The sequence below is a fragment of the Dactylosporangium sp. CA-092794 genome (assembly GCF_050948465.1).
Lineage (GTDB): Bacteria > Actinomycetota > Actinomycetes > Mycobacteriales > Micromonosporaceae > Dactylosporangium.
Map to the genome: position 1 here is coordinate 9,206,127 of NZ_CP192044.1, position 111,915 is coordinate 9,318,041.

General features: G+C 73.9%; 102 protein-coding genes and 1 pseudogene (2 of these 103 running past the window's edge). 43 read left to right on the plus strand and 60 right to left on the minus strand.

Annotation, left to right across the window (positions count from 1 at the left end; translation table 11 throughout):
- A protein-coding gene (locus ACQPXD_RS39355; RefSeq protein WP_432827256.1) for a hypothetical protein crosses the window boundary here: on the minus strand, positions 1–1,113 show its 5' portion. Its footprint begins 648 nt before the window's first position; the window shows 1,113 of its 1,761 coding nt (coding positions 1–1,113); the start codon lies at positions 1,111–1,113; its stop codon lies off the left edge, out of view.
- A 347-nt stretch (positions 1,114–1,460) separates the two neighbouring features.
- Here ACQPXD_RS39355 and ACQPXD_RS39360 point away from each other — a divergent pair, with 347 nt between their 5' ends.
- Positions 1,461–3,302 carry a substrate-binding domain-containing protein gene (locus ACQPXD_RS39360; RefSeq protein WP_432827258.1) on the plus strand — a complete coding sequence of 614 codons (1,842 nt, stop codon included), beginning with the start codon at positions 1,461–1,463 and terminating at the stop codon, positions 3,300–3,302.
- A gap of 4 nt (positions 3,303–3,306) precedes the next feature.
- On the opposite strand, the gene ACQPXD_RS39365 is transcribed toward ACQPXD_RS39360, so the two are convergent.
- From ACQPXD_RS39365 to ACQPXD_RS39395, 7 genes are all read right to left on the minus strand, one after another.
- On the minus strand, positions 3,307–4,911 hold the full coding sequence (locus tag ACQPXD_RS39365; RefSeq protein WP_432827260.1) for a hypothetical protein: 1,605 nt from the start codon (positions 4,909–4,911) through the stop codon (positions 3,307–3,309).
- Positions 4,912–4,937: 26 nt separating this feature from the next.
- Positions 4,938–6,326 carry a right-handed parallel beta-helix repeat-containing protein gene (locus tag ACQPXD_RS39370; RefSeq protein ID WP_432827262.1) on the minus strand — a complete coding sequence of 463 codons (1,389 nt, stop codon included), beginning with the start codon at positions 6,324–6,326 and terminating at the stop codon, positions 4,938–4,940.
- A gap of 85 nt (positions 6,327–6,411) precedes the next feature.
- A complete protein-coding gene (locus ACQPXD_RS39375; protein ID WP_432827264.1) occupies positions 6,412–7,446 on the minus strand; it encodes an alcohol dehydrogenase catalytic domain-containing protein in 1,035 nt (344 codons plus the stop codon).
- Entirely contained in the window at positions 7,443–8,279 is an 837-nt protein-coding gene (locus ACQPXD_RS39380; RefSeq protein ID WP_432827266.1) for an FAS1-like dehydratase domain-containing protein, read from the minus strand. Before ACQPXD_RS39380 ends, ACQPXD_RS39375 begins: the two co-directional genes overlap by 4 nt.
- On the minus strand, positions 8,276–9,433 hold the full coding sequence (locus ACQPXD_RS39385; protein ID WP_432827268.1) for a CaiB/BaiF CoA transferase family protein: 1,158 nt from the start codon (positions 9,431–9,433) through the stop codon (positions 8,276–8,278). The genes ACQPXD_RS39380 and ACQPXD_RS39385 overlap by 4 nt, the downstream gene beginning before the upstream one ends.
- Positions 9,430–10,257, minus strand: a complete 828-nt coding sequence (locus ACQPXD_RS39390) for an HpcH/HpaI aldolase/citrate lyase family protein (protein ID WP_432827270.1) — start codon at positions 10,255–10,257, stop codon at positions 9,430–9,432. Before ACQPXD_RS39390 ends, ACQPXD_RS39385 begins: the two co-directional genes overlap by 4 nt.
- Entirely contained in the window at positions 10,254–11,411 is a 1,158-nt protein-coding gene (locus tag ACQPXD_RS39395) for an acyl-CoA dehydrogenase family protein (RefSeq protein WP_432827272.1), read from the minus strand. Before ACQPXD_RS39395 ends, ACQPXD_RS39390 begins: the two co-directional genes overlap by 4 nt.
- A gap of 90 nt (positions 11,412–11,501) precedes the next feature.
- Here ACQPXD_RS39395 and ACQPXD_RS39400 point away from each other — a divergent pair, with 90 nt between their 5' ends.
- On the plus strand, positions 11,502–12,440 hold the full coding sequence (locus ACQPXD_RS39400) for a LysR family transcriptional regulator (protein WP_432827274.1): 939 nt from the start codon (positions 11,502–11,504) through the stop codon (positions 12,438–12,440).
- Between the two features lie 2 nt (positions 12,441–12,442).
- Here ACQPXD_RS39400 and ACQPXD_RS39405 read toward each other — a convergent pair whose 3' ends face one another.
- The 8 genes from ACQPXD_RS39405 to ACQPXD_RS39440 are packed head-to-tail and all read right to left on the minus strand — an operon-like array spanning position 12,443 to position 21,640.
- A complete protein-coding gene (locus ACQPXD_RS39405; RefSeq protein WP_432827276.1) occupies positions 12,443–13,495 on the minus strand; it encodes an aldo/keto reductase in 1,053 nt (350 codons plus the stop codon).
- Positions 13,432–15,435: an ABC transporter permease gene (locus ACQPXD_RS39410; protein ID WP_432827278.1), complete on the minus strand. Its 2,004-nt coding sequence runs from the start codon at positions 15,433–15,435 to the stop codon at positions 13,432–13,434. Before ACQPXD_RS39410 ends, ACQPXD_RS39405 begins: the two co-directional genes overlap by 64 nt.
- Positions 15,436–15,441: 6 nt before the next feature.
- Positions 15,442–16,623: an ABC transporter substrate-binding protein gene (locus ACQPXD_RS39415; RefSeq protein ID WP_432827280.1), complete on the minus strand. Its 1,182-nt coding sequence runs from the start codon at positions 16,621–16,623 to the stop codon at positions 15,442–15,444.
- Positions 16,624–16,638: 15 nt separating this feature from the next.
- A complete protein-coding gene (locus ACQPXD_RS39420) occupies positions 16,639–17,427 on the minus strand; it encodes an ABC transporter ATP-binding protein (protein WP_432827282.1) in 789 nt (262 codons plus the stop codon).
- Positions 17,424–18,125 (minus strand): ABC transporter ATP-binding protein, encoded by a 702-nt coding sequence (locus ACQPXD_RS39425; RefSeq protein ID WP_432827284.1) that lies wholly within the window; start codon positions 18,123–18,125, stop codon positions 17,424–17,426. The genes ACQPXD_RS39420 and ACQPXD_RS39425 overlap by 4 nt, the downstream gene beginning before the upstream one ends.
- Before the next feature lie 10 nt (positions 18,126–18,135).
- Positions 18,136–19,293 carry a M20 family metallopeptidase gene (locus tag ACQPXD_RS39430; protein WP_432827286.1) on the minus strand — a complete coding sequence of 386 codons (1,158 nt, stop codon included), beginning with the start codon at positions 19,291–19,293 and terminating at the stop codon, positions 18,136–18,138.
- The gene (locus tag ACQPXD_RS39435; protein WP_432827288.1) at positions 19,290–20,498 is read right to left on the minus strand and encodes a dipeptidase; all 1,209 of its coding nucleotides are present in this window, start codon (positions 20,496–20,498) and stop codon (positions 19,290–19,292) included. The genes ACQPXD_RS39430 and ACQPXD_RS39435 overlap by 4 nt, the downstream gene beginning before the upstream one ends.
- A 26-nt stretch (positions 20,499–20,524) precedes the next feature.
- Positions 20,525–21,640 (minus strand): CapA family protein, encoded by a 1,116-nt coding sequence (locus ACQPXD_RS39440; protein WP_432827290.1) that lies wholly within the window; start codon positions 21,638–21,640, stop codon positions 20,525–20,527.
- A 121-nt stretch (positions 21,641–21,761) separates the two neighbouring features.
- On the opposite strand from ACQPXD_RS39440, the gene ACQPXD_RS39445 reads away from it, so the two are divergent.
- On the plus strand, positions 21,762–22,574 hold the full coding sequence (locus tag ACQPXD_RS39445) for an IclR family transcriptional regulator (RefSeq protein ID WP_432827292.1): 813 nt from the start codon (positions 21,762–21,764) through the stop codon (positions 22,572–22,574).
- Positions 22,575–22,580: 6 nt separating this feature from the next.
- On the opposite strand, the gene ACQPXD_RS39450 is transcribed toward ACQPXD_RS39445, so the two are convergent.
- Positions 22,581–23,705 (minus strand): NADH:flavin oxidoreductase/NADH oxidase, encoded by a 1,125-nt coding sequence (locus ACQPXD_RS39450; protein ID WP_432827294.1) that lies wholly within the window; start codon positions 23,703–23,705, stop codon positions 22,581–22,583.
- 122 nt (positions 23,706–23,827) lie between these two features.
- Between ACQPXD_RS39450 and ACQPXD_RS39455 the strand changes: the two genes are divergently transcribed.
- Together ACQPXD_RS39455 and ACQPXD_RS39460 are read left to right on the plus strand one after the other, a co-directional pair.
- Positions 23,828–24,628: an alpha/beta fold hydrolase gene (locus ACQPXD_RS39455; RefSeq protein WP_432827296.1), complete on the plus strand. Its 801-nt coding sequence runs from the start codon at positions 23,828–23,830 to the stop codon at positions 24,626–24,628.
- Between the two features lie 108 nt (positions 24,629–24,736).
- A complete protein-coding gene (locus tag ACQPXD_RS39460; RefSeq protein WP_432827298.1) occupies positions 24,737–25,657 on the plus strand; it encodes a LysR family transcriptional regulator in 921 nt (306 codons plus the stop codon).
- A gap of 71 nt (positions 25,658–25,728) precedes the next feature.
- Here the strand turns inward: ACQPXD_RS39460 and menC are convergent, their stop codons facing one another.
- From menC to ACQPXD_RS39500, 8 genes are all read right to left on the minus strand, one after another.
- Entirely contained in the window at positions 25,729–26,835 is a 1,107-nt protein-coding gene (menC, locus tag ACQPXD_RS39465; protein ID WP_432827300.1) for an o-succinylbenzoate synthase, read from the minus strand.
- A 13-nt stretch (positions 26,836–26,848) separates the two neighbouring features.
- Positions 26,849–27,106 (minus strand): hypothetical protein, encoded by a 258-nt coding sequence (locus ACQPXD_RS39470; protein WP_432827302.1) that lies wholly within the window; start codon positions 27,104–27,106, stop codon positions 26,849–26,851.
- Positions 27,107–27,992: 886 nt separating this feature from the next.
- The gene (locus ACQPXD_RS39475) at positions 27,993–28,388 is read right to left on the minus strand and encodes a hypothetical protein (protein WP_432827304.1); all 396 of its coding nucleotides are present in this window, start codon (positions 28,386–28,388) and stop codon (positions 27,993–27,995) included.
- A 166-nt stretch (positions 28,389–28,554) separates the two neighbouring features.
- Positions 28,555–31,494, minus strand: a complete 2,940-nt coding sequence (locus ACQPXD_RS39480; protein ID WP_432827306.1) for a M36 family metallopeptidase — start codon at positions 31,492–31,494, stop codon at positions 28,555–28,557.
- A 139-nt stretch (positions 31,495–31,633) separates the two neighbouring features.
- Positions 31,634–31,987, minus strand: coding sequence for a hypothetical protein (locus ACQPXD_RS39485; protein ID WP_432827308.1), 354 nt, complete (start codon positions 31,985–31,987; stop codon positions 31,634–31,636).
- On the minus strand, positions 31,984–32,709 hold the full coding sequence (locus tag ACQPXD_RS39490; protein WP_432827311.1) for a hypothetical protein: 726 nt from the start codon (positions 32,707–32,709) through the stop codon (positions 31,984–31,986). The genes ACQPXD_RS39485 and ACQPXD_RS39490 overlap by 4 nt, the downstream gene beginning before the upstream one ends.
- Positions 32,709–33,053, minus strand: coding sequence for a hypothetical protein (locus ACQPXD_RS39495; RefSeq protein WP_432827313.1), 345 nt, complete (start codon positions 33,051–33,053; stop codon positions 32,709–32,711). The genes ACQPXD_RS39490 and ACQPXD_RS39495 overlap by 1 nt, the downstream gene beginning before the upstream one ends.
- 13 nt (positions 33,054–33,066) lie before the next feature.
- Positions 33,067–33,414 (minus strand): hypothetical protein, encoded by a 348-nt coding sequence (locus ACQPXD_RS39500; RefSeq protein ID WP_432827315.1) that lies wholly within the window; start codon positions 33,412–33,414, stop codon positions 33,067–33,069.
- Between the two features lie 233 nt (positions 33,415–33,647).
- Between ACQPXD_RS39500 and ACQPXD_RS39505 the strand changes: the two genes are divergently transcribed.
- Entirely contained in the window at positions 33,648–34,019 is a 372-nt protein-coding gene (locus tag ACQPXD_RS39505; RefSeq protein ID WP_432827317.1) for a YciI family protein, read from the plus strand.
- Between the two features lie 43 nt (positions 34,020–34,062).
- Positions 34,063–35,277 carry an RNA polymerase sigma factor gene (locus ACQPXD_RS39510; protein WP_432827319.1) on the plus strand — a complete coding sequence of 405 codons (1,215 nt, stop codon included), beginning with the start codon at positions 34,063–34,065 and terminating at the stop codon, positions 35,275–35,277.
- 45 nt (positions 35,278–35,322) lie between these two features.
- On the opposite strand, the gene ACQPXD_RS39515 is transcribed toward ACQPXD_RS39510, so the two are convergent.
- Positions 35,323–36,933 (minus strand): esterase/lipase family protein, encoded by a 1,611-nt coding sequence (locus ACQPXD_RS39515; protein ID WP_432827321.1) that lies wholly within the window; start codon positions 36,931–36,933, stop codon positions 35,323–35,325.
- Positions 36,934–37,647: 714 nt separating this feature from the next.
- On the opposite strand from ACQPXD_RS39515, the gene ACQPXD_RS39520 reads away from it, so the two are divergent.
- The 3 genes from ACQPXD_RS39520 (at position 37,648) to ACQPXD_RS39530 (ending at position 40,955) form a co-directional block, all read left to right on the plus strand.
- Positions 37,648–38,433, plus strand: coding sequence for a hypothetical protein (locus tag ACQPXD_RS39520; RefSeq protein WP_432827323.1), 786 nt, complete (start codon positions 37,648–37,650; stop codon positions 38,431–38,433).
- A 155-nt stretch (positions 38,434–38,588) separates the two neighbouring features.
- Entirely contained in the window at positions 38,589–39,170 is a 582-nt protein-coding gene (locus ACQPXD_RS39525) for a hypothetical protein (RefSeq protein ID WP_432827325.1), read from the plus strand.
- 531 nt (positions 39,171–39,701) lie between these two features.
- Entirely contained in the window at positions 39,702–40,955 is a 1,254-nt protein-coding gene (locus tag ACQPXD_RS39530) for a hypothetical protein (protein ID WP_432827327.1), read from the plus strand.
- A gap of 19 nt (positions 40,956–40,974) precedes the next feature.
- On the opposite strand, the gene ACQPXD_RS39535 is transcribed toward ACQPXD_RS39530, so the two are convergent.
- Both ACQPXD_RS39535 and ACQPXD_RS39540 read right to left on the minus strand, forming a co-directional pair.
- Entirely contained in the window at positions 40,975–41,622 is a 648-nt protein-coding gene (locus ACQPXD_RS39535; protein ID WP_432827329.1) for a DUF2267 domain-containing protein, read from the minus strand.
- Between the two features lie 70 nt (positions 41,623–41,692).
- Positions 41,693–43,642 carry an Hsp70 family protein gene (locus ACQPXD_RS39540; RefSeq protein ID WP_432827331.1) on the minus strand — a complete coding sequence of 650 codons (1,950 nt, stop codon included), beginning with the start codon at positions 43,640–43,642 and terminating at the stop codon, positions 41,693–41,695.
- 168 nt (positions 43,643–43,810) lie between these two features.
- Here ACQPXD_RS39540 and ACQPXD_RS39545 point away from each other — a divergent pair, with 168 nt between their 5' ends.
- From ACQPXD_RS39545 to ACQPXD_RS39555, 3 genes are all read left to right on the plus strand, one after another.
- On the plus strand, positions 43,811–45,325 hold the full coding sequence (locus ACQPXD_RS39545) for a cellulose binding domain-containing protein (protein WP_432827333.1): 1,515 nt from the start codon (positions 43,811–43,813) through the stop codon (positions 45,323–45,325).
- A gap of 63 nt (positions 45,326–45,388) precedes the next feature.
- Complete coding sequence (locus ACQPXD_RS39550; RefSeq protein WP_432827335.1) at positions 45,389–46,975, plus strand: MFS transporter; 1,587 nt, start codon at positions 45,389–45,391, stop codon at positions 46,973–46,975.
- A 692-nt stretch (positions 46,976–47,667) separates the two neighbouring features.
- On the plus strand, positions 47,668–48,105 hold the full coding sequence (locus ACQPXD_RS39555; protein WP_432827337.1) for a hypothetical protein: 438 nt from the start codon (positions 47,668–47,670) through the stop codon (positions 48,103–48,105).
- Between the two features lie 21 nt (positions 48,106–48,126).
- On the opposite strand, the gene ACQPXD_RS39560 is transcribed toward ACQPXD_RS39555, so the two are convergent.
- Together ACQPXD_RS39560 and ACQPXD_RS39565 are read right to left on the minus strand one after the other, a co-directional pair.
- Positions 48,127–49,017: a helix-turn-helix domain-containing protein gene (locus ACQPXD_RS39560; protein ID WP_432827339.1), complete on the minus strand. Its 891-nt coding sequence runs from the start codon at positions 49,015–49,017 to the stop codon at positions 48,127–48,129.
- A gap of 145 nt (positions 49,018–49,162) precedes the next feature.
- Positions 49,163–49,405 carry a DUF397 domain-containing protein gene (locus ACQPXD_RS39565; RefSeq protein ID WP_432827341.1) on the minus strand — a complete coding sequence of 81 codons (243 nt, stop codon included), beginning with the start codon at positions 49,403–49,405 and terminating at the stop codon, positions 49,163–49,165.
- 206 nt (positions 49,406–49,611) lie between these two features.
- Here ACQPXD_RS39565 and ACQPXD_RS39570 point away from each other — a divergent pair.
- The 3 genes and pseudogenes from ACQPXD_RS39570 to ACQPXD_RS39580 all read left to right on the plus strand — a co-directional run.
- Positions 49,612–50,187, plus strand: a pseudogene (locus ACQPXD_RS39570) (GGDEF domain-containing protein); the annotation flags it as partial.
- Between the two features lie 199 nt (positions 50,188–50,386).
- The gene (locus ACQPXD_RS39575) at positions 50,387–50,593 is read left to right on the plus strand and encodes a hypothetical protein (RefSeq protein WP_432827343.1); all 207 of its coding nucleotides are present in this window, start codon (positions 50,387–50,389) and stop codon (positions 50,591–50,593) included.
- Complete coding sequence (locus ACQPXD_RS39580) at positions 50,590–51,024, plus strand: hypothetical protein (RefSeq protein ID WP_432827345.1); 435 nt, start codon at positions 50,590–50,592, stop codon at positions 51,022–51,024. The genes ACQPXD_RS39575 and ACQPXD_RS39580 overlap by 4 nt, the downstream gene beginning before the upstream one ends.
- Here ACQPXD_RS39580 and ACQPXD_RS39585 read toward each other — a convergent pair.
- Positions 50,945–51,697, minus strand: coding sequence for an endonuclease/exonuclease/phosphatase family protein (locus ACQPXD_RS39585; protein ID WP_432827347.1), 753 nt, complete (start codon positions 51,695–51,697; stop codon positions 50,945–50,947). The genes ACQPXD_RS39580 and ACQPXD_RS39585 overlap by 80 nt on opposite strands.
- Positions 51,698–51,708: 11 nt before the next feature.
- Here ACQPXD_RS39585 and ACQPXD_RS39590 point away from each other — a divergent pair, with 11 nt between their 5' ends.
- Together ACQPXD_RS39590 and ACQPXD_RS39595 are read left to right on the plus strand one after the other, a co-directional pair.
- Complete coding sequence (locus tag ACQPXD_RS39590) at positions 51,709–52,077, plus strand: hypothetical protein (RefSeq protein WP_432827349.1); 369 nt, start codon at positions 51,709–51,711, stop codon at positions 52,075–52,077.
- Between the two features lie 100 nt (positions 52,078–52,177).
- Positions 52,178–52,513, plus strand: a complete 336-nt coding sequence (locus tag ACQPXD_RS39595; protein ID WP_432827351.1) for a PadR family transcriptional regulator — start codon at positions 52,178–52,180, stop codon at positions 52,511–52,513.
- Between the two features lie 19 nt (positions 52,514–52,532).
- Here ACQPXD_RS39595 and ACQPXD_RS39600 read toward each other — a convergent pair whose 3' ends face one another.
- From ACQPXD_RS39600 to ACQPXD_RS39620, 5 genes are read right to left on the minus strand one after another with little or no spacing between them, the layout of a single operon-like run.
- A complete protein-coding gene (locus tag ACQPXD_RS39600) occupies positions 52,533–53,501 on the minus strand; it encodes a C-terminal binding protein (RefSeq protein WP_432827353.1) in 969 nt (322 codons plus the stop codon).
- Between the two features lie 13 nt (positions 53,502–53,514).
- Positions 53,515–55,272 carry an IlvD/Edd family dehydratase gene (locus tag ACQPXD_RS39605; protein ID WP_432827355.1) on the minus strand — a complete coding sequence of 586 codons (1,758 nt, stop codon included), beginning with the start codon at positions 55,270–55,272 and terminating at the stop codon, positions 53,515–53,517.
- A complete protein-coding gene (locus ACQPXD_RS39610) occupies positions 55,269–56,618 on the minus strand; it encodes a glucose-6-phosphate dehydrogenase (RefSeq protein ID WP_432827357.1) in 1,350 nt (449 codons plus the stop codon). Before ACQPXD_RS39610 ends, ACQPXD_RS39605 begins: the two co-directional genes overlap by 4 nt.
- Complete coding sequence (locus ACQPXD_RS39615; protein WP_432827359.1) at positions 56,615–58,468, minus strand: glycoside hydrolase family 15 protein; 1,854 nt, start codon at positions 58,466–58,468, stop codon at positions 56,615–56,617. Before ACQPXD_RS39615 ends, ACQPXD_RS39610 begins: the two co-directional genes overlap by 4 nt.
- A 41-nt stretch (positions 58,469–58,509) precedes the next feature.
- Entirely contained in the window at positions 58,510–59,307 is a 798-nt protein-coding gene (locus tag ACQPXD_RS39620; protein ID WP_432827361.1) for an AraC family transcriptional regulator, read from the minus strand.
- A gap of 48 nt (positions 59,308–59,355) precedes the next feature.
- On the opposite strand from ACQPXD_RS39620, the gene ACQPXD_RS39625 reads away from it, so the two are divergent.
- The gene (locus ACQPXD_RS39625; RefSeq protein ID WP_432827363.1) at positions 59,356–59,766 is read left to right on the plus strand and encodes a DUF2000 family protein; all 411 of its coding nucleotides are present in this window, start codon (positions 59,356–59,358) and stop codon (positions 59,764–59,766) included.
- 36 nt (positions 59,767–59,802) lie between these two features.
- Entirely contained in the window at positions 59,803–60,465 is a 663-nt protein-coding gene (locus ACQPXD_RS39630) for a hypothetical protein (RefSeq protein ID WP_432827365.1), read from the plus strand.
- A 385-nt stretch (positions 60,466–60,850) separates the two neighbouring features.
- On the opposite strand, the gene ACQPXD_RS39635 is transcribed toward ACQPXD_RS39630, so the two are convergent.
- Positions 60,851–62,050 (minus strand): MFS transporter, encoded by a 1,200-nt coding sequence (locus ACQPXD_RS39635; protein ID WP_432827367.1) that lies wholly within the window; start codon positions 62,048–62,050, stop codon positions 60,851–60,853.
- Positions 62,051–62,111: 61 nt separating this feature from the next.
- On the opposite strand from ACQPXD_RS39635, the gene ACQPXD_RS39640 reads away from it, so the two are divergent.
- The 3 genes from ACQPXD_RS39640 (at position 62,112) to ACQPXD_RS39650 (ending at position 63,228) form a co-directional block, all read left to right on the plus strand.
- Entirely contained in the window at positions 62,112–62,450 is a 339-nt protein-coding gene (locus tag ACQPXD_RS39640) for an Imm51 family immunity protein (RefSeq protein WP_432827369.1), read from the plus strand.
- 64 nt (positions 62,451–62,514) lie between these two features.
- Complete coding sequence (locus ACQPXD_RS39645; protein ID WP_432827371.1) at positions 62,515–62,763, plus strand: hypothetical protein; 249 nt, start codon at positions 62,515–62,517, stop codon at positions 62,761–62,763.
- Between the two features lie 24 nt (positions 62,764–62,787).
- The gene (locus ACQPXD_RS39650) at positions 62,788–63,228 is read left to right on the plus strand and encodes a TIGR03618 family F420-dependent PPOX class oxidoreductase (protein ID WP_432827373.1); all 441 of its coding nucleotides are present in this window, start codon (positions 62,788–62,790) and stop codon (positions 63,226–63,228) included.
- A gap of 4 nt (positions 63,229–63,232) precedes the next feature.
- On the opposite strand, the gene ACQPXD_RS39655 is transcribed toward ACQPXD_RS39650, so the two are convergent.
- From ACQPXD_RS39655 to ACQPXD_RS39665, 3 genes are read right to left on the minus strand one after another with little or no spacing between them, the layout of a single operon-like run.
- Positions 63,233–65,023 carry an Hsp70 family protein gene (locus ACQPXD_RS39655; RefSeq protein WP_432827375.1) on the minus strand — a complete coding sequence of 597 codons (1,791 nt, stop codon included), beginning with the start codon at positions 65,021–65,023 and terminating at the stop codon, positions 63,233–63,235.
- A 48-nt stretch (positions 65,024–65,071) separates the two neighbouring features.
- Positions 65,072–66,172 carry a hypothetical protein gene (locus ACQPXD_RS39660; protein ID WP_432827377.1) on the minus strand — a complete coding sequence of 367 codons (1,101 nt, stop codon included), beginning with the start codon at positions 66,170–66,172 and terminating at the stop codon, positions 65,072–65,074.
- A 53-nt stretch (positions 66,173–66,225) separates the two neighbouring features.
- Positions 66,226–66,804 carry a TetR/AcrR family transcriptional regulator gene (locus tag ACQPXD_RS39665; protein WP_432827379.1) on the minus strand — a complete coding sequence of 193 codons (579 nt, stop codon included), beginning with the start codon at positions 66,802–66,804 and terminating at the stop codon, positions 66,226–66,228.
- 73 nt (positions 66,805–66,877) lie between these two features.
- On the opposite strand from ACQPXD_RS39665, the gene ACQPXD_RS39670 reads away from it, so the two are divergent.
- From ACQPXD_RS39670 to ACQPXD_RS39685, 4 genes are all read left to right on the plus strand, one after another.
- Positions 66,878–67,987: a hypothetical protein gene (locus ACQPXD_RS39670; RefSeq protein WP_432827381.1), complete on the plus strand. Its 1,110-nt coding sequence runs from the start codon at positions 66,878–66,880 to the stop codon at positions 67,985–67,987.
- 1,152 nt (positions 67,988–69,139) lie between these two features.
- Positions 69,140–71,107 carry a galactose-binding domain-containing protein gene (locus ACQPXD_RS39675; RefSeq protein WP_432827383.1) on the plus strand — a complete coding sequence of 656 codons (1,968 nt, stop codon included), beginning with the start codon at positions 69,140–69,142 and terminating at the stop codon, positions 71,105–71,107.
- Positions 71,108–71,393: 286 nt separating this feature from the next.
- Positions 71,394–72,587: a thiolase family protein gene (locus ACQPXD_RS39680; protein ID WP_432827385.1), complete on the plus strand. Its 1,194-nt coding sequence runs from the start codon at positions 71,394–71,396 to the stop codon at positions 72,585–72,587.
- Between the two features lie 26 nt (positions 72,588–72,613).
- Entirely contained in the window at positions 72,614–73,099 is a 486-nt protein-coding gene (locus ACQPXD_RS39685) for a winged helix-turn-helix transcriptional regulator (RefSeq protein ID WP_432827387.1), read from the plus strand.
- Positions 73,100–73,117: 18 nt separating this feature from the next.
- On the opposite strand, the gene ACQPXD_RS39690 is transcribed toward ACQPXD_RS39685, so the two are convergent.
- Positions 73,118–74,227 carry an LCP family protein gene (locus ACQPXD_RS39690; RefSeq protein WP_432827390.1) on the minus strand — a complete coding sequence of 370 codons (1,110 nt, stop codon included), beginning with the start codon at positions 74,225–74,227 and terminating at the stop codon, positions 73,118–73,120.
- A 317-nt stretch (positions 74,228–74,544) separates the two neighbouring features.
- Between ACQPXD_RS39690 and ACQPXD_RS39695 the strand changes: the two genes are divergently transcribed.
- The 4 genes from ACQPXD_RS39695 to ACQPXD_RS39710 are packed head-to-tail and all read left to right on the plus strand — an operon-like array spanning position 74,545 to position 79,569.
- Positions 74,545–75,324, plus strand: coding sequence for a WecB/TagA/CpsF family glycosyltransferase (locus ACQPXD_RS39695; protein ID WP_432844124.1), 780 nt, complete (start codon positions 74,545–74,547; stop codon positions 75,322–75,324).
- 16 nt (positions 75,325–75,340) lie between these two features.
- Positions 75,341–77,233 carry an asparagine synthase (glutamine-hydrolyzing) gene (asnB, locus tag ACQPXD_RS39700; protein WP_432827392.1) on the plus strand — a complete coding sequence of 631 codons (1,893 nt, stop codon included), beginning with the start codon at positions 75,341–75,343 and terminating at the stop codon, positions 77,231–77,233.
- Between the two features lie 25 nt (positions 77,234–77,258).
- Positions 77,259–78,260, plus strand: a complete 1,002-nt coding sequence (locus tag ACQPXD_RS39705) for a sugar transferase (protein WP_432827394.1) — start codon at positions 77,259–77,261, stop codon at positions 78,258–78,260.
- Positions 78,235–79,569, plus strand: coding sequence for an oligosaccharide flippase family protein (locus ACQPXD_RS39710; protein WP_432827398.1), 1,335 nt, complete (start codon positions 78,235–78,237; stop codon positions 79,567–79,569). Before ACQPXD_RS39705 ends, ACQPXD_RS39710 begins: the two co-directional genes overlap by 26 nt.
- Here the strand turns inward: ACQPXD_RS39710 and ACQPXD_RS39715 are convergent.
- Entirely contained in the window at positions 79,559–80,500 is a 942-nt protein-coding gene (locus ACQPXD_RS39715) for a pyridoxal-phosphate dependent enzyme (protein ID WP_432827400.1), read from the minus strand. The genes ACQPXD_RS39710 and ACQPXD_RS39715 overlap by 11 nt on opposite strands.
- A gap of 118 nt (positions 80,501–80,618) precedes the next feature.
- Here ACQPXD_RS39715 and ACQPXD_RS39720 point away from each other — a divergent pair, with 118 nt between their 5' ends.
- Positions 80,619–80,822: a helix-turn-helix transcriptional regulator gene (locus ACQPXD_RS39720; RefSeq protein WP_432827402.1), complete on the plus strand. Its 204-nt coding sequence runs from the start codon at positions 80,619–80,621 to the stop codon at positions 80,820–80,822.
- A gap of 166 nt (positions 80,823–80,988) precedes the next feature.
- Here the strand turns inward: ACQPXD_RS39720 and ACQPXD_RS39725 are convergent, their stop codons facing one another.
- The 14 genes from ACQPXD_RS39725 to ACQPXD_RS39790 all read right to left on the minus strand — a co-directional run bounded on the left by ACQPXD_RS39725 (position 80,989) and on the right by ACQPXD_RS39790 (position 95,052).
- Positions 80,989–81,468 carry a flavin reductase family protein gene (locus ACQPXD_RS39725; RefSeq protein ID WP_432827404.1) on the minus strand — a complete coding sequence of 160 codons (480 nt, stop codon included), beginning with the start codon at positions 81,466–81,468 and terminating at the stop codon, positions 80,989–80,991.
- 13 nt (positions 81,469–81,481) lie between these two features.
- Positions 81,482–82,189, minus strand: a complete 708-nt coding sequence (locus tag ACQPXD_RS39730) for an alpha/beta hydrolase (RefSeq protein ID WP_432827406.1) — start codon at positions 82,187–82,189, stop codon at positions 81,482–81,484.
- On the minus strand, positions 82,186–83,466 hold the full coding sequence (locus ACQPXD_RS39735; protein ID WP_432827408.1) for an LLM class flavin-dependent oxidoreductase: 1,281 nt from the start codon (positions 83,464–83,466) through the stop codon (positions 82,186–82,188). Before ACQPXD_RS39735 ends, ACQPXD_RS39730 begins: the two co-directional genes overlap by 4 nt.
- Positions 83,463–84,626, minus strand: coding sequence for an acyl-CoA dehydrogenase family protein (locus ACQPXD_RS39740; protein WP_432827410.1), 1,164 nt, complete (start codon positions 84,624–84,626; stop codon positions 83,463–83,465). The genes ACQPXD_RS39735 and ACQPXD_RS39740 overlap by 4 nt, the downstream gene beginning before the upstream one ends.
- Entirely contained in the window at positions 84,623–86,866 is a 2,244-nt protein-coding gene (locus tag ACQPXD_RS39745; RefSeq protein WP_432827412.1) for a molybdopterin-dependent oxidoreductase, read from the minus strand. Before ACQPXD_RS39745 ends, ACQPXD_RS39740 begins: the two co-directional genes overlap by 4 nt.
- Complete coding sequence (locus ACQPXD_RS39750; RefSeq protein WP_432827414.1) at positions 86,863–87,813, minus strand: ABC transporter ATP-binding protein; 951 nt, start codon at positions 87,811–87,813, stop codon at positions 86,863–86,865. The genes ACQPXD_RS39745 and ACQPXD_RS39750 overlap by 4 nt, the downstream gene beginning before the upstream one ends.
- Positions 87,810–88,769, minus strand: a complete 960-nt coding sequence (locus tag ACQPXD_RS39755; RefSeq protein WP_432827416.1) for an ABC transporter ATP-binding protein — start codon at positions 88,767–88,769, stop codon at positions 87,810–87,812. The genes ACQPXD_RS39750 and ACQPXD_RS39755 overlap by 4 nt, the downstream gene beginning before the upstream one ends.
- Positions 88,756–89,538 (minus strand): ABC transporter permease, encoded by a 783-nt coding sequence (locus ACQPXD_RS39760; RefSeq protein ID WP_432827418.1) that lies wholly within the window; start codon positions 89,536–89,538, stop codon positions 88,756–88,758. Before ACQPXD_RS39760 ends, ACQPXD_RS39755 begins: the two co-directional genes overlap by 14 nt.
- Positions 89,535–90,536, minus strand: coding sequence for an ABC transporter permease (locus tag ACQPXD_RS39765; protein ID WP_432827420.1), 1,002 nt, complete (start codon positions 90,534–90,536; stop codon positions 89,535–89,537). The genes ACQPXD_RS39760 and ACQPXD_RS39765 overlap by 4 nt, the downstream gene beginning before the upstream one ends.
- On the minus strand, positions 90,533–92,071 hold the full coding sequence (locus tag ACQPXD_RS39770) for an ABC transporter substrate-binding protein (protein WP_432827422.1): 1,539 nt from the start codon (positions 92,069–92,071) through the stop codon (positions 90,533–90,535). The genes ACQPXD_RS39765 and ACQPXD_RS39770 overlap by 4 nt, the downstream gene beginning before the upstream one ends.
- Before the next feature lie 123 nt (positions 92,072–92,194).
- A complete protein-coding gene (locus ACQPXD_RS39775; protein WP_432827424.1) occupies positions 92,195–93,064 on the minus strand; it encodes a DsbA family oxidoreductase in 870 nt (289 codons plus the stop codon).
- Positions 93,061–93,483 carry a cupin domain-containing protein gene (locus ACQPXD_RS39780; protein ID WP_432827426.1) on the minus strand — a complete coding sequence of 141 codons (423 nt, stop codon included), beginning with the start codon at positions 93,481–93,483 and terminating at the stop codon, positions 93,061–93,063. Before ACQPXD_RS39780 ends, ACQPXD_RS39775 begins: the two co-directional genes overlap by 4 nt.
- A gap of 9 nt (positions 93,484–93,492) precedes the next feature.
- Positions 93,493–93,942: an RrF2 family transcriptional regulator gene (locus tag ACQPXD_RS39785; RefSeq protein ID WP_432827428.1), complete on the minus strand. Its 450-nt coding sequence runs from the start codon at positions 93,940–93,942 to the stop codon at positions 93,493–93,495.
- Positions 93,943–94,026: 84 nt separating this feature from the next.
- Positions 94,027–95,052, minus strand: a complete 1,026-nt coding sequence (locus tag ACQPXD_RS39790; protein ID WP_432827430.1) for an Lrp/AsnC family transcriptional regulator — start codon at positions 95,050–95,052, stop codon at positions 94,027–94,029.
- Positions 95,053–95,145: 93 nt separating this feature from the next.
- On the opposite strand from ACQPXD_RS39790, the gene ACQPXD_RS39795 reads away from it, so the two are divergent.
- Entirely contained in the window at positions 95,146–96,666 is a 1,521-nt protein-coding gene (locus ACQPXD_RS39795) for a DHA2 family efflux MFS transporter permease subunit (protein WP_432827432.1), read from the plus strand.
- 502 nt (positions 96,667–97,168) lie between these two features.
- The gene (locus tag ACQPXD_RS39800) at positions 97,169–97,927 is read left to right on the plus strand and encodes a hypothetical protein (RefSeq protein ID WP_432827434.1); all 759 of its coding nucleotides are present in this window, start codon (positions 97,169–97,171) and stop codon (positions 97,925–97,927) included.
- A gap of 191 nt (positions 97,928–98,118) precedes the next feature.
- Here the strand turns inward: ACQPXD_RS39800 and ACQPXD_RS39805 are convergent, their stop codons facing one another.
- Genes ACQPXD_RS39805 through ACQPXD_RS39815 form a run of 3 tightly spaced genes read right to left on the minus strand, consistent with a single transcriptional unit; the run spans position 98,119 to position 102,536 of the window.
- The gene (locus ACQPXD_RS39805) at positions 98,119–99,612 is read right to left on the minus strand and encodes a hypothetical protein (protein ID WP_432827436.1); all 1,494 of its coding nucleotides are present in this window, start codon (positions 99,610–99,612) and stop codon (positions 98,119–98,121) included.
- Positions 99,609–101,513: a GTP-binding protein gene (locus ACQPXD_RS39810; RefSeq protein WP_432827438.1), complete on the minus strand. Its 1,905-nt coding sequence runs from the start codon at positions 101,511–101,513 to the stop codon at positions 99,609–99,611. Before ACQPXD_RS39810 ends, ACQPXD_RS39805 begins: the two co-directional genes overlap by 4 nt.
- 45 nt (positions 101,514–101,558) lie before the next feature.
- Positions 101,559–102,536 carry an IniB N-terminal domain-containing protein gene (locus ACQPXD_RS39815; protein WP_432827440.1) on the minus strand — a complete coding sequence of 326 codons (978 nt, stop codon included), beginning with the start codon at positions 102,534–102,536 and terminating at the stop codon, positions 101,559–101,561.
- Positions 102,537–102,801: 265 nt separating this feature from the next.
- Here ACQPXD_RS39815 and ACQPXD_RS39820 point away from each other — a divergent pair, with 265 nt between their 5' ends.
- The 9 genes from ACQPXD_RS39820 to ACQPXD_RS39860 all read left to right on the plus strand — a co-directional run bounded on the left by ACQPXD_RS39820 (position 102,802) and on the right by ACQPXD_RS39860 (position 111,661).
- Positions 102,802–103,956: an Hsp70 family protein gene (locus ACQPXD_RS39820; RefSeq protein WP_432827442.1), complete on the plus strand. Its 1,155-nt coding sequence runs from the start codon at positions 102,802–102,804 to the stop codon at positions 103,954–103,956.
- Positions 103,957–103,970: 14 nt separating this feature from the next.
- Positions 103,971–106,490: a LuxR C-terminal-related transcriptional regulator gene (locus tag ACQPXD_RS39825; RefSeq protein WP_432827444.1), complete on the plus strand. Its 2,520-nt coding sequence runs from the start codon at positions 103,971–103,973 to the stop codon at positions 106,488–106,490.
- Positions 106,487–108,409, plus strand: coding sequence for a sensor histidine kinase (locus tag ACQPXD_RS39830; protein ID WP_432827446.1), 1,923 nt, complete (start codon positions 106,487–106,489; stop codon positions 108,407–108,409). The genes ACQPXD_RS39825 and ACQPXD_RS39830 overlap by 4 nt, the downstream gene beginning before the upstream one ends.
- 10 nt (positions 108,410–108,419) lie before the next feature.
- Entirely contained in the window at positions 108,420–108,836 is a 417-nt protein-coding gene (locus tag ACQPXD_RS39835) for a roadblock/LC7 domain-containing protein (protein ID WP_432827448.1), read from the plus strand.
- Entirely contained in the window at positions 108,833–109,213 is a 381-nt protein-coding gene (locus ACQPXD_RS39840) for a DUF742 domain-containing protein (protein WP_432827450.1), read from the plus strand. Before ACQPXD_RS39835 ends, ACQPXD_RS39840 begins: the two co-directional genes overlap by 4 nt.
- Positions 109,214–109,227: 14 nt before the next feature.
- Complete coding sequence (locus ACQPXD_RS39845) at positions 109,228–109,884, plus strand: cellulose binding domain-containing protein (RefSeq protein WP_432827452.1); 657 nt, start codon at positions 109,228–109,230, stop codon at positions 109,882–109,884.
- Positions 109,885–109,981: 97 nt separating this feature from the next.
- Positions 109,982–110,956: a zinc-binding alcohol dehydrogenase family protein gene (locus tag ACQPXD_RS39850; protein WP_432827454.1), complete on the plus strand. Its 975-nt coding sequence runs from the start codon at positions 109,982–109,984 to the stop codon at positions 110,954–110,956.
- Positions 110,957–111,038: 82 nt separating this feature from the next.
- The gene (locus ACQPXD_RS39855) at positions 111,039–111,245 is read left to right on the plus strand and encodes a type II toxin-antitoxin system VapB family antitoxin (protein WP_432827456.1); all 207 of its coding nucleotides are present in this window, start codon (positions 111,039–111,041) and stop codon (positions 111,243–111,245) included.
- Positions 111,242–111,661, plus strand: a complete 420-nt coding sequence (locus tag ACQPXD_RS39860) for a PIN domain-containing protein (RefSeq protein ID WP_432827458.1) — start codon at positions 111,242–111,244, stop codon at positions 111,659–111,661. The genes ACQPXD_RS39855 and ACQPXD_RS39860 overlap by 4 nt, the downstream gene beginning before the upstream one ends.
- Positions 111,662–111,704: 43 nt before the next feature.
- On the opposite strand, the gene ACQPXD_RS39865 is transcribed toward ACQPXD_RS39860, so the two are convergent.
- Positions 111,705–111,915, minus strand: partial view of a hypothetical protein gene (locus ACQPXD_RS39865; protein WP_432827460.1) — the 3' portion only. The gene runs 173 nt beyond the window's last position; the window shows 211 of its 384 coding nt (coding positions 174–384); its start codon lies beyond the right edge, outside the window; the stop codon is at positions 111,705–111,707.

A 111,915-nucleotide genomic window follows, 5' to 3' on the forward strand; every position in this document is an offset into this window, starting at 1 on the left:
CTCGGCGTCGGCGTCGAGGCCGAGCTCGGCGGCGACGACCCGGCCGGCGGTGGTCACCCGCAGCCGCCAGCGGGAGCTGGGCAGGTAGCCGGCGATGAGCACGACGAGGCCCGGGTCGTGCGCGGTCAGCGCGGCCAGGCGGGCGGCGGCGCCGTCGTCGGCGTCCTCGTCGAGGCGGCCGCAGACCACGACGGTCCGGGCGCCCGGCATCGGGCGCTGCTGCAGCGCCTCCAAAGCGTCCGGCAGCGGCGTCGCACCGGCCGAGGGCAGGATGCCGGGGGCGATGAGCAGCCGGTCGATGATGCCGGCGGCGGCCGCGGTGACGAACTGCGCGGCCATCGCCGAGACGAGGCGGTCCACCCGGCCGGGCGCGCCGTGCACCGAGACGATCCCGGGCGAGCAGGCGAGGTCGAGCAGCACCAGCCGGTCCGCGACAACGCCGACCGCGACCGGCAGCGCCCCGATGCCGGCGGTCCCGGCGGGCGGCCGCTCACCGTCACCGGACGCCGCGGGGGCAGCAGGCGTCTCGGCACCAGCGGGAGCAGCGGCACCAGCGGGAGCAGCGGCACCAGCGGGAGCGGCAGGCGTCTCGGGAGCAGCGGGCGCCCCGGGCTCGGTGAGAGCCGGATCCGGGGGCGCGAGCTCGTGGCCGGGCAGCGGGCCGGTCCACTCGCGGTCGCCGGTGGCCCGCCAGGAGGAGCCGTCGGGCTCCGGCGGCGTTTCCCGGCCGGCGATCCGCAGGGTCAGCTCGTCCGGCCCGACGAGCACGAGATACGGCCAGCACTCGTCGCGCTCGGCGAGCGCCGTGCGGGCCGAGGCGAGCCCCGCCCGGGCGGCGGCGATCGGATCGGGGCCGCCGAAGCGGGCCGCGACCACTTGGACGCCCCGGCGGAAGCGCACGGCGGTGACGATCGGCGCCACCAGGTCGCGGCACAGGCCGACGAACCGGCGCCGGGCCCGCCCGATCGTGCGGCGCAGGCCGTAGCGCCGGTCGAACCAGCGCAGCACCACGATGACCAGGACCAGCAGTTCCAGCAGGGCCAGGCCGATCAGCAGCTCCTGCCGATGGGCCTCCAGATAGCGGCCCATACTGGCCCAGGAAGGCAGGTTCAACCGCCACCCCTCCTCAGACCGAGGCCGTCTCGGACCGCCGTGCCCCGGTCCAGGCCTACGGCGATGCTATCGGCGGGCGATGGCGCGCCCGCCGATCGCACAAACCCATACGCGGGCGCAAATGCGCTGCTCGCCGCCATGGTCGGCAGATCGGTGGCGGGAGCCGGGGCCGGTGGAGGCGATCCCCTGCCATCGCATGAATTTTCCATGACGAGTTCGTATATCCGGCCGGTTCATCGATCCTTCATCCGGATCATCGGAGTTCGTCATCCGCCAATGCGTACCGCGACATTCCGATCCGGTAGCGTGCCCCGCCGCACGGTTCGGCCGTACGAAGGGATCAGCGCGTGGCGTTCGCGGCGGCCGTGGCGGCCTGGTTGCTCGCACTCCTGGTTGTCGTGCTGCTGGTCGTGTTCGCCGCACGGCTGGTTCGCCGGTCCCGGCGCGCCCGCGAGCGGCGCGCCCAGGTGACCGACAACCACGACGACCCGTTCCGCACCGCGGCCGGCACCGCGCCGGCCGAGGCCGACCGGCCGATCAGCACCGCGGTCGAGCGCTTCGCCCGGATGCGGCTGCCGGCCCGCCGCCGCGTGCGCCGCAACGCTTTGCTCGCCCTCGGCGTCGTGCTGCTGCTCGCGATCGGCGCCGGCACGGCGATCGCCGCGCGGCGCGGGCCCGCGCCGAAGCCGGCGGCCCGGCCGAGCGCATCGCCGAGCTGTTCCGCGCCGCGGCTGCGGGTGGCCGCGGCTCCCGAGATCGCCCCGGTGGTCCGGGCCGCCGCGCGCGGCCTCGACGGCGGCGCCGGTTGCGCCGTCGAGGTCACCGCCGAGGAGCCGGCCGTCACCGCGAAGGCCCGGCCGGCGCCCGACGTATGGATCCCCTCCAGCAGCGCCTGGCTGTCCATCGCGGCGGTGGACGGCGCGCAGTACGACGTCGACGGCCCGCCGCTGGCCCACTCCCCGATCGTGCTGGCCGCGCCGGCGGCGATGGCGGAGTCGTACAGCAAGGACGGCCGGACCTCGTGGGCCGCCCTCGTCGACGGCGCCGCCAAGCACCGCATCCCCGCGGTCGCCATGCCCGACCCGCTGCGCAGCACGGTCGGGCTGCTCAGCGTCTACGCGGTCAACGCGGCGATGGCGCAGACCACGCCGGACGCCGGCATCGCCCAGCTGCGGGCGCTGACCCTGCGCAGCCGGCTCAAGGACGCCGCCGCCGACACCGCCGCCCTGCTCGGCGGCGACGCGGACGAGGCCGGCGCGGTGGTCTTCCCGGTCACCGAGCAGCAGCTCACCGAGTACCGCCGCGGCGGCCACCCGGCCGGCCTCGTCGGCGCGCTGCCGGCCGACGGCGTCGTCGAGGCCGACTACCCCTACGCCGTGGCGCGGTCCGGCCCGGACCGGGACCTCGCGGCCCGGCTGCGCGCGGCGATCGGGGCCGCCGCGCTGACCGACGCCGGCTTCCGCACCGATGCGACGCCCGGCGCGCTGCCCCTGCCGGACCGGCCCGACCGGCTGCTCGGCCCGGCGCTGCAGTGGTCGCAGTACCGGACCCTGACCTTCCAGGTCCTGGTGATGATCGACGCGTCCGGGTCGATGAACGCGTCCGTCACCGACCGGGCCGGGCACACCACGACCAAGGCGGCGCTGCTGCGGGAGTCGGGGGCGAGCGCCGCGCAGCTGTTCGGCGAGGACACCAGCGTCGGCATGTGGTTCTTCTCCACGCCGTCGCCGAGCAGCCCCGCGCACGCGGAGGCGCTGCCGTTCGGCCCGCTCGCCGAGCCGGTCGGCGGCCGGTCGCGGCGCGACGCCCTCGCCGAGACCATCGCGGCCTACAAGCCCGACGACGACGCCGGCACCCCGCTGTACCAGACGGTGCTCGACGGTGAGGCGGCGATGCGCGCGCGGGCCAAGGACGGCGCGGTGACCCTGGTGGTGGTGCTCACCGACGGCCGCGACCGGCAGTCCCGGTTCTCGATGTCCAACGAGGAGTTCATGAGCCGGCTCAGCGCCGGCCGCGACCCGAACCGCCCGGTGCCCATCATCGCGGTCGGCTACGGCGCGGACGCCGACATGGGCGCCCTGAACGCGATGGCGGCGGCCACCGGCGGCAAGGCGGTCGCGGCGACGGTACCCGCCGACGTCTCCTCGGCCATCGCCCAGGCCTTCCTGGCGGCACACGCGCCCGCCTGAGCCGTCAGCCGGTCAGCACGCCCAAGGGTTCCACGCCGACCGGGATGTCCTGCACGCGGCGGCCCCGCAGCGCCGCTTCCCAGGCCCGGGCCTCGGCGGGGTTGACGTGGCTGCGCACCAGCCAGATCCGGCCGCCGGCGGCCAGCCGGTCGGCCTCGGCGACGCAGCGCGACACGGCGGCGGGGTCGCGGTCGTCGCAGATCACGATCCGCTCGCCCGGCGGGTAGGCGACGTGCCAGCCGGTGGCCATCTCCCCGCCGCGGACGAACTCCGGGCGGCCGAGCGGCCAGTAGTACGCGAACCCGTACTGCCCGGAGAGGTTCACCAGCACCACGTCGCCCGGCGCGCGGTGCGCGGCCACGTAGGCGGTCTGGGACCGCACGTCCTCGGCGGCGTTGCCGGGCGGCGGCGGGTGCAGCAGGACGCCGCGGTTGGCGAAGGCGTACCCGGCCAGCGCGAGCGCCGGCATCCCGGCGGTCACCGCGGGCGGGAACCGGCGGGCGGCGGCCCGGACCGCGGCGAAGAGGCCGAGCGCGGCCGCGGCGGCGCCGCAGACGAGCAGGAAGTGCGAGGTGCGCTGGTCGAGCAGCGGGTACAGCCGGGCCACCCCGGCGCCCGCGGCGACGAGCGGCAGCAGCACCAGGGCCACCGCCGACCCGGGCCGCCCGAGCCGGGCCAGGGCGGCCACGCCGAGCACCGCCAGGACCACGAACACCGGCCACGGCGCGCCGAGGGCCGGCTCCAGTTCGTCGAGCCGCATCACGAGGTACCGCGGCAGCTCCCCGACCGGCGGGAAGTAGCCCGCCCAGTACTCGTCGAGCGCCGCCGTGCGGCCCGTGCGGTCGGCGAACCCGACCACCGCGGCCGCGCCCAGGCCGGCGCCGAGGCCGGCGATCAGCACGTCGCGCAGCCGCCGCCACCGGCGGGTGACGGCCGGGACGAGCGCCAGGCCGCCGAAGACCGCCGCGCCGGCGAACACGGCCGTGTGGCTCAGCAGCGTGCCGGGCACGAGGGCGGCGGCGAGCCCGGCGAGGCGCCCGCGCGACCAGGTCGCCTCCGCCCGCGCGCCGAGCATGAGCAGGAGCAGGGCCACCGCGGCCTCGGCGGTGTAGGGCTTCAGGTCGTGCCGCAGCACCTGGGCCGGCACCAGCAGCACGCCCGCGGCGGTGCACAGCCCGGCGGCGACGGCGGTGCGCCGGTCCGGCCACCGCAGCGACCGGCCGAACGCGTACCCGGCCAGGACCGACAGCGCCAGGAACACCAGCACCAGCAGCCGGTCGGCCTGGCCCCGGGCGGGCAGCGCCCAGATCAGCGCCGTCCAGCCCGGCGGGCTCGACGCGCCGACCCACCACAGGTCGCGCCCGGGCGCACCGGCGGCCAGCGCCACCCACGCCTCGTCCAGCCAGTACGGCGCGTGCAGCGCCGGGCCGGGGCGGTGCACCAGCGGTACCGCCGCCAGACAGACCACGGCGGCGAGAACGTCGGGCCACCGGTGCTCAAGCGTCCGCGCCATCGCCCGGCCCGGCCGCCGGCTCGTAGTCCGGCACCCGGCCGGGCCGGGGTGGAAGCCGGCGATGACGGGATTGGTGTGGTGCGGGCCGTCGCTCACCCGACGCACGCTACCGCGCGCGCCGGTCACACCCGCACGTAACCGAGCCCGGAAGGGTTGTCGATCAGCAGGTCCGGGGTGTTGACGAGGTCGACGACGGTGCCGAGGTTGCCCTGCTGGGTGCCGTAGGCGCCGACCACGTAGCCGGTCGCGGTCGTCTGCGTGTCGGTGATCCAGGCGCGCTGGCCGAAGACCCGGGTGTTGCTGTCGAGGTTCAGGGCCCGGTGCGTGGCGTGCGTCTTGGCGGTGTTGCGCAAGGTGATGGTGCCGTACTCCACCCGCGCGTTGCCGGTGGCGGTCAGGCCGATCCCGTTGGTGCCGTCGGCGAGGAGCCGATCCAGGGTGCAGGTGCTGGTCTGCAGGTTGAAGCCGCTGCCGGGCGTGTTGCTGACCGCGACGTCCGTCAGCGTGACGGTGCTCTGCGAGACGAACACGCCGTGCTGTCCCGGAGCGTCGACGGTCACGGCCGCGACGCTGACCGTGCCGGCGCTGCTCACCCGCACGCCCGAGCTGGATCCGCCGGCGCCGCCCACCACCACGCCGCCGGCGACGACCCGCGCCCGTTCGAAGCACACGTCGGTCGGGGTACGGGTACTCCAGGACGACTCGAATGCGCAGTAGAGCCCGTGCCCGGCGGTGGTGTCGATCCGGGCGTCGCGGACGGTGACCCCGCTCTGCCCCACGACGGACACGCCCCGCGACTTCGACCGGGTCACGCTGATGTTGGTGGCCAGCCCGCCCGTGTTCGCCGGCCCGCTGGCGTAGTTGACGAACGCGACCCCGTCGTCGCCGGTGTCGGTGGTGGTGATCTGGTCGGCCCGCGGGTCCTGGCAGTTCTTGAAATGCAGGCCGTCGGCCATGGTGTTGGCGATGCGGGTGCGCACGACGGTGGGTCGCACGCAGTGCTGGAAGAACAGGCCGGCGGCGGCCGAACCGTCGATGGCGGCGTTCTCGACGTAGGTGTCGGTGGTGGAGAGGAAGCTGACGCACTCCTCGGCGTTGACCCGGCCGGTGGGCGCGGTGGCGAAGGCGGTGGTGAGGCCGTAGAGCCGCGCGCCCGTCCCGCCGTCGAAGATCAGGCCTTTGGCGGTGTTGGTGCCGAACACGAACCGCGCGCCGGGCAGCATGACGAGCTCGCCGGCGAAATTGCTGATGACGAGGTACGACGGGCTGTTGGTGTTGTCGACGGGGTAGTCGCCGGGCGGGAAGACCACGCAGACCGCGGAGTTGGACAGCGCGGCGACGAGGCTGGCGCGGTTCGTCGCGGCGCTGTTGGTGGTGGCGATGCCCAGATCCGTCGCCGGCACGAAGCCGGTGCCGGGCGGCGGATCGGCCGAGGCGACACCCGGGGCGGCGAGCGTGGCCAGCGCCGCGGGCACGCCGAGCAACAGCGCCGTGCGACGGTCGACAGCCATGGACGGACTCCCTCCGGTCGGCGAACGAACCCTCAAGGGATACACCAAGACCGATAGGCCGCGCGACCCCGTGCCGGGCGGCGGCTCAGGGTATGGTCAGCGTCACCTTGCCGAAGCGGTCGGGGCTGACGAGGCGCTCGTGGGCCGCCGCCGCCTCGGCCAGGGCGAACGTCGAGTCGATCACGGGGCGCAGCCGCCCGTCGGCGAGCATCGGCAGGAGCTCGGCCACCTCGCGGGCGTCGGCGGCGTGCGCCCCGCGGAAGTCGATCTCGTTGCGGTACAGGCTGTAGAGGGCGATGTCGGCGTGCGGGCCGAGGTGCGACCCCATGCCGATCAGGCGGCCGCCGGGCCGCAGCGCGGTGATGGACTCCTGGATCGTCGCGCCGCCGACCGAGTTGTGCGCGAGGTCGGCGCCGTGGCCGCCGGTCAGCGATCGCACGGCGGCGCCGAACTCGGGGACCCGCCGGTAGTTCACGACGTCGTGCGCGCCGATCGCGATCAGCCGGTCGCGCTTGTCGTCGGTGCCGGTGGTGGCGATGACGTGCGCGCCCAGGGCGCGGGCCAGTTGCACGGCGGCGGTGCCGACACCGCTGCCGGCCCCGACGACCAGGACGGTCTCGCCCGGCCGGAGCTGACCGCGGGTGACGAGCATGTGCCAGGCGGTACCGTAGGCCAGGACGCTGGCCGCGGATTCGGCGTAGCTCAGCCGTTGCGGTGCGGCGACGGCGTTGCGGGCGGGGACCGAGATGTATTCGGCGTAGGTGCCGTCGGTGTGCTCGCCGAGGAACTTCAGCTCGCGGCACCGGCTCTGCGCCCCGGCCCGGCAGCCGGCGCAGGATCCGCACGCCAGCATCGGCAGCAGCACGACCCGCTGCCCGGGCTTCAGCCCGGTGACCGCGGCGCCGACCTCGACGACGTCTCCGGCGCCCTCCACGCCGAGGATGATGGGTAGCGGTTTGTGCTCGGCGAAGCGGCCTTCCCGGACGATCACGTCGGCGCGGTTGAGCCCGGCGGCCCGCAGCCGGACCAGCACCTCCCCGCCGGCGACGACGGGTCGCGGCACGTCGGCGATCTCGACGGCGTCCGGGCCGCCGAAGCGGCGCACCACACCGGCCTTCACCGCCGTTCCTGTCCGCCGGCGCGGACCTGCGCCCGCGCGGTGACCCGGCCGCTCAGGTCGCGGACGGAGACCGCCCGGTCCGGCCCGGCCGGGCCGGCCCGCGCGACCAGGCCCTGGTGGTCGAAGAGCGGTGCGAGCAGGCGGTAGTCGATCGCCGTGGCGAGCGCGCCCGTGCCGCGCACGCACTCGGCCATGGCCAGGGCCTGCAGCGGGCCGTGGGTCACCAGCCCCGGGTAGCCCTCGACGTCGCGGGCGTAGTCGCGGTCGTAGTGGATGCGGTGCGCGTTGTAGGTCAGCGCCGAGAACCGGAACAGCAGCGTCGGGTCCACCGGGAGCGACCACTCGCCTGCCTCGATCGGCACCGGTGTGACCGCCTCGGCCTCGGCGGGCGGGCCGGTGGCGACGGCGGCGCGGTACACGACGTCCTGCTCCTCGACGACCTTGACGTCGCCGGCCTGGCTGATGGTGTGGCGCACGACGACGACGGTCAGCGGGCCGGTGCGCCCCTCCTTGCCGGTCGACGACACGACCTCGCTCCGCCGCGTCGCCTCGCGGCCCACGAGCAGCGGACCGAGCCGGGTGACCCGGCCGCCGCCCCACATGCGCCGCCGCCCCGGCGCCGGCGGCGCGGGGATCACGCCGCGGACCGGGTGGCCGTCGGCGCCGAGGTCGGCCTGGCGCGGCCGCTCCAGCAGGTAGACCCAGTGCCACAGCAGGGGCAGCCCGTCGGTGCGCAGGTCCGGCGGGTCGACGCCCAGGAGCCGGGCGAGGGCGACGGCGGGCTCCGGCTGGAGCACCTCGGTGCGCTCGACGACGTCCGATTCCCCGGTCATCCGGCGGCCTCCTCGCGACGCGGGCCGAACTCGGCCCGGATGCTCCCGTTGTGTTCGCCCAGCCGGGGCACCGCCCCCATCACCGGCGCCTGGCCCGCGATCGTGACGGGCGGCAGCATGGCCCGCACGGCGCCGCCCGGCGTGGCGACCTCGCGCCAGCGGTCGCGCGCGGCCAGCTGCGGGTGGGTGGTGAGCTCGGCCGGGCGGCGCAGGCGGGCGCAGGCGATGCCGGCCACGTCGAGCAGCTCGACGACCCGGCCGGCGTCGAGCGTCGCGAACGCCGACTCGATCAGCGGGCCGATGGCGTCGTCGTTGGCGACCCGCTCGGGGTTGCGGGCGAAGCGCGGGTCGTCGACCAGGTCGGGCCGGCCCAGCACCTCCCGGCACAGCCGGGCCCACTCCCGGTCGCTCTGGACGCCCAGGAAGACCCGGTTGCCGTCGCCGGTCCGGTAGGGGCCGTAGGGCGCGATGGACGCGTGCTTCGGGCCGGTCCGGCGGGTCTCGATCCCGCCGTAGACGGCGTGGTACGCCGGTTGTGTCATCCACTCGCCGAGCGCGTCGATCATCGCGACCTCGACGGTCGCCCCGACGCCGCGGGTGGCCCGCTGGAGCAGGGCGGTCAGGATGCCCGAGTAGGCGTACATCCCGGTGGCGATGTCGGCGACGGAGATGCCGGCCTTGCACGGCTCGTCCGGGGTGCCGGTGGCCATGACCAGCCCGGTCTCGCACTGGATCAGCAGGTCGTAGGCCTTGCGGCCGCGGTACGGCCCGTCCGGGCCGTAGCCGGAGATCGAGCAGTGGATGAGCTCCGGCCGGCGGCCCCGCAGCGTGCCGGCGTCCAGGCCGGCGCGCTCGGCCGCGCCGGGCACCAGGTTCTGCACGAACACGTCCGCCGCGTCGACGAGCCGGTCGAGCAGCGCCCGGTCCGCGGCGTCCTTGAGGTCCAGCTCGACGCTCTCCTTGCCGCGGTTGAGCCAGACGAAGTAGCTGGACTCCCCCAGCACGGTGCGGTCGTAGTGGCGGGCCAGGTCGCCGGCGCCGGGCCGCTCGACCTTGAGCACGCGGGCGCCGAGGTCGGCGAGCTGGCGGGTGGCGAAGGGCGCCGCGACCGCCTGCTCGACGGTGACGACGGTGATGCCTTGGAGGGGATTCATGGGGTACCTCCCTGACGGCCGGCCTGGGCCAGGATCCGGCGGGCCCGCTCCAGGACCGGCTGGTCGACCATCCGCCCCTGGTCGGTGAAGACCCCGCCGCCGTGCCGCAGCGCCTCGGCGAGCACCGCCCTGGCCCACTCCACGTCCGCGCCGCGGGGCGCGAAGACGGCGTTGACCGGTTCGACCTGCGCGGGGTGGATGCACAGCTTGCCGCCGAAGCCCAGGCTCCTGGCCCGGGCCGCGGCGGCCCCGACCGCGGCGGTGTCCCGCAGCTCGACGGTGACGCCGTCGATCGGGGCCGGCAGGGACGCCGCCCGGGAGGCCACGACCAGCGCGCCCCGGGCGAACAGCAGCGCCTCGTCCGTGTGCTCGGCGCCGATGTCGAGCGCGAAGTCGATCGACCCGAACGCCAGCGCGGTCACCGCCGGGCAGGCGGCGATGGCCCCCGCGTCCTGGACCCCCAGCGCGCTCTCCACCAGGGCGACGATCCCCGTGTCGGCCGGCAGCCGCCGGGCGGCCTGGCGCAGCACGGCCGGCCCCTCCGTCTTGGGCACCATCACCCCGCGCAGCCCCCGGCACGGGGCCAGGGCGGCGAGGTCGGCCTCGTGCCACTCGGTGTTCGCGGCGTTGACCCGGACCCAGGCCGTCGCGCCGCCGGCCAGCCAGGCGACGGCCGCATGGCGGGCCGACTCCTTGTCCTCGGGGGCGACCGCGTCCTCGAGGTCGACGACGACCTCGCCGGCGCCGGCGCGGGCCGCCTTGGCGAACCGGTCCGGGCGGCTGCCGGGGACGAACAGCCAGGACGCCGCGACCGGGGCCGTCACGACCCCACCGGGTGGCGCCGGACCAGCTCCCGCACGATGACGTTGCGCTGGATCTCGTTGGTGCCCTCGCCGACGATCATCAGCGGGGCGTCGCGGAAGTACCGTTCGACGTCGAACTCGGTCGAGTAGCCGTATCCGCCGTGGATGCGGACCGCGTCGAGGGCGATCTTCATGGCCGTCTCGGAGGCGAACAGCTTCGCCATGCCGGCCTCCAGGTCGGCCCGCTCGCCGGAGTCGTAGCGGCGGGCGGCGTACTGCACGAGCTGCCGGGCGGCGGTCAGCTGGGTCGCCATGTCCGCGAGGTAGTTGCCGATCGACTGGTGCTTCCAGATCGGCTGCCCGAAGCTCTCGCGCTGCTGGCTGTACCGCAAGGCATCCTCCAGCGCCGCGGCCCCGACGCCGACCGCTCGCGCCGCCACCTGGATGCGGCCGATCTCCAGCCCGCGCATCATCTGCGCGAAGCCGTGCCCCTCCGCGTCGCCGAGCAGCGCGGACCGCGGTACCCGGAAGTCGTCGAAGGACAGCTCGCAGCTCTCGACGCCCTTGTAGCCGAGCTTTGGCAGGTCGCGGGACACCTCGAAGCCCGGTCCGTGCTCGACCAGCAGGATGCTGATGCCGCGGTGCGCCGGCTCGGCCGCGGGGTCGGTGCGGCACAGCAGCGCGACCAGCTGGGACCGGCGCGCGTTCGTGATCCACGTCTTGGACCCGTTGATCACGTACTCGTCGCCCTCCCGGCGCGCCACGGTGCGCATGGCCTGCAGGTCGGACCCGCCGCCGGGCTCGGTGAGCGCCATGGCCGCCCGGATCTCGCCGGTGGCCATCCTCGGCAGGTAGTGGTCCTGCTGCTGCCGGGTGCCGTGGGCGATGAGCAGCTTCGCGACCACGCTGTGCCCGCCCACGGCGCCGGCCAGGCTCATCCAGCCGCGGGCGAGCTCCTCGGTCACCGCCGCGTAGCAGGCCGCGGACACTCCGGCGTCGTTCCACGGCTCGGGGATCGCGAGCCCGTAGATGCCCATCCGCCGCATCTGCTCGATGAGCGCCTCGGGATAGGTGTCGGCGTGCTCCAGCTCCCGCACGACGGGCTTGACCTCGCGGTCGACCCAGTCCCGCACCAGGGCGACGATCGCCGCTTCATCCGCGCTGAACTCGAACATGCCTCCATCTTGCTTTGCGATGACCGCGGCTGTGAAATGCTGATATGTGATGGCCCCACTCGGTTCGCGCATGGCCAGGTAGAGGAATCGATGGACTTCAAGCAGCTCACCGCCCTGGTGACGGTCAGCGACGTCGGCAGCGTCACCAAAGCCGCCCGCCTGCTGCACGTGGTGCAGCCGGCGGTCAGCCGGCACATCCGCTCGCTGGAGGAGGAGGTCGGCGTCGCGCTCTTCGAGCGCACCCGGCAGGGCATGACGCTCACGCCGGCCGGGGAGATCCTGGCCGAGCGGGCGCGGCGCGCGCTGCTGGAGCTGGAGCGGGCCCGGGCCGAAATCCGGCCCGATCGCGCGGCGGTGCAGGGCATCGTGACGGTCGGGCTGCTGGAGAGCACCGTGGAGATCCTGGCGCCGCCGCTGGTGGAGGCGGTCGGGCGGCGGTACCCGGGCGTCGGCCTGCGCCTGCTCAGCGCCTACTCCGGCCACCTGCAGCAGTGGCTGGACGACGGGGACGTCGACATGACCCTGCTGTACAACCTCGCGTCGACGCCGTCGATCTCCGTCACGCCGCTGCTCCATGAGTCGCTGTGGGCGGTCGGGCCGCCCGGCGCGGTGCTCGCCGACGCCGGCGTGCTGACCTGGAGCCACGTCACGAAACAGCCGCTCGTGCTGCCCGTTGCCGGGCACGGGCTGCGGATCCTGGTCGACCAGGCGCTGCACGCCATCGGCGTCGAGCCGGCGGTGGCCTGCCAGACCAACTCGATGCTGTTGCAGAAGCGGCTGGTGGCGTCGGGCAACGGGTGGAGCGTCCTGCCCGCCGCGGGCGTCGCCGAGGACGTGGCGACCGGGCGACTGAGCGGCGGCCCGCTGACCGATCCGGACGTGTCCCGCACCGTCGTGCTCGCCCTGCAGCGGGGCGGCCGGGTGCCGCCCGCGCTGGAGGCCGTCGCGGCCGAGGTCGTCCGGGCGACCCGGCGGCTGGTCGAGACCGGGGCGTGGCCGACGGCGCGCGCCGCCGACCGCCCCGACTGAGCTCACCCGCGGGGCACGGCCCGGCGCCGGGTCCTCGGATCGGTGATGGAGGGCGGCGCGTAGCCCGCGTCGGCGGGGTTCAGCGTGACCCCGGGCGGCACGATCCGGTCGATCGCGTCGAGCAGGTCGTCGTCGAGGGCGATCGACGGCGCGGTGAGCGGCCCGGCGAGCTGGTCCACGGTGCGCGGCCCGATGATCACCGAGGTGACCGCGGGGTGCCGCAGCACCCACGCCAGCGACAGCTCCACCAGGCCGAGGCCGGCCGCGTCGGCGAGGTCGAGCAGTTGCTCGGCCGCCTGCCGCTTGCGCCGGTTGGCGGCCGAGGCCGGGTCGTGCCGGGACGCCATGATGCCGGCCCGGGCCGAGGAGGCGACCTCCGCCCCGCGGCGCCAGCGGCCCGACAGCCACCCGCCGGCGAGGGGGCTCCAGGTCAGCGTGCCCAGCCGGAACTGCTCGACGACCGGCAGCAGCGCCCGTTCGATGCCCCGGGCGAGGATGGAGTACGGCGGCTGTTCGCTCGACGGGGCGACGTGCCCGCCGGCCCGGGCGAGGTACTGCGCCTCCAGGACCTGGTGCGGCTCGAACGTGGAGGTGCCGTAGTACCGGATCTTGCCCTGCCGGACCAGGTCGGACAGCGCGCCCAGGGTCTCGTCCAAATCGGTGTCGGGATCGGGCCGGTGCACCTGGTAGAGGTCGAGGTGGTCGGTGTTGAGCCGGCGCAGGCTGGCCTCGACGGCCCGGTGGATCCAGCGCCGCGAGTTGCCGCGGTCGTTGACGCCGGTGCCGAACTGGCCGTGGAACTTGGAGGCGAGCACGATCCGGTCCCGCCGGCCGCGCAACGCCCGGCCGACGATCTCCTCGGACTCGCCCTGGGAGTAGACGTCGGCGGTGTCGATGACGTTGATGCCCGCGTCGACGGCCGCCGCGATGACGCGCTCGGCCTCGGTACGGTCGGGGTTGAAGTCGGCGCCGAAGTTCATGGCGCCCAGCGTCAGCGGGCTGACCTTGACGCCGGTGCGTCCGAAGGGCCGGAACCAGCCGGCTGTGCCTGCCATTGGGTGGTCTCCTCCACGGTGGTGACGGGGCCCGCGGCCGGCGTCCGCGACAGCGCGGTCAGCACCCGTGCGCGGGCCACGACGCGCCGGACGATCAGGAACGCCGTCGCGACGAGCCCGAAGATGATCGAGCTCCAGCCGCCCGAGGCGCTGAGGCCGTAGGGCAGCAGCACGACGAACGCCGCGCCGACGAGCGGGCCGGCGACGACCGAGTCCTGGCCGGCGATGGCCGCCGCCAGCAGGATGGTCACGCTGGTCCACATCCCGAAGGACTCGGGCGTGATGATGCCGGACTGGAACGACCCGAGCGCCCCGGCGAGGGTGCCGCCGGCGCCGCTGGCGACGACCGCGCCGACGCGCAGCCACCGCACGTCCAGGCCGATCGACTCCGCACCGAGGTCGGAGTCCCGCGCGGCGCGGATCTCGACGCCGGCCCGGGCACGGCCGAACCAGGCGGCGAGCCCCAGCGCGACGACGGCCGCGACCACCGAGACGGTCCACACGTCGCGCGGCGCGCTGAAGCTGCGGCCCCCGGCCGCCAGGGGCGGCAGGACGATGCCGAGCTCGCCGCCGGTCAGCCCGGTCCAGGCGGTCGCGAGCTCCGGGACGGCGAGGGTGAACTGCAGCGTGATGATGCCCAGATAGATGCCGGAGAGGCGGATGATGCTCGTGCCGATGACGGCGCCGAGCAGCATGCCGACGGCGGTCGCCGCGACCAGCGCCACGACCGGCGACGCGCCGGCCCGGCTCACCAGCAGGCCGGCGCAGTAGCCGCCCACCATCATGAAGCCGCCCTGCGCGACGGCCAGCCGCCCGGACAGCCCCGACGCGACGTTCTGCCCGGCCACCGCGATCGCCATCGCCAGGGCCGTCGCGAGGACGAAGACGAGCGACCCGGACAGCCGCAGCGGCAGCACGATCACCAGCAGGAGCGCCGCGGCCGCGACGGCGGCCCCGGCGGCCCGGCGCGCGGCCCGGCTCTGCGGCCGATGCCGGTCCACGGCCGCGGACACCGCCATGAGGGCGCCGATCCAGCGTCCGCCGCCCGCGGCGTCGGACTGGGTCGGCAGCCCGTTGGCGGCCACCAGCGCCTGCCGGCCGAGCAGCCCGGTCGGTCTGATCAGGTACAGCACGGTCAGCAGGGCGAGCGCGGTGAGCGCCTGGTACTGCGGCCCGGCGTAGTAGGAGACCAGCGCGATGATGACCCCGTAGGCGAGGCAGCCGACGACCAGCCCGGCCAGGGTCCCGATGCCGCCGAGGACGACAGCCGTGAACGCCGAGATGAGAAACGTCGTGAGGTGGTTGGGGTCGAGCTGGGCCGAGATGCTGATCGCGACGCCGGCCAGGCCGCCGATGCCGCCCGCCACGGCCCAGGCGAGGCGCTGCAGCGCCGCGACGCCGATCCCGTTCACCGCGGCGATCGCCGGGTCGTCGGCCAGCGCCCGCAGCGCCAGGCCGGTGCGGGTGCGCCGCAGCGCCACCGAGATCGCCGCGACGAGCAGCAGCATGGCCGCCAGGAAGGCGAGTTCGAACCGGCCCACCGTCGCACCGAGGATCGTCACCGTGCCCGACAGCGACGACGGCGCGGCGAGCGCCTTCGCGTTCTGTCCCCACCGCTCGCCGACGATGCCGATGATGGCGAGCGCCGGGCCGAAGGTGGCCATGGTGGTGAGCAGTTCCGGGGCGTCGGCGAGGTACCGCCCCACGACCAGGCCGAGCAGGAGCGACACCGCCGCTCCCACCCCGATCGCGACCAGCCAGCCCAGCCAGATCGACGCACCGTCGTCGACGACCTGCCACGCCGCGTAGGCGGCGAGGGTGGCGATCGCGCCCTGCGCGAAGTTGAGCACGCGGGCGAAGCGGAAGGTCAGCACCACGCCGAGCGAGATCGCGATGTAGAGCCCGCCGGCGAGCAGGCCGCTGACGACGACTACCCACATGGACGGTCAGACCTTCACGAAGGCGCCGTTGCGCACCTGGTAGAGGGCGAAAACGTCGGTATTGCCGGCGTCGATGGAGTTGGTGTTCGTCGCCGTCCAGCCCACGGTCTGCAGCACGCCGACCGGGCGCCCGCCGAGCCCGTGCAGGGCGGCCATGAACGTCTGCTGGGTCAGCTCGCCGCCCTTTTCGGCGTCGGTGACGGCGGCCTCGATCATGGCGCCGGTGTTCCAGCCCAGCTCGCCGAGCACCGTCTTGGCGTCCGGCTTGTACTGCTCGATCTGGGTCGCGAACTCCTGCACGGCCGGGGCGGGGTCGCTCAGCAGCGGGAAGAGGCCCGAGAAGTACATCCCTTCCAGCGCGTCCCCGCCGAGCTGCAGGGTCGACGCGTTGAGCTGGCCGGAGTAGGAGACCGCGGGCAGGGTCAGCCCGGCCTTCCTGGCCTCCTTCATCGTGCCGGCGATGCTCTGCGCGACGACCTGGAAGACGATGCCGTCGGCGCCGGAGTCGCGCAGCTTCTGCACGATCGGGGCGAAGTTCGACGTCGTCGACGGCACCGGGATCTTGATGATCTCGGCGCCGTACTTGGCGGCCTCGGCCGGGTCCTCGTCGGCGGCGTTCTCCCCGATGGTCGGGTCGTACACCAGCGCGATCTTCTTCTTGCCCAGGCCCGCCAGGTGCTTGATGCCGACGAAGCTCTCCGTCGTGTAGTCGGTGAACATGCCGAACGCGTTGGGCAGCTTGGCGGCCTTGAGCAGCGAACCGTTGGCGAGCACCAGCACCGGCGTCTCAGGGGCCGTCTTCAGCACCGACTGCGCCCCGGTGAAGGGCGCCGTGGAGAGGATGAAGACCGCGAACGGCTTGTCGCCCAGTAAGGTCCGCGCGGCGGTGGCGCCGCCGGCCACGGTGCCCTGGCTGTCGATGACGTTCACCTCCACCTTGTGGCCGCCGATGCCGCCCTGGGCGTTGCGGTACTTGAAGTAGGCGAGCAGGCCCTGCGTGCACTGGTCGTTGATCGCCAGCGGGCCGGTGGCCACGGTGGAGACCCCGATGGTCAGCGTGGCCCCCTTCGCCACGCCTCCCCCGCCGCCGCCCGCGGACGAGCTGTCGCCGCAGGCCGCGAGCGGGGCGAGGGCGGCCACCACGGCCGCCACGGCGACGGCCGATCTGCGCTGCGCTGAACCGATCATGTCGATGCCCTTCGTTCAGTCGCCGGCCGCGGCCGGCGCGGTGGGTCCGGACCCCAGGTATGCCTCGAGGACCGTGGGGTTCTTGCTGACCTCGTCCCATGGGCCGGCGGCGATGACCGCGCCGGCGTTCATGACGTAGATCCAGTCGCAGACGCTGCTGATGAACTCCATGTCGTGCTCGATCAGCAGCACGGCGCCGCCGGTCTCGTCGACGTGGCGGCGGATGAGCCGCAGGACGCTCGCCCGGTCGCGCAGCGGGACGCCGGCGACGGGCTCGTCGAGCAGCAGTACCTTCGGCGCGGCGGCCAGGGCCCGGACCAGCTCGGCCAGCTTCCGCTGGCCGCCGCTGAGCTTGTCGGCGGTCAGCCGCCGCACCGCGTCGAGTCCCAGCAGGCCGGTCGCGGACTCGAGCAGCGCCCCGGCCGGCCGGTTGCGGCCGCCGCGCCGGGCGAGGTCGATGTTCGTGCCGACCGGCAGGGAGCCGAACAGCTGGGCGGTCTGGAAGGTGCGGACCAGGCCGAGGCGGGCCCGGCGGACCGGACGTGCCCGGCCCAGCGCGCGCCCGTCGAGCGCGACGCCGCCCGCGTGCGGGGACACGACGCCGGCGAGCGCGTTGACCAGGGTGGACTTTCCGGCGCCGTTGGGGCCGATCACGGCCACGACCTCGCCCGGCCACACGTCGAGGGAGACGTCGGACAGCGCCTTGAAGGCGCCGAAGCGGACGCCGAGCCCCGTGACGCGCAGCGTGGGGGTGCCGCCGTCGCGGGCCGCGGCCCGGGGGCTTGCCTGCGCCGGGCCGGTCATGACAGGTACGCCCGTTCGATCCGCTCGTCGCCGCGCAGCGCCTCGGCGCTGTCGGAGAGCACGACCCGGCCGCGCTGCAGCACGTAGCCGCGGGTGGCGACGCGCAGGCACCGGTGGACCTGCTGCTCCACGATGAGCACGGCCCGGTCGTCGGTGGCGAGCCGGCCGATGACCTCGAACAGCTCGTCGATGATCTTCGGGGCGAGGCCGAGGGACGGCTCGTCGAGCAGCAGCACCTTCGGCTCGCCCAGCAGGGCCCGCGCGATCGCGAGCATCTGCTGCTGGCCGCCCGACAGCCGCCCGCCCAGGTCGCCCAGGCGCGGCCGCATCCACGGGAACCGGTCCAGCGCCGCGTCCAGGCCCTCCTGCTCCCCGGCGCGCGACGCGCGCAGGAACGAGCCGAGCCGGAGGTTGTCGCGGATGGTGAGGTTCGGCAGGATGCCGCGGCCCTCGACGACGTGGGCCACGCCCAGCCGGGCGATCTTGTGGGCCGGCAGGCCGTCGAGCCGCCGCCCGTTCAGGCTGATCGCGCCGGAGCGGGTGGCCAGCAGCCCGGAGACGGTGCGCAGGAGGGTCGACTTGCCGGCCCCGTTCGGGCCGAGGACGGCCACGATCTCGCCCGGTGCCACCCGCAGCGACACGCCCCGCAGCGCGGGTACGAGGCCGTAGCCCGACTCGATCCGGTCGATGGAGAGCATCGCGCGGCCTTCAGCGAGCGCCGGTCAGCAGTCGCGCCCGGATCGGCGCGGAGCGCGCGAGGTCCGCGATCGTGAGGGCCATCGCCAGCCCGCCGTCGCGGACGAACCGGTCGCCCTCCGCGCCGCCGGCGGCCACCGCGAAGTCCGCGGTGTGGTTGCCGGCCTCGGCCGGCAGGTCGAAGGAGAGCATGGGGTGCAGCGCGGGGACGCGTTGCGAGACGTTGCCCATGTCGGTCGAGCCGAACAGCTTCTCGGGATAATCGGGGAACGTCCGGCCGACGGCCTCGGCCCGGGCCTGGAAGGCGTGGGCCAGGTCCGGGTCGTGCCGGAACTCGCGGTAGAGGGACGGCAACGCGGTGAACTCCGCGCCCGTACCGGTGGCGAGCGCCCCGGCCTCGAAGCACCGGCGTACCCGCTGCCACACCTCGTCGACCTCGTCGATCGTGTCGGCGCGGATCATGCAGTCGACCACGGCGCGGTCGGCGATGACGTTGACCGCCGACCCGGCCTCCCGCACCACGTGGTGCACCCGGATGCCGTCGCGCAGCTGCTGGCGCAGCAGGCCGATGGCGGTCTGGGCGACGACCGTCGCGTCGGCGGCGTTCAGCGCGCTCCACGGCCGCGACGCGTGCCCGCCCCGGCCGGTGTAGGTGACCCGCCAGGACCGGGAGGCACGGAACTGCGGCGCGACGACGTCCTTCAGCGAAGGGTGCACCATCATCGCCGCGTGTGTCCCGGCGAAGGCGCCGCCGCCGAGCATGATCTCCTTGCCGGTCCCGCTCTCCTCGGCCGGCGTGCCGAAGACCCGCACCGTCAGCCCCAGCTCGTCGGCGAACGGCGCCAGCGCGAGCGCGGCGCCCACGGCCGCCGCGGCGATGGCGTTGTGACCGCACCCGTGGCCGATGCCGGGCAGCGCGTCCATCTCCGCGCAGATGCCGAAGACCAGCTCGCCGGATCCGGCCGACGCCACGAAGGCCGTCGGCAGGCCGGCCACCGCCCGCTCGACCGCGAACGCGCCGCCGCGGCCGAGGGCCGCGACGATCGCCGCCGACGTCTCGTGCTCGGCGAAGGCCAGCTCGGGGTTACCGTTGATCCGGTGGGACAGGTCCAGAACCAGCTCCAGGTTGCGGTCGAACTCGCGCGTGACCCGGTCGTCGATGTCGGTCATCGCCACACCTCATTCAGCAGTCGGAGGATGTTGCCGCCCAGGACGGCCTGGATCTCGGCGTCGCTGTAGCCGTGCTCGACGAGCCAGCCGGCGATGTTGCGGAAGTTCTCGCTCGGGTTCTCCAGCCCGTCGACGTGGGCGACCCGGTCGTAGCCGACGTCGCCCGGGTCGAGCACCGAGGAGAGGCCGAGCCGGCCGTTGATGGCGTGGTGGAAGCCCACGTGGTCGCCGTAGAGCGTGTCGGGGCCGAACGCGACGTGCTCGATGCCCATCAGGTCGGCCGCGTAGGTGAAGTGGTCCATCACCGACTCGATCGTGTGGGCGCGGTGGTCGTAGGACACGGTGGTGTGCGGGGCCGCCTCGATGCCCAGCACGCCGCCCCGCTCCGCGCACGCCTTGAGCACCGCGTCGGGCTTCATCCGCGGGATCGGCCACACGCCGCGGGCGCCGGCGTGGGTGATCGCGACCGGTTTCGCCGACGCCTCGATCGCGTCCAGCGACGTGCGGTCGCTCGCGTGGGAGACGTCGACGAGGATGCCCAGCGCGTTCATGCGCTCCACCGCCCGCCGGCCGAAGGCGGTCAGGCCCCCGTCGCACCGCTCCTTCTGGCCGCTGCCGAGCGTGTTGGCCTCGGCGTAGACCAGGCCCATCTGCCGGATCCCCAGCCCGTAGAGCACGTCGATGCGGTCCAGCTCGTTCTCGACCGGTCCGGCCGACTCGGTACCCATGACGAAGGCGAGGCGGCCGTCGCGCTTGGCCGCGGCGATGTCCTCGACCGTGCGGGCCACCACGACGCCGTCCTGGTGCGCGAGGTCGGCCAGGCGCATGCCGAGGGCCGCGATCAGGTCGTCCCACTTCCAGCCCGACGGGGTCGCGCTGCCGATGATGCCGAACCAGTTGTCGAAGACGGCGGTCAGGCCGGAGCGCCGCAGCTCGGTGAAGGCGGTGAACTCCTGCCTGGTGCGCAGGTACGCCGGCGTGTCGGCCAGGTCGGCCGGCAGCAGCTGCGGGTGGTCGTGGAAGCTGATGATCACGTTCTCCGCGAGCAGCCGCTCGACCCGCGCCGCCTGCTCCTCGTCCAGCGCGGGGGCGAAGCCGCTGCGGCGATGGCGGGGATCGGTCAGCTCGATGGCGGGGAAGTCGACTCCGCGCCGCACGTACGGGAACGACTCGTAGTCGGAGGGCCTGGCCACCGGGCTCGGCATGGGATACGACCTCATCTCTTCAGGTGTCAACACGGCCGCACCGACCCGTCGTCGCCCACCACGACGGACGGGCTCAGGTCCCGCGACGCCGCGGCGAACCGGGCGAGGATCGACGCCGCCACCTCGGGCCGGGGCAGGAAGGGCTGGCTGTCCGGGTCGAGCACGATGGGTTCGAGGCGCAGCGCCGGCCCGCCCTCGCCGCCCAGCCCCACGCGGAACACCGCGCTCTCGTACCAGGGGCCGCTCATCAGCGCGGGCCGGTAGGGCGCGGACGGGTGGGCGTCCTCCTTCGCGACCATCGAGTCCGGGCTCCACCCGTCGCACCAGTCGAAGACGAAGTTGCCCGTCGAGTAGAGGATCAGCCCGCGCCCGTAGAACTCCACCGGGTGCAGGCAGTGCGGGTGATGCCCGATGATCAGGTCCGCCCCGGCGTCGACCAGGCGCCGCGCCAGCGGCCGCTGGTACTGCGCCAGCGGACCCTGCGACGCCGGCAGGTACGGGAACGGGACGCCCCAGTGCAGCGCCACGACGACGAAGTCGTTGCGCTGCCTGGCCGCCCGGATCAGCGCCTCGGCCGCCCGGACGTCCGGCTCGTGCGCCTCGGAGTGCACGAACGGGGGCGTGCCCGGCGTCTCCGCCAGGAAGCCGGTGTCGTACTCGAAGCTCTGTCGCACGCGGATCGCGCCGATACCGGCCCGGTCGGCCGTGGCGTTGTAGCCCAGCGGCAGCGCGGAGCAGAAGCTGAAGAACGCCAGGCTGCGACCGCCGGCGGAGACGACCCGGGGGCGGGTGGCCTCGGCGACCGACTCGCCGAACCCGGCGTGGCGCACCCCCGCGGCGTCCAGCGCCCGGACCGTGTCGCGCATGCCGTCGGCGCCGTAGTCCATCGCATGGTTCATGGCCAGCGACACCAGGTCGAAGCCGAGCGCCGCGAGCTCCGCCGCGCCCGACACCGGCGCGCGCATCGCGACCAGCTTCTCGGCCCGCTGCCCCGACCCGGTGAGCGGGACCTCCAGGTTCCCGATCGTCAGGTCGCCCGCGCGCAGCAGCCCGAACGCCGAGTCCCCCGGCCCCGCGGGCGTCACGGCCGGGCGCCGCGGCCACCCCGAGACGACGACGTCCCCCACGACGGTGAGCTCCATCCGTCCTCCGTTCCACATTGCGATACGGTGTGCCGCATCGTAGTTCAGCCGCGGGCGGCGCGTAAAGGGTCTGTGCCGAGATGAGGCATGGCAGCGCGCTGGGTGGTACGCTCACGCCCCGATGCGCACAGGTGAAGGCGTCGACGACGCGCCCGGACAGGACAGGTCGAACGGCAGCATCCGGTCGATGAACAGCGTGCTGAGCACCCTGCGGGTCTTCGAGGCGGTCGCCGCCCGGCAGCCGATCGGCGTCTCGGAGCTGTCCCGCGCGACCAACATCCCGAAGAGCTCGGTGCAGCGGTGCCTGGTGACGCTGCAGCAGGCCGGCTGGCTGCGGGTCGTGGACGCCGAGCACGCGCGCTGGGGCGTGACCATGAAGGTGCTCGCCCTCGGGCTGCGCGGCGCCGGGGAACAGGACCTCCGGGAGGTGGCCGGGCCGGTCCTCAAGCGCCTCGCCGCCGAGACGGACGAGACCGTGCTGCTCGGCCTGCGCGACGGCGAGGAGTACGTCATCATCGCCCGGGAGGACAGCACCCAGGTCGTCCGGGTGATCCTCGACGTCGGCACGCGCCTGCCGCTGCGCGCCACCTCGGGCGGCGTCGCGATCATGGCCCGCCTGGAGGCCACCGAGCTCGACGAGCTGCTGCGGGACGAGCTCGGCGAGTTCGCGGGCAACCCGGTGCCGAGCTCCGACGAGCTCCGGCGGGAGATCGCCCGCACCGCCGAGCGGGGCTACGCGCTCAACATGTCGTCGTGGTACCGCCCGCACGTCGCCTCGATCGGCGCGGCGATCACGAACGCGGCCGGGCAGCCCGTCGGGGCGGTCGCGCTCTCCATCCCGGAGATGCGCTACGAGGCCGCGCAGGAGCAGGCGCTGGCGGGCCTGGCCGTCGCGGCGGCCGACGAGATCAGCCGGCTGGTCTCGTCCGCCTGACCGGGGTCACCCGTCGGTGGACGGCGCGAAGCCGGGAAAGCTGCCGTCGCGCTTGCGGAGCCAGTAGGCGATGCGCCTCGGGGCCTGGGCGTAGGGGTCGGGCACGCCGAGCTTGCGGGCGGCGTCGATCGGCCAGTTGGGGTTGTGCAGCAGCTCGCGGCCGAGCGCCACCAGGTCCGCCTGCCCCCGTTCGATGACGGCCTGGGCCTGGGTGGCGTGCACGATGTACCCGACCGCCATGGTCCGCACGCCCGTGCGGGAGCGGATCTCCTCGGCATACGGCACCTGGTAGCCGTAGCCGGCACTCGGAGCGCCGAAGACCGGCAGGCCGGTGAGACCGCCGGAGCTGCAGTCGATCACGTCCACCTCGTGCGCCCGCAGCTCCCGGACCAGCTCGACGGTCTGGTCGAGGTCCCACTCGGCATCCACGCTCGACAGGCGGACGAACAGCGCCTTGTCCGCCGGCCACACGGTGCGGATGCCGTCGACGATCTCCAGCAGCAGCCGGGCCCGGTTGGCGAACGATCCGCCGTAGCGGTCGGTGCGATGGTTCGACAGCGGCGACAGGAAGGTGTGGATCAGGTACCCGTGCGCCGCCTGCACCTCGAGCACCTCGTATCCGGCCCGATGGGCGCGCCGGGCCGCGCTCACCCATGAGTCCACCGTCTCGGCGATGTCCCGCGGCGACATCTCGACCGGCACACCGGAGCCTTCGAGGGCGATCGGCAGCGCGCTGGGACCGAGCACCGGCCAGTCGTCGGTGGCCGGCGGGCCCGGCTCGTGCGCGGCCCACGGCGGATTCCGGCGCCCCTTGCGCCCCGCGTGGATCAGCTGGATCCCCGGCACGGCGCCGCCGGCCCGCACCAGCTCGACCAGGCGCGCGTAGTGCGGGACCAGGTCGTCGTCCCAGAGGCCGAGGTCGCCGACGGTGCCCCGGCCGCGGCGGTCCACGGTCGTGCCCTCCTGGAAGACCAGGCCGGCCCCGCCCTCGGCGAGCCGGCCGAGGTGGACGGCGTGCGTGTCCGTCGGCGCCCCGTCGACGCCGCAGTACTGCCACATCGGCGACGCGACGACCCGGTTCTTCAGCCGCACGCCGCGGATCTCGAGCGGACTGAACAGATTCGCCGACATACCGGCACTCCTTCGACCACGCTCCGTGGAGCGGACGCCCATTGACACGCCATGGCGCCGTGTCTACCGTCACATGCTACTGAACGATACGGCGTTTCACTACGTGGCACAGAGGAGCTCTCATGGCGCTGACAAGCCGGACCCTGACGCACCGCGCGGTGCAGCGGCCGGACGACACCACCATTCGATACACCGTCAGCGGCCCGGCCGGCGGGCCGGCCCTGGTGCTCATCCACGGCTGGGCCTGCAACCGCGCCGACTACGACGCGGTCACCGGCTTCCTCCCCGAGCACTACCGCGTCATCGCCGTCGACCTCGCCGAGCACGGCGAGTCGCGCTCCGGCCGGGACGTCTGGACGATGGCGGAGTTCGCCCGCGACGTGGCGGCGGTGCTGGACGCCGAGGCCGTCGGCGAGTGCGTCGTGGCCGGGCACTCCCTCGGCGGCGCGGTCGCCGTCGAGCTCGCCCGGTCACGCCCCGACTCGGTGACGCAGGTGATCGCGCTCGACGCGCTGCACTACACCTTCCTGTTCGGCGCGCTGGACGAACAGCAGGCCGAGGAACTGCTGCGGCCCGTCCGCGAGGACTTCGCCGGGCTGGTGCGCAGCATGGTCGAGGCGGGCTCTCCGGCCGACACCGATCCGGCGCTCAAGGACGCGTACTTCGCCAAGATGCTGTCCGTGCGCCAGCCGGCCGGCACCCGCGCCTTCGAGGGCCTGGTGCGCTGGAACATGGAGGAGGCGCTGCGCGAGGCGAAGCAGCCGATCACCGTCTTCGGAGTGCGCGAGCTGGTCACCCAGGAGGCGATCGACCACCTCGGGGAGCGGGTCACCGTCGTGCGCGTCGACCTGGGCAGCCACCACTTCCCGGCGGAGTCGCCCGAGGGCACGGCCGAGCTGCTGGCCGGCGTGGTGGGCCGATAGCGGTGCCCGGCCGCAGCATCGCAATGTCGGCGGCCGCCGTCCGGAGCAGGGGTCCACGACTCGTTCCGCACCGTCATGCAGGAAATGCATAACGCGTAGGCTGCGGGTGTGCCCGACGAAGCCCCGCCCTCCCCGGCCCCCGGTCCCGATCTGGACCTGCGGCTGGTCCGGTATTTCACGGTCGTCGCCGAGCAGCTGAACTTCGCGCGGGCGGCCGAGATCCTGCGCGTCGCCCAGCCCTCCCTGAGCCGGCAGATCCAGCGGCTGGAGAACGCCCTCGGCGTGCGCCTGCTGGAGCGCACCACGCAGGGCAGCCGGCTCACCGCCGCCGGCGCGGCGTTCCTGCCGCAGGCGCAGCAGCTGCTGCACGGCGCCCAGCAGGCGGTACTCACCGCACGCGGCGCGGCGCCACCGCGCACGGTCACCATCGGATACGTCGACGACCTGGTCATCACGGCGGCCGTACGCGACCTGCGCCACCGTCATCCCGACGCCCACGTCCGCACCCGCCACCTCGGCTCGGAGGAAGCCGGCGCCCTGCTCGACCGGCAGGTGGACGCGCTGGTCATCCGCACGCCGCTGCCGATACCGGCCGACGATCTCGACGTGACCGTCCTCTACGAGGAACCCCGGGTCCTGCTCGTGCCCGCATCCCACCGCCTCGCCGGCAAGGAATCGGTCAGCACCGGCGACATCGCCGGCGAACCGCTCGTCGCCTGCGCCGGCATGGGTGCGCCGTGGACCGCCTTCTGGCGGCTCGAGCCCCGGCCGGACGGCGATCCCGCCCCGCTCGGCCCCACGCTCGTCGACACCTTCGAGGACAAACTCGAAGCCATCGCCGACGGACGCGCCATCGCCGTCGTCCCGGCCGACGACCGGCGCTTCACTCTCCGCAAAGACCTCGTCACGATTCCCGTCGAGGGCATCGAGCCCTGCCAGGTGGTCGTCGCCACTCGCTCCGCGGACACCAACCTGCTCGTCGCCCACTTCGTCAGATCAGCGGAGAACCTCCTGGTCCGCGAGCCCTGACCCGGCCAGGTCGATCCGGGCGCCCCGGCCGCTACGGATCGCGCCCGCGTGCGTCGTCCGATCCGACGATCTCAGCCGGTGAGCCACTCGGACGCGGTGGTCACCTCGGCGAGGCGGTCCGGCACCGGCGCCACGCCGAGGCCGGGTCCGGCCGGGACGGCGAGGTGGCCGTCGTCGAGCACGAACGGCTCGGTGATGTCCGCGGCGTAGTACCGCCCGGACGCCGACGTGTCGCCGGGCAGGGTGAACCCGGGCAGCGCGGCGAGCGCCACGTTGGCGGCCCGCCCGAGGCCGGTCTCCAGCATCCCGCCGCACCAGACCGCCACGCCGTGCGCCGCGCACACGTCGTGGATGCGGCGCGCCTCGAGGTAGCCGCCGACCCGGCCCGGCTTGACGTTCACCACCCGGCAGGCGCCCAGCCGGATCGCGGCCGCGGCGTCGCGGGCCGAGGCGATGGACTCGTCCAGGCAGACCGGGGTGCGGATCAGCCGGGCCAGCTCCATGTGGCCGAGCACGTCGTCCTCGTCCAGGGGCTGCTCGATCAGCAGCAGGTCGAAGGGGTCCAGCCGGGCCAGCTGCGGCGCGTCGGCCAGGGTGTAGGCGGTGTTCGCGTCCACCTGCAGCAGCACGTCGTCGCCGTAGCGCTCGCGGACCGCGCGAACCGGGGCGACGTCCCAGCCGGGCTCGATCTTCAGCTTGATCCGGAGGTACCCCTCGGCCAGGTAGCCGCCGACCGCGTCGAGCAACGCCGGGATGCTGTCCATGATGCCGACCGAGACCCCGCACGGGACCCGGTCGCGCACGGCCCCGAGCTCGCGGCCGAACGAGCGGCCCGCCGCGCGCAGCTCGGCGTCGAGCACCGCCGTCTCCAGCGCCGCCTTGGCCATCCGGTGGCCCTTGAACGGCGCGAGCAGGCCCGCGACCGCGTGCGCCCCGGGCAGATCGGCCGCCGTCAGGGCCGGGACGAGGAACCGGCGCAGCACGTCCGCGGCCGCGTCGACGTACTCCGAGGAGTACCGCGGGCTGCTCATCGCGACGCACTCGCCCCAGCCCTCTGCGGCGCCGGTCACCACCCGCACGAGCAGGATGTCGCGGGTCGTCTCGATGCCGAACGAGGTGCGAAACGGTGCGACCAGCGGCATGGCGACGCGGCGCAGTTCGACTCCGGTGATTTTCATGCATCCCTCCGTACTACGTACGCTCGAAGGCGCCGGCCACGTAGTTGCCGGCCTTGCTCGGGGCGCGCAGCAGCCCGACCACGCGGTCCAGCCGGGCGGCGTGGTCCAGCTCCGGCCCCGCGGCGGACGCCACGCTGCTGTCGGTCACGATGCTCATGCTCCTCGGGTCGTTCGGGGGCGTCACGGCCGGGTCGCACCGGTCCTGGTAGAGGTCGCGGGTGTGCCCGCCGTTGGTGAGCAGCGCGATCTGGACATCGTGGAGGTCGCTCATACGCGACCACGCCAGGAACCACGCCCGCCGCCGTGTTCATCGTTCTCGACAACTCGCCGGCGAGCCCTTGGCCGGCCGTGACGAAAACTGTTGTGTTCGTCCGGCGTCACGGTCACGCCGAGCCTGCCCGGGCTCGCGCGAAGCACGGCGGAGGGCCGGCGGTGCGCTGCGGCGTTGCGGTCGGCCCGGTCCGCCGCGGCCTCCCGGCCGGGCCGGACGTATGTCTCCGTGATCATGCTGTCCGCGGTGGCCGCGGCACGGGTTTGCCATGATCCCGGAACCTTTCGGTACACAGGGGTACATCACCACTCCACGATCATGAAAAACCCTTGGTGCGGTGGCTGGTTCGGCGTGATCGCGGAGACTTCCTGTCGCTGCACCGTGCTGCGCGGCGTGCAGCGGCACGTGCTCCAGTCGGGGGTCTCAGGGTTTCAGCGGGGCCGGAACAATGCGAACGTCGAGGGCCGGTCCCCGCGCAGGTGCACTCGGACCGCCCCGGATCGGCGTCCAGCAGGGTCACCTCCAGCTCCGCCCCCTCCACGACCGCATCCATGCTCGTGACCGGAACGAACCCACGCAACCGCGCCGCGTCTTCCGTCCGCCCCGGCGCCTGCAACCGCCCGTCGAGCGCATACCGGATCGCGCCGCCGTCGCTGGACTCAGCGCTCGCGGCCGTCACGACCAGCGTGCCCTTGACGCCCTCCGCCAGCCACCGCCGCTCGCTGCAACGAACAAACCCCAGGCGACCCGATGCATGCTGGCACGGTACCGGCCAAGGCCAACCCGATCGCCGCGTCTGTCGCCAACTCTCCACGGCCCCGCCGCGACCGCCGTTCGGCGCTGGCGGGGCGCGAGGGGCGCACGCCGGTAGGTGGCGTACGGAGGTCTATCCGGGTCCATTTGCGATGAGGTACACCGTCCGGGGCCGCGCGCCGCGGTCGACAACGACGTCGTAGCGGACCCGATCGGCTTCCCCGAAGTACTGTGCGTAGTCCCCGCCCGGCGCGAACGTCCACTTGAACTCGCCCGACGCCGACATCGCGCTGAAGAGTTCGACATTCACCTCGGCCGGCGCGAGCTGATCGACCGGCAGGTGAGCGATGAACGCCTCGACACAGTCCTCGGGAGCACCGAACTGCAGCAGGAACGTGTCACCGAACGCGTCGCTGGCGAAGTACCGCAGGTCAGTGGTCTCGCAGGCGGGCGCTGTGACCCGATACGCCGTCATCTGGCGATCGAGCGGCACGCCGGCACTTCCTGGCAAGGCGCGGTCGTCACGCACCCCGCATCCGGCTACGGCCAGGACACCGCACACGGCGAGGACAACCAGCCGGCGCACCCCCGTCCGGCACTTCGGTCGCGTCGGGGGCGATGTGTGCGGCATGCACGGGAGGATAGCGGCGTGGCCCCGCCGAAGGGCATCGGCGGGGCCACGGGGCTGGTGGTGACTAGTGTTCGGGCGTGAGGTTGCCGCTGGAGCCGAAGACCTGGACCTCGGCGATGCGGACCTGGTCGCGGAACTGGCTGGCCGTCGCGCAGTCCGTGCTCGCCCGCGGGTCGTTGTCCTGCTCCCCGGCGTAGAGCGGGTTGCCGGTGCACTGGCTCGACCGCACCACGATGCGCAGGTGCGTGGCCTGCGTCGGGTGGATGTCGAAGCTGCGCAGGTTCAGCTGCGGCGCCACCGGGCGGAAGGCTCCGCCGGGGAAGGCGTCGGCCGGGCTGCGGTACACCTCGTGGTAGCCGGCGTCCGTGGAGCAGTCCGCGCTCTTGGCGTTGCACGCCAGGATCGTGAACGACCGCAGCGCGCTGAACCGGTTCTGCGTGCCGGTGTCGACGTCGCCGTTGACGGCGGGGCGCAGCAGGGCGCTGACGTTGACCGACTTGACGGTGACCGGCTTGTCGCCGGCCAGATCGATGGTGATCCGCTTGCCGGCCACGCCGTCGAGTGAGGCCCAGTCGGTACCCTCGGTCTCGTCATTGATCTTGTCAACGTTGACGCCGTCACCGGAGGCCACCGCGCCCAGCGCCGATGAGGCGAGGTTCTCCGGCAGCTTCAGCTTCAGGTCCTGCGACCGGCCCGGGTTGAACGATGCGGTGAGCCGCTGGCTGCCCCGGCCCTTGCCGTTGACCACGAAGTCGAACTTCGTGTTCGGCAGGATCTGGAACGTGTCCGGGATCGGCGTCGCCGGGTCGGTGTCGGCGACCGGGGTCACCCGCGCCTCGTAGTCGCCGACGTAGAGCTGGACGACCGCGCCCGAGGAGCCGGCCGCCGGCCGCAGGGTCACGGTCGCGTTGTTGGCGAACGGGGAGTGGAAGCTCGGGGTCGGGTCGGTGTCGGACGACGAGCCGGTGGCGCCCTCGCCCAGGCCGGACTCGGCGAACGCCCGCCAGATGATGTCCTGGTCGGCGCCGCCGAAGCGGACCTGATCGGCCGCCAGCATGTTGTCGCGCATGTTGATCATGGTGACGTTGCTGGCCGCCTGCAGCAGGAACGAGTCGAACATCAGCTGGATCCAGCGCCGGTTGCCGGGGCAGGACGCGGCGGCGACGAGACCGTTGGCGCACCGCTGCTGCAGCACGGGCGTGCCCAGGCCGTAGCGGTTGACGAACTGCTCGCGCACCCGCAGCATCGTCGCGACCCAGATCTCGCCGTCGGCGTGCACCTCGGGACCGACCAGGTCGAACCCGAAGTCCGAGTAGTTCAGCGGGCTCTTGCTGCCGTCGTAGTCGCGGATGCCCTCGTGCGGGTTGCCGGTGGCATACGCGCCCGTGACGAACGGGGTGTCGCCCGGGGCGCGCAGGTTGTTCTCGAACAGGTACTCGGCCGCGGTCAGGTCGCCCCACGCCTCGCCCATCGAGCCGCCCTGCGTGCCGGAGATGCCCGAGTTCGGACCGGCGATCATGCGGTTGGTGATCGCGTGGGTGTACTCGTGCCCGATGACGGTCATGTCGTAGTCGCCGTCCACGCACGGCGGATACGCGGCCCCGGCCACCGGCTGCCACAGGAACATGTTGGTGGTCGACGTCTGGCCGTCGCGGCCCGTGCTCTGGTTGGCGTTGTTCCGACTGCCGCTGATCGCGCCGGACTGCGCGCGGCCCTGCTCCGGGTCGTTGCCCACCCCGCCCGGCGCGATGTTGACGACCTGCATGTTCCACGCGGCCTCGGTGAAGCCCAGGTGGTAGCTGAAGTCGTGCATCCGGTTGTGCATGGCGAACAGGTTGGACACGGCCGCGTCCGCATCGTTGCGCGTGGCCGAGGTGAACACATCAGGGTTGCACTTGGCCTGTTGCCATTGATCGGTGAAGGGGTACCTGTAGTTGCGGTCCGGCTGCGTGGTCGCCGGGAAGGCCGCCGTGCCACCGCCCCACTGCACGAGGTTGTTGGCCGAGTTGCCCGACGAGGTGAGCGTCGGCTGCCCCGTGACCTGGTTCAAGTCCCAGGCATTGCCCGACGCGGCGTCGCTCACGGTCCTGAAGCAGCCGAGCTTCGGGGTGAAGCACCACGTCACCCGCGGGTCGATGCCCGGCAGGAACCACCGCTGCGGGGTGGCCGGGAAGACGGCCCAGGTGGGGTTGTCGGAGTCGAAGTCGACCAGGTCCTCGCGGATCAGGATGGCGCCGGTGCGCGCGTCGACATAGGTGGTGTACGCGGCGGGGTTCTCGGCGTCGGTGGCGATCAGGGTCACCTGGTAGGCGGCCCGCGGCCCGTCCTGCGGGGTGGGCACGGCCACCCCGATCACGTCGGGCGGCGACACCTGGCCGGCGTCGAGCCCGGCGTCCTTCAGGGCCGCGGCGACGGCGTCCGCCGCCGACAGCGTCGCCGGCTCGGGCACGCCGGTGTCGCGCGACAGCGAAGACGTCACCCGCACGACCTTGCCGTTGTCGACCAGGATCGACACGAGTCCGTCGTGGCCGGCCGGCAGATCGCCGAACCGCTGCTGCAGCAGCACGACCGTGCCGGCCCCGAGGGGCTGGACCATCAGCTGGTCCATGGCCGCGACACTGGTGGCGTCGAGCCCGTAGAGATCCTGGTTGGTGATGAGGTACTGGCGGGCCGCGGCGACCGGGTCACTGGTCAGGCCGGCGGCCAGCGCCGTGTCCGGGCCCACCGACTCCGGCTCGCCGAGCGTGTTCCAGCGGACCTTGCCGGCGCCGATGCGGTCGGCGGCGTCCTGCTGCTTCGCCGTCGGCGCCTTGGTACCGCGACGGTTGTCGGCGTCGCGGGAGGCCCGCGCATCGACGTCATGGGGGTTGCCCGCGTTGGGCTTGGGATCGGCGGCGGCGGGCGCGGCGGTCACCGCGCCCGAGACCACGACGGCGAGGACGGTGAACGCGACGAGCGTCCGGCCCCGCATGCGGCTGGGGATCCACCCAGATGTGCGCACCATCAACACTCCTTTGTTCGATGGGGGCGCAAAGTTGATCTCGGGAGTCGTATCACACACCGATCTCATAGCGATAGGTACATGTGTCGATCAGTCGTGCCAAGGTGGGAGAATGTACGGTTAAAGACCTATTGGCCTCTATTCACATACCGCTATTTCCGGCATTTGCCGCGTCGTCCTCGCCCGGTCCGTTGCCGTCGCGCAGGTGCCGGCGCAGCGCGGCGAACGCTTCGGCCGCCTGCCGCCGTTCCGCTTCGGCCGCGGCCGGGTCGAGGGCGTCGCGGTGCTCCCGCAAACGCCGCGCGCTCTGCCCGAACAGGTCGGCATGGACGCCGGCCAGACCCACCTCCCGGACGGTGGCGCCGCCGCTGCGGAGGTCCTGGCCGATCTCGCGCCACTGCTGGCCGGCCTTGCCGTCGGCCAGCGCCCGGAAGACGGCGCTGCGCAGCAGTTCCTGTGCCTCCGTGTCGTACTGGTCCCGCCCGTCGTCGCTCATGCCACCCCCGGATGGTCGTAGGCGTTGCCGGGCAGCGGGTAGCGGCCCAGGTCGCCGCCGCCCTGGTAGCCGATCGCCATGCCTTCGCCGATGAAGCCCTGCATGAGCGTGCCGCCGTACTGGATCTTCTGGCTCACCTGCGCGAACTTCTCGATGATGCGCGCGATCTGGATGGCGGCCACGCCGTAGCCGGCGATCGTCCCGACGCCCGTCTCGACCAGGGCGGACCCGATGGCGGCGGCCGCCGCGGCGATGATCGCCTCGTCGATGATGGCCTCGAGCAGGTTCTGGACCTGACTGCCGACCAGCCAGACGCCGCGCCCCGCGTCGTGATAGTCCTTCGCCGCCTGTTCGAGCGGTCCCCGCAGCGCCGCGACCTTGGTGGCGAGGTCCGAGAAGTACACGTAGGCGGCGTCGGCGGCGTTGCCGTCCCACTCGGCGTCGAGCTTGAGCAGCTCCTGCTCCACGATGAGGCCTAGCCGGTGGCAGGCCCGGCCCAGGTTGGCGTAGGCGAGGCCGCACTGCTCGAAGGCGGTCCAGTCGCCCTGCAGCAGCTGCGCGCACCAGGCGATCGGGTCGATGCCGATGGCCTGTTCGAGGAGTGCGGTGATCCAGTGCGACGGGCTCAGGTAGCTGAAGTAGCCGAACACGTCCAGGTACTCGTCCAGCGTCTGCTCGGCCGGTACGGGCACCTTCAACTCGGCCGCGGGACTGTCCAGCATCAGCCGGACCCCGGGCGCTGGTCGTCCGCGAGCGAGGCACGCCGCACCGGCTTGCCATCGAGGCGCTCGGCGGCCGCGCGATCGCCGCTGAGGTAGAACTCCTCCGCCCGGCGTACCTCGGCCGCCGACGTGGCGAGCACCTCCCCGAGGTGGCCGATCACGTCCTGCACGTCGTCGGCGAACCTGCGGTGCGAATACTCGGCATACCCGAGGATGCCGTGCTCGTTGAAGCCGAACGTCGACCACTCGTGCGCATACCGCCGCATGGCCTCGGCCGCCTCCGCCATGTCGGTCAGCACCCACGCGTACGCGTTCAGGGCGGCCGGACTCACCTTGAGCGTCATCGTCCGCCTCCCTTCACTCGCCGCTCAGCGACCCGGCAGCGATCAGCATGACGAGGCCGAGCCCGAACAGCCCGCCCGTCCAGCGGGCCAGCCGCCACTCCCGATCCTCATCCGGCGGCGTCCGCAGCAGGCGCACAGCGCCCACGAACGACCCGGCGATCGGGCCGGCCGCCAGGACCCACCCGATCCAGAGCACGGGACTGCGCGGAAGATTGCGCGAATCGGCCGCGGCCCCCAACGCGAGAATCACGGGAATGAGCGCCAGAAAGGCATCGAACACCAGGACAACTTTGGCCAAACCCCTGCGCATCGGTCGCAGGTGATCCAAACCGGCACCACCCGGCGGCGTCTCGTTACTCATGCTCCCCCGATCAGCCATGAAACGGACCAGTACAGGGTGCCAAGCGACGCGATAACTCTCAATACCGCATTCGTTACCGTGGATAACGGACCGGCGCCTGCCAGAGGATGCGACGGCGTCGGCGGCGTCGCGGCGGGAGAATTTTCTCCGGGGGCCGTGTCGATCCGCGGGCGGCTCGTTCGACGTGTGGGTGCGAGGGCCGAGAGACGGCCCGGCCGGACGAGGAGAATGCGTTGTCGAAGTACATGCTGATCATGCGGGGCACCGACGAGTCGAACGCGGCCATGATGGCCAACATCGACGAGATGATGACCACGACCCGCCAGTTCATCGAGGACCTGTTCAAGGCCGGCGTCTACGTCGCGGCCGAAGGGCTGGACGATCCGAGCCTAGGCGTCGTGGTCGACTTCAGCGGCGAGGCGCCGGTGGTCACGGACGGGCCGTACGGGGAGACCAAGGAACTGTTCGGGGGCTTCTTCCTGCTCGATGTCGCCTCGAAACAGGAGGCGGTCGAGTGGGCCAAGCGGGTCCCGGCGGCCCCCGGGTCCAAGATCGAGGTCCGGCGGGTGCCCGAGAGCGACGAGGTCCCGCAGGTCGACCAGTGATCGTCACGGACCCGGCCGGGCCCGAGAGCGACGGCCGGATCTGATGGGTACGCCCGATGTCGAGGCCGTCTGGCGGATCGAGTCGGCGCGGATCGTCGCCGCGCTGACCCGGTTCACCGGCGATTTCGGGCTGGCCGAGGACGCGGCTCAGGAGGCGGTGGCCGAGGCGCTGGTGTCGTGGCCGCTCGCCGCTCCGGCGAATCCGGCCGGCTGGCTGATGGCCACCGCCCGGCGGCGGGCGATCGACGCGATCCGCCGCCGGGCCGCCCTCCAGGACCGATATGCCCTGCTGGCGGCCGACGAAGCCATCGAGGAAACAGTCGACCCCGACCGGATCGACGACGACGTCCTGGCGCTGATGTTCATCAGCTGCCACCCGGTGCTCTCCCCCGAGGCCCGGGTGGCGCTGACCCTGCGCGTGGTCGGCGGCCTGTCCAGCGAGGAGATCGCCCGCGCGTTCCTCGTGCCAGTGCCGACCGTGCAGGCCCGCATCACCCGGGCCAAGAAGACCATCGCGGCGGCCGGGGTACCGTTCGAGCTGCCGCCGGCCGGCGAGCGCCGGGAGCGGCTGGGCGGCGTGCTCAGCGTCATCTACGTGATCTTCACCGAGGGGTCGACCGCCACGTCGGGCGACCGGCTGCTGCGCCCCGGCGTCGCGTACGAGGCGATCCGGCTGGCCCGCACGCTGGCCGCGCTGCAGCCGGCCGAGCCGGAGGTGCACGGCCTGCTCGCGCTGTGCGAGCTGACGGCCGCGCGCTTCCCGGCCCGGACCGCCCCGGACGGTTCGCCGATCCTGCTCGAGGACCAGGACCGGCGGCGGTGGGACTTCGCGGCGATCCGCCGCGGGCTGGCCGCGCTGGCCAAGGCATCGACCCGCGGCCTCGGCCCCTACGGCCTGCAGGCCGCGATCGCCGCCGCACACGCGTCGGCGCCCTCCGTCGAGGCGACCGACTGGGACCGGATCGTGGTGCTCTACGAGGCGCTCGGCCGGGTCGCGCCCTCGCCGGTGGTCGAGCTCAACCGGGCCGTCGCGGTGGCCATGGCCTCGGGGCCGGCGCAAGCCCTGGCCATCGTGGACGAGTTGATCGCCGCGGACCGGCTCCCCGGTTCGCATCTGGTCCCGACCGTGCGCGGTGAACTGCTCGCCCGGCTCGGACGGCGGCCGGAGGCGCGCGCCGAGCTGGAACTGGCCGCCCGGCTGTGCGCCAACCAGCGCGAACGCTCAGTACTGCTGCGCAAGGCGGCCACGCTGGGCTGACGTCTCCAGGTCGGCGCCGCAATCCCTCACTGAACGGCGTTGCCCCTAGCCCCGGTCGGCCGGTTCGCGTTCCAGGGCGATCCGCCAGGTCGCGGTGAAGCCGGTGCCGGCGGTATGGAACGTCCACTCGTCCGGCCGGGTTGCCGGCTGGGCCCGCTGGACGTCGGCGGTGGCCTGCGTGCCGGCGAGCGCTTCCAGTTCGCGCCGGTCGGCCGGATCCTTGGCGCCGAGGTGCTGCTCACCGGTGTGCACGAACAGGTCGGGCGGGCCGTCCTGCAGCAGCGCCTGGATGTAGTACTGCTTGCGGAAGACCACGTTGTCGGAGAAGCCGATGCCGAACGAGTCGCGTTCACCGACGTACACGTCCATGCGGAAGACCACGTCGCCGCGACCGGCGGGCGCGTTGCGCGCGTCGAGCCAGCCCTCCCAGACGAGCCGGTGCGGGCCGGCCCAGCCGCCCATCGCGTCGTCGGCGTCGGCGAGCGGCTCGCGCAGCGCGGACTTCAGGTCGGGCAAGTCGTCGGTCAGCCGCGGGTCGTGGAACGGTCCGTAGCAGTTCTCCGCCGGGGGACTCTGGTGGAACAGCTCGAAGTCGACGTACCGTGGCTTGATCGACACGCCCAGGTAGAACTCGCTGCGGCTGAAGAAGTCCCCGCCGCGGCTCACCTCTGCCGCGTCGAGCCAGAGCCGCACCCGGTGCGTGCCGTGCAGGAAACGCATCGCGATCTCGTACGCCTCCCGGGACGTGACCAGCGAGTCGTAGCCGCCGTGGCACTTGTGCACGAACGTCCGCGGTGATCCCGGCAGCTGCGCCGAGGACTGCTTGACCAGCCCGTCGCTGTGGTTGTGCGCCAGCGTCCCCTCGTCGAACAGCGTCGCGATCCGATTGGCGGTCGAGGAGACCCGCACGCCATAGCCGCGGTGGTCGGTGCCGACGACAGTCAGGACCCGCCGCGGGTCGAAGCACCGCTCGATGTCGAGGAACTCGGTACCGTTCGGGTCGAACGCGGCGACCTCGTCGCCGGCGTCGCGGACGCCCGGGATCGCGTCGACCAGCCAGCGTGGCAGCCGCTGGAACGCGATCCCGCGGTGCGGGGCACCGAGGGTGACCACACGGTGCACATGTGCCAGCGTGTCGATGCCGTTGTCCTTCATGTGTCGCAGCGCGGTTCGCACAATCAGACCGCCCATGCTGTGCGCGACGATGTCGACCCCTGCGAACGCCTCGCCGCGCCGCTCGGCACCCTGCCGGATGATGTCGATCAGGCGGGCGAGGCCCTGGCCGTACCGGACGATCGCTCTTGGCTTGAGATCGTAGTAACGGTAGATCCACATCGTGCCGTTCACCCCGCGCTCGAGGATGCGCTTGGCGACCGGCGGGTCAAGCACGACCGAACCCTTGACAATGTCGTCGGCGAACCCCATCGGATCGGGGGGCGCCGGGACGTCTTCGGCGTAGTAACCGACGACATTGGTGGCGTCACGGTACGGGTACCGCTCCGACTTCATCGCGCGCAGGACGAAGCCTTCGTAGATGTAATTGTCGCCGCGGCGGCCGGGATAGACACTGCCGTCGTTGAACCCCTGGTAGGTGCTGGCCTGCTCATCGGTGACGCTGGGCCCGCCGAACCCGCGGACCAGTACCAGCGGTCTCATCGAAGGCCCTCCCGTGCGGTTCTGTCCGCCAGGTCGTACAGCATCGACGCCTTGAGTGACAGCACGTAGCGCCGAGGTTCGTCGTTAGTGGTTGTTGCCGTGGCGGTCGTCGTGCTGGTCGGCTGCGAACGAGATGACCTACGACAGCGCGGAGTTCCAGTTGATGGCGACCTCGTTGGTCGAATATGACTGGATGTCGTCGATGTAGCTGAACTACGGCTGGGGTCGCTTGGCCGGTTCGACCGTGCGGTCGATGAGCAGTCGTTTCACTTTCGGATCCTGCAGGTCGGTGTTCGGGCCGCCGGCGCCGGGCTGGCCAGCGGGTGCAGTGCCATGCATCCAGCGTCCCGGGCATTCTCCGCGAATGCCACACCTCATGGAGCGAGCCAGCGTGAGCCGACTCTGTCGAGTCGACCTCGACGACCACATCTGCGGGCGTACCGAAATGCTCGTTCACTCAACTGGTCTCGGACCTCACGCCCGTCTGGTGTCCCTGGCGCCGGACGGGCGGTTTCGGACCTGGTACGTGACAGCTCCCGTCCCCGCCGGCGAACCACTCGCGCAGCTGGCGGCCGCTGCACCCGGCAATCCCGCGTCGTTCCGACGAAACGGTATGGGACGAGCTGTTGCCGGCGGTTTCGTCACGACTGGCCCCGGGTAGCGCTGCGAAATCGCGTGCTGGCTGTGCGGTCAACATTGGAGAGGAGCACCGACATGCAGATCACCCTGGCCAACTACTCCCGGCAGGAGGATAGCCGGGTTCAGGCGGTACTTCGCTCGGTGAACCAGCAAATCAACGAAGACTTCCAGCCGTACTGGTCAACGGGCGCGCAGATACGCCTGGGCGGTCGAACGGACAACAGCATTGATGCGGAGCGGCCGGTCGACCTGGCCGGTGACGCGATTCTCTATCTGCTCGACGACCCGAACGACCCGACCCTGCATGGCGTTCTCGGCTACCACGAGGAGAACCAGCGAGGGACACCGTTCGGATTCGTCTTCACGGACATCTCTGCGCAGCTTGGCGAGGACTGGAGCGTCACGCTGTCGCACGAGGCGCTGGAACTCATCGGTGACGCCAACGTCAACAAGCTCGCCGCCGGTCCTGACCCCCGCGATCCGCGGAACCCGGACGGCTACGTGTTGCATTGGTTCGAGATGTGCGACGCCGTCCAAGCCGAATCATACGAGATCGACGGAATCGCGGTGTCGAACTTCGTCACGCCGCTGTACTTCACCATCGGCGAGCAGGAGGGCGGCCGCAACGACTACTTGAGCCTCACCCACCCGGGCGGCACGCTGCGATCCTTCGGTGTGAACCCCGGCGGGTACGTCGGCTTCCTCGATCCGCGGACCAACAGCATGGACACGTTCGCAGCCGACAAACAGGCACGCCAACGGCTGGAAATCAAGAGCCGGATGCGACCGACCCGTCGTGGCATGCGATACACCGAGCTGCCGAAGCGCATAGCGGCCAGTGAACCGGTTCTTCACGTGTGACATGGCGGACGAACTGCACACGTTGCACACCCAGGGCGGGCAGATCGTCGATGAACGCGGCCTCGAAGTCGTGCTCACCGGCGTGAGCTGGTCCTGGACGCCGAACTCAGCCGACTGGCGGCTCTGCCGGGCAGCGATGTTCGCGGAGGAAGCGTATGGAAACGATCCTTTGCGGCAACTTCCAAGTCGACCTCATCGACGACATCGGCGGGCACGTCGAACGCGTCAGTGTTCAACCGCAGACCCACACGTTGTTCCGGAGACGATTTCCGCCGTCGCCTGCCGTGCCAGAGCCACTCGGCCGGCAACGACATATCACCGAGGCGGTCAACGCGATCCGGGGCGGAGTGCCGATCGAGTTCCACGGCCCGTGCGGCGTGGGCAAATCGACGCTGCTGCGGTACATCGCGGCGGCAGCCGACGTACGCATCGGCGCTGCCGGCATCTACCTGCAGGTCGCTGAGGGCGAGGCCGTCGGGGACGTCCTGCAACGGCTCGCCCTCAGAATGTACGCGCCAGAACGGCCGGTCAAGCTCACCCGCGAGCAGTGTGTTGCGCTGCTCAACCAGGCACGTGCGGTGGTCGCCCTCGACGACATCGCGTACGACCGCGACGAGATGGCCGAACTGCTGTTGGAGGGACCCGGCACCAGCCCCACCATCACCGATCAAAACCTCCGTAGACGTCGACAGCACGGCAAGGTGGCGAGACACCGGCCTGGTCGTCCAGCAGGGTGAGCCACTGAAGATCACCGCTACTGGCTCCTGGCGTGACGGAAGGTCGCGGGTCGGACCCGCCGGGTCGGACGAGCCGGGACCCGACAACTTTCTCAACCTCACGGATTTAGGCGCCTGTGGCCGCTGCGCGCGGACGCCGACCGCGCATCAGGACGCACTGATCGGATACATCGGTGACGCGCCTCCCGCGCCCGGAAGCTATACCAACCGCGGCGTCCGCGCCGAAGCGGAAAAGGTCTTCCATGTCGGCGACAGCTACGGCACGACAAACGCTCCGGGAACCGGCAAGCTCTGGCTGAACATCAACGCCGATGCCTACAGCAACCACACGGCCGACAACTCGGGAAGTATGCGGGCGAGCGTCGAGGCGAATCCACAGCGATAACATCCCACGCGTGGTCACACCTCAACACGGCCTGGCCAACGCTAGCGATGACGACGATCGGTTTTTTTGCGCCGCCGACGGTACGCTCCGGCCGCGCGGAGTTCGGCGGTCTGCGCGCCGCGGTGCGACCGTGTGAAACTGGGCCGGTGGATGCCAAGCGGATGCAGGGGATCGGGTTCGCCGCGCTGATGGGGGCCGCGGCCGGGGCCGCGCTCGCCGCGCACCGCGGGCCGCGCGGGGCGGTCAAGGGGGCGCTGGCCGGGGCGGGCGCGATGGCCGCCGTCGACGCGGCCGCGCGGGCGCTGCAGCGGCCGAACGAGATTCCCGCCGTCTGGTCGCGGATCGCGGCCAGCGGGGCGATCGCGGCGCCGCTCGGGTGGGTGGCCGGGAAGGCCGGGGCCGGCCCGCTCGCGGTCGGTGTGGCCGCCGGGGCCGCGGCCGGGGCGATGGGGGTGCGGCCGCAGAAGGTCGCGCTCGGGCCCGTGGTCGGGCTGGCGGTTGGCGCGGCCATGCGGGGACGGCCACCGGCGCAGGTCGCCGCGGCGAGCGTGGTCGCCTTCCGGACCGTGTCGCAGCTGGCGTTCCGCGACCCGCAGGTGACGCTGCTCGCCGACCGGGTGCCGGCCGAGCGGCTGCCGTTCGTGGTGCCGCTGGAGGCGCGGACGCGCTACGTCGGCACCGGCTACGTCAAGGCCCTGGCCGAGGCGGCCGGCGGGACCTACCGCGAGGCCGACCCCGACGTCGGCATCGTGGCCGACATCGACGCGCTGTCCGGGCCCGACTTCGACCCGGCCCGCGTCGACCCGCTGGTGCGCGAGTTCTACGAGCACACCACCCGCTTCACGCTCGACATCGTGCCGCGGTGGCGCGCCTGGGTCCGGCCGGGCTACCTGCTGTACCGCAACCTCGTGGCGAAACCCCTCGGCCAGGCCAACGTGCCCATGAACCTGCGCGAGGCGCAGCGCGGCATGCACAGCCGCATCGACACCATCAGCGGGGCCGACGGCACCGTGTCCGTGCGCGGCTGGATCCGCAGCTTCGCCGACAGCGGGGCACCGATCTACGTCGGCATCTACACCACCTACCGGCGGGAGGGACGCGGCTACGTCAGCGTCGGCTTCCCGCTGCCCCAGGCCAACTTCACCGCGACCCTCGCGCCCCGCCAGCGCGACGGGGGCGGGCTGCGGCTGACCAGCCGGGCCGGGGACGGGCAGACCGGGCACTACCTCAGCTACGTCGACGCCGAGACGCGCGACCTCACCACCCTCGCCGTGCACGGGTTCGCCGAGGAACTCGACGTCTACGTCGAGCACGGGGAGCTGCGCGCCGATCACGCATTCGCGATCTTCGGCATTCCGTTCCTGACGCTGGAGTACCGCATCAGTCGCAAACAACCGTAAGTTTCTCCCGGCGGCCGGGTCAGGCCTCGGCGCCGGCGGCGATGAGGATCTCGTCGGCGAGGCGGGCGGCCCGGCTCACCTGGCCCGGCTCGGCGCCGCCGCCGGTGGGCCGCTCCTCCTCCAGCCCGTGGGCCAGGGCGCGCACGGCGGTGGTGAGGGCGCCGACCTGGTCCTCGAGCCGGGCCATGCGCTCGTTGCCGGCCGGGGTCCGCTCGGCGGCCGCGGTTTCCCGGGCGGCGCGGCCGGTATCGGTGACCACGGCCCGCAGGTCGGCCGGGAGCTCGGACAGGCTCTCCGCCAGCTGCCCGGGCGACATGTGCTCGCCGATGACCTGGGTGATGGTGGCGGCGGTCGCCGGCACCTGGGCCGGCGAGATGCCGGACTGCGCGGCGAAGCGCTGGAGGTACTGCTCGACGCCGTATCGCACCGGCACCTTGCTGGGCGCCCAGCCGTCGTAGTAGATGCCGCGCAGCAGCTCCGGCAGCTGCGCGCCGAACTTGGCGGCCGAGGTGACGGTGAGCCGGTCACGCAGGGCGTGCAGCCAGGCCCGCAGCGCGCGCTGGGTGTACCGGCGGTCGCCGGTGTCGAAGGCGCCCGCGATGTCGGCGAGCCACACGTTGGCGGTGTGCAGCGCGTGGTTGAACGGATCCGGTCCGGCCTGTGCCATGGTCCCTCTCCCTCCGCGAAGGTCTCCCCTCCACGGTTCACCGGGATCGGGCCGGGTGCCAACGCCCGGGTCAGTAGGTCACCCAACCCTGAACGAAGATGATCAGTGCGGCGGCGGGCAGCAGCCAGGCGGCCGCCGTGCGCAGGCGGTCCGGGCTCTGCCAGGGCGCCGGGTGCGGGGCGGCGACCACGCTGTGGGCCAGGGCGACCAGGGCGGCGGCCATGACGAGCAGCGTGCCGATCAGGCCGGTGAACTCCTCGCCGTTGTCGGGCGGCAGGTCGGCGTACCGCGGCACGATCGACAGCGCGAACACCAGGGCCGCCACCAGCGCGCCGACCGGCAGCACGGCCGGGGGTGGCAGGCGCAGGAACCGGGGCACCAGCAGGGCGGCGGTCACGAGGCCGGCGATCGCGAGCACGATGAGCAGCCGGAAGCCGGGTGGAAGGCTCTCGCGCAGCGGGGTGACCAGCTCGATGATCACGAAGTAGGCGACGGCGATCGCGATCCCGTGCTGCAGCGCGCGGCGGCCCCGGGCGGCGGGGAGCGCGGCGAGGTCGGCGGCGACCCACGCGATGTACGCCGGGAGCAGGAGCACGGGCGGCTCGGCGATGAACCACCGGCCGTACTCGAACAGGTTCCCGCCCACGACCTGGCCGAGGATGCCCAGCAGCGCCAGCACCCCGAACGCCACGAGCGCCGGGACGAGCGGCGAACGGTTCGCCGGCGCACCCATAGGACGGAGGATGACCGGCGGCACCGGCCGCGGCACCGGCCGCGGCACCGGCGGTGAGACGGGAATCGGAGAAATGGGGGCCGACACGGGCGGCGCCGACACCGGCCAGGACGGCTCGGGCGGGACGGACACGGGCATGGCGGACACCGGCACCGACGGCATCGACATGGACGCGGGCGACACGGGTTGCGGCGGCAGCGGGGCGGGCGCCGCCGGGGCCACCGCCGGCAGGGCGCTGCCCTCGGCGACCACCAGCTCCGGCTGCTCGATCGCGGTCGGCGCCAGCCGGAGCGACTGGTGCAGCAGCGTGGCCACCAGCGGGATACGGCTGGAGCCGCCCACCAGGAACAGCCCGGCCAGGCCGCCCGAGGGCAGCGCGTCGGCGATCACCGTGCGGGTCAGCGTGACCGTGCGGTCGAGCACCGGGCGGGCCAGTCGCTCCAGCTGCTCGCGGCCCAGCGGCGCGTCGTCCTCGATGAGCGGGACGTGGATGTACGACGAGGTGGCCCGGGACAGCACCTCCTTGGCCGTGCGCACGTCGTCCCACAGCAGCCGGTTGGCCCGCCGGTCCGCGGACGACTGCGGCCGCTCCAGGCGCCGCACCTCGTCCGGGCGGGCGGTGGTGTAGGTGGCGGCGAGGTAGGCGACGATCGCCGCGTCGATGTCGAGCCCGCCCGCGTCGGGCAGGCCCTCGCTGGCGAGCACCTCCCATCCGTCGCCGGTGCGGCGCACGACCGACGCGTCGAAGGTGCCGGCGCCGAAGTCGTACACCAGGACGCTGGCGCCCGCTGGCACCCGCACGTCGGTGGAGGTCACGAAGTAGGAGGCGGCGGCGACCGGCTCCGGCACGAGCTCGGGCGCGGGCAGGCCGGCCCGCGCGGCCGCGTCGAGCAGCACCTCCTTGCGCCGGTTGCCCCACGCCGCCGGGTGGGTCAGCGTGACGCCGGCCGGCGCGGCGCCGGTGACCCGGGCCGCCTCGGCGTGCACCCGGGCCAGCACGGCGGCGATGAGGTGCGCGACCGGCAGCTCCGCCGGGCCGAGCAGGACGCTTCCGTCGTCGATGCGCCGCTTCGGGTGCGGCTCGAAGCACTCGGGGTGGACCCGGGCGGAGTGCGCGGCCTCGCGGCCGACGAGCAGCTCGCCGGTGTCGGGGGCGAGGCAGACCCCCGAGGGCAGCAGCGGGAACCCGTCGAAGAGCAGGGCGCGCCGCCGCCCGCTCGCGTCGTGAATGGCGGCGACGGTGTTCGACGTGCCGAAGTCGATGCCGAGACGGTACTGGTCTGCCACGGGCAGCACGCTATGTGGCCCGATGCCGGATCGGCATCGGAGATCCGGCCGTGGAAGTTTCGCCCCGCGTACAGGAACAATGCCGACCGACACGGCGAAGCGGTTGACGGCATCGAGACGCAGCGAAGGATGGGAGCGCTTCCAAACCGTCTCCCGAATGGAGCCTCGATGCGGTACCGCACCACCACCCTCGCGGTGACCGGTGGCCTGCTGCTCGCCGCGGCCGGGGCGGTCCTGTTGCCGAGCCCGGCACAGGCCGCCGCGGGCTGTCAGGTCACCTACACCACCAACGACTGGACCAGCGGCCCCGGCCAGGGCGGGTTCACCGCCGCCGTCACGATCAAGAACCTGGGCGACGCCCTGTCGTCGTGGAGCCTCGGCTTCACGTTCCCCGGTGGCCAGCAGCTCACCCAGGGCTGGTCGGCCAACTGGACGCAGGCCGGCGCCGCCGTGAGCGCCACGAACATGTCGTACAACGGCTCGCTCGGCACCGGCGCGAGCACCGCCATCGGCTTCAACGGCACGTGGAGCGGCAGCAACCCGAAGCCCGCGGCGTTCACGCTCAACGGCGTGACCTGCAACGGCACGACGACCAGCCCGCCGCCGGGCAGCCCGCCGCCGTCGAGCCCGCCGGTCAGCCCGAGCCAGTCGGCGCCGCCGCCGTCCGGCGCCGCGCCCAGGCTCAAGGTCAGCGGCAACCGGCTGGTCACCGGCACCGGCGCGGCCTACCGGCTGCTGGGCGTGAACCGCTCCGGCGGCGAGTTCGCCTGCATCCAGGGCAACGGCATCTGGGACGGGCCGATGGACCAGGCGTCGATCACCGCCATGCGCGGCTGGAAGATCCGCACCGTGCGCGTGCCGCTCAACGAGGAGTGCTGGCTGGGCACCGGCGACGTGCAGGCCGCCTACGGCGGGACCAACTACCAGAATGCGGTCAAGACCTACGTGAACCTGCTGGTCGCCGGCGGCATCACGCCGATCGTCGAGATGCACTGGAACTACGGGCAGTACACCGGTCCGTCGGCCGGCTGCTCGGACGTCAAGGCGACCTGCCAGAAGCCGATGCCGGACGCGCAGTACGCGCCCTCGTTCTGGACCGGGGTCGCGGGCGCCTTCAAGGGCAACGACGCGGTGATCTTCGACCTGTTCAACGAGCCGTACCCGGAGCGGGCCACCGGCAGCGCGGCCAGCGGCTGGGCGTGCTGGCGCGACGGCGGCACCTGCGCGGGCATCGGCTACCCGGTGGCCGGCTTCCAGAGCCTGGTCAACGCGGTCCGGGCGACCGGCGCCACGAACGTCATCATGATCGGCGGCCTGGCGTACTCCAACGACCTCACCCAGTGGCTGCAGTACAAGCCGGCGGACCCGCAGAACAACATCGCGGCGTTCGCGCACATCTACAACTTCAACTCCTGCTCGAACACCTCCTGCTACGACGCCCAGCTGGCCCCGGTGGCCGCGCAGGTGCCGCTCTCGCTGACCGAGATCGGCGAGAACGACTGCGCGCACGGGTTCGTCGACACCCTGATGAACTGGGCGGACGCGCACTCGGTCGGGTACCTCGGCTGGACCTGGAACACCTGGGACTGCTCGTCCGGCCCCGCGCTGATCAGCAACTACAACGGCACGGCCACCGCGTTCGGCCAGGGCATCAAGGATCATCTCGCGACGGTCTCGGCATAGGGGTGGCATGATCCGAGGGGCCCCGACCCCCACGTCACGACCCGGGGCCTCTCGGAGCCGCTCATGCCCAGCCTCGCCGCCGACGCGTGGACGCCGCTGCGGGTCGCCGCGTTCCGCGCGCTGTGGATCGCCGCGCTCACCAGCCAGGTCGGCACCTGGATGCAGACCGTCGGCGCGCAGTGGACGCTGCTCGCCGCGCCGGGCGCGGCCACCTACACCGCGCTGGTGCAGACCGCCAGCACGTTGCCGGTGCTGCTGCTCGCGCTGCCCGGCGGCGCCCTGGCGGACATCTTCGACCGGCGCCGGCTGCTGGTGGGCGTCCAGTCGTGCCAGGCGGTCACCGCCGGGGCCATGGCGGTGCTGGCCGCGCTGGACCGGCTGAGCCCGGCCGGGCTGCTGGGCCTCACGTTCGTGCTCGGCTGCGGCGCCGCGCTCACCGTCGCGCCGTACCAGGCGCTCATCCCCGAGCTCGTCCCGCGCCCGGACCTGGCGGCCGCCTCCGCGCTGGGCTCGCTCAGCGTCAACCTGGCCCGGGCGGTCGGGCCCGCCGCCGCCGGGCTGCTCGTCGCCCGGGCCGGGCCGGCCGCGGTGTTCGCGGTCAACGCCGCCTCGTTCGCCGTCTTCGCGGTCGTGGCCGCCGGCCTGCGCCGACCGCCCGCCACCGAGCCGGAGGTACGCCCGGAGCCGTTCCTGGCCGCGGTGCGGGCCGGGGAGCGCTACGTGCGCTTCTCCCCCGTCATGCGCCGCATCCTGGTGCGCATCGCGCTGTTCATCGCGCCGGCGGTGGCGATGTGGGCGCTGCTGCCGGTGCTCGCCGCGCACCGGCTCGGGCTCGGCGCCACCGGCTACGGCCTGCTGCTGGCCGCGGTCGGTGCGGGGGCGATCGGCGGGGCGTTCCTGCTGCCGGAGGCGCGGGCGCGGCTGGGGCAGAACCAGGCGTACACCCTGGCCGGACTGACCTATGCCGTCGTGCTGGCGGTGCTGGCGGTGACCCGCCAGCCGGTCGTGGCCGCGGTCGCGCTGGTGCCGGCGGGCGCGGCGTGGATCGTGGTGCTGAGCAACTCCAACGCGGCCGTGCAGCTGTTCCTGCCCGGCTGGGTGCGGGCCCGGGGGCTCTCCGCCTACCAGTTCGTCTTCTCCGGCGCCCAGGCGGTGGCCGCCGCGGCGTGGGGCGTCGCCGCCGACCGGTTCGGGCTGGTGCCCGCGCTGCTGGCCGCCGGCGGGCTGCTCGCGGTGGGCGTGGCGTCGGTGTGGTGGTGGCCCTACCTGGACACCACCCGGCTGGACCGCGGCACCGCCGTGCACTGGCCGGAGCCGCACCTGCAGATCGAGCCGGAGGAGACCGACGGGCCGGTGGTCGTGCTGCTGCGTTACCGCGTGAGCCCGGGCCGGCAGCACGAGTTCGTGGCCGCGATGCGCCGGGTCCGCGAGTCCCGGCTGCGCACCGGCGCGGTCCAGTGGGGCGTGTTCCGGGCCGGCGAGGACGCCGGCGTCATGGTCGAGCTTTACACCGTGTCGTCCTGGGCCGAGCACCGCCGCCAGCACGACGAGCGGACCACCGGCGCCGACCGGGCCGACGAGGAGGCCGCCCGGGCCTTCGCCGACGGCGAGCCGGAGGTGACCCACCTCTTCGGTACCCCACACCATTGACCTACATCTGGTAAGAAGCTTCCTTCGGAGAACGATCGGCGGCGTCTGCGCGCGTGCAGCCAACAGTGGCGTGTGGCGCTTGGCACCGGCGGCGGCAACTCGCAGCCGATCTCCCGCCGGCTGTCCTCGTCCGCGCGCGCGGCGCGGGCGTTGCGGACGCCTCGCCTGTCGGGCGCACCATCTGATCTGCACGGCCAGGGCGGAGGAATGTCTCCGTGATCATGCTGCCCGCCGTGACCGCACCACGGGTTTGCCATGATCCCGGAACCTTTCGGTACACAGGGGTACATCACCACTCCACGATCATGAAAAACCGTTGGTGTCGACGCCGGGTTGCGCATGATCACGGAGACTTCCGGCCGCCGCGCGGTGCTTCGCGCCGTGCAGCGCCCGATGTTTTGGACGTCCGAAGGACGGTGGGCGCGCACCGGCCATACCCGGCCCGGCGGCGCGGTCGGTCGCGCTGGACCCGCTCACCGCCCGGGAGCGCGCGATCGCCGGGCCGGCCGCGCAGGCGCTGCCGAACCGGGACATCGCCGCGCGGCCGGTGCTCAGCGAGCGGACCGCGGAGAGCCACGTGCGGCACATCCTGGCCGGGTCCGGCGCGGCCAACCGCACGGGCGTGACGGGTCCGGCCGCCGGGCAGCGTTGTGGATCATGCGAAGATCCGCTGCTCCGCTTACGTTTGAGGGGTGGAACACCGACCCCTGGACGAGAACGCCGCCGCGCGGCAACGCCTGACGTCACTCATCGAGACCCTCGGCGAAGAGGGTCTGCGCAAGCCCGTCGCGCCCGGCTGGAGCACGGCGACCGTGTTGGCCGAGCTCGCGTTCTGGGACCGCTGGGCCCAGACGCTGATCCACCGCTGGCGCGAGGGCCGGCTGCCCCCGCCGACCGTGCCGGAGTGGTACGACGACGCCATCAACCGCACCCTGCTGCCCGCGTGGCAGGCCCTGCCCGGCCCGCAGGCCGCGCGGCTGGCGCTGGCCGCCGCCGAGGAGACCGACCTGGAGATCCGCAAGGCGGAGACGCCGGTGGTGGCCGCGATCCTGGCGGCCGGCCAGGGCAACCTGCTGCACCGCTACGTGCCCCGCAACGCGGCACTGGACCGCATCGAGCGATCTGGATAGAATTCGTCCGAGCGGCGAAGGCTACTCGTCGAGGTCCTTGCGAATCTCCTCGAGCACCTTCGCGGTGTCCGTCGGGGGGCGGGCCTCCACACACAGGCGCTCCATCGCTTCGGCGTAGAGGTCGACGTCGTCGCGCTTGTCCAGATAGAGCGCCGAGGTCAGCTGCTCGATGTAGACCACGTCGGGCAGGTCCTCGTCCGGGAAGCGGAGGATCGTATAGGCGCCGCCGGCCGCCGCGTGGCCGCCGACGTTGAACGGGATCACCTGCAGCCGCACGTTGGGCAGGTTCGCGTTGATCTCCATCAGCGCCTCGATCTGGCCGCGCATCACGTCGTGGCCGCCGATCGGGCGGCGCAGCGCGGCCTCGTCGACGACGACCCACAGGCGGGCCGGGTCCTCGGCGCGGGTCAGGATCTGCTGGCGCTGCAGGCGCAGCTCGACGCGGCGGTCGATCTCGTCGCCCTTGGCCCGGCCGTGGCCGAGCAGGACGACCGATCGGGCGTACTCCCGGGTCTGCAGCAGGCCGGGCACGAACTGGACCTCGTAGGTCCGGATCAGCGCCGCGGCGGCCTCGAGCCCGAGGTAGGACTGGAACCAGTTGGGCAGCACGTCGCCGAAGCGGTGCCACCAGCCGGGGTTGTTCGCGTCGCGGGCCAGGGCCAGCAGCCGGTTGCGCTCCTCGGCGTCGTCGACGCCATACAGGGTCAGCAGGTCGGCGACGTCGCGCTCCTTGAAGCCGACGCGGCCGAGCTCCATCCGGCTGATCTTGGATTCCGAGGAACGGATCTCCCAGCCGGCATCCTCCCGGGTGACCCCCTGGGCCTCACGCAGACGCCGCAGGTGGGCGCCCAGCAGCATCCGGAGGACCGTTGGGCCTCCGGACGCTCCTCCCTCGGGTAGACCGGTCGTCACGTACTGCCTCCGGACCGTGGTGTTCGGACAGCGCGCCGCGAGTCCCCCCGCCGCGACCGGAGTAAGCATGCCATGACCGGACAGTAAGCGGGAGTGGGCTCGCGTCTACAGGCGGGGTGCGAGCCTGCTCGTTCTCACTGCTTGATTACTCATGCAACAGATTGTCGAAGTCGCCGTCACGGGCGCCTCCGACGAAGGCGGCAATCTCGTCGTAGGTGTAGATCAGGGCCGGACCCTCGGGGTCGCGCGAGTTGCGCATGGCAAAACCGCTGCCGTCGGGCAGGGCGGCCAGCTCGACACAGTTGCCGCTGGGATTGCTGCGGCGGCTCTTCTGCCAGGCAACACCCGCGAGGTGGCCGGCCGGCATCCCGTTGTACGTCTGCTCCATCGACATCTTTCTGAGGACCTTGGTTGAAACTTCACCAAGCAAACGGCGTCTGCACGTGCATCGGCTCTTGCTTCTGCAGCCGATGAAGCGCATGCTATCGCATGTGCCGATGTCAGGGCTTCCTCACCGTTGGTGATCAAAACCGGACGTAGGCCCCCAAATGATCGAGCGGCTTCCCCGGCTGCGATCTAGAAAGGGACGCGCGCATGGATCCCCTCGCCTTCCTGGCCGGTGCGGCCGCGGCGGCCGGGGCGTGTGCGGCCCTTCCGCTGTATCTGCGCGCGCGCCGCGCGGAGCGGCTGGCCGAGCGGCTCACCGCCGATCTCGCCGTCGAGCGCTACGCGGCCTGCCACGATCCGCTCACCGGGCTGCCGAACCGGCGGGCCTTCTACAAGCGCGGCACCGAGCTCGTCGCGGACCGCGGACTGCACCCCCTGGTCGCCGTCGTGCTCGACGTCGACGGCTTCAAGCAGATCAACGACGCGTTCGGTCACTCGGCCGGCGACGAGGTGCTCGTGACGACCGCCCGCCGCCTGGCCGCCTACGCCGGCTCCGGGCTCGTCGCCCGGCTGGGCGGCGACGAGTTCGCCGGCGTCCTCACGCGCGAGCACGGCAGCCCGCAGGAGCAGGCCGACCGGCTGGCCGAGGCGCTCGCCGCCCCGATGCGGCTGGCCGGGCAGATGGTCGCCGTCAGCGTGTCGGTCGGGCTCGTCCCGGTCGAGCCGGACGCGCACCTCGCCGACGCGGTCCACCGGGCCGATGCGGCCATGTATCGCAGCAAGGGCGCCCGCCACCGGCCCCACCTGACCACGGTGCTGACCCATCCGGCCGTCCCGGCCGCGGCGGTCTCGACGGCGGGCCACCCGCACGCCGGCAACCACCAGCACGTCGTGCACACCACGCTCCGCCCGGCCAAGCCCCGGCCGCCGGCGGAGCGGGACACCTCTCCCCGTCCGACCACGGCGAGCTGAAGGATTCGCTATGGACCAGCTGCCAGACCTCGTTCGCCAGCGTCGCCGCCACCAGCCCCGCCCCCGCAACTGGCTGGCCGCGAAGTTCAAGCGCGGCGACCTGTGCCGCGACTGCGGCCGGCCGTGGCCGTGTGACCAGTACGTGACGGCCCGTAACTCGGTGCTTGTCTACGCCCTGCGACGCCTCGAGCTCGCCCGGCCGGGGAGCCTTGGGTGAGCGCGGCGCACATTCCGGCCCGGCCGACCTGGCGGTGCACGGGATGTGCCGAGCCGTGGCCGTGCCCGCAGAAGCGCGAGCAGCTGCTCGCCGAGCATGAGGGCAGCCCGGGCGAGCTGCGCACGCTGATGGCGCTGCGGGTTGCCGACGCCGCCGAGGACCTGCGCCAGTTCGGCGCCGAGCAGCTGTGGAACCGCTTCCTCGGCTGGCTGCCCGCCCCCGGCCAGGGCCCGGTCATCCGCTGGGTGGCGAACCCGCCGCTGGGCGGCTACCGGCGCCAGCCCCCGCCGCGCGAGCAGATCGACCCGCGCGCCTCGGGCAGCGCCGCGCAGGCCGCCGCCGCGCAGGTCTCTACGCTGCCCGGGCCACCAGCGGGTAGTGATCCGACGCGGATTCCGCCGCCCCGCCGGACACGACGAAACAGTCGGTGAACCGCCCGGCCACGCCCGGCGTGGCCAGCACGTAGTCCAGCCGCAGCTCGGTGAACTCCGCTCCCCCGCCGCGGGTCGTCGGCACGGTCCAGCTCTGGCCGGTGCCGCACCGGCGGAACACGTCGACCAGCCCGCGCCGGGCCAGCAGCGCCGTGGCCGCCACGTCCGGTGCCCCGGTGGTCCGGTGCAGGTGCCGGCGGCGGTACCGCATCGGCAGCGTGGCCAGGGCCGGCCCGTGCTCGGCGTAGGGGTCGAGCGAGTTGAGGTCGGCCAGCAGTACCGAATCGCCCTGGTTCCTGGCAAAACCGGCGAGCCATCCGGCCTCGGCCCGCCGCACCCGCCCCCAGTGGGGATAGAGGTGCGCGCCGAGCACGGTCAGCGGGCCGAGCGGCGAGGCCAGCCGGGCCCAGGCCGCCGCGTGGAAGAACGGCCGGGGCACCGCGCCGGCGGCCAGGACCCGCAGGTGCCGGCCGACCAGCAGCCCCACCGGCTGCCCGCGCCAGGACCGGGCCACCAGCTGCCGCATCCCGGTCAGCGCCCCGAGGTCCGGCACGCCGCGCAGCTCCTGCACGGCCACGACGTCCGGCGCCGCCGCCGCGATGACCTCCGCGATCGCCTCCAGCCGCCCGGCGCCGCCGTTCTTGATGTTGTACGTCATGACGGTGAACGTCATACCCTGCCCTCGTGGCCCATGATCCCAGCGCTGCCCTCGACCCCGGTCCCGCCCTCGGCGCCCTGCGCGCCGCCCGCGCCGAGGCGGCCGGCACGCTCAGCGAGCTGATCCGGATGCCCAGTGTGGGCGGTTCCGCCGCGGAAAGCGAGATCGTCCACCACGTGGCCGCCCGGCCTGCTCGTCGCGGAGGGGCGGTTCGGGGTGCCCCCTACGGCTCGGACCTGCGGCTGCTGACCGCGGCCGGCATCCCGGCGGTGCGGTACGGCCCGGGCGTGGGCTACGGGCACCGCCCGGACGAGCGGGTGTCGCTGCCCCAGGTCCACGCCTGCGCCGAGACCCTGATCCGGCTGGCGCTGGCGGCAGCTGAAAATAGTTCTTGACCCACTGCTGTTAAGACAGTTTACTAATGCATCATCACCCCATGGCCAGTTGGCCGATCGGCTGATGGCATATATCGATGTTCTTCATATAGTGATGGACATGACTGGCTTACCATTACGCGAACCGACGTTTCTGGTCCTCACGGCCCTCGCGGCCGAGCCGCAGCACGGCTACAGCGTGCTGGACGACGTGCGCCGGATCTCGGAGGGGCGGGTGCGCCTGCAGGCCGGCACGCTCTACGGCATCCTTGACCGGCTGCGCGCCGACGGGCTGATCGAGGTGGACCGGGAGGAGGTGGTCGCGTCCCGGCTGCGCCGCTATTACCGGCTCACTGAGGTGGGGCGCGACCTGCTCAGCTCGGAGACGGACCGGCTGCACCGCAACGCGGCCGCCGCCGACCGGCGCCTGCGGGTGGCCGCCAACGACGCGGCCTGACCCGGCACCGATCGGGGGCTCACCGGCCGAGCGTGTTCACCGGGGACTGGGGAGGCTGACCGGTGAGCACCCGGACGGCCTCCTGGGCGGCGATCGCCCGCACCGCCCGCAGGGACTGCTCGGAGTAGTAGGCGGCGTGCGGCGTGACGACCGCGTTCGGCAGGTGCAGCAGCGGGTTGACCGGCCGCCAGTCCCGCAGCTTGGCCGGCTCCTCCTCCAGGTCGTCGAGCGCGGCGCCGGCGAGGGCGCCGCTCGTCAGGGCGTCGGCGAGCGCGGCGTCGGCGACGATCGGCCCGCGGGCGGTGTTGACGAGCATCGCCGTCGGCTTCATGCGGGCCAGCGTCGCCCGGTCGAACAGGTGATGGGTGTCCGGGGTCAGCGGCGCCTGGATGACGAGGTAGTCGGAGTCCTCGACGAGCTCGTCGAAGGAGACCGGGCGCACCCCGGCGGCCCGGATCCGCTCGTCGTCCACAAACGGGTCGTGGCTTCGCAACCGCACCCCGAACGGCCGGGCCCGCTCCGCGATGAGCCGGGCGATCGCCCCGAAGCCGAGGATGCCGAAGACGCGCCCGCGCAGCCGCCAGATCGGCTCGCCCGTCTGCCACTGCCACTCGCCGGCCCGGGTGGACGCGTCGTACTCGTTGATCTTGCGCGCGGCGCACAGCCACAGCGCGATCGCGTGGTCGGCGACCTCCTCGGCGCACCACTCGCTCGGCGCGTTGGTCACCTGGATGCCGTGCCGGGTGGCCGCGTCGACGTCGACGATGTCGACGCCGGTGCCGTAGCGGGCGATCACCCGGCAGTTCGGCAGCCGGTCCATGGCGGCCGAGCCGATGTGGGCGTACTGCGTGAGGATGCCGTCGGCGTCCCGGCCGTACCGCACGACCTCCTCCTCGGACTTGCACTGCTGCGCCCGCAGCGCGAACCCGGCCTCCTCGGCGATGGCCCGCTCAATGTCCACGTCGCCGAAGTCCGAGTCGGCGATCATGATCGTTCCGCGGTCAGTGAGAGTCACGGGGCAGTCCCTTCGTGTGCACGATGTCGCGGTAGGCGACGGCGAAGTCCAGGCAGCTGCCGGTATCCATCTGGCCGGCGTGCTCCCGGAACAGCTCCTGCCAGGGCGTCTGGTTGGACAGCGGCGGCGGGGTGTGCTCGCGCCAGCGCTCGGCGATCTCCTCGTCGCCGAGCTCGACGTCGAGGCGGTGCGCCGGGATGTCGAGGGTGATCCGGTCGCCGGTGCGCACGATCGCGAGGTTGCCGCCGACGGCGGCCTCCGGGCTCGCGTTGAGGATCGACGGGGCGTCGGAGGTGCCGCTCTGCCGGCCGTCGCCCAGGGTCGGGATCGCCTCGACGCCGCGCACGATCAGGGCCGTGGGCGGCTGCATGTTCACCACCTCGGCCGAGCCCGGGTAGCCGATGGGGCCGGTGTTACGGATCACCAGGACGCAGTTCTCGTCGATCGCGAGCGCCGGGTCGTCGATGCGCCGGTGGTAGTCCTCAGGCCCCTCGAAGACCACCGCGCGCCAGGTCACCGCCGGTGCGGTCAGGTAGCGCGCGCGCAGTTCCTCGGTCACCACCGACATCTTCATCATCCCGGAGCGGAAGAGGTTGCCGTGCAGCACGAGGAAGCCGCCGCGGGGCGCGAACGCGTCGTCGTAGGCCGCGATGACGTCCGGGTCGCCGCTGCGCGCGTCCCGCACGTTGTCGGCGACCGTCCGGCCGCTCACGGTCATCGCGCCCGCGTGCAGGCGGCCGGCGTCGAGCAGCGCGCGCATCACCGCCGGCACCCCACCGGCGCGGTGGAAGTCCTCGCCGAGGTAGGTGCCGGCCGGGGCGCAGTTGGCCAGGATCGGCACGTCACCGGCGACCGCCTCCCAGTCGTCGTTGCTCAGCTCCACCCCGGTGTGGCGGGCGATCGCCATGAGGTGGATCGGGCAGTTGGTGGACCCGGCGATCGCCGCGGTGACCACCATCGCGTTCTCGAACGCCTCCCGGGTCATGATCGACTGCGGGGTGACGTCCGAGCGGACCAGCTCCACGGCGCGCCGGCCGGTGTCGTAGGCGATCTGGCCCCGCTCCCGGTAGGGGGCCGGAATCGCGGCGCAGCCGGGCAGCGACATCCCCAGCGCCTCGGCGATGCTGTTCATCGTCAGGGCGGTACCCATCGTGTTGCAGTGCCCGACGCTGGGGGCCGAGCCGGCCACCCGGCGCATGAACTCGGCGTAGTCGATCTCCCCGGCGGCGAGCAGCCGGCGGGACTGCCAGATGATCAGCCCGGATCCGGCCCGCTCACCGTCGACGTACCCGTTGAGCATGGGCCCGCCGGAGAGCACGATCGCGGGCGTGTTGACGGTCGCGGCCGCCATCAGGCACGCCGGGGTCGTCTTGTCGCAGCCGGTGGTCAGCACGACACCGTCGAGCGGGTAGCCGTAGAGGATCTCGACCAGGCCGAGGTAGGCGAGGTTGCGGTCCAGGGCCGCGGTGGGCCGCTTGCCGGTCTCCTGCAGCGGGTGCACCGGGAACTCCAGCGGGATGCCGCCGCCGTCGCGGATCCCGGCCCGCACCCGGTCGGCGAGCTCGACGTGGTGCCGGTTGCACGGCACCAGGTCGCTGCCGGTCTGCGCGATGCCGACGATCGGCCGGCCGGACTGCAGCTCCTCCCGGGTCAGGCCGAAGTTGAGGTAGCGCTCCAGGTACAGCGCGGTCATGTCGGGGTTCGCCGGGTTGTCCCACCACTGCCGGCTGCGCAGTCCGTTCATCGCGGGGCCGGTCCGTCCGAGCCGGCCGGGTACTCCTCCAGCGGCACCAGGTCCTTCGCCCACGCCTCGAGCACCGGGGTGACGACCCGCCACGACTCCTCGGCCTCGTCCGCGCGGATCGACAGCGCCGGGTCACGGTTGAGCACGTCGAGCAGCAGCCGGCCGTAAGCCGGCAACTCGCCCGGGTCCGGCGTGGCGGCGAGGGTGAGCGGGGTGAGCCCGTCGCCGCCGGTCGTGGTGCCGGTCAGGTGCAGCGCGACGGACTCCGGCTGCAGGCCGAAGCGCAGCACGTTGGGGGCGGCGGTGCCGTCGTCGCCGAACGGCAGGTGCGGCACGGGCCGGAAATGGACCGCGACCTCCTGGCGGTCGGCCCGCAGCGCCTTGCCGGTCCGCAGCCGGAAGACCGTGCCGGGCCAGCGCCAGTTGTCGAGCTCGAGCAGCATCTCCGCGAACGTCTCGGTGTGGTGCTGCGGGTCGACGCCCGCCTCGTCGACGTAGGCGGGCCGGCCCGCCCCCGCGCCGTAGCGGGCCCGGCGGGTGCGGTGCACGACGTCGTGCGGGGTCAGCGGCCGCACCGAGCGCAGCACGTCGACCTTGCGGTCGCGCAGGTCCCGGTCGCCGAGGCTGATCGGCGGCTCCATGGCGACCAGGCACAGCAGCTGCAGCAGGTGGTTCTGCAGCATGTCCTTGAGCGCGCCGACGCCGTCGTAGTAGGCGGCCCGGCCCTCCAGCGCCAGCGACTCGTCCCAGACGATGTCGACCCGCTCGATGTGCGCGCTGTTCCAGATCGGCTCGAGGACCCGGTTGGCGAGCCGCACGCCGAGGATGTTGCGGACGGTCGGCATGGCGAGGAAGTGGTCGACCCGGAAGACGCTCGGCTCCGGGTAGAGGCCGGACAGCAGCCGGTTGAGCTCGACCGCGTCGTGGAGGCTCTCGCCGAACGGCTTCTCCAGCACGATGGTGCTGCCGGCCGCGGTGCCCGCCCCGTGCAGCGCCGACACCGCGGCCGGGAAGATCGACGGCGGCAGCGCCAGGTAGGCGGCGACCGGCCGGTCGGGCGGGATCACGGCGGCCAGGGCGGCCGGGTCGGTGACGTCGGCCCGCCGGTACCGCGCGGCCGCCACCACCTCCCGCCGGTGCGCGGCCGGGACGTCCGGAGCGTGCCGGTCGAGGCACTGCGCCGCCCAGGCCCGGAAGGCGTCGTCGGTCCAGTCCTCCCGCCCGACGCCGGTGAGCCCGAACCGCTCGTCCAGGTGCCCGCCGGCGCGCAGCGCGCCGAGGGCGGGCAGCAGGAACCGCGCGGTCAGGTCGCCGGTCGCCCCCAGGATCACCAGCTGCTCGATCATGCCGCCACTCCCGCCTTCGGCCGGGCCCGCGCGACGTCCTTCGCCCGGGCCAGGGCGACGCCGCTGGCGATCACCCCGATGTGACTGAACGCCTGCGGGAAGTTTCCGGCAAGCGCCCCGGTCGCCGGGTCGACCTGCTCGGCGAGCAGGCCGAGCGGGCTCGCCCGCTCGCACAGCGACGTGTACAGCTCCTCGGCCTCGTCGAGGCGCCCCTGGCCGGTCAGGTTGTCGGCCAGCCAGAAGCTGCACAGCAGGAACGCGCCCTCGTCGCCGGGGAGGCCGTCCGGGGACTCGTCGTGGCGGTAGCGGTACAGCAGGCCGTCCCCGGCGCCGAGCCGCTCGGCGACGGCCTTCGCGGTCGCCACCATCCGGGGGTGGTCGGCCGCGACGACCCGCCGCAGCGGCAGGGCGAGCAGGCTGGCGTCCACGCCGCCGCGGCCGTCGAGGTGCTCGCAGATGGTCTGCGCCTGCTCGTTCCAGGCGTCCTCGACGATCGCCCGGCGGATCTCCCCGGCCGTCGCCCGCCACCGCGGCGCCGGCCCGGGCAGGCCGAGCCGGTCCGCCATGGCGGCCGCCCGATCGAGGGCGACCTGGCACAGCGCGGCCGAGTAGGTGAAGACCCGGCCCTCGCCGCGGACCTCCCAGATGCCCTGGTCCGGCGTCCGCCACGTGCGGGCGGCGGCGTCGGCCACGCCGGCGAGGCCGGCCCAGAGCCCGGGCTCGACCTCGCCGCCGGCCAGCGACCACTGGTCGGCGCAGTCGACGACCTCGCCGTAGACGTCGTGCTGGCGCTGGTCGGCGGCGCCGTTGCCCCAGCGCACCGGCGCCGAGTCGCGGTAGCCGCCCAGCCCCGGATCCAGCCGCTCGTCCGGCACCGGCCCGCCGGCCAGCGTGTACATGATCTGGGGCCGGCGGCTCTGCTCGAAGGCGTCGAGAACCCAGCCGAGGAACGCGTCGGCCTCGCCGCCGAAGCCGATGCGGCGCAGCGCGAAGACGGCGAACGCCGCGTCGCGGATCCAGGAGTACCGGTAGTCCCAGTTGCGCACCCCGCCGATGGGCGCGGGCAGCGAGGAGGTCGGCGCCGCGGCGACCGAGCCGTTGACCCAGTGGTCGCACAGCTTGAGCGTGATCGCGGCCCGCCGGACCATCGCCTCCTGCGGGCCGTCGTAGTCGAAGCCGGTCATCCACCGCCGCCACGCCGCGGCCGTCTGCCGGATGCTCGCCTCGACGTCCACCCGGTGGTGGCGATGGATCCGGCCCCACGACAGCACCAGCTCCACCCGGTCGCCCTGGGCCAGGTCGTAGCGGTTGTGCAGGCCGCTCAGCGGATGGCTGGAGCGCAGGTGCAGCCGCACGCCGGGCACCTGCGGCGCGGTGATCTCCAGCCCGCTGAAGGCGCGACGGGCGAGGCCACCGCCGCGGGGCTGCATGTCGACGTGGAGCCGGACGGTGCCGTCGAGCACCTCGGCCAGCCGCACCAGCTCGCCGCGGTCGGCGGGCGAGTCGTCGGTGAGATCCGCGCCGGAGCGCAGCGCCAGCGCGTCGGTGAGCCGCAGCAGCCCCGTCTCGGTGCGCAGCTCGGTGACGAGCACGCCGGTGTCGGGCTGGTAGCGCTGCCGGGCCTCGACGAGGCCCTCGGCTGTCGCGCCGAACTGCCCGCCGCCGAGGCGGTCGAGCAGCCCGCAGAACAGCGGCTCGGCGTCGAAGCCGGGCACGCAGAGCCACGGGACGCTGCCGTCCAGGCCGACCAGCGCGGCGGTCGCGCCGTCGCCGATCAGCCCGAAGTCCTCCAGTGGCAGGAACCCGTCGCGCCGGCGCACCGGGCGGAAGGGCGGTTCGCGATCCAGCATGTCGTGACCTCCGCGCGAGCCCTACCCGGCCCGGCACACCCCTAACGCGCCGCGGCGGCGTAGGCGCCCGGGGTCACCCCGACGTGCCGCTTGAAGTGCCGGTGCAGGTGGGCCTGATCGTGGAAGCCCACCTCGGCGGCCACGTCGGCCGGGCGCAGTCCGGCCAGCAGCAGCCGGCGGGCGCGCTCGATGCGGCGGCTGGTGAGGTACCGGTGCGGCGGCAGGCCGAACGTCGCGGTGAAGGCGCGGACCAGGTGGCCCGGGTGGCTGCCCAGCAGGGCGCCCGCCTCGCGCAGGGTGATGCCCTCCGCGGTCCGCGCGTCCAGCAGCTGGCGCAGCCCGTCGGCGAGGCGGCGGGAGCCCGGCGCCGCGGCGTCCACGAAGTGCCGGTCGAGGTGCTCGCGCAGGCGCCCCCGGATCAGCGCCAGCCGGCTCTCCGCCTCCAGCTCGTCGCCGGGCCGGTCCAGGGCCTGGTGCAGGCGGTGGATGCGGCGGCGCAGCAGCGGGTCGTCGAACTCGGGGCGGTCCACCGCGGCGCCGGCCAGCACCTCCGGCAGGACGGCCGGCTCGAGGTACACCACCCGCTTGCGAAACCCGTGGTGCGTCGCGGCGCGGCCGTCGTGCGGCACGTTGGGCGGCAGGATCGTCACGCTGGCCGCGCCCGCCGCGCCACGATGGTGGCGGTCCAGGTCGAAGCGGATCGCGCCGTCGTCGAGGATGATCAGGGTCCAGGCGTCGTGGACGTGCAGCGGGTAGGCGTGCTCGACGAAGTGCGCGTGGAACACCTCGGCGACGCCCGGCACCCGCGGGCGCCAGGCCGTGACCAGCTCGGACGCCATGTGTTGAACGTACAATCCCCGGCGCGGCGGCGGGCGCATGGTCGGTGCATGACCTTCCCCACCAAGATCGCCGTGCTGCTGCGCGCGGACCTGGCCGTCTGGCAGCGGCTCAACGTGACCGCGTTCGTGGTCAGCGGCATCGCCGGCACCGCGCCGGAGCTGCTCGGCGCGGACTACGCGGACGCGGACGGCACGCGCTACCTGCCGATGCTCGGCCAGCCGGTGCTCGTGTTCGAGGGCGACGCCGACACCCTGACCGCGGCGCACGGCCGGGCCGTCGACCGCGGCGTCGCCTGCGCGATCTTCACCGAGGAGCTGTTCAAGACCGGCAACGACGAGGACAACCGGGCCGCCGTGCGCGCCGTGCCCAGGGCCGAGCTGCGCCTGGCCGGCCTCGCCGTGCACGGCCCGAAGAACGCCGTCGACAAGATCCTCAAGGGCGCCCGCCTGCATGGTTAGATTCCGGCGGATGCCCGCCCGAGTCGAGGAGCGCACATGGACGCGCCCACCCGCGTCGTCATAACGTTCGAGGGCGAGGGAGCCGGCCGCGGCCCGCTGTCCTGGGGTCAGCTCAAGCGCTGGCAGGCCGTGCGCCGGCTCGGGCACTGGCTGCCGCTGGGCGGCGCGCGGGCCGTGCCGACGGGCACCACGATCGACGACCTCGCCGACGAGCTGCGATTTTGTCTGCGGCGGTACGTCACGTTGCGGACCCGCCTGCACGTCCCACCCGGCGATGCCGCGGTCCTCGGTGGCGCCGCTCCGGACGCTTCGGGCACGCTGGAGGCTGAGGTCCTCGAGAGCGCCGCCCCGGAGCAGGAGGTCTTCGCTTCGGGCACGCTGGAGGCCGAAGTTATCGAGGGCGCCGACCCGGAGGCGGTGGCGGAAGAGTACCGCCGCCGGCCCTCGAACCTCGCCACCGAATGGCCAGTCCGCGCCGCCATCATCTGCCGCGCCGGCGCGCCGACCCATCTCGTGCTGCTCATCTCCGGCCTGGCGATGGACCCGGCCGCCCTCCGCACGCTGCTGCGCGAGGCCGCCGAGCGCCCGGCCGGCCCGGCCGAGGGCCTGACGCCGCTGGACTTGTCACCGCACACCCTCAGCGACCGGAAGTCTCCGCGATCATGCCCGACCACCATCGACACCATCGGTTTTTCATGATCACGGAGCGAAGATGTACCCCTGTGTACCAAATGTCTCCACGATCATGGCAAACCCGCGGTGCGGCCACGGCGACATGCATGATCACGGAGACATCCGTTCGCCCCAGCCCACCCGCATCGACGGTCGCGTCCGCCGGCGTGCACGAGGGGCAGCGCCGGATCGTGGTGGTTCACCTCGGGCGGCCGCCGCAGGCTGGGCCAACGATGCCCGCCGATGGGGCGCGGCGGTGATCGGCTCCGCCGCCGGGCGACGCGGCGGGCGGACGTCGCGAATGCGGCCGGACGGACGTTCGCGGACGCGGCACGAGCGGGCCGACCGAGAGGACCGGAGATTCGCTCATGTTGGGTGTACTCCTCCACAACAAACGGAACCTTGTTCCGAACTATACGGAACCTCGTTCCGATTCGTCGATCGCCGCCTCGGCCGGCGGGTCGGGCGCGGCGGCGCGGACGCGCACGGCCGAGGCGGAGCCGGCGACCAGCAGCGCGAGCAGGGCCGGGATGGCGAGGGCGGCCGGGAGCGGTACCGCCCGGGTCGCCGCCCCGATCAGCACCGGCCCGGCGAGGAACCCCGCGTATCCCATGCTCACGGCCACCGACAGGGCCCGCGCCGGCCGGGCCGGGTTGCGCGCGGTCGCGGCGGAGAACACCTGCGGCGCCACGCACGACAGCCCGGCGCCGAGGCAGGCGAAGCCGGCGACCCCGGCCCACCGGTTGTCCACGAGCAGCGCGGCGCCCAGGCCGGCGGCCGCGAGCAGGCCACCGGCGCGCACCAGCCGGACGGGGCCGAGCAGGGCGGTGAGCCGGTCGCCGACGAGCCGGCCGGCGGTCATCGCGATCGCGAAGGCGGCATACCCGGCCGCCGCGAAGCCGGACGTGCCGCCGAGGTTGTCGCGGAGGTACACCGCGCTCCAGTCGGCGGCGGCGCCCTCGCCCACGAGGGCACAGAAGGCGAGCCCGCCCAGGACGAGCACGCCGTCGAGCCGGGTGCCGCGGGGATCGGCGGCGGTGGCCGGCCCGGCCGGCGGCTCGGGGGCGAGCCAGGCCAGGGCCCACAGGGCCAGCGCCGTGGTCAGCCCGCACACGAGCAGGAACGTGCCGCGGGGCGACCAGCCCAGCTGCGCGCACAGCCCGCCGAGGGCGGCGCCGGCGAAGCCGCCGATGCTGTAGACGGCGTGGAACGAGGAGATGATCGGTCGGCCGTACGCCCGCTGGACCCCGAGCGCGTTGGCGTTCATGGACACGTTGAGCACGCCGTGGTTCACGCCGAAGACCAGCAGGGCGGTGGTGAGCAGCGCGAGCGACGGCGCGTAGGCGGTCGGCAGCAGCAGTACCCCCTCGGCCAATGCGGTCGGCACGGCGACCCGCACGCTGCCGAACCGGTCGACGAGGCGGCCGGCGACGAGCTGCCCGGTGATGGCGCCCGCGGCGAGGCCGAGCAGGGCGATGCTGAGCCGGGCGTCGTCGAGGCCCAGGCCGTGCTTGATCGCCGGCACCCGCGCCGTCCAGGCCCCGAGCGCCGTGCCGAAGAGCAGGAACAGCAGGCATCCGGCGACGCGCGCCCGGCGGGTCTCGACTGGCACACCGCACCGTACCCCTCGGCATCCGCCCGCGTCGGCCCCCCACTGCTGCGAGACTGTGCCCATGGACCCGATTCGCCTGGTGGAGACGACCCCCGGCAAGCACTCCCTGATCCTGGTCGCCGGCAGCACCGGGGTGGACGACACGATCGCGGAGCTCGGTCACGAGCCGAACGGATACTTCTGGGAGGGCATCGCCCAGCTGCTGATCGACACCGAGGCGCCGCAGCTCGACGGGCGCTTCGAGTTCGACTCGGAGGCCGGCACGTTCGTGGCCGACGGCCCGGACCGCCCCGCGCTCGCCGCCCTGTCCGACCTCATGCGGACCGCGGCGACCGACCCGTCCCGCATGCGCGCGCTCGTCGCCTACGCCGACGAGAGCGGCTTCGAGTTCGACGACTGACCGCGAACCCGCCGTGCGCCAGCGGGAGTTGCATGATCACGGAGAGGTTCGCCCCTGCCCGGATATGCCCACCTCGGCCATGGTGGAGCTCGGCAGCAGCTTCGGCGTCGCGACCGCGGCCGCCGTCTTCGCCCACTGGGGCGGGTACGCCTCGCCGGCGTCGTTCCTCGCCGGCTTCCGCCCGGCCGTGCTGGCCCTCGCGGTCGTCGCCGCCCTCGCCCTGCCCGCCGCGGCGCTGCTCCCGGCCCGCCGCCCGGCCGCACCCGGGCCCGACCCGGCGGCGCGCCTGGAACCCACCGCGGCCCGGAGCTGACGACCGCCGCATATGCTCGGCGGCATGGTCTCCACCGAGGACGGGCTGCGGCGCGTCGCCGAGCTGGCTTCCCGTGAGCACTGGCTCGCGGTCGTCGTCACCGTGCGGGCGGACGGCGAGCCGTCCACGTCCGTGGTCAACGCCGGCATCCTGCCGCACCCCGGCGACGGGCGGCCGGTGCTCGGGATCGTCTCCCGCGCCGGCACGGCGCGCCTGGTGAACCTGCGGCACCGGCCGCGGGCGACGCTGGTGTTCCGGGCCGGCTGGGAGTGGATCTCGGTGAGCGGCACGGCCGCGGTGCTGGGCCCGGACAACACCGACCCCGAGGCGCTGCGCCTGCTGCTGCGCGAGATCTACCACGCGGCCGGCGGCGAGCATCCCGACCTGGACGAGTACGACCGGGCGATGGCCGCCGAGGGCCGCGTGGCCATCCTCGTGGAGCCCGAGCGGTTCGGCGCCAACTGACCCGTCAGCCGGCGACCCGCGCCCACTCTTCGCTGTAGTTGCCGAGGGTGCTGGACGCGCCGTAGCGGTCGCGCTGGCAGACGTAGTTCTCGTCCTCGAGGAACGGCCTGATCTTCTCCCGGGCCTGCTCCTTGCCGTTGCGGTACAGCACGGAGGTGCCGTTGGGCTGCAGGCCGGTCCACGAGATCTTCCCGTCCTTCGTGAAGTACCGGCCGTCGACGGCGCCGCTGAACTGCACCGTCCAGTGCGCGCCGCGGAAGTCCGTCTCGATGGGCGCCGACCGGCCGTAGTCGGTGGTGAAGGCGCCGTCCTCCCGGAAGGCCCGGATGACGCCGGCGCCGTTGGTGTACTGGACCTTGGTGTTGTCGAGGATGCCGTTCGTCTGGCTGCTCACCAGCCGCCAGGTGCCGAGCAGGCACGCATCGATGCCGGGCGACAGGCTGGGCGACGCGGCGGCCGACGGCGAAGGGGGCGGGGCGGCCGACGGCGTGCCGGACCGGCCGCCCTCCGCCCCGATCGCCTCGGAGCCGGTGTCCGGGCGGGTCGCGAACACCACCGCGGCGGTCACGGCCAGGACGGCGGCGGCCGCCGCCGCGATGACGAGTGCGCGACCGCGGCGACCGCGCACCGAACCGGGGGCCGGAGCCGCGAGAGCGTCGTGCGGTATCTCGACGGCCGGCTCCGCCGACCCGGTGGACTCGGCGGACTCGCTGGACCCGGTGGGCTCAGTGGACCCGGCCTGCGCGGCGGCGGGCAGGCTGCCCATCGCCACCGCCAGCTCCGGCTGGTCCACAATGGACGGCTCCACGCCGAGGGCCCGGTGCAGGGCGGTCGCGATCGCCGGCATCCGGCTGGCCCCGCCGACGAGGAACACGGCGGACAGGTCCCCGGGCTCGACCCGGCCCGCGTTGAGGACCTCGCGGCAGGCCGCGACCGTGCGCTCGAGCATCGGCGCGGCCACCCGCTCCAGCTGCTCCCGGCCGAGCGGCTCCTCCTGGTCGAGCAGCGGCAGGTGGATCAGCGTCGTGGCCGAGCGGGACAGCATCTCCTTGGCGGTGCGGACGTTGTCCCACAGCTGCCGGCGCAGCCGTTGACCGGCCGCGTCGCCCGGGTTGGTGAGCCGCTCCCAGGCCTCGCCCCGCGGCACGGCCCTCGCCAGGTACCCCACCAGCGCCGCGTCGATGTCGAGCCCGCCGGTGTCGGTGAGCCCGCCGGTGGCGAGGACCGTGAAGCCGCTACCGCCGCGCCGGACCAGCGACGCGTCGAACGTGCCGGCGCCGAGATCGTAGACCAGCGCGACCCCGCCCTCCGGGACCTGCACGCCGGCCCGGCGGGCGAACGCGAAGGCGGCCGCCACCGGCTCCGGGACGAGGACCGCGCCCGGCGGCAGGGCGCGCCGCAGCACCGCGCGCCGCTCGGCGCCCCATCCGGCGGGGCAGGTGACGACGGTCTGTGTGGGCGGGGCGCCGGCCACCCGGGTCGCCTCCTCGACGACCCGGTCCAGCACGGCGGCGAACAGCGCCTCGACTTCGAACTGGGCGCCGGCGAGCAGCACGGTACCCTCGTCGACACAGCGCTTGGGGTGGGGCTCGAAGCCGGCCGGATTGGCCGCCGCCAGATGCAACGCGTCGCGGCCGACGACCAGATGCCCGGTCGGGTCGGCGCAGACCGCCGAGCGCAGCAGCGGCGAGCCGTCGAAGAGCAGCAGCTGCGGCTCCCCGTCGCCCGCCGCGAGCACCGCGACGGTGGTGAACGTACCGAAGTCGATGCCGAGCCGCACCGCCGTCTCCGCCACGCATCGAAGCCTACCCACTCGCCGGCCCGCCCGATCGGCCCAGCCCCGTCAGTCCAGCGTGGACAGATCCAGGCTGTGCCAGGCCGCCCCCGGGCCGGTGCCGGTCTTCCACCACAGCAGGCTCTGCCCGGCCATGACGCCGCCGACGTCCTCGGCGATCGTGATGAGCGAGTCGCGCCGGAGGTCGTAGAGCACGAGGCGCCGCGGCGAGGCGGGGGCGGCCGGGTCGGCGATCTGCAGCAGCGGCTCGAACCGGTCGAGCAGCGCCACGTCGGGGACGGCCGCGCTCACCCACGAGTCGCCGACCCGCCGGCGGTCACTGCCGTCGGTGCGGACCAGCTCGTAGATCGTGGCCTGGTCGGAGCCTGTGGTCACCACCGACCGGCACCACACCGGCCCGCAGACCAGCTGCTCCGCCGCGGACGCCGGGACGCTGACCCTGGCGCCGGTCCGCAGGTCGAGCAGCTGCAGTGCGCCCTTCGCGCCGGGCACGGTGCGCAGCCAGGGCCAGGCCGAGAGCCGGTACTCCCCCTCCACCCGCCGGACCGTCACCGGCCCGCCCGCGACCGGGACGGACCGGATCTCGGTCGCGGCGCCGGCGGAGGCCGCCCAGTACACCCGGCCGTCGGCGACGACCAGGTCGTCCTGCGTCCCGAAGAACGTGGCCGCGCCGGCGTCGGCGGGCGCGAGGATCTGCGTGGCCGGCCCGTCGAGCGGCGCCCGGAACAGGCGCGTCTCGACCGGCCCGCCGACCGTGGTGGTGGACTCGGCCCAGTAGACGGCGTCGCCGGCCCGGGTGAAGCCGAAGAACTGCGGAAATTGCCTCGCGTCGACCCGGCGCAGCTCGCGCTCGCCGCCGGGCCCGCGCAGCACCAGGCGCCGCGCGGCACCGTCCGGCGTCGCGGCGGTGCCCAGCGAGGTCTGCGGGTCGAGGTACAGCACCGGCAGGTAGTCGGCCCCGTCGGCGAGCCGGCCCGGGCTGTCGGCGATCCGGGCGGCCGGCCACGCCTGGCGCAGCGGCACGGCCCGCACGGCCGGCGCCGGGGCGCGCGCCTCGGCCGGCCCGACCACGACCAGCCAGCCGCCCACGACCAGCGCCGCCACCAGCGACAGCCGCGAGGCCCGCACCGACCCGGTTCCCCACCTCACCCGCCGACCGTAGCGCCCCGGCGCGTCCGGCCGCCCGTCGCCGGGGCAGGACGTCAGGCGGACGGGTCGGCGGCGAGGGAGCGCAGGGCGCGCAGGGTGTCGCGGACCAGGGCGGACAGCGGCTGGTCGGCGCCGTCCTGGTCGAGCCAGCGGGTGATGGTGACGCTGAGGACGGTCGCGGCCAGCTGGGCGGCCAGCATCGCGGCGAGGTCGTCCAGGCCGCGGCGGCGGAAGCCGCGCTGCATCGCCTCGGCCAGGGCGGAGAGCTTGCGCAGCTCGCGCTCGCGCAGGCCCTCGTCGGCCTGGATCACCGCGCGGCGGGTCCGCAGGTAGTCCAGCCGGCCCTCGAAGCGGGCCGCCGCGACCTTCTCCAGCCCCTCGGCGATCACCGCCATCGGGCCGAGCGCCGGCGGGGCCTCGGCCAGGAACTGCTCGGCGAAGTCGGGGATCTCCTCGTCCGCGGCGAACAGCACCTCGCGCTTGTCCGCGAAGTGCCGGAAAAACGTGCGGGTGGTGAGCCCGGCCCGGGCCGTGATCTGCGGCACGGTCGTCTCCGCGAAGCCCTGCTCGACGAACAGCTCCACGGCCGCGCGCTCCAGCCGCTCCCGTGCGTTCGGCTCCCATCTGCTCATCGGCTCCATCTTAGGTGATGACATCGCATGTCGTCATGCGCTATGGTGATGACACGCAATGTCATGGCGCACCGTGAGCGAGGGGATCGGGACGATGGGCAACGACGTATGGGTGCTGGGCGCGACCGGCCGGACCGGCGGCGCGATCGCCGCCCGCCTGCACGCGCAGGGGGTACCGCTGACGCTCGTGGGGCGCGACCGCGGGCGGCTCGAGGCGACGGCCGCCGGGCTGGACGGCGCACCCGGGTTGGTGGCCGGCCCGCTCGCCGGGGCCCTCGCCCGGCTGGCCGGGGCGCGGCCGGCCGTGGTGGTCAACACTGTCGGGCCGTTCGCCACCACCGCCGCCGAGGTCATCCCCGCGTGCCCGCCCGGCACCCACTACGTCGACGTCTCCAACGAGATGGCCGCCGCCGAGTACACGCTCGACCGGCACGCGCAGGCGGTCGCGGCCGGGCAGACGCTGGTCACCGGCGCGGGCTTCGGGGTGCTGGGCACCGAGAGCGTGGTGCTTCGCCTGTGCCAGGACCGCCCGCCCGCCGCCCGGGTGCGCGCCGACGCGATCGCCTCCGTCGCCTCCGAGCCCGGCTTCCTCGGCGCCGCGCTGGCCGCCACGATCGTCGAGGTTTTGTCGTACGGCGGCCGCGAGGTGCGCCACGGCCGCCTGGTGCGCAGCCCGCTCGGCGCGAGCCCCACCCGGCTCACCACGCCCGGCGGCGACACGGTCAGCACCGGCGGCGGCGCCAGCGGCGAACTGCTGGCCGCGTGGCGGGCCTCGGGCGCCGCGGACGTGCTCGCGGCCTCCAACGCGGCGCCGGCGAGCGCGACGCTCCGGCTCGCGCTGCCGGTCCTCGCGACGCTGCTGCGGGTGCCCGCGGTGGGCCGCTTCGCCACCCGGCGGATCGCGGCCGTGCGGACCCGGGCCCAGGAGCGGCCGCGGGCCTACTCGTGGGCGCACGCGCGGGCCGAGTGGGCCTCCGGCGAGGTCCGCGAGGGGTGGCTGCGGGCCGGTGACGGGATGGACTTCACCGCCGCGGTCACCGCCGAAGTGGCGCTGCGGCTGGCCCGCGGCGAGGGCCGCCCGGGCGCGTTCACCCCGGGCGCCCTGTTCGGCCCGGCCCTGGCCGAGGCCGCCGGCGCCGAGTTCCTCATCGACGACCACCACGCACCGTCCACCCGCGGCTGACCCCTGCGCCCACCAGCGCCGCGACGACGGCGACCCGGTCGCCCACGGCCACGGCCTGCTGGTACTGACTATGGCGGAGGACCGCGTGAGCGCGTTCACCCGCTTCATCGACGCAGCCGTGATGCCCTACTTCGCCCTCCCCCGCCGCCTGTAGCCCCGCCCCGTCCCGTCCCCGCCGGCCTCGCTCCCCGCCCGGCCGCCCGGCCCGGCCGCCCGGCCGCCCGGCCCCGCGCCGCCGCCCCGCCCGGCCCCGCGCCGCCGCCCCGCCCGGCCCCGCGCCGCCGGCCTCGCGCCCCGCCCCGCCCCGCCCCGCCTCGCCCCGCGGCGCCTCGCCCCGCGGCGCCCCTCCGCGACCGCCTCGCGCCGCCCGCCGCGCCTAGCTCCGCGCCCGGCGCGCCCCGCCGCGCTCCGCACTCCGCCGCGCCCGGCCTCGCACCGCGCTTGGTCCGCGCCGCCAGGCGCAGAAACTCTCCACGATCATGCACGCGCCCGCTCCGAAACCGCGCTTTTCCGTGATCGCGGAACAAAACTGTACCTATGGGTACATTATCTCTCCGCGATCATGATAAACGCCCGGCGCGACCAGCGGGTTGAGCATGATCACGGAGAGTTTTGACTGCTTCCGCGCCACCCATAACGGATTTATGCCCCGTCAGGCGAAAAATCGGATAAGTCATGACGCCGGAGGTGTCGTGACTTATCCGTCCGGCTTATCCGCCCGGCCCGGCGGGTGTCGATGTGCCGGCCGAAGCAGCGGCCGCCGCGATGCCCGCCGACCGTCCAGCCGCCCCGGCACAGGCACCCCGACACAAGCGCGGTCACGGCGGGGGCGAGCGGCGGGTCGGGGGACAAACGGCCATTGCGACAGAAGTTTGTCGCAAAGTTGCGGGCGACACATCGAAGTATTGCGCTAAGAGCGCGCCTGCTGGCAGGATTCCGAGCCAGAAGCCGACATGGTCAGCGCCGCCAACCGCGCGTCCTCCACGCGTGGGCTGCTCAGTGCCGGTGTGCGGGCCACCGCCCGGCCCGTTGCCCCCGCCATGCCCCCGATCCGGATCCCATCGCGACCACGCCGCCGGTCCCCCAACCGCCAACCGGGACGGGCGGAGCGGGCGCGGGGAAAAGTCTGGGGGCGACACCCGAGGAGTCCACATGGGAGTTTCCCGCCGCTCCGTCATCGCCACCTCACTCGCCGGGGCCGCCGCCGGTGCGCTGCCGCTCGGCGCCGCCACCGAAGCGGCGTTCGCCGTCAGTCCGCCCGGTGACGTCGTCGGCAAGGTGACCGTCGGCTACCAGGGCTGGTTCGCCTGCATCGGGGACGGTGCGCCGATCAACGGCTGGTGGCACTACAGCCCGAACTGGTCCCAGGCCCCGGCGCCGGGGGCGTGCAGCATCACCTGCTGGCCCGACGTGCGCGACTTCACCCAGGGGTACCGCAGCAACTTCGCCAACCTCGGCAACGGCCAGCCGGCGAACCTGTTCTCCTCCTACGACCAGCAGACCGTCGACACGCACTTCCGCTGGATGCAGCAGAACGGGTGCGACACGGCCGCGCTGCAGCGCTTCAACCCCAACGGGGGCGAGGGGGCGACCCGCGACGCGATGGCGCAGAAGGTGCGGCAGTCCGCGGAGGCGACCGGCCGCAAGTTCTACGTCATGTACGACGTCACGAACTGGACCAACATGCAGTCGGAGATCAAGACCGACTGGACCGGCAAGATGTCGGCGCATACGGCTTCCCCGGCGTACGCCCGGCAGAACGGCAAACCGGTCGTGTGCATCTGGGGCTTCGGGTTCAGCGACCCGGGGCGGCCGTTCGCGCCGGACGCCTGCCTGGACGTGATCAACTGGTTCAAGGGGCAGGGCGTCTATCTGATCGGCGGGGTGCCGACGCACTGGCGGCTGGGCACGGACGACTCGCGGGCCGGGTTCATCGACGTGTACCACGCCTTCAACATGATCTCGCCGTGGATGGTCGGGCGCATCTCCGACAACGCCGGCGCCGACTGGTTCTACACCAACCGCGTCCTGCCCGACCTCGCCGACCTCAACCCGCGGGGCATCGACTACCAGCCGTGCGTGATCCCGGGCGACCTGGCCGCCGGCCACCGCCGCCACGGCGAGCTCATGTGGCGGCAGTTCTACAACCACACCCGCGCGGGCGTGCAGAGCGTGTACATCTCGATGTTCGACGAGTTCAACGAGGGCAACCAGATCGCCAAGACCGCCGAGAGCGCCGCCTGGCAGCCCACCAACTCGGGCATGCGGGCGCTGGACGAGGACGGCACGCCGTGCTCGTCGGACTACTACCTGCGGCTGACCAACGACGGCGGGCGGATGCTCAAGGGGCAGGTCGCGCTCACCGAGACCCGGTTCACGGTGCCGTTCCCGACCGGGCCGGACCAGACCGCGCCCTCGGTCCCGGGCAGCCTGCGGGTCACCGGCACCACCGACACGACCGTCGCGCTCGCGTGGAACGCGTCCACGGACAACGTGGGCGTGGCGGGCTATCGGGTGTCCAGGGTCTCCGGATCCTCCAGCACGGTTGTCGGTACGACCACGACGCTGGCCTTCACCGTGACCGGCCTGACGGCCTCGACCGCGTACACGTTCACGGTCGCCGCCTACGACGCGGCCGGCAACGCCTCGGGCGCCTCCAACGCCGTCAGCGTGACGACGGCCGCGCCGCCGAACAACACCACCAACCTGGCCGCCGGGCGCCCGACCGCCGAGAGCAGTCACACGCAGGTGTACGGCAGCGCCAACGCGGTCGACGGCAACACCGGCACCTACTGGGAGAGCGCCAACAACGCGTGGCCGCAGTGGATCCAGGTCGACCTGGGCTCGGTGACGGCGACCAAGCGGATCGTGCTGACGCTGCCGCCGCAGTCCTCGTGGGCCACCCGCACCCAGACGCTGTCGGTGAACGGCAGCAACGACGGCGGGCCCGGCAACACGATCGTGGGCTCGGCCGGGTACACCTTCAACCCGGCGACCGGCAACACCGCGACCATCACGTTCCCGGCCACGGCCACGTTCCGCTACCTGCGGCTGACCTTCACCGCCAACACGGGCTGGCCGGCCGGCCAGGTCTCGGAGTTCCGCGTCTACAACGGCTGAGCGCCGCGATGTGACGTCCGCGCGCCGGCCGCCGCCGAAGGCCGGCGCGCGGATGGGGCGAGTGCCCGGGCCCGACGCCGACGAGCCCGGGAGCGACACCGACCCCCGAAGGCGGGTGGCGACCAGGCGTCCGGTCGCCACCCGCCGCGCGACTCCTGCGATCGCAGTAGTGCGGGTGTCAGCCGGCGCACCCAGACCGGCCTGCTCCGCCCGCCGTCCCCCTGGTAAAGGCGCCACCCGCGAGCTAACTTCGGTAGAGGAAAGTCAGCTCTGCGAGGAGGCACTCATGCGAGACGCGGTCATTGTCGAGGCGGTACGCACCCCCGTGGCCAAGGGCAAGGCGGGCGGCGGCTACGCGGATATCCATCCGGTGGACCTGCACGCACACGCGCTGCGCAGCCTGGTGGCCCGGGTGCCGGGGCTCGACCCGGCCGAGGTCGACGACGTGATCGGCGGGGCGGTCGGGCAGGTCGGCGAGCAGAGCACCAACACCACCCGGCTCGCCGCGCTGGCCGCCGGGCTGCCGGAGTCGGTGCCCGGCGTGACCGTCGACCGGCAGTGCGGCAGCAGCCAGCAGGCGCTCAGCTTCGCCGCGCAGGGGCTGGTCGCCGGGGCGTACGACATCGTGATCGCCTCGGGGATCGAGTCCATGAGCCGGGTGCCGATCGGCAGCAGCGCGCTCGTCGGCGGGGTCCGGGCCGACGTGGCCGGCCCGTCGGTCGCCGCCCGCTACCCCGGCGGCCTCGTCCCGCAGGGCGTCAGCGCCGAGCTGATCGCCCGCAAGTGGGCCCTGTCCCGCGCCCAGCTCGACGAGTTCGCCGCCACCAGTCACCACCGGGCCGCCGAGGCGTGGCGGGCCGGCTGGTTCGACGCCGAGGTGGCCCCGGTGCCCGGCGCCGAGCTGGCCCGGGACGAGACGATCCGCCCGGACACCAGCGTCGAGCGGCTCGCCGGCCTGCCGGTGGCGTTCGCCGCCGAGCACTGGACCCGCCGCTTCGGCGAGCTCGACTGGAAGGTGACGGCCGGCAACTCCAGCCCGCTCAACGACGGCTCCGCCGCGCTGCTGCTCACCACGAGCGAGACCGCCCGGCGGCGGGGCTGGCGGCCCCGGGCGCGCATCCACACCGCGACCGTCGTGGGCGACGACCCGATCTACATGCTGACCGGCATCATCCCGGCCACCGCCAAGGTGCTCGCCCGCGCCGGGCTGAGCCTCGCCGACATCGACGCGTTCGAGGTCAACGAGGCGTTCGCGTCGGTCGTGCTGTCCTGGCTGGCGGAGACCGGCGCCGACCCGGCGCGGGTCAACGTCCACGGCGGCGCCATCGCCGTCGGCCACCCGCTCGGCGCGAGCGGCGCCCGCCTGGCCACCACCCTGCTGGGCGTGCTGGAGCGCACCGGCGGCCGGTACGGCCTGCAGACCATGTGCGAGGCCGGCGGCACGGCCAACGCCACCATCATCGAGCGGCTCGACGGCTGAGCCGCCCGGATCGGTAGGTTCGCGGCATGAAGAACCTGCTCCAGGATCGGGACGCCTGGTCGATGGAGAACTGCTCGATCGCGCGCGCGTTCGAGCTCATCGGCACGCGCTCGGCGATCCTCGTGCTCCGCGAGGCGTTCCTCGGCGCCCGCCGGTTCGACGACTTCGCCCGGCGGGCGGGCATCGGCGAGCCGGCGGTCGCCGCCCGGCTGCGGGAGCTGACCGCCGACGGGCTGCTGGAGCGCGTGCCGTACCGGGAGGCCGGGCAGCGCACGCGGTACGAGTACCGGCTGACCGGGAAGGGCCGGGCCCTGCTCCCGATCATCACCGCACTGCGCGACTGGGGCGACGCCTGGGCGGCCGGCCCCGAGGGGCCGCCGGTGCAATCGGTCCACCGGGGCTGCGGGGCGCCCGTCCACGCGCGGCTGGTGTGCGACCACGGCCACGACGTCGGGCCGGGCGAGCTCGAGGCCCACGCCGGTCCGGGGCTGATCGAGGCGCACCGGCGGTAGTCGCGCAGCGGCCGGCGGTCAGGCGTCGTCGTTGGACACCCAGTCGGGGTGGGCCACGACGAACGAAGGCACGGTGTCCTCGCGTACCGCCGCGAACAGCTGCAGGCTGGTATCGCTGAGGATCTCCGTGGCCTTGCCGTTGATCATCTCGGAGTTGAAGGTCCCGCCGTTGGTCTTGAGCATGGTCACGGCGCCGGAGCGGACGTCGCGCAGCGCGAAGAGCCAGTCGGGGACGGACAGCCCGCCGCCGTCGAACGTCATCGCCTGACCGGCGGCGCGCAGTACCTGGTCGAGCTTGGCGGGATTGGTGAGGACGCCGCTGCCGGTGGCCTGCTTCAGCACCGCCTTGAGGAACTGCTGCTGGTGCCGCTGCCGCCCGTAGTCCCCGTCCGGGAGCAGCTCGCGCTGCCGCACGTAGTCCAGGGCCTGCCAGTCGGCCAGATGCTGGCAACCGGGTTCGTAGACCTGCGGGGTGACGCCAGGGACGGGAATCGGGCCGGCGTCGGTCATGTCGTAGGGCATCCGGTACTGCCCGCGCGCGTCGTGTCCGATGTGGACGGAGACGGTCTTCTCGTCCACGCACATGTCCACCCCGCCCAGCGCCGCCACCAGCGACTTGAACCCGGCGAAGTCGACGATCGCGCCGCCGTTGAACGAGATCCCGGTCAGCCGCTCGATCGTCAGCGCCAGCAGCTCGAACCCGCCCGCCCGGCCGGTGCCGTTGCGGTAGCCGTCGGGGAACGCCGCATTGATCTTGTCCCAGCCGCCGTCGAACCCGCTCTTCGAAAAGGCCGGGATCGACACGTAGGAGTCCCTGGGCACCGAGACCAGGTAGGCGGCGTCGTGGCTCGCCGGTATGTGCGCGATCATGATCGAGTCGGCGTTGTGCTCGCCGTCCGGGTCGTCGTCGCGCTCGTCGATGCCGACCAGGAGCAGGTTCAGCGGCCCGTCGATGCTGACGTGCGGCGCCGCCGCGTCGCCGAGCAGGGGTTGCTGGTCGATCGACCCGGTGTAGCGGTGCAGCAGGACCCGGCTCCCGGTGATCCCGGCGGCGCTGACCAGCATGAGCAGCACGCCGAGCACGATGAGCAGGCGGGGCAGGCGGCGGTCGGGAATTGGGTCGCCCATAAGCGTCTCCACTGTCCTCGATCCGGGCCGCGAACGGGCGCGCGCCGGGAGTCGGCGTCTGGTTGACCTTGCCAGCATAGGAACTCCGGACCTGCCCCACGGCCGTCCGGCAGGTGATACCGCAGGTGGCGGGCGGTCCCCGGCCGTCGCCGCCGAGGTCGTGACGATCGACGGCTCACCTGCCCGACCACTCCGCCAAGCCACCTCCGCTCGCCCGGCGCGCCGTGTTTATCGGGAACCGGAGGGGTACAGGCGCGCTCGACATTCCGCAGCCGAGGAAAGGAAGAGCGTTGGTCGACGCGGGCAAACGCAGCGTCATGGGAGTGCTGGTCGACGTGGTCGACTACGACGCGACGGTCGCGAGGGTAATCGCGGCCGCCGAGCAGCGGCGCCCGTTCATCCTGACCGCCCTGGCCGTGCACGGTCTGATGACCGGTGTCTCGGATCGGCGGCACAACGCGCGGCTCAATGCCTTCGACATGGTGGTCCCGGACGGCCAGCCGGTGCGGTGGGCGCTGAACCTGCTGCACGAGGCCCGGCTGCGCGAGTGGGTGAGCGGGCCGGAACTGACCCTGCGGGTCCTGCGCCGCGCGGCCGAGCAGCAGCTGCCGGTGTACCTCTACGGCTCCACCGCGCGTACCGTCGGCCGGCTGGTCACCACGCTGACCCGCACGGTGCCCGCGCTACGGATCGCCGGCGCCGAGCCGTCACGGTTCCGCGACGCCGAGCCGGGCGAGTACGCCCGCATCGCCAAGCGCATCGACGCCTCCGGGGCCCGGCTGGTCCTGGTCGGCCTGGGCTGCCCGCGGCAGGAGTCGTTCGTCCACGCGATGCGGCCGCTGCTCGCCATGCCGCTGCTCGCGGTCGGCGCCGCCTTCGACTATCACGCCGGGCTGCTGAGCTATGCGCCGCGGTGGATGCAGCGCGGCGGCCTGGCCTGGCTGTGGCGGCTGGTCCTGGAGCCGCGGCGGTTGTGGCGGCGGTACCTCGTCCTCGGCCCCCGGTATCTGGTGCGGCTCTCGGCGCAGAAGGTGGGACTGTGGGAGCCGTCCGTGCCCGCACCCTCGCACCGCCCGGTCGAACCCGCACCGGTCTGAACGCGGGGGAGGGTACATGTGCGGAATCGCCGGCGTCGTGGCGACGGGCGGCGCGCAAGCCGTGGACGAGGAGCGGCTGCGCGCCATGTGCCGCAGCCTCACGCACCGGGGGCCCGACGAGGAGGGCTTCTTCATCACCGCCACCGCCGGCCTCGCGGTGCGGCGGCTCGCGGTCATCGACGTGGCGCACGGCCGGCAGCCGGTGCGCTCCGAGGACGGCACCGTGCACGCGGTGCTCAACGGCGAGATCTACAACCATCGGCAGCTTCGCCGGCTGCTCGCCGCGCGCGGCCACACCTTCGCCTCCGGCAGCGACGCCGAGGTGATCCCGCACCTGTACGAGGAGTACGGCCCGGACTTCGCCCGGCACCTGGAGGGCATGTTCGCCATCGCGCTGCACGACGCCGCCCACGACCGCCTGGTCCTGTGCCGCGACCGGGTCGGCGTGAAGCCGCTGCACTACGCCGAGCGCGCCGGCGGCCTCGTGTTCGGCTCGGAGATCAAGGCGGTGCTGTGCGCGATCCCGGACCGGACGCCGGACCTGCACGCGTTCAGCGCCTACCTGTCGCTGATGTACGTGCCCGCGCCCCGCACGATGTACCGGGAGGTCCGCAAGCTCCCGCCGGGCACGACGCTGGTCTGGCAGGACGGCCGGTGCACGCTGCGGCGCTACTGGTCGCTCGCCGCCGTGCCGCAGCGGCACGATCTCACCGCCGACCGCGCCGGCGCGATCCTGCGCGACCTCGTCGCCGACTCGGTCCGCGAGCAGCTGGCGGCCGACGTACCGCTGGGGTTCTTCCTCAGCGGCGGCATGGACTCCGCCACCGTCGTCGCCGCCGCCCGCCGCGCCCTGCCCGACGCCACGCTGAAGACGTTCTCGGTGGGCTTCGTCGACCGGTCCTACGACGAACGCGGCGCGGCCGCCCTCGTCGCCCGCCGGTTCCGCACGGACCACACCGAACTGCTGGTCGAACCGGTGGCGCACGACGTCGCGGACGGCATCCTGCCCGCCTACGACGAGCCGTTCGCCGACCCGTCGGCGGTGCCCACCTACTACCTGTGCCGGCTCGCCCGCCGGGACGTGACGGTGGCGCTGAGCGGTGACGGCGGGGACGAGCTCTTCGCCGGCTACCTCACCTACCGGGCCGACGAGCTGGCCCGCTACTACCGCCACCTGCCGCGCGCGGTGACGGCCGGAATCGTGCCGGGCCTGCTGCGGTTCCTGCCGCGCTCCAGCGCCCGGGCGAGCTTCGACTTCAAGGCGCGCCGGTTCCTCGACAACGCCGCCGACGAGCCCGGCCGCAGCCACTACCTGTGGCGGGTCGTCTTCCGGGAGGCGCACAAGGCGCGGCTGCTGCGCCAGGACGTGCTCGCCGAGTTGTACGGCAGCGACAGCTACGACACGCACGAGGCGCACTACGACGACGGCGCCGGCTTCGACCGGCTGACCCGGTTCCAATACACCGACGCGCACGTCTACCTGCCCGACGACGTGCTGGCGAAGGTCGACCGGGTGAGCATGGCGCACTCGCTGGAGGTACGGGTACCGCTGCTGGCCACGCCGCTGCTCGAGTTCGCCTTCTCCCTGCCGGGCCGGCTGAAGCTCCCGGGCCGGCAGCCGAAGTGGCTGCTGCGCCGGGCGATGGCGGGCCTGCTGCCGCCGCAGACGCTCGCCATGAGCAAGCAAGGCTTCAACGCCCCGCTGCCGCGCTGGCTGCGCGGCCCGTTCCGGCCGCTGGTCCGCGAGTACCTGGGCCGCGACGTCCTGCAACGGCAGGGCTACCTGCGCTTCGACGCGGTGAACGAGATGGTCGAGCGCCACCTCGGCGGCGCCGCCGAACACGCCCGCGAGATCTGGATCCTGCTGCTGTTCACCATGTGGGCCGAGCAGGAGAAGGCCTACCGATGACGACGGCTTGGAGGTACGAGGCCCCGTGAGACACTGGGTGCTGCTCATTCCGCTGTTCCTGGCATTCCTGCCCGCCGTCGTCCTCACCTCCTCCGTCCCGCCGCCGGTGCGCGCCTGGGCCTGCCGGATCTCGTTCGTCGTCATCGCGGCGCTGCTCGCCGCGCCGTGGATCTGGCTGCGCCTGGGCTACGACGTGCCGGCCCGGGCCGCGATGATCCTCACCACCGGGTCGTTCGCCTGCGGGATCGTGCTCAGCGGCGCCACCGCGGGGATCGTGGAGGACAACGCGCCGCCGTCGCCCGCCGTCCAGCACGCGGTCCTGCGGTACCACACCGCCTACGCCGTGCGCCCGGAGCCGCGCGGCAAGCGGGCGCTGGACGTTGTCGGCGCCCTCGCCGGCCTGGCGCTCACGCTGCCGCTGTGGCCGATCATCGGGCTGCTCATCTGGTTCGAGGAGCCGGGGCCGATCTTCTTCACCAAGAACTCGGTGGGCCGCGGCGGCCGCACGTTCCGGCAGTTCAAGTTCCGCAGCATGCAGTACGGCGCCGAGCGGCTGACCGGGCCGGTCGTGTCGCCCGCCGGCGATCCGCGCACGCTACGGGTCGGCCGCCGGCTGCGACGCTGGCACCTCGACGAGCTCCCCGAGCTGATCAACGTGCTCAGCGGCTCGATGAGCCTGGTCGGGCCGCGGCCGCTGCGCACCGTGCTCGTCCGCACCCACCTCGAGACGGTCGGCGGCTACGCCGAACGGCACACCGTGCGCCCCGGCATCGCCTGCATCGCGCAGATCGAGAAGTTCCACATGCCGCCGCCGGAGCGGCTGGTGAAGGACCTCGCCTACATCGAGCACCAGAGCGTGCGGCTCGACCTGCGGCTGCTCGTCCGCGCGGTGCTGAGCACGGTCCGCGGCGAGCGGCACTACGACGAGCCGGCGCTCGTCGTGCCCAGCCCGGCGGTGCCGGCGAGCCGGACCGACGGACCGTTGGCGGGAGTGGTCGAGCATGCCGGTCAAGCCCAGGACGCCTGAGCACGACGGGCTGGGCGGCGCTTCCCGTTTCGTCGGGGCCGGCCTGCTCGACCAGGTGGTCATCGCCGCCGCCAACTCGGCGAACACCCTCCTGGGCGGCATCCTGCTGTCCAAAGAACACTTCGGCGCGCTCGCCCTCGCCCTCGCCGTCGGCTACTTCGCCATGTACCTCAACCGGGCCGCCGTCGGGGACGTGCTGCTCGCACTCGCCTCCCGCTACGACGGCGAGCCCCGCGCCCGGCTGGCCCGCAACGGGCTGACCACCGCACTGTGCTCCGGCCTGGTCGCCACCGTCGTGTTCATCGCGCTCTGGGCCCTCTACCCCAGCCGCGGCGAGATCGACCTGCGCCAACTCATCTGGCTCGCCCCGTTCATGATCCCGATCATGCTGCACGACACCGCCCGCTGCGACTACCTCGCCGACCGCCGCCCCGACAAAGCCCTCGGCATCGACCTCGTCTGGGCCGGCACCCAAGCCGTCCTCGTCGCCATCATGATCACCACCCACCACTCCAGCGCCGGCGCCCTGCTCACCGTCTGGGGCTTCGGCGCCATCGCCGGCATCACCGTCTACCTCCTGCGCGAACACCGCCTGCCCTGGCACGGCAGCCCCCGAGCATGGCTCACCGAAACCCGCCACCTCTCCAGCTGGTTCACCATCACCGCCATCGTCGCCCAGGTCCAGGTCCTCGCCATCAGCTTCGTCGTCGCCGGCCGACTATCCAAGATCGACCTCGGCAACCTCCGCTTCGTGCAGACCGTCCAGCTCCAACCCGTACAGAACCTGATCACCGCCATCCAGAGCCTGCTCGTCCCCCGCGCCTCCCGCAACGCCGCCCAAGCCGCCAAACCCGGCCCCGACGGCGCCGCCGCCGCCCACACCCTGCGCCGCCAGACCCGCCAACTCGCCACCGCCTTCACCATCCTCGGCGCGCTCATGGTCCTCATCGTCTGGCCAGCCGTCTCCTTCGCCCTGGTCCACACCCACAAATTCGCCGAAGCCGCCCCCCTCGCCCTGCCCATCGCCCTGCAGGGCGCCGTCTACCTCCTCCAGGTCCCCTTCACCGCCGCCATGCGCGGCATGCACCGCGCCCGCATGCTCTTCATCCAATACGTCGTCTTCGCCGTCGTCTCCATCAGCGGCCTCACCCTCGGCGCCGACTACGGCGGCCTCCACGGCGCCGCCTGGGGCCTGCTCACCGGCTCCACCACCGGCCTGGCCTGCATGGTGATCCTCTACATCCGCGCCCTGCGCCGGTTGACCCGGCCGGTCGCCGCCCCCGTCCCGGCTACGACCGCTATGCGTTAGCGCCGCTGATGAGCACGGTGACGCCGTGCCCGGACAGGTCGCGGGCGTGCTGGAGGGCGGCGGCGAGGGCGGTGGCGCCGCCCGGTTCGACGGCGAGGCGGAGGCTGTCCCACAGCTGGTGTTGTGCGTGGCGGATCGCCCGGTCAGGAGCGAGGAGGACGCGGGAGCGCTGGTCCAGTGCGACGGCGGTGGCGATGGCGCCGGCCCGGCGGGCGCCGAGGCTGTCGACGGCAACTCCGGTGCGGTCGATGTCGATGTCGACCGGCCGGCCCGCGGCGATCGCCGCAGCGAGCGAGGGTGCGGTTTCGGGTTCCGCGGCGAGGACGGTGTTGCGGCCGCGTAGGGCGAGGCAGACACCGGCGAAGAGGCCGCCACCGCCGCAGCTGACGATGACGACATCACCGGGAGGGATCTGGTCGGCCAGCTCAGCGCCGACGGTTGACTGCCCCGCGACGGTGGCGACCTGGTCGTAGGCGTCGATGTGGACCGCGTCGTGGTCGGCGGCGTACCGCTGGCTGGCATCGAGGGCGTCGGCGTAAAAGCCGTCGACGAGGTGCAGGTCCGCGCCGTGCCGACGGATGGCGTCCTGTTTGACCTGCGGTGAGAAGGAGGGCACGAAGATCGTGGCATGAACGCCGGCTCGGCGGGCCGCCCAGGCGACCGCCACTGCGTGGTTTCCGCCGGAGGCCGCGGTGACGGAGGTCGCCGCACCGGGCATGGTCAGCACGGCGTTCAGCGCGCCCCGGGCCTTGAACGAGCCAGTGTGCTGCAGCTGCTCCAGCTTCAACGTCAGCGCGCCGTCGGCTCCCACATCTCGGCCGTCGACGTGCAGGATCGGGGTGCGCCGGACGCGTCCGCGCAGGCGGGCGTGGGCCTGGGCCAGGTCCTCATCCGTGGGGATCACGCCACAGTTGGCTTCGAGGGCGTCCATCGATCCTCCCAGGTGCCACTTTGCCGAACAGCTCGTTCGGTATAGTAGACACATGGCTGGTCCCAACTTGCAAGCGGCCCTCGGTCAGCGGTTGCGTCGACTCCGCGAGGAACGAGCGATGAGCGCGGCCGACCTCGCTCGCGCATCCGGGGTGGCGCGAGCGACCCTGTCCAGGCTCGAAGCCGGTCACGGCAACCCCACCCTGGACACCATCGGCGCGCTGGCGGGCGACAGCCGGCGATCTCTTTCGCAGCGCAGCGCAGCGACCGGAAGTCTCCGTGATCATGCGCAACCGGGCGTCGACACCAAGGGTTTTTCATGATCGTGGAGTGGCGATGTACCCCCGTGTACCGAAAGTCTCCGGGATCATGGCAAACCCGCGGTGCGGACACCGCAGGCAGCATGATCACGGAGACATACGGCCGGCCCGGCCGCGCAGATCGGCGGTTGCGCCCGGGGGCATCCGGCACCGGGCTGAACTGGCCGGATTACGCGGCCTTCAGGTAGCGGCCGTTGTGGTAGAGCAGCGGGGCGCCGTCGGAGTGCTCGCCGTGGATCGGCTCGGCCAGCACGATCGCGTGGTCGCCGGCGTGGACGCGCTCGGCGACCCGGCAGACCAGCACCGCCAGGACGCCGTCGAGCATGGGGACCGCGTGCGGGCCCGCGCTCCAGTTGAGGGGCGCGGCGAAGCGGTCGATGCCGCTCGTGGCGAAGCGGCGGGCCACCTCCTCCTGGGCCTCCGTCAGCACGTGCACGCCGACGTGCTCGGCCGTCTCCAGCGCGGGCCAGCTCGACGAGCGGCGGTCCAGGCAGAACGACACCAGCGGCGGGGCCAGCGAGACCGACGTGAACGAGGTGGCCGTGAAGCCCGCCGGGCGGGTGGGGCCGGGGGCGGTGATCACGACGACCCCGGCCGCGTGCCGGCGCAGCAGGCTGCGGAACAGGTCGGCGTCGATGGTGGCAGGCATGCGGTACCCCCTCTTACGAGACCGTCAGGATGGGCGGCGCCGCCGGGTCGGCCCGCAGGCGCTCCAGCCACTGCACGACGTGGGCGGCGACGGTTCGGTGCGTGATGTCGTTGAAGGCGTCGTGCCGGCCGTCGCGGACGGTCGCCAGTTCCGCGTGCGGCAGCCGGGACGCGAGTTCGCGGGCGCCGGCCACGGGGGCGATCGGGTCGGCGGCGCCGTGGACGATCAGCACCGGCACGGCGACGGCGGCCGGGTCGACGGCGGCGGCGAGCGCGGGCGGTACCTCCGCGGTGAGGGCGCCGCGCTCGAAGCCGCCGTCGCCCTCCAGCCGGGCGCGGTGCGTGGGGCAGGCGCTGCGCGCGTCCAGCTCGGCGTCCCAGTCCAGGAAGCCCTTGGGCCGGGGCGCCGCCCACGGGACGCCGGCCACGATCACGCCGGCCACCGGCACCGCCTGGGCCAGGGCGAGGGCGCGCAGCGCGCCGGTGTCGGAGCCGGCCAGGACCAGCGGGGCGACCGCGTCGGCGGCCAGCCCCGGCAGCGTTTCCGGCGTCGCGGAGCGCACCGCGTAGCCGTCGACGGCCAGGCGGCGGCCGAATCGGTCGTACACCCCGGCGTGCTCGCCCCGGCCGGGCAACAGCAGCACGGTGCCGCGCACGGCGATGGCGGCCGGCGGGTCCCAGCGGGCCCCGCCGACGACCGGCGCGCCGACGGAGGCCGTCACCGGGCACCCGCCGCGACCGTCTCGGTCCCGGCCTCGCCCGCGGTGCCCGCCGCGCCCGGCAAATCGGAAATATCCGAAATGTCGGGCGAAGCGGAGGAACCGGCGTTGGAGGCGCCCGCAGCAGCCGAGACGGCGGACGGGCCGGCCGCAGGAGCAGAGGCGGCGGACGGGCCGGCCGCGGAAGCGGAGGCGGACGAGGCGGCGCGGCGGGCCAGTTCGGCGCGGACCAAGGGCAGCAGGTAGCGGCCATAGTCGATGGCGTCGTCGAGCGGGTCGTAGCCGCGGATCAGCAACGTGGTGACGCCGATGTCGACGTAGTCCAGCAGGGCCTGGGCGACCGTTTCGGGGGTGCCCACGAGCGCCGTGGAGTTGCCGCCCGCGCCCGTGGCCTTGGCGGTGGGTGTCCACAGTGCACGGTCGTGCAGGTCGCCCTTGGCGGCGGCGGCCAGCAGGCGCTGGGAGCCGACGTTCTCCGGCTTGCCGTCGGTACCCCAGGCGCGCTTCGGCCAGCTCTCCCGGCCCGACGTGATGGTGTCGAGAATCCGGTGCGCGCGCTCCCAGGCGAGTTCCTCGGTCGGGCCGAGGATCGGGCGGAAGGACACGCTGATGCCGGGCACGTCGGTGCGACCAGCGGCGGCCGCGGCAGCGCGGACCGCGGCGATCTGCTCCGCGGTCTCCTTGAGCGGCTCGCCCCAGAGGGCGAACGTGTCGGCGTGCTTGCCGCCGACCCGGTAGGCCGCCTCGGAGGAACCGCCGAAGTAAAGCGGGATCCGGTGCGCCGGCTGCACGTGGGCGGAGAAGTCGGCGAACCTGTAGTGCGTGCCCTCGTAGTCGAACGGCTCGGGCGAGGACCAGGCGCGGCGCAGGATCGTCAGGTACTCGTCGGTGCGCGCGTAGCGCTCGTCCTTGCCCAGGTAGTCGCCGTCGCGCCGCTGCTCGTGGTCGTTGCCGCCGGTGATGGTGTGCACCGCGACCCGGCCGCCGCTGAACTGGTCCAGGGTGGCGAACTGGCGCGCGGCCAGGGTCGGCGCGACGAAGCCGGGGCGGTGCGCGATGAGCAGGCCCAGCCGCTCGGTGTGGGCGGCCACGTGCGCGGCCACCTGGCCGCCCTCGGGCCAGCCGGAGCCGTAGCCGATGAGGATCCGGTCGAAGCCGCCGTCCTCGTGTGCGCGGGCGAAGCGCCGGGTGTACTCGGGGTCGACGACCGGCCCGCGGGGCGCGTGGATCTCGGAGGCGTGCTGCGTGCCGATCATCCCGATGAACTCGACCGAGGTCATGAGCTGGGTTCCTTTCCGTACCGTTGCCGGCTCTGAGACAGCGCGGCCTTGCCGGCCGCGGTCAGGATGGTGTCGTCCTGCGGGGTGTGGATGCGGGCGCAGAGCACGTCGCGCAGGTGCCGTTCGAGGGGGTTGTGGCGGTTGAGCGCGTTGTTGCCGATGAGCGCGACCGCCTCCTGGACGCTCTCGATCGCGGCGCGGGCGCCGGTGAGCTTGCCGATCGGGGCCCGCCGGGCCGCCTCCGGGTCGCCGGCGTCGACGCCCTCGGCGAGGGCGCGCACGAGGACCCGCGCGGCGGTGAGCCGGGCCTCGATCTCGCCGACCGCAGCCTCGAACCGGGGCAGGGTGGCGAGGGGCTTGCCGAGGGAGGTCGGCACCCGCTCGTGCAGGAAGCGCACGAGCCAGTCCCGGGCGGCGTTCGCGACGCCGAGGTACAGCGCGGTGAGCCCCAGGCAGTTCCAGGCGAACAGCACGGCGCCGCGCGGGTCGGGGGTCGGCCGGGACAGCTCGATCGTGGCGTCGGCCGGCACCCGCACGTCGGCGAGCAGCACGTCGTCGCTGCGGCTGGCCCGCAGGCCGAGGTGGTCCCAGGTGCGCTCGATCGTCAGGCCGGGGCTGCCGCCGCGGACCAGGAACGAGCCGGTGCGCGGCTCGTCCTCGTCGGTGCGCGCCCACACCAGCATCCACGCGAGGGCCTCGGCGCCGGTGGAGAAGATCTTGTGGCCGGACAGCGACCAGCCGCCGGGGACCCGGACGGCCACGGTGGCGGGGAGGCCGCCGCGGGCCGGGGTGCCCAGCTCCGGTTCGACGCGCAGGGCGTTGATGAGCGTCGGCGCGGACGCCGACTCGGCCAGCACCTGCCGGTAGTGCGGCTCCGGCCAGCTCGGCGCGAGGGCCTGGCCGGCGTGGTTGAACAGGGTCATGGCGGTGACGAGCGCGACGGCGGGGTCGCCCGCGCCGAGAGCGGTGAGGATGTCGACGGTACGGGCGAGGCCGGCGCCCGGCCCGCCGTGGCGGGTGGCCACGGTCTCGGTGAGCAGGCCGTGCTTGTGCACCAGCGCGATGCCCTCGTAGGGGAAGCTGCCGTCGCGGTCGTGCTCCTCGGCGCGCTCGGCGAGCTCCGCGGTGACGGCGGCGAGGTCCACTTCGGACAGGGTCATGGCATCCTCCGGATCGCCGGTGGTTCGTGGACGGTGACCGGGGGCGGGTCCCCGCGGTACCCCTCCACCTGTACCAGCGCGTGCTGGCCGGTGCAGCCCTGCGAGAGCCGCGAGCTGGGCACGTCGGCGGTGAGCACGTTGGGGTTGCCGTGCGCGCACAGCACGCCGTCGCCGGTGTCCAGCGGGTCGAACCAGGCGCCGGTCGGCAGCCTGACCACGCCGGGGCGCAGCCCGTCGTCGAGGACGGCGCCGGCCAGGCACGCGCCGCGGTCGTTGAACACCCGCACCACGTCACCGGCGGCGATGCCGCGCGCGTCCGCGTCGGCCGGGTGCAGCCGCAGCGCCTCGCGCCCGGCCCGCTTGCCGGCCCGGCTCACCGCGCCGACGTCGAGCTGGCTGTGCAGCCGGGTCTCGGGCTGGTTGGCGATGAGCACCAGCGGGTAGCGGTCCACCGGGCGGAGCGGCTCCAGCCACGCGGGGTGGCCCGGGCAGTCGTCGTAGCCGAACCCGGCGACGGTTTCGGAGTACAGCTCGATCCGCCCGCTCGGGGTGCGCAGCGGGTGGGCGTCGGGGTCGGCCCGGAAGCGCTCGAACAGGGTGAACCGCTCGGGGCCGGGCGGCAGCTCGTACTCCCCCGCCGCCCAGAACTCGTCGAACGCCGGCGCACCGGCCGGGCGCCACGCCTCGTACAAGTACCGTATCCACTGCGACGGCGTGCGGCCCTCGGTGAATTGCGCGCCGAAGCCCAGCCGGGAGGCGAGGCCGGCCAGGATCTCGTAGTCGTCGCGGGCGGCGCCGACCGGCGGGATGGCCCGGCGCATCGCGATGAGGTGCGTGTCGCGGCGCCCGCCGCCGAGGTCGTCGCGCTCCAGCGTGGTGGTGACCGGCAGGACGATGTCGGCGTGCCGGGCGGTGGCGGTCCAGTGCGGCTCGTGGACGACGACGGTGTCGGGGCGGCCGAAGGCGCGCCGCAGCCGGGTCAGGTCCTGGTGGTGGTGGAACGGGTTGCCGCCGGCCCAGTGAACGAGCCGGATGTCGGGGTACGTGCGGCGCTGCCCGTTGAAGTCGTACTCCTCGCCCGGGTGCAGCAGCAGGTCGGCGATGCGGGCGACCGGGATGTACTCGCGGACCGGGTTCACGCCCTGGGCCAGGAACGGCAGGCGGGCGGTCGGGCCGTAGTCGCCGACGTCGCCCATCGAGCCGTAGCCGTGCCCGAACCCGCCGCCCGGCAGCCCGATCTGGCCCAGCGCCGCGGCGAGCGCGATCCCGGCCCACACCGGCTGCTCGCCGTAGCGGGCGCGCTGCAGCGACCAGGTGACGGTGACGAGGGTGCGGTGCCCGGTCATGCGGCGGGCCAGGGCGCGGATGTCGGTGGCCGGGATGCCGCAGATCGGCGCGGCCCACTCGGCGGTCTTGTCCTCGAGGTATGCCCGCAGGATGTCGAAGCCGACGGTGTACCGCTCCAGGAAGGCCCGGTCGTGCCGGCCGTCCTCGACGAGCGTCCGCAGCAGGGCCAGCATGAGCGCGGTGTCGGTGCCGGGCGCGATCGGCAGCCAGGTGGCGTCCACTGTGGACGGCAGGTCGGCCCGCAGCGGGCTGACGACCACGACGCGGACCCCGCGCTCGGCCAGCCGGGCGAGGTGGCCGGGCGTGCGGTGCCGGGTGACGCCGCCGGGCGTGACGTAGACGTTCTTCTCGGGGATGCCGCCGAAGGCCACGACGAGCTCGGTGTGCTCGGCGATCGTCGGCCACGAGGAGGCGTTGCGCAGCACCTCCTCCGCGTCGCCGACGACGTGCGGCAGCAGCACGGCCGAGGTGCCGTTGCTGTAGGAGTTGCGGGATCCGGTGTACCCCCCGAAGAGGTTGAGGAAGCGGTGGAGCTGGCTCTGCGCGTGGTGGAACCGGCCGGCGCTGGCCCAGCCGTAGGAGCCGCCGAACACGGCCGGGTTGCCGTGCTCGCGGCGCACCCGCTCGAGCTCGCCGGCCAGCAGGTCCAGCGCGGTGTCCCAGGAGACCTCGACGAACTCGTCCCGGCCGCGCCGGTCGGTGGGGCCGGGGCCATCCTCCAGCCAGCCGCGGCGGATCGCGGGGGCGCGCACCCGGGTGGCGTGGGTGACGCCGCCCGCGACGTTGCCCAGCAGCGGCGACGGCGCCGGGTCGGCCGGGTGCGGCGCGACCTCGAGACCGGCCGGCCCGGCGGTGACCCGGTAGGCGCCCCAGTGGGAGGTGGTGGTGGTCATACCCGGGCCGCCCAGGCGTCCGTGTGGTGGCAGGCGACCGCCCGGTCGCCGTCCACGATGGACAGTTCGGGCGCGGTGGCGCAGACGTCGGTGGCGAACGGGCAGCGGGCCGCGTACGAGCAGCCGCCGGCGGCCACGGCGACGTCGCCGGTGCCGCGCAGCCGGGCGGCCGGGATCGGGTGCTCGCGGCGGACGCTCGGCGAGGAGGCGGCCAGCAGCGCCGTGTACGGGTGGTGCGGCGCGGTGAGCACGTCCTCGATCGGGCCGTGCTCGACGAGCCGCCCGCCGTAGAGCACGGCGACCCGGTCGGCGATGCCGGCCAGGGAGCTCAGGTCGTGGGAGATGACCACGACGGTCACGCCGGCCGTGTCGCGCAGGCCGGCGAGCAGGCGCAGCACGTGGTTGCGGTTGGAGGCGTCGAGGGCGGAGACCGGCTCGTCGCACAGCAGCAGCCGGGGTGACACGGCAAGGGCGCGGGCCAGCAGCACGCGCTGGCGCTGGCCGCCGGAGATCTGGCCGGGGGTACGCCCGCGCAGCGCCGGATCGAGCCCGACCCGGGTGAGCGCGGCGTCGACCCGCTCGGCGATCTCGGCCGGGCGCAGCTGCCCGGCGACGGCGAGGCCCTCCCCGACGACGGTGGCGACGGTGTGCTGCGGGTCGAGGGCGCGCAGCGGGTCCTGGAAGACGTACTGCAGGGCCCCGGTGCGCCGCCACGCGCGCAGCGCCCGGCCGCGCAGCGCGGTCAGGTCGGTGCCGTCGAAGCGGATCCGCCCGCCGCGCACCGGGGCGAGGCCGCAGACGGCCCGGGCGAGCGTGGTCTTGCCGGATCCGGTCTCCCCGATGATGCCGAGGATCTCGCCGGTACGCACGGCCAGGCTCACGCCGTCGAGCACCCGGTGCCGGTCGTAGTCGACCGACACGTTCTCAATGTCGAGCAACGTGGTCATGCGCCCACCAGCGCCAGCTCCGCGGCCCGGTGGCAGCGCACCGCCCGGTCGTCCACGGTGGACAGCGGCACCGGGGCCCGGCAGCCGTCGGTGACGTGCGCGCAGCGGTCGGCGAAGCGGCAGCCGGTCGCGTAGGCGCCCAGCTCCGGCGGGCGGCCCGGGATCACCTCCAGGTCACGACGGCGCCAGTCGCCCAGCGACGCGACCCGCAGCAGCGCCTCGGTGTAGGGGTGCCGCGGGTTGGCGATGACCTCGGCGGTCGGGCCCTGCTCGACGACCTCGCCGGCGTAGAAGACCGCGACCCGGTCGCAGACCTCGGCCACCACCGCGAGGTCGTGGCTGACCAGCAGCAGGGACAGGCCGCGCTGCTCGCGCAGCTGCCGCAGCAGGTCGAGCACCTCGGCCTGGACGGCCGGGTCGAGGGCGGTGGTGGCCTCGTCGGCGACGAGCAGCTCGGGCTCGCCGGCCACCGCGATCGCGATGAGGGCGCGCTGGAGCATGCCGCCGGACAGCTCGTGCGGATACTGGTCGAACACGGCCGGGGCGCGCCGGATGCCCATCGCCTCGAGCAGCTCGACGGCGGCGGCCCGGGTCGCGCCGCGGGGCAGGCCGCGCTTGAGCCGCAGCTGCTCGGCGAGCTGGCGGCCGACGGTGAGCGACGGGTTGAGGTACGACGCCGGATCCTGGAACACGGCGCCGATCCGGCTGCCGCGGACCCGGTCCCAGCCCTTGCGGTCCAATGTGGACAGCTCGGTGTCGCCGAGCGCGATCCGTCCACGTGAGACGGTGACGCCGGGCGGGAGCACGCCGAGCACGGCCCGGCAGGTCAGGGTCTTGCCGGAGCCGGACTCGCCGACCAGGCCGAGCGCCTCCCCCGGCCCGACGGTGAACGACACCTGGCGGACCGCCTCCAGCTTCCCGGCGACGGTGACGTGCAGGTCATCAACGCGCAGCACTGGTCCCCCTGTGGTCGGCGAGCGTGTTGAGCGCGGCCACGGTCAGCGCGATGAGCGCGGCCGGCACGACCGGCGCCCACGGCTGCTGGGCCAGGAAGCCCAGGTCGCTGGCGAGGATGCCGCCCCAGGTGGGCGCGGGCGGCTGCACGCCGAGGCCGAGGAAGGTCAGTGACGACACGGCCAGCAGCGCGCCGCCGGTGGCCTGGGCGGCGGTGACGGCGACGGTCGGCAGGATCTTGCCCCACACGTGGGTGCGCAGGATCCGGGCCCGGGAGGCGCCGAAGAGCTCGGCCGCCTCGACGTACTGCGCCCGGGTGAGGCTCAGCGCGGCGGCCCGGGTGACCCGGAAGAACAGCGGCGCGAACAGGATGCCGATGGCCGCCATCGCCTGGGTGATCCCGTTGCCGAGGATGCCGGTGACGGCGACGGCGAAGACGATGAACGGCAGGGTCATCACCGCGTCGACGGCGCGCAGCAGCACCCACTCGACGCCGCGGCCGAGCCACAGCGAGGCCAGCCCCGGGATCACGCCGAGCAGCAGGCCGATACCGACGCTCTCGACGGCGGCGACGACGGTGGCGCGGGTGCCGGCCAGCAGCCGGCTGAACACGTCCCGGCCGAGGTAGTCGGTGCCGAACGGGTGGGCCCAGGCGGGCCCGTGCAGGGCCAGGTCGGGGTCCTGCTGCAGCGGGTCGTGCGGGGCGAGCAGGCCGCCGGCGACGGCGAGCAGCAGCACGACGGCGAGCACGACGATCGCGACGCGCCTCATGACGACCGCCGCCCCTGCGGGGTGAGGCGCAGCAGCGCCAGGTTGATCAGGGTGTTGCAGACCAGCACGACCGTGATCGTGACGAGCAGGGTGCCCTGGATGACCGGCACGTCGTGCTGCGCGGCGGCCTGCAGGGTGAGCCGGGCCAGGCCCGGCAGGTTGAAGATCTTCTCGGTGACCACGGCGCCGCCGAGGACGGTCGGCACGCCCACGCCGAGCACGGTGAGGGCGGGGCCGATGGCGTTGCGCAGCGCGTGGCCGAACAGCACCCGCCGGGTGCCGAGGCCACGCACGACGGCGCCGGTGACGTAGTTCTCGCCGAGCTGCGCGACGAGCGAGGTGCGCAGCTGGCGGGCGATCGCCGCGGCGGTGTCGAGGCTGAGCGCGAGCGCGGGCAGGATGGCGAAGCGCAGCCAGGGCCCGACGCCGCTCTCCAGCGGCACGTAGCCGCCGGCCGGGAGGGCTTTGAGCAGCACCGAGAAGATGACGATGAGGCCGATGCCGATGACGAACGGCGGGAGCGTGCCCAGCGCCGAGGCGACCAGGGTGACCGCCCGGTCGAACCGGCTGCCCTTGCGCAGCGCGGCGAGGATGCCGGCGCCGCCGCCGAGCAGCACGGCGAGCAGCATCGCCAGGCCCGCCAGGGCGAGGTCGACGGGGAGGGCGGCGAAGATGCTGTCGGAGACCGGGATCGTGGTGAAGTACGACCGGCCGAGGTCGCCGGTGAACGCGGAGCCGAGCCAGTCGAGGTACTGCACCACGAACGGGCGGTCCAGGCCGAACTCGTGGTTCATCCGGGCGATGTCGGCCGGGGTGGCGGTCTCGCCGAGCACCGCCGCGGCCGGGTTGCTCGGCGACAGCGCGCCGAGCCCGAAGGTCAGCAGCGAGGAGAACAGGAACACCACCACCGGCGTGGCGAGGGCCGGGACCACCGCGGGGACGGAGACGGAGACCGCGGCCTTGCCCGGTGCGGCCGGCCGATCGAGCGTCGCCGTCACGACACCGTCACCCCCTCGAAGCGCTGCACCACGGTGAACTCGGGGATCGCCGACACCGCGGCCCGGCGGGCCAGGATGCGCGGGACGGTGTAGAGGAAGACGTTGGGCATGCTGCGCACCGCCACGGCCGTGGCCGCCTGCAGCACGGCCGGGTAGCCCGGGTCGTCCAGCGGGGTCTTGCTCACCTTGGCCAGGGCCTCGGCGATCTCCGGCGGCTGGACCCGGCCCGGGTTCATCAGGCCTTCCTTGCCGAAGAGCACCTGGAATGCCTGCACCGCCGAGTCGCGCCCGGCGAACTGGTCCACCGACAGGGCGCGGGAGTGCTGGACGTACACCAGCTGCGTGAACTGCGCCTGCGGGATCACCTCGATCGTGGGCTTGAACCCGGCCGCCTGCAGCTGCGACTGCAGTTGCTCGGGCACGCCCTCGGCGGCGGCGGTGGTGATGACGAGGTCGACCGGCGCGCCCTTGTAGGAGGATTCGGCGAGCAGCTGCTTCGCCCTTTCCGGGTTGTACGCGTAGATGCCGTCCAGCGCCGGGCTGTACCCCGGATAGCCCTTGGGGAACGGCTGGTAGGCCACCTCACCGTGGCCGAACTGGGCGGTCTTGAGCAGCGCCGCCCGGTCGATGGCGTAGCGCAGCGCCTCGGTGACCTTCGGGTCGTCGAACGGCTTCTTGGCGACGTTGACGTCGAGGGTGGCGACCACCAGTGACGGGATCACCTGGACCTGCAGCCCGGCCGCCTTGGCCGCCTCGACCTGGCTGCCCGGGATCTGCGCGACGTCGTACTGGCCGGACTGCAGCGCGGCGACGACCGTGGCCGCCTCGGGCAGCGGGTAGACCTCGAAGCCCGGCAGCTTGATGTTCGCCGCGTCCCAGTAGCCGGGGTTCTTCGCCAGGACGGCCTTGGCGTTCTGGGTGTACGACGTGAGCGTGAACGGCCCGGCGCCGACCGGCTTGGTGGCCAGGCCGTCGGCGTTGGACTCGAACGCCGCCGGGCTCACGATCATGCCGGTCTTGCCGGCGAGCAGGTTGGGGATCTGGTAGTCGGGGACGGCGAGGGTGAGCTTGACGGTACCGCTGTCCGGCGCGGCGATCGCCTTGACGTTGACCAGCTGCGGGCCGACCAGGGACTTGGGGAAGTCGCGGCCGCGCTCGAGGCTCTTCTTGACCGCGGTGGCGTCCAGCGGGGTGCCGTCGCTGAACTGCAGGCCGGGGCGCAGGGTGAAGGTGACCTCGGTGCCGTCGGCGTTGTACTGCCAGCCGGTGGCCAGCGCCGGCACCGCGCCGCCGTGCTCGTCGAGCTTGGTGAGCCCAGCGTAGACCAGCGACAGCACGTGCACGTCCCAGCCGGCCGACGAGGTGACCGGGTCCCAGCTGGTCGGCAGCGCCCAGCCCCACTTCAGGGTGCCGCCCGCGGCCCCGGCCGCGGGACCGGCGGTCCCGTCGCCGCAGGCGGCGAGCAGCGTCGCGGCGCCCAGTGCGGCGCCCAGGCCGAGCAACGACCGGCGGCTCAGTTCGACCGAGGATTTCATGGCGGCCTTTCGCTGGGATGAGGGGCGCTGGTCAGCCCATCATCGGAACGCCGCCGAACTCTCGTCAATAGCCATCGGGATGTGTCCTATCTATCGAGACAAAGCCGATGGGTTTGATAGGAGTTAACGAGCCTTTGTGGCAGGATGGGAGGCGGCCTCGTCCTGGTCGAGGAACACGGGTCCCCCGGCGGTGGGCACCTCCACGGCGCCCGCCGGCGGGGCCGTCACGCCCAGCAACAGGCGGACCTCCGGCCCGGTGAGGCTGCGGTGGAGAGCCAGGTCGCCCAGCTTCGGCGCGTGGTCCACGCTGCCCGGCGCGACCCGTTCGGCCGCGTCCAGATAGTGGTCGAGGGGCCGCCAGCCGGGCACGATCGCCCGCCCGGCGGGCCCGGTGAAAACCAGGGTCGGGAAGCCGTAGCGCACACCCTCGCCGGCCGGCTTCGCCGCGCCCGGGTGCGGTCCCGGGCCGCGCAGCCCGACCACCTCCGGGTCGGGCCGGCGGGCCTCGCGGTGGTCCCGGCGCGCGGCCCGCCCGGTGCCCGGCGCGGCCATCGCGGCGGCGAGCCGCTCGACGTCGAGCCCGGGCACGCCACACACGGCGGCCAGGGCCCGCTCGGGCGTGTCGGCGGGCTCGCCGAGCACGAAGACGGTCTCGCGCAGCCGGCGCAGCACCCGGTCGGCGACCGCGTCGCCCTGCTCCTGCGCGGCCCGCGCGGCCAGCGACGACGGCCAGCTCGACAGCGCCACCCGCGCCAGCACCGCGGGCCAGGGCGCGCCGGTGTGACCGCTGATGTCCTGGAGGTGGCGGTGGTACCACGCCGTCTCCGCCGCCGGGTCCGGCGGCGGATCGTCGTCGAGGTCGAAGAGGATGCCGAACACCCGGCGCCAGCCGGTCACCGCGAGCGCCGCCCGCAAGTAGCGGAACGTCGGCTCCGAGCCCCACGCCCACGGGCACATGGGGTCGGTGTACTCGACGACCGCGAGCCCGGTCATGGCTGCTCGACCGGCGTCCAGAGGCTCGGCAGGTTGACGACCACGCCCTCCTGGCTGCTGCGCGCGATGACGACCACGGCCTCCTCGGCGCCCGGGTTCTCCTCGCGGTGCGGGGTGTACGGCGGGACGAAGATGTAGTCCCCCGGCTCGGTCTCCAGCCGGATCTCGGCGTCGCCGTCGGCGAAGACGAACACGGGATTGCCGGACACCACGTAGATGGCGGTCTCGGTCTCGCCGTGGTGATGATCGCCGGAATTCGTCGCCGGACCGACGTGCGTGCGCCCCATCCACAGCTTCTCCGCGCCGACCGTCTTGCCGGAGATCGCCTCGAGCCGCGTCATGCCCGACGTCTGCCGGGTGTCCCCGCTGAGCTCACTGTGCTTGATGTGCCGCAGCGGCGCGTGCCAGTGATCGGTCATCGCTCTCCTTCAGGAACGGGCCGGAGCCAGGCCGAGCAGCGCCGCCGCCGGCTCGCGTGGGTTGTCGGTCAGCAGGTCGGCGAGCGTGAGCCCGGCGAGCAGCTCCTCGGTGCGCGCCTGCAACGCCCGCCACACGGCGGCCACCGCCGGCGCCCGGGTGGCGTCGGCCGGGTCGTTGGGGTCCTCACCGTGCACGCTGAGCAGTTCCCCGTCGACCGCCGCGACCACCTCGGCCAGGGTGATCGCGTGGGCGGGCCGCCCCAGCCAGTAGCCCCCTTCACACCCACGCTGGCTGCGCACCAGCCCGGCGTGGCGCAGGTCGCGCATGACCGCCTTGAGGAAGCGGTACGGTATGTGCTGCGCCGCCGCGATCCCTTCACACACCAGCGGCCGCCCCGCATCCGCGCCCAGTTCGACCAGCGCGCGGATCGCGTAGTCCGCCTTCGCCGAGATCCGCATCGCAGGCACGCCTCCAGGGCCACCGGTGTCCGTCCGCCAAACCATACCAAGGAACTGTGGTTTATATCCATTGGGCGCCGGTTGTCACAGCAGCCGGTCGCCGTCCATGAAGGTCCCGGCCTGCTTGATCTGGCGGTGGATGAGCCCGACCTCGACGGACTCCACGCCGGGCAGGGTGCCGACCCGGCCGGTGGTGAACTCGAAGAGCTCGTCCAGGTCCCGGCAGTGGACCTCCGCCTGGAGGTTGTTCCGCCCGGACAGGGCGGCGGCGAAACCCACCTCGGGCATCCGCGCCAGCGCCCGGCCCACCGGCTTGATCCTGGACGGGCGCACCCGTAGCCACAGGGTCGCCCGGGTGTGGTAGCCCAGCGCCGCGGGTGCGAGCTCCAGGTGGATGCTGAGGACACGGTGCGAGAGCAGCGTCTGGAGCCGCCGGGACGCGCGGCCCGGGGTGAGGCCGGCCGCCGTCGCGAGGTCGACGAGGCTGGCGCGCCCGTCCGTGGCAAGGGCGGACAGCAGTTTCTCGTCGTGCGGCTCGAGCTGCGGTGAGCGGCTCACCACGATGGGCTCCTCGGCCACGGGGCCGCCGGCCGGTCCGAGCTGCGCTTCCTGCTCCGGCGTCAGCACTGCGGTGAGCGCGGCCCAGTAACGGCCTCGCCCGCCGAGGAACTTCCGGAGCAGGACGGACACGTCCAGATCGAGCACGGCGGCGGCCCGGGGCAGCCGGTGACCGAGCAGATCGTCGCGCTCCTCGGGCGACCGGGATCGGATCGCCAAGGTCACCTCGGAACCGGCCGCGGTCAGCGCCACCCAGCTGACGTCGTCGCGGTGCGCGAGCGCCTCGGCCATGGGGGCCGCGCCGCCGGGACGGCACCGGATCCGCACCACGCACTGGCTCTGGCCGAGCGCACCCGGGTCGACGACCCCGGTCACCCGGAGCATCCCCGCGCGCCGCAGCCGCGCGTACCGGCGCGAGACGGTCGGCTCCGACAGGCCGAGCACCGTCGCCATCGTCGAGAACGGCGTTCGCGGATCGACCTGCAGGACCCGGATGATTCGGAGATCATCCGGCTCGAAGCTGAGGGAATCGGCCACCGAAGCCCCATTCATATTGGCGATCGTACAGCGGCAGGCGACTCTCGGCCCTCCCCGGCGGCCGCGCGCAGAGACTTGATCTCACACGGGAAACAGGGAGCACACGTGATGCGTAAGTGGTTGCCGCTCGTCGCGGTTTGCCTCGGGACGTTCATGCTGCTGGTCGACGTGACCATCGTGAACGTGGCCCTGCCCGACATGGCCGGTGACCTGGCGACGTCGTTCAGCGCCCTGCAGTGGGTCGTCAACGGCTACGCGCTTTCGCTGGCCGCCCTGCTGCTGGGCGCCGGCGCGGTGGCGGACCGGCTCGGTCACCGCCGGACGTTCGTGGCCGGGCTGGCGGCGTTCGCGCTGGCCTCGCTCGCCTGCGGGGTCGCGCCGGCCCCGCTGCCGCTCATCGCCGCGCGGGTGGCGCAGGGCGTGGGCGGGGCGGCGATGATCGCCACGACCTTCGCGCTGCTGAACAACTCCTACTCCGGCCGGGAACGCGGCATCGCGTACGGGATCTGGGGTGCCGTGTCGGGCGCCTCCTCGGCGGTCGGCCCCCTGCTCGGCGGCCCGCTCACCGAGTTCCTGTCGTGGCGCTGGATCTTCTTCGTCAACCTGCCGGTGAGTGCGATCGCCATCGCCACGAGCCTGCTCGTGCTGCGCGACCCGCAGGCCCGGCCGGCCCGTCGCATCGACGTGGCCGGCGTCGCGCTGTTCTCGGCGGCGATCGCCGCGCTGGCCTACGGGATGAGCCGCGCGGGCGAGGCCGGCTGGGGCGCCCCGAGCTGCTGGGCGGCGCTGTGCGCCGGCGCCCTGGTGCTGCTCGCCTTCGTCGCCGTGGAGACCCGGATCGGCGAGCCGCTGCTCGACCTGGCGCTGCTGCGCAACCGCGTCTTCAGCGGCGTCCTCGTCGCGGCGTTCCTGCTGAACTTCGCCGCGTACGTGTCGTTGAGCTACACGTCGATCTGGATGCAGTCGGTCCTCCGGCTGTCGCCGGTGACCGCCGGCCTGGTCGCCCTGCCGATGTCGGCGGCCGCGTTCGTCGTCTCGGCCGCCCTGGGGCGCGCCATGCACCGGCTGCGACCCGGGCGGCTCATCGGCGGCGGGCTGCTCCTCATCGGCGCCGGCGACCTGCTCGGCGTCGCGCTCGTGCACGCCTGGCCGGCGTGGCCGGCACTGCTGCCCGCCTTCTGCGTCGTCGGCATCGGCGTCGGCCTGGCCGCGCCGCCGCTCGGCTCGGCGGGCACCGCCGCGGTGCCCGCCGAACGCGGCGGCATGGCCGGCGGCGCCATCTACACCGCCCGGCAGGTGGGCTTCGCCTTCGGCATCGCGTTGCTGGGCAGCGTCTTCACCGCCGCCGCACGCCATACGCTCGCCGACCGGCACGTCGCATCCTCCGGCACGCTCGCGCACGAGGTCGCCGGCGCCCGCAGCGCCGACGCGCTGCGACAGGTGCCTGCGGGCTCGCGCCACGTCGTCGACGAAGCCATCCACGCGGCGGCGGCCAACGGCATCGCGGTCCAACTCGCCGTCGCCGGACTCGCCGCGCTCGCCGCGGCCCTGATCGCGTTCGTCACCCTCCGCGAACGCCCCACACCCGAGCCCGCCGAAGCACCACCCGAGCCCGCCCTGGCCGAGTAGCCGACGGCAGCGTTTTCCTTCCGCGATCATGCAGGAGAGCGTTCCGAATGGCGGGATCGCCATGATCGTGGAGTGAAAGCGTACGCATGGGGGTGCTTTCGCTCCGGGATCATGAGGATCCCAGCAAGTGGACGGCTCGTCTGCATGATCGCGGAAGAATAGTGCTGCGGCGGCACGCTGGTCGCCGCGGCGCCGGCGATCGAGGCCACCGCGCCGCCGCCGAAGGGCGGCCTGCCCGCCTCGCAGCAGGGGCGGCGTGAGCGGATGCCGCGACCCGTGGCACGTCCGGCCGTTCGGACAGCCGTTCGGCCTCCTCCACGGTGGCGCCGGCGGTCGCCTGCCGCTTGCCCCCGTCCAGGCGCGCGAGGGTGGTCCGGCAGATGCAGGCCGTGGCGCTCTTCCCGGCGCGTCCATGACGCCGGAAGATTTCCTTTTGTCCGAATTGTCGTTGAGTGCCGTGGTGGCTGGGCGGCGGGTCCGGCCGGACGGGAGCTTCGGGAGCATGGATCGCAGGAGCCTGTTGGTGGCGGCGGGGGCCGTGGGGGTCACGGCGGCGGTCGGGGGTGCCGCCGTGGCGGTGGCCGCCGATGAGCCGGAGGCCGGGCGGCGGCCGCAGCCGGTCGTGAGCTGGGAGCTGACCGGTGGGTTCGTGCCGGCCGGGTGGAACCTGCTGCGGGCGCCGCGGCTCGTGGCGTACGACGACGGGCTGGTCATCGCCGACGCGCTCAAGCGGCTGCGGATCTCCGGCGGGGACCTGCGCTCGCTGCGCAACCACGCGACGACGGTGCTGCGGGACCCGGCCAACGCGCGGCGGCGGCCCGGCGCGCCGCAGATCGCGGACCTGCCCTCCACCGTGTTCACCGCGCGGACCAACGGGCGGAAGTTCAGCGCGACCTTCGAGGGGCTGGAGGAGACCCGGCGGGACAAGGCCTACCCGGCGCCGGCCTACGCGCTGCTCGACCACCTGGCCCAGCTGCGCGACCGTACCAACCGCACCGGCTCACCCTTTCACCCGGACGCGGTGCGGATGGTCGCGACGCTGCTGGGGCCGGCGGCGTCGGCCCAGCCGTGGCCGGCCGGCGTGCCGGTGCCGCATTTCCGCAAGGACGAGTTCGTCGTCCAGCTCGACCTGCGCGGCCGCGAGGCCCGGGCCCTGACCCGCGCCGTGCCGCACCCCGACCTGGCGCAGTGGCCGGTGTTCCGGCTGCCGGACGGGCGCCGGGTCCAGCTCAACTGGCGCTACCTGCTGCCGCACGAGTAGAGATCCCTTACACCTGCATACCTCACGCGGAGCGGCGCCTGCCTGCGGGGCAGGCGCGCGGAGGCGGCGGCGGGTTGACGCGGGGCAAAGGGGCTGCCGACGGCACCGGCTCCGACCTGAGCGCGAGCTGTACCGCCGGATAGACAAAAGCCCGGGGCCCGGCGCAACCCCCCGCGCCGGGCCCCGGGTGCTCAGGCGAGGGCCTCGGCCGCCCCGAGCCGGGCGAGCAGGCCCTCGCAGGTGCGCACCACCACGGTCGCGGCCCGGCGCTGGGCCGCGGTGAGCGCCACGTCCTCGGCCGCCGGTCGCCAGCGGCGCAGCGCCTCGGTGCCCAGCGACCACGCCTCGTCCGGGGACGGCTCGTGCTCCAGGCCCAGCCGCGCCACCACGCTCGTGCCCACCGCGCCGGCCAGCCGCCGCGCCTCGGCGTCCAGCGGCGCGGGCAGGCTGACCCGGCCCGCCCGCAGCGCGGCGAGCAGCCGCAGCTCCTGGAACTCGTGCGCGCCGGCCACGATCCGCTCCAGCTCGGCGAGCAGGTGGTCGGCGCCCGGCATCGGCTCGGCGCGCACCATGAACTCCAGCGCGATGAGCGCCGAGCGGGCCTTGAGCGCGTCGCGCCGGTCGAGGAACAGCTCCCGCAGCGACTCGCGCAGCTCGGCCAGGCCGCTGCGGCGCACCAGCTCGGCGCCGAGCTGCTCGCGGGTGGCGGCGCCGGCCCGCACCAGCGTGACGGCCAGCCGCACGCCGGTCAGCCCGAGCCGGTCGAGCAGGGCCCGGCGGGCGGTGGCGTCGACCGGCCCGGCGGCCCAGCCGGCGAACCGGTCGGCGGACAGCACGACAGGGTCCAGCTCCGGCCGTGGTACGCCGGCCAGCGCCGCCAGCGTGCCGAACTCGGGCTCGGTGAGCGCGCCGGCCGCCCGGGCCAGCCGCGGGGCGAGCGCGACGACGTGCTGCGACATCGGGCCGAAGACCGGGTCGCGGCGGTGCCGGCGGGCCAGCTGCTTGGCCTCGACGAGGGCGCCGAGGCCGCCGCCGGCCAGCTCGTCGGCGCGGGAGAGCACGGTCAGCACGCTGACCGGGGCGGCCGCGGCGACCGCGCCCTGCCGGGCCAGGCGCAGGAACCGCCGGTCGGCGTCGTCGACGTGCCGGGTGAGGTACAGCACCGCGTCGGCGTCGCGCAGCACCCGGCGGGCCAGCGCCGCGTCGGGGCCCGGCTCGCCGCCCGCCGCCGCGCCGGTGCCGACCCGCACCGGCGGCGTGTCGACCAGCTGCGCGTGCCGGAGCGCGCGGACCGGCAGCTCGACGACCACCTCACTGGCGTCGTCGGGCGGCGGGCCGGACGGCTCCAGGCGCAGGGCGTCGCCGAGGCGGGCCACGGTCAGCTCGTGGGCGGGGCCCTGGCTCGGGTAGACGGTGACCCGCGGTGCCGGGCCGTCGGTGTACCAGGTCAGCGGCTGCCCGGGCAGCCCGGTGCGCACCGGGGCGACATCGGCGCCGACGAGGACGTTGACCAGGGTCGACTTGCCGGCGCCGGGCGGGCCGGTGACGGCCAGGCGCAGCGGCTCGTCGAAGCGGGTCAGGTGGTCGCGCAGCCAGGTCGCGGCGCGCGGGTTGTCCTGGTAGACGTACAACGCCTCGCCCAGCAGGCTGCGCACCGCGTCGCGCAGCTCGTCGGCCGGCCTCATGCCGGCGCCGCCCGCTGGGCCGGGACGAGCGCGGGCCGGGCGGCGCTCAGCGCGGTCGCCTGCTTGTAGAGGCCCGACAGCGCCACCAGGTCGCGCTGGATGCGCCGGGCCCGGTTGTCGCGCACCGCGGCGTCGTCGTCCACCGCCTGCTTGGCGGTGCGGGCCGACTCGACGATCGAGCGCTGCAGCTCCTCGGTGAGCTCGGTGAAGTGGCCGCGCAGCACCCGCTGCGCCTGCCGGATCACGTCCTTGGCGTCCTTGTTGAGCCGGGCGAAGACGTCGTCGACGTGCCGCTGGACGGCCACCTTCACGGTGGCCTGGCGCCGCTTGCGGGCCGACACCGACTCGTCGCGGATGCTCTTGCCGGCGAACAGAGCGCCGGCGCCGACCGAGACCGGGTTGATCAGCGGCAGCCCGGCCAGGCCGGTGGCCAGGCCGAACATGAGCACCCCGCCGTAGGACCCGCGCAGGCCGGTGAACACCTTCTGGCTCAGCGACAGCTTGTCCAGCGACGGCCGGCCGAGCCGGTCGACCCGCTCCGGCGCGTCCTGCAGCAGGGCCGGCGTCCACCGCGGCAGGTAGTCGACGGTGCCCGGCGGGAACTCCCCGGCCACCCGCACCGCCATCTGCTCGATACGGTCGGCGAGGCAGCCGAAGTTGGCCTCGGCGGTGTCGCGCAGCGAGCCGTCGAGCCACTCCTCGAAGGAGCGCCAGCTGCGCCCGGGGTCGGCGTCGTCGAGGGTCTCCTCGGCCTTGCGCAGGATGGCGCGGGTGCGCTCGCGCAGGTCGTACTCGATGTCGGAGACCACGTCGCCGACCTCGTCGGCCAGCGCGTACTGCCAGCGGGTGGTGCACCGGCGCAGGTCCTCCAGCCCGCGCTGCGCCTCGTGCAGCCGCGACATGGCGTCGGCCGAGGAGTGCTTGTGCTGCCCGGCCAGCTCCTCGCGCATGGCCGCGGCCAGGTCCTCCAGCGCCGAGCGGGTCACCAGCCCGGCCGCGACCGGCGCCAGCCGCTCGAGCTTGCCCGCGGCGCTCTGCCGCAGGTAGGTCAGCAGGTGCGGGAAGCCGGACTCGGCGTTCAGCGCCGCGTCGCCGGTCCGGGCGGCGTGCAGGCGCAGCGCCGCGGAGAGCCCGACCACGCTCACCGGCACGCCCGCCTCGGCCAGCAGCCGCTGGTTGCGCTGCAGCGCGAGCCGCCAGTCCGGGGCCAGATCGGTCTTGGTGAGCGCCACCAGGATTCCCGGGTACGACCGGCCGAGCTGCGCCAGCAGCCCCAGCTCCCCGGCGGAGAGCTCCCGGGACGCCTCGGTCACGAACAGCACGGTGTCGGCGCGGGTCAGCGACCCGGTGCCGGTCACCGCCGCCACCGGGTCGGACCAGTCCACGGCGGGCGCCTCGATCAGCGCCAGCCCGCCGGCCAGCAACTCCCGGGGCAGGCCGACCTCGGCGTAGAGCGGCTCGGGGCCGGTGTCGAGCCGCTCGGCGAGCCCCTCGACCGGCACCGGCAGCCGGTCCTCGGGCGGCTCGGCGTCGCCCTGCGGGTGGGCCGGCCCCCGGTGCACCAGGTGCGCCGAGGGCGCGGCCGCGTGCCGCACGACGGTGGCGACCCGCCGCGGCGGTCCGTCGCCGGCCGGGCAGACGGTCGCGTTGAGCAGCGCGTTGATGAGCTGGCTCTTGCCCTGCTTGGCCGCGCCGACGACCATGACCCGCAGCTGCGGGTCGAGCAGCCGGGCGCGCCGCCGGCGCAGCCAGCGGGCCAGGTCGGGCCGGTCCTGTGCCGCGCAGATGCTCGTGGTGCGCTCCAGCAGGTCCAGCCAGCGCGGCGCGCCGGCGGCGGCCGGCGCCGCAAGAGGGGAGGCCGGCCGCGGGTACGGCGCCGGACCGGCCTCCCAGATATCCATCAAGGCGTGCTTTCCGTCTCCAGGTCGGCGTCGGTTTCGCGAAGGTCAGTGCAGCAGGCCCAGCAGGCCGCCATGGTCCTGGTCGGTCCCGGCGGCCGCGGAGTCGCCGCCGCCGAGCAGCCCGTCGACCACGCCGGTGCTGTGCCCGGGCGAGAGCACCGAGCCGGAGACGCCGGACACCGTCGAGTCGACCGTGTGGGTCACCGTGCCGGTGGCCGGGTCGAGCAGGCCGTGCGGGTTGCCGACGGCGCCGGTGACCGGGTCGACCGCGGTGTGCGCGTCGGCCCCGGCGCCGGTCAGGCCGCCCAGGCCGAGCGTGTCGACCGCGTGCCCGACCGGGGCAAGGCCGGTGACCGTGCTCAGCGTGCCGTCGACGGTGCCGTAGGCGCCGCCGAGCACCGGGTCGACGGTGCCCAGGATCGGGTCGACGCCGTGCAGCACCGGGTCGACGCTGCCGAGCACCGGGTCCACCGTGCTGACGACCGGGTCGATCGTCTGCAGCACCGGGTCGGTCGCGCCGAGCACCGGGTCGACCGCGCCGAGCACAGGCTGGACGGCGTCGAGTGAGGACGCCGGGTCGCCGAGCGTGGACAGGTCGAGCCCGTGGCCGCCGGTGACGTCGCCGAGGACGGGCAGGCCGGCCGGGGCCAGCGGCAGCCCGCCGAGGTCCACCGACACGCCGGCGGCCGCGGTGGCGCTCACCGTGGTCTTGAGCGTGACGTCGGAGCCGTGGGCGTGGCCGACGACCGCGATCTGGGTGATGCCCTGCAGCTGCCGGACGGCGCCGGTCACGTCGCCGTCGATCCCGCCGAGCACCGGCTCGTCGGCGCCCGCGAGACCCGCGAGGCCGTTGAGCGGCGCGTAGTCCATGACCAGCGGGATGACCTCCTGCACGTCAGCCTCGGTGATGTCGCCCAGCCCGGCGTCGGTGAGGACCCCCTCGGGGTCGATCTCGAACGCCGCCCGCGCGGCCGGGTCGGTGAGCAGGTTGAGCACGAAGTCGTGCAGTGTGGGGGTTGCCATGAACCGTTCTCCTCGCCGGATGCCAACAAACATAAACGCGGCTGGATACATTCGTCCAGCGCCGCGGATGAAGGTAAGTTCGCGGGGCGGGAACGGAATCGGGGATTGCTCCCAGTAACCGGATGACTCCTTGGGGGATGCCTCCCGAGCTGCGGTTAGGGGGGTTAGGGGATTTCTGGCCGAACGAAGGTCTAGGGGAGAGTGTCTATGCCGCATCTGGTACGAACGACGCGGTGAAACGCATAGCTCATCGAGGAACGCCATCATGCCGTACGTGCTTGGAGTAGACATTGGCGACAGCTTCACCTCCGCCGCGGTCTGCCGGCGCGACGGGGCCGGTTGGGGCGGGGCCGAGACGGTCCGGCTGGGGGCCCGGTCGCCGGCCGCCGAGTCGCTCATCGAGCTCTCCCCCACCGGCGAGCTGCTGACCGGCGACGGGGTGCGGGCGGACACCTCCGGCGACCCCGGGCGGATCCTGCGCGGGTTCAACCGGCGGGTCGGCGACGACGTGCCGATGGTGGTCGACGGCCGGTCGTACCGCCCGCAGGAGCTCCTCGCGGCCCTGCTCCGGCTGGTCGTGGACCGGCTGCGCGAGCAGGAGGGCGAGGCGTGCGAGCAGGTGGTGCTCGCCTGCCCGGCCGGCTGGGGCGCGCACCGGCAGGGGCTGCTGTTCGAGGCGCTGCGCACCATCGGGCTCGACGGCACCGTGCTGGTGCCCGGGCCGGTCGCCGCCGCCGAGCACCACCCGGGTGCTCACGCGCTCGCCGGATACGACCTGGGCGGCACGACCTGCACCACGTTCGTGGTCGGCCGGCCCGCCCGCCGCCCGGCCGAGCTGCTGGCCTGCGAGCGGCACCCGGTCGGCGGCGCCGACCTCGACGACGCGCTCGTCGCGCACGTGCGGGCGGCGATCGGCAAGGCCGCCGACCAGCCGGAGAGCCTCGACTCCGGACCGGGCGCGGTGCTGCTGCGCCGCGACTGCACGCAGGCCCGCGAGCGGCTCGCCGAGGCGCCCGAGGCGCTGGTGCCGCTGCCCTGGTGGGCGCACGCGCCCGGCGACCTGACCGGCGAGACCCGCCGGGAGCTGCCGGTGACCCGGGCGGCGTTCGAGGCGCTGATCCGCCCGCTGCTGCTGGGCACGGTGGACGGCCTGGTCCGGCTCGTGGAGGACACCGCCGATGTCGCGGGGGTACTGCTGATCGGCGGCGCCGCCCGCACCCCGCTCGTCGCCGAGCTGCTCGCCGCCCGGCTGCCCGGCCCGATCCTGCTCGACCCCGACCCGCGCAGCACCACCGCCCGCGGTGCGGCGCTGCTCGCCCGGCGCATCGCCGGCGGGGGCCGCGCCGACGGCTCCGCGTGGCCGCACGAGACCACCGCCGGGCTGACCCCGGTCGCCGCCGGCGCTTGGGGGCGGCATTGAGGGGGGCCCCGGCGATGACCCACCGGCTGATCCTCGGCGCGCCGGCCCGGCAGCTGCTCGAGGCCGTCACCGCCGACCCGCACGGCGTGGTCTGCGCCCAGGTGCGCGCGCCCGGCGGGCACGGCAAGACGGCACTGCTGCGGGAGCTGGGCGAGGCCCTCACGGGCGCCGGCGCGCGGGTGCTGACCCCGTGGGAGGTCGAGGACGATCCCGGCGGCGACGCGGTGGTGCTCGCCGACGACGCGCACCTGCTGCCCCCCGAGCGGCTGGCGGCGCTGCGCGAGCGGGTCCGCCGCGGCCGGCCCCGGCTGGTGCTCGCCTACCGGCCCTGGCCGCGCCCGGACGGCCTGGCCGAGCTCGTCGACGCGCTGCCCCGGGTCGGTCCGGCGGTCACGCTCACCCCGTTCGGCCCCGAGCAGGTCCACGCCTGCCTGGCCGGGCTGTGGGAGCTGACCCCGGCGCCGGAGGTCGCCACGTTCGTGGCGGCGCAGACGGCCGGCGTGCCCGCCTACGTGATCCGGCTCGCCGCGGCCCTCGCGGCCAGCGGCGGCCGGCACGGCGGCGCCCGGCTGGAGGTGTCGGCGGCCGCCCTGGCCGGGTTCACCGCCGAGCTCGACGAGCTCGACCCCGACGTGCGGCGCGCCCTGCTCGCCGCCGAGGCCGGGCTGGGCCTGCACATCGACCTGCTCGGCGCGCTGCTCGGCCGCGGCCCCGACGGGGTGGCCGCGGTCCTCGCCGCGGGCCGCGCGACCGGCCTGGTCGGCCGGGACGGGCAGCTGGTGCCGATCGCCCGGCAGGCCCTTGCCGCGCTGACCCCGACCGCCGACCGGGTGGCCGTCTGGCGGCGCCTCACCGAGCTGCAGCTGGACCGGCGCGGTCCGGTCCTGCCGCTGGTGCGCGCGCTGCTGCGGGCCGGCCCCGACGGGTCCGACCGGTCCGGCGGCACCGACCTCGCGGCCGCGTTCGAGGCCGCCGCCGAGGAGGCGCTGGACGCCGAGCCGGCCCTCGCCGCCGAGCTGTTCGCGGCCGCGGCCGCCGCCGGCCGCCCGACGCTGGTCCGTCAGGCGCAGGCGGCGGCGCTGGCCGGTGACCTCGACGGCGCGCTGCGCCTGGCCGACCAGGTCGTCGCCGATCCGGGCTCGCCGGAGCGGGCCGAGGGCGCGCTGATCGCGGCGACCGTGATCGCGCACCGGGGGCAGCTGAGCCGCAGCGCCGAGCTGTACCGCTGGTCCAGCCACGGCCCGTCGTTCGCCTTCGCCGCGATCGGCCTGCTCGGCACGGGCCGGCCGGCCGAGGCGGAGGCGGCCCTGCGCGAGACGCCGCCGGGCGGCCCGCCGACGCTGCTGAGCAGCGCGGCGGCGCTTATGGCGCGCGGCGTGCAGGCGTCGGTGACCGGCACCGCCACCGGCGCGCTGTCGACGCTGGTGCAGGCGGCGGCGCTGCTGGAGTCGGCCGGTCCCGCCGTACCGCTGCCGGACAGTCCCGCGGCGCTGGCCGGGCTGGTCGCCCTGCACTGCGGCGAGCTGGACATCGGCGAGTCGGTCCTGGACCGGGCGATCGCGTCGCGGGTCGGCGGCGCCCTGCTGGCCGCCCGGCACGCGCTGCTGCGCGCGTGGCTGGAGCTGGTCCGCGGCAACCTGGCCGCGGCCGAGGCGCAGCTCGCCGCGGCGACCGCGGACCACACCCGGCTGGAGGCCCGCGACCTGGTCTTCGCCGCGGCGCTGGGCATCGGCCTGGCCCGCCGGCGCAGCGACCTCGTCGCGCTGCACCGGGCCTGGCCGGGCGCGTGCGAGGCGCTGGTCCGCCATCCGGTCGACCTGTTCACCGTCCTGCCGCTGGGCGAGTTCGCGATCGCCGCGGCCCGGCTGGGCCAGCAGCGCTGGCTCGCCACCCACCTGCGCGAGGCCGACCTGCTGCTGGCCGCGGTCGGCGAGCCGCCGCTGTGGGCCGTGCCGCTGCACTGGAGCGCGCTGCACGCGGCGGTCATCGCCGAGCAGCCGGCGGTCGCCGAGCGGCACGTCACCGCCCTGGCCGAGCACAGCGGGCACAGCGGCTACGCGGCCGCCGCCGCGACGGCCGCGGCGAGCTGGCTGGATGTGCTCAATGGCCGGGTCGATCCGGACGCGGTCGAGGCGGCCGCGCGCGGGCTGCACGACATCGGGTTCCGCTGGGACGGCGCCCGCCTGGCCGGGCAGGCGGCGATCCGCACCACCGACCGGCGGGCGATGACCGCGCTGCTGGAGTGCGCCCGGCTGCTGCAGGGGCGCGGCGCCGGGAGAGCGGGTGCGGTCGCGGCCGAGCCGGCCCCCGGCGCGCCCGCCGACGAGCCGGCGCTCAGCGCCCGGGAGCTGGAGGTGGCCCGCTTGGTCCTCGACGGCCTGACCTACCGCGAGGTCGGCGACCGGCTGTTCATCGCCGCCAAGACCGTGGAGCACCACATGGCCCGGATGCGCCAGCGGCTCGGCTGCGCCAGCCGCGCCGACCTGCTCGCCCAGCTGCGCGTGCTGACCACCGGCGGGGAGGGCGGGTCGTGACGCTGCGCCGGCGGCACGCCGTGCTGCTCCTCCTCGCCGTCATGTGGGTCTTCGGCACGTTCCAGGGTGGCCGCGCCGCCCTCACCCACTTCCAGGACCGGGCGACCGCGGTGGACCTGGTCGAGCCCGCCGGGCCGGTGATCGCCGCCCTGCAGGAGGAGCGCCGGCTCACCGCGCTCGCCCTGGCCGGCGCCGGCGACCTCGACCGGCTGGCCGCCCAGCGGGCCCAGACCGACCTGCGGGCCGACGCGCTGCGCCGCTCCGCCGACCGGACCCGGGTGGCGTGGACCGGCCCGCGCGCCGCCGGCCTCGCCGCGGGGCTGCTCGACCGGCTGGCGGCGCTGCCCGCCACGCGCACCGCGGTCGACGCCCGCTCGGCCGACCCGCAGCGGGCCCTCGCCGCCTACACCGACGCCGTCGACGCCGCGTTGCGGCTCACCGGCACGCCGTGGCCGCGCACCGACCAGGCGGCCGCCGAGCGGCAGCGGGCGCTGGCCGGGCTGGCCCGCGCCGGCGAGCTGCTGGCCCGGGAGGACACGCTGGTCGCGGCCGCGCCCGGCGGCCTCTCCGACGCCGACCGGGCCGCGCTGGAGCGGCTGGCCGGCGCCCGGCGGGTGCAGCGGGCCGACGCCGTCGCCGGGCTGGCCACGCCGGACCGGGCCCGGCTCGACGCGGCGCCCGAGGCGGGGCTGACCGGGGCCGAGGACGCGCTGCTGCGCGGCGGTGCCGGGGCAGCGGGCGCCGCGGGCTGGCGGGCGGCGGCCGGCCCGGCCCTGGCCGCCGTGCACGACGCGGTCGCCGCCGGGGTGCGCGACGGGGCCGGCGCCGCCGCGCCGGCCGGCGTGTCCGCCGTCATACAGGCGGGGCTGTTCACCGGGCTCGGGCTGGTCGCCATCCTGGCCGCCGCGGCCCTGTTCCGGCGCCGCGACGCGGCGGCCGGCGCCAGGGCCGACGACGGCACGGCCGCGCTGCTGCTGCGGCTGAGCCGGCGCAACCAGGCGCTGCTGCACCGGCAGCTCGCCATCCTGGACGACCTGCAGCGGCACGAGGGCGAGGGCACCGACCTGGGCGCGCTGTTCCGCGCCGACCACCTCGCCACCCAGCTGCGGCGCAACGTCGAGAAGGCGATCCTGGTCACCGGGCACGAGCCGGGCCGCCGCTGGCGCCGCCCGGTGCCGGCCGTCGACGTGGCCCGGGCCGCGGCGTCGGCGGTCGAGCGGTACATCGCGGTCATGGTCGCCTCGGTCGACCCCGCCTGGCTCGCCGGGCCGGCCGTCGGCGACGTCACCCACCTGCTGACCGAGCTCATCGACAACGCCACCCGCTACGCTCCCGGCGACGCGACCGTGTGGGTCACCGGGGAGCTGGGCCTGACCACGTACACCGTCGCCGTGCAGGACCGCGGCCCCGGCCTGGCCCCGGACGAGCTGGCCGCCGCCCGCGACCTGATCGACCGGCCCTACCGCCCGTCGCCCACCGGCGAACCGGCGCCGACCGGGCTGCAGCTGGCCGGCCGGCTGGCCCGCGCCCACGACATCGAGATCGAGCTCGACGCGGCGCCGCGGGGCGGTACCGTCGCGCGGGTCCGGATCCCGATCGGACTTATGATCCTCGATGCACCGGCGGAGGAGTCGATATCGGTGGAGGACGGCATGGACGACGAGGATCTGCTGCGCCCCGACGGTCTGCCGACCCGCCGGCCGCGGCCCGTGCCGGCCGCCGCGGCGGGTTTCGTGCGGCGCCGCCCCGACGGCCCCGATGGCCCTGACGGTCCGGACGGCGGGCCGGTCGACCGGACGGCCCGCTTCCGCGACCGCCTCGCCGCCCGCGGGCCCCGGCCCGGCGAGTCCGACGAGAACCGGCCGACCATGGAACTGCCGGTCCAGCACTCCACAGTGGACGAAAACGCACATCCGTAGGAGGACGCACATGACGCAGCCGGCGATCGCACCGGCCTCGGACCTGCACCGGTTGCTCGACGACCTCGTCGAGCGGGTGGAAGCCGCGGAGCTCGCCGTGCTCCTGTCCGTGCACGGGCTGCCGGTCGCCACGTCCGGTACCGTCGACGAGGAGACGGCCGCCTTCATCGCCGCGACCGCGTCCGGGCTCCACGCGCTCGCCGCCGCAGCCGGCCGGCAGCTCTACGGCGGGGCCGCGTTGCGCACGTTCGTCGAGATGGAGCAGGTGCTGCTGACCGTCGAGCCGGCCGGCGAGGGCGTCCTGCTCGCCGTCGCGTTCGCCGGCGCGCCCGACCCGGAGCTGGTCAACGGCCCGGTGACCGAGACCGCGGAGCAGGCCGCCCGGGCGCTGCGCAGACTCTTCCCGGCCGGCGGTGACGCCCCATGACGGCCCTGCCCGACCTCGCCGACGAGGTCTGGTACGACGCGGACGCCGGCCCGGTGGTCCGGCTGTTCGCGGTGACCCGCGGCCGGGTCGCCCCGAACACCACCGACCTCGACGTCGCCGACGTGGTGACCGCCGGCGCCGCGCCGACCGGCCTGGAGGACCTGCACCCGGAGCAGTCGGAGATCCTGCGGCTGTGCGCGCGCCCGGTGTCGGTCGCGGAGGTCGCCGCCCACCTCGGCGTGCCGCTGAGCAGCGCCCGGGTGCTGCTGTCCGACCTACGCGGCGCCGGGCTGCTGGTCGCCGGCCCGGAGCACCCGGACGGCGCGCCGTCGGACCTGCTGCTGGGCAAGGTCCTCAGCGGCCTGCGTGAACTGTGAAGGAGCCCGTCCCGGTGTTCGACAACCTCACCGCCCTGCTGCGCCGCCCCGACCGGAAGCTCGTGCTGGGCGTCGGTGGCGGGGTCCTCGCCACCCTGCTCGGCACGGCCGTGCTGGTCGCGGCGTTCCTGTGGCCGTCCGGGCCGGCGGAGACGCCGGCCGAGGCCGGGTCGGCGTCGTCCGCGGGCCCGGCGCCCGGGCCGGCCACCGGCGGCGGCCAGGCGGGCACCGCCGGGCAGGGCCTGGGGTCGATCTCCCCCGGCGCGTCGCCGCCGGCGTCGTCCCGCCCGGCGCCCGGGTCCAGCGGCCCCGGCGCGGGAACCTCGCGGCCCGCCGCGCCGGTGCCGCTGACGGCCCGGTTCGCCAAGGGCGCCGACGGCGGCCTGGCCGGCTACTCGGCCTCGATCGCCGTCGCCAACCCGGGGACGGTGGCGGTGAACGGCTGGACCGCGAAGCTGACCCTGCCGCGCAACAGCCTCAGCGTCACCGAGGTGTCCGGCGCCACGGTCACCCACGACGGGTCGGTGTGGACGTTCGTCCCGACCGCCGACACGGCCCAGGTCACCGGCGGGCGCACCGTGACCGTGTCGTTCCGGGTGAGCGGCGCCGCGCTGCTGGACGCCACGCCGACCGCGTGCACGATCGACGGGAACCCGTGCCAGGGCCTGTGATCCGGGCTTTCAGCAGGTGCCGTCGCAGGCCAGGACCTTGAGCGCACATCGAATTGTGGTTTGGCGAGGGTACCCCGGGGAAGGTCAAGGGCCCGTGATGCGCGCCATCGTCATCGAGCGGTTCGGCGGACCGGACTGCCTGGTCTACAAGGACCTGCCCGAGCCCGAGCCGGCGGCCGGCCAGGTCGTGATCGACATCAAGGCCTTCGGCATCAACCACGCCGAGCTGCACATGCGCCGGGGCGAGCGGGCCGAGGCGGCGCCGGTGAGCGGGATCGAGTGCGTCGGCCTGGTGAAGTCCTGCCCGGGCGGGGAGTTCCCGGTCGGAGCCAAGGTCGCCGCGCTGATGGGCGGCCTGGGCCGGACCATCAACGGCAGTTATGCCGAGTACACCCGGGCGCCGGTGGAGAACGTGGCGCTGATCGAGTCGGAGCTGCCGTGGGCCCAGCTCGCCGCGATCCCGGAGACCTACGCGACCGCCTGGACCTGCCTGTTCCGCAACCTGGAGATCGAGGCGGGCCAGACGCTGGTCATCCGCGGCGGTACCTCCTCGTTCGGCCGGGCCGCGATCAACCTGGCGGTGAACGCCGGCGCCCGGGTCATCGCCACCACGCGCCGCCGGGAGCGCTTCGCCGCGCTGGAGGAGCTGGGCGCGGAGCGGGCCGAGCTGGAGACCCCGCACCTGTCCCGGAGCATCGCCGAGGCCAAGCGCCTGGACGCGGTCCTCGACCTGGTCGGCAACAGCACCATCCTGGACTCCCTGGACCTGCTGCGCCGCGGCGGCCGCGCCTGCCTGGCCGGCTGGCTGGGCGGCCTGGACCCGATCCCCGACTTCAACCCGCTGCTGCAGATGGCCAGCGGCGTCTACCTGACGTTCTTCGGCAGCTTCGTCTTCGGCACGCCCGGCTTCCCCCTGTCCGACGTCCCCTTGCAGGCCATCGCCGCCGACGTGGCCGCCGGCCGCCTGCGCGCGAAGCCGTCCCGCGTCTTCGCCTTCGACGAGATCCGCGCGGCCCACCGAGTCCTGGAGTCCGGCGAAGCCGGCGGCAAGATGGTCGTCGTCAACGCCTGATGGCCCCTCCCCTTTCGCTGCTCGCGGCGGGCATCCCGGCCGGCTTTGTATACTGATCGGGAATCTTGATATCATCGCTACTGTGCGAACAATCATTGATGTGGACGACGAACTCCTCGAGGCCGCGCAGGCCGAGCTGGGGACGGCGACCAAGAAGGATACGGTCAACGAGGCACTGCGCTACGTAGCCGAGCGTAAGGCCCGTTCGCGGGCCGTGCTCGACGATCCGTTCCTCCTCGGCGGGTCCGACCTGACCGACACCGAGATCATGCGCGGCGCCCGGCGGTGACGACGCTCTACCTCGCAGACACCTCCGCCTATACGGCCGCCCGTCGGTCGCCTGCGGCCGAGACCCGACTGCGGACCCTGGCGGCCAACGGCACGCTGGCCACCTTCGTCACGATCGATCTGGAGCTCGGCTACTCGGCCCGGACGCCGGACGAACACCGGGGCATCTTCCGGGTGCGCGGCCAACTTGTCCAGCTCGCCAACGCCGACGAGATCGCCCTGCGTGCCCGCGAGGTCCAGGCATTGATGGCGACCCGCAGCCAGCACCGCGCCGCAGGCGTGGTGGACCTGCTCACCGCTGCGGCCGCCGAGCACTATGGGGCTTCTGTGCTGCACTACGACGCCGACTTCGACCACATCGCCGCGGTGACGAGCCAGCCCGTCGACTGGATCGCCCCGAGAGGGTCGCTGGCGTAAGGCACCTCCGGGCGATCGCCTGGACCGAGCGGGCCGGGGTTGGCTAGACCTCGATGATGGGCCAGGCCTTGCCGAGGATGGACTCGAGCTGCTGCGGCAGCGAGGTATAGACCGCGACCGAGTGGCCGGCCGCCGCCAGCGCGGCGTGGCCGGCGCCGATCCGGCCGGCGCGCGCCGCCATGCCGCCGATGATCGGCAGGTCGTCCGGGCCGTTCACGTCGGTCCGCGGCTCGTCGACGCGCACGACCGGCAGC

Bases quoted from the DNA above. Each gene is read 5' to 3' on its own strand.
- ACQPXD_RS39785 (WP_432827428.1), bottom strand. From the start codon at position 93,942: ATGCGGATCTCGGCGAAGGCGGACTACGCGATCCGCGCGCTGGTCGAA.
- ACQPXD_RS39485 (WP_432827308.1), bottom strand. From the start codon at position 31,987: ATGAGCGACGACGGGCGGGACCAGTACGACACGGAGGCACAGGAACTG.
- ACQPXD_RS39665 (WP_432827379.1), bottom strand. From the start codon at position 66,804: ATGAGCAGATGGGAGCCGAACGCACGGGAGCGGCTGGAGCGCGCGGCC.
- asnB (WP_432827392.1), top strand. From the start codon at position 75,341: ATGTGCGGAATCGCCGGCGTCGTGGCGACGGGCGGCGCGCAAGCCGTG.
- ACQPXD_RS39825 (WP_432827444.1), top strand. From the start codon at position 103,971: ATGACCCACCGGCTGATCCTCGGCGCGCCGGCCCGGCAGCTGCTCGAG.
- ACQPXD_RS39410 (WP_432827278.1), bottom strand. From the start codon at position 15,435: ATGTGGGTAGTCGTCGTCAGCGGCCTGCTCGCCGGCGGGCTCTACATC.
- ACQPXD_RS39820 (WP_432827442.1), top strand. From the start codon at position 102,802: ATGCCGTACGTGCTTGGAGTAGACATTGGCGACAGCTTCACCTCCGCC.
- ACQPXD_RS39735 (WP_432827408.1), bottom strand. From the start codon at position 83,466: ATGACCTCGGTCGAGTTCATCGGGATGATCGGCACGCAGCACGCCTCC.
- ACQPXD_RS39760 (WP_432827418.1), bottom strand. From the start codon at position 89,538: ATGAGGCGCGTCGCGATCGTCGTGCTCGCCGTCGTGCTGCTGCTCGCC.
- ACQPXD_RS39800 (WP_432827434.1), top strand. From the start codon at position 97,169: ATGGATCGCAGGAGCCTGTTGGTGGCGGCGGGGGCCGTGGGGGTCACG.
- ACQPXD_RS39595 (WP_432827351.1), top strand. From the start codon at position 52,178: ATGACTGGCTTACCATTACGCGAACCGACGTTTCTGGTCCTCACGGCC.
- ACQPXD_RS39405 (WP_432827276.1), bottom strand. From the start codon at position 13,495: ATGGCAGGCACAGCCGGCTGGTTCCGGCCCTTCGGACGCACCGGCGTC.
- ACQPXD_RS39725 (WP_432827404.1), bottom strand. From the start codon at position 81,468: ATGCCTGCCACCATCGACGCCGACCTGTTCCGCAGCCTGCTGCGCCGG.
- ACQPXD_RS39745 (WP_432827412.1), bottom strand. From the start codon at position 86,866: ATGACCACCACCACCTCCCACTGGGGCGCCTACCGGGTCACCGCCGGG.
- ACQPXD_RS39455 (WP_432827296.1), top strand. From the start codon at position 23,828: ATGGCGCTGACAAGCCGGACCCTGACGCACCGCGCGGTGCAGCGGCCG.
- ACQPXD_RS39395 (WP_432827272.1), bottom strand. From the start codon at position 11,411: ATGTTCGAGTTCAGCGCGGATGAAGCGGCGATCGTCGCCCTGGTGCGG.
- ACQPXD_RS39775 (WP_432827424.1), bottom strand. From the start codon at position 93,064: ATGACCGGGCTCGCGGTCGTCGAGTACACCGACCCCATGTGCCCGTGG.
- ACQPXD_RS39690 (WP_432827390.1), bottom strand. From the start codon at position 74,227: ATGGGCGACCCAATTCCCGACCGCCGCCTGCCCCGCCTGCTCATCGTG.
- ACQPXD_RS39400 (WP_432827274.1), top strand. From the start codon at position 11,502: ATGGACTTCAAGCAGCTCACCGCCCTGGTGACGGTCAGCGACGTCGGC.
- ACQPXD_RS39445 (WP_432827292.1), top strand. From the start codon at position 21,762: ATGCGCACAGGTGAAGGCGTCGACGACGCGCCCGGACAGGACAGGTCG.
- ACQPXD_RS39525 (WP_432827325.1), top strand. From the start codon at position 38,589: ATGGAAACGATCCTTTGCGGCAACTTCCAAGTCGACCTCATCGACGAC.
- ACQPXD_RS39645 (WP_432827371.1), top strand. From the start codon at position 62,515: ATGCCCACCTCGGCCATGGTGGAGCTCGGCAGCAGCTTCGGCGTCGCG.
- ACQPXD_RS39685 (WP_432827387.1), top strand. From the start codon at position 72,614: ATGAAGAACCTGCTCCAGGATCGGGACGCCTGGTCGATGGAGAACTGC.
- ACQPXD_RS39425 (WP_432827284.1), bottom strand. From the start codon at position 18,125: ATGCTCTCCATCGACCGGATCGAGTCGGGCTACGGCCTCGTACCCGCG.
- ACQPXD_RS39565 (WP_432827341.1), bottom strand. From the start codon at position 49,405: ATGGAGCAGACGTACAACGGGATGCCGGCCGGCCACCTCGCGGGTGTT.
- ACQPXD_RS39490 (WP_432827311.1), bottom strand. From the start codon at position 32,709: ATGCTGGACAGTCCCGCGGCCGAGTTGAAGGTGCCCGTACCGGCCGAG.
- ACQPXD_RS39640 (WP_432827369.1), top strand. From the start codon at position 62,112: ATGGACCCGATTCGCCTGGTGGAGACGACCCCCGGCAAGCACTCCCTG.
- ACQPXD_RS39600 (WP_432827353.1), bottom strand. From the start codon at position 53,501: ATGATCGCCGACTCGGACTTCGGCGACGTGGACATTGAGCGGGCCATC.
- ACQPXD_RS39370 (WP_432827262.1), bottom strand. From the start codon at position 6,326: ATGGCTGTCGACCGTCGCACGGCGCTGTTGCTCGGCGTGCCCGCGGCG.
- ACQPXD_RS39385 (WP_432827268.1), bottom strand. From the start codon at position 9,433: ATGAATCCCCTCCAAGGCATCACCGTCGTCACCGTCGAGCAGGCGGTC.
- ACQPXD_RS39435 (WP_432827288.1), bottom strand. From the start codon at position 20,498: ATGCCGAGCCCGGTGGCCAGGCCCTCCGACTACGAGTCGTTCCCGTAC.
- ACQPXD_RS39415 (WP_432827280.1), bottom strand. From the start codon at position 16,623: ATGATCGGTTCAGCGCAGCGCAGATCGGCCGTCGCCGTGGCGGCCGTG.
- ACQPXD_RS39740 (WP_432827410.1), bottom strand. From the start codon at position 84,626: ATGACCCTGTCCGAAGTGGACCTCGCCGCCGTCACCGCGGAGCTCGCC.
- ACQPXD_RS39510 (WP_432827319.1), top strand. From the start codon at position 34,063: ATGGGTACGCCCGATGTCGAGGCCGTCTGGCGGATCGAGTCGGCGCGG.
- ACQPXD_RS39715 (WP_432827400.1), bottom strand. From the start codon at position 80,500: ATGGACGCCCTCGAAGCCAACTGTGGCGTGATCCCCACGGATGAGGAC.
- menC (WP_432827300.1), bottom strand. From the start codon at position 26,835: ATGAAAATCACCGGAGTCGAACTGCGCCGCGTCGCCATGCCGCTGGTC.
- ACQPXD_RS39840 (WP_432827450.1), top strand. From the start codon at position 108,833: ATGACGGCCCTGCCCGACCTCGCCGACGAGGTCTGGTACGACGCGGAC.
- ACQPXD_RS39520 (WP_432827323.1), top strand. From the start codon at position 37,648: ATGCAGATCACCCTGGCCAACTACTCCCGGCAGGAGGATAGCCGGGTT.
- ACQPXD_RS39585 (WP_432827347.1), bottom strand. From the start codon at position 51,697: ATGACGTTCACCGTCATGACGTACAACATCAAGAACGGCGGCGCCGGG.
- ACQPXD_RS39575 (WP_432827343.1), top strand. From the start codon at position 50,387: ATGGACCAGCTGCCAGACCTCGTTCGCCAGCGTCGCCGCCACCAGCCC.
- ACQPXD_RS39625 (WP_432827363.1), top strand. From the start codon at position 59,356: ATGACCTTCCCCACCAAGATCGCCGTGCTGCTGCGCGCGGACCTGGCC.
- ACQPXD_RS39770 (WP_432827422.1), bottom strand. From the start codon at position 92,071: ATGAAATCCTCGGTCGAACTGAGCCGCCGGTCGTTGCTCGGCCTGGGC.
- ACQPXD_RS39720 (WP_432827402.1), top strand. From the start codon at position 80,619: ATGAGCGCGGCCGACCTCGCTCGCGCATCCGGGGTGGCGCGAGCGACC.
- ACQPXD_RS39790 (WP_432827430.1), bottom strand. From the start codon at position 95,052: ATGAATGGGGCTTCGGTGGCCGATTCCCTCAGCTTCGAGCCGGATGAT.
- ACQPXD_RS39480 (WP_432827306.1), bottom strand. From the start codon at position 31,494: ATGGTGCGCACATCTGGGTGGATCCCCAGCCGCATGCGGGGCCGGACG.
- ACQPXD_RS39710 (WP_432827398.1), top strand. From the start codon at position 78,235: ATGCCGGTCAAGCCCAGGACGCCTGAGCACGACGGGCTGGGCGGCGCT.
- ACQPXD_RS39440 (WP_432827290.1), bottom strand. From the start codon at position 21,640: ATGGAGCTCACCGTCGTGGGGGACGTCGTCGTCTCGGGGTGGCCGCGG.
- ACQPXD_RS39795 (WP_432827432.1), top strand. From the start codon at position 95,146: ATGCGTAAGTGGTTGCCGCTCGTCGCGGTTTGCCTCGGGACGTTCATG.
- ACQPXD_RS39535 (WP_432827329.1), bottom strand. From the start codon at position 41,622: ATGGCACAGGCCGGACCGGATCCGTTCAACCACGCGCTGCACACCGCC.
- ACQPXD_RS39815 (WP_432827440.1), bottom strand. From the start codon at position 102,536: ATGGCAACCCCCACACTGCACGACTTCGTGCTCAACCTGCTCACCGAC.
- ACQPXD_RS39380 (WP_432827266.1), bottom strand. From the start codon at position 8,279: ATGACCGGGGAATCGGACGTCGTCGAGCGCACCGAGGTGCTCCAGCCG.
- ACQPXD_RS39515 (WP_432827321.1), bottom strand. From the start codon at position 36,933: ATGAGACCGCTGGTACTGGTCCGCGGGTTCGGCGGGCCCAGCGTCACC.
- ACQPXD_RS39680 (WP_432827385.1), top strand. From the start codon at position 71,394: ATGCGAGACGCGGTCATTGTCGAGGCGGTACGCACCCCCGTGGCCAAG.
- ACQPXD_RS39805 (WP_432827436.1), bottom strand. From the start codon at position 99,612: ATGAGGCCGGCCGACGAGCTGCGCGACGCGGTGCGCAGCCTGCTGGGC.
- ACQPXD_RS39420 (WP_432827282.1), bottom strand. From the start codon at position 17,427: ATGACCGGCCCGGCGCAGGCAAGCCCCCGGGCCGCGGCCCGCGACGGC.
- ACQPXD_RS39750 (WP_432827414.1), bottom strand. From the start codon at position 87,813: ATGACCACGTTGCTCGACATTGAGAACGTGTCGGTCGACTACGACCGG.
- ACQPXD_RS39605 (WP_432827355.1), bottom strand. From the start codon at position 55,272: ATGAACGGACTGCGCAGCCGGCAGTGGTGGGACAACCCGGCGAACCCC.
- ACQPXD_RS39500 (WP_432827315.1), bottom strand. From the start codon at position 33,414: ATGAGTAACGAGACGCCGCCGGGTGGTGCCGGTTTGGATCACCTGCGA.
- ACQPXD_RS39650 (WP_432827373.1), top strand. From the start codon at position 62,788: ATGGTCTCCACCGAGGACGGGCTGCGGCGCGTCGCCGAGCTGGCTTCC.
- ACQPXD_RS39675 (WP_432827383.1), top strand. From the start codon at position 69,140: ATGGGAGTTTCCCGCCGCTCCGTCATCGCCACCTCACTCGCCGGGGCC.
- ACQPXD_RS39810 (WP_432827438.1), bottom strand. From the start codon at position 101,513: ATGGATATCTGGGAGGCCGGTCCGGCGCCGTACCCGCGGCCGGCCTCC.
- ACQPXD_RS39835 (WP_432827448.1), top strand. From the start codon at position 108,420: ATGACGCAGCCGGCGATCGCACCGGCCTCGGACCTGCACCGGTTGCTC.
- ACQPXD_RS39470 (WP_432827302.1), bottom strand. From the start codon at position 27,106: ATGAGCGACCTCCACGATGTCCAGATCGCGCTGCTCACCAACGGCGGG.
- ACQPXD_RS39630 (WP_432827365.1), top strand. From the start codon at position 59,803: ATGGACGCGCCCACCCGCGTCGTCATAACGTTCGAGGGCGAGGGAGCC.
- ACQPXD_RS39850 (WP_432827454.1), top strand. From the start codon at position 109,982: ATGCGCGCCATCGTCATCGAGCGGTTCGGCGGACCGGACTGCCTGGTC.
- ACQPXD_RS39550 (WP_432827335.1), top strand. From the start codon at position 45,389: ATGCCCAGCCTCGCCGCCGACGCGTGGACGCCGCTGCGGGTCGCCGCG.
- ACQPXD_RS39615 (WP_432827359.1), bottom strand. From the start codon at position 58,468: ATGCTGGATCGCGAACCGCCCTTCCGCCCGGTGCGCCGGCGCGACGGG.
- ACQPXD_RS39610 (WP_432827357.1), bottom strand. From the start codon at position 56,618: ATGATCGAGCAGCTGGTGATCCTGGGGGCGACCGGCGACCTGACCGCG.
- ACQPXD_RS39695 (WP_432844124.1), top strand. From the start codon at position 74,545: ATGGGAGTGCTGGTCGACGTGGTCGACTACGACGCGACGGTCGCGAGG.
- ACQPXD_RS39450 (WP_432827294.1), bottom strand. From the start codon at position 23,705: ATGTCGGCGAATCTGTTCAGTCCGCTCGAGATCCGCGGCGTGCGGCTG.
- ACQPXD_RS39620 (WP_432827361.1), bottom strand. From the start codon at position 59,307: ATGGCGTCCGAGCTGGTCACGGCCTGGCGCCCGCGGGTGCCGGGCGTC.
- ACQPXD_RS39545 (WP_432827333.1), top strand. From the start codon at position 43,811: ATGCGGTACCGCACCACCACCCTCGCGGTGACCGGTGGCCTGCTGCTC.
- ACQPXD_RS39780 (WP_432827426.1), bottom strand. From the start codon at position 93,483: ATGACCGATCACTGGCACGCGCCGCTGCGGCACATCAAGCACAGTGAG.
- ACQPXD_RS39495 (WP_432827313.1), bottom strand. From the start codon at position 33,053: ATGACGCTCAAGGTGAGTCCGGCCGCCCTGAACGCGTACGCGTGGGTG.
- ACQPXD_RS39430 (WP_432827286.1), bottom strand. From the start codon at position 19,293: ATGACCGACATCGACGACCGGGTCACGCGCGAGTTCGACCGCAACCTG.